Origin of the sequence: Aeromicrobium duanguangcaii, assembly GCF_024508295.1 — a bacterium.
GTDB classification, from domain to species: domain Bacteria; phylum Actinomycetota; class Actinomycetes; order Propionibacteriales; family Nocardioidaceae; genus Aeromicrobium; species Aeromicrobium duanguangcaii.
This window is the reverse complement of sequence record NZ_CP101990.1, coordinates 1692453-1806577: the sequence shown is the minus strand read 5'-3', so window position 1 is coordinate 1806577 and position 114125 is coordinate 1692453. Positions and strand designations below refer to the sequence as shown.

The window sequence follows — 114125 nt, the reverse complement described above, 5'->3', positions numbered from 1 at the left end:
TCCAGAAGGACGAGGGTGGCTGGGACCACCAGGACGTGCTCCCGCCGACGCCCGGGCCCGACGAGGCCACCTCGATGCTCGACCTCGTGCAGTTCATCAGCCCGGACGGCACCGAGCAGTGGAAGCAGGAGTGGGGCGGCTTCGACATGCGGTACGTGGGCGACCCGCGGCCCGAGGACGATCCGAGCCGCCAGTTCCAGCCGGTCGTCCAGCGGATGTGGTTCCGTGCGGCCGAGCGGCTGCCCGACGACCCGCAGCTGCACCGCGCGGCGTTCACGTACTACAGCGACTTCAGCCTGCTGGGCGCGGCGCTCGTGCCGCACGGCGTGCTGATCAGCTCGCCGAAGGTGCAGCCGGCGTCGCTCGACCACGTGGTGTGGTTCCACCGGCCGTTCCGGGCCGACGAGTGGCTGCTCTACGACCAGACGTCGCCCTCGGCCTCCGGCGCCCGCGGACTCAGCACCGCCAAGGTCTACAAGCAGGACGGCACGTTGGTCGCCACGGTGGCGCAGGAGGGGCTCATCCGCCCCGCGAAGCGCCCCGAGGACCGCTGAGTCCCACGCTCGGCCGCGGTGGCGGCGAACGGGGACCCAGCGGGTCGTCGGTCAGACCGGCGTGATGCGCCCGACGAGGTGCGGCACGGACTTGCGCGCGTCACGGACACCGAACGTCGTGACCTCGCCCTGGCTCTCGGTGCCGAACACCACGGTCGAGGGCAGCAGCACCGGCTTCTTGAACTCCACGTCGACCGTGTACGAGTCCGGCAGGCGGTTCTGCAGCGTGGCCAGGCAGTGCGCCTTGGTCCACATGCCGTGGGCGATCTGGCGCGGGAAGCCGAACGCCTTGGCCGTCCACGGGTAGAGGTGGATGGGGTTGCGGTCGCCCGAGACGGCGCCGTAGCGCCGGCCCAGATCGCTGCCGAGCTTCCAGTGGACGACGCCCTCGGGAGCCTCCACCCCGGCCAGCGGCGGGACGGTGGGCTCATCGCTCCCGCTGCGGCTGCGGAACAGGACCGTCATGGTCTCGTCCCACACCAGCTCGCCGCCGACCCGCGCCTCGCTGACCAGCGAGATCAGCCGGCCCTTCGGGTGCGGGTCGTCCGACGCCGCGTGCAGGGAGAGGTCGTAGATCTCCTCACGGCCGATCGGGCGGTACTGGGTGATGCGGTTGCGCAGGTGCACCGCGCCCATGGGCGGGAAGGGGAACGCCGTGTCCGTCATCAGGCTCAGGTGCAGCGTGTGGGCCGCGATGTGCGGGTACGTCGCGGGCAGCGTCTCGGAGCGCGAGAACCCGCACACCTCGTTGTAGCGATCGAGGTGCGCGAGGTCCGTCGTCACGCGGTTGCGGCGCAGCGTCGTGTCGGGCAGGCCGCCCCTCTCGTGCTTGATGCCCGGCAGGTTGCCGACGACGGGAATCGCCGGCAACGCCGCCTTGAGCATCAGCGGCAGGCTCGCGGGTGCCTTGTCGAAGGTGCGCGTCGTCACCTCAGGCACCGAGGAAGCCCTGGCCGCAGACCCGGACCACGTTGCCCGAGATCGCCGAGGACCCCGGGTGGCAGTACCAGGCGATGGCCTCGGCGACGTCGACCGGCTGGCCGCCCTGCGACAGCGAGCTGAGCCGGCGACCGGCCTCGCGGATGCCCAGCGGCATCGTCTTGACCATGTCGGTCTCGATGAAGCCCGGCGCGATCGCGTTGACGGTGATGCCCGCGTCGACCGTGCGGGGCGCGAGCGCCTGCACGAAGCCGATGACGCCGGCCTTGGCCGTGCCGTAGTTGGTCTGACCGTTGTTGCCGGCGATGCCCGCGATCGACGAGATGCCGATGATGCGGCCGCCGGGGCGGATCAGCTTGTTGTCGAGCAGGTGCGCGGTGATCCGCTCGGGGGCGCCGACGCTGATGTCGACGACCTTGGCCCAGTTCTCGGACTTCATGTTCTTCAGCCGCTTGTCGCGCGTGATGCCCGCGTTGTGGACCACGAAGTCGACGCCGTCGCCGAGGCCCTCGGCGATCTTCTCGGGCGCGTCCTCGGCGGTGATGTCACAGATGATCGACGAGCCGCCGAGCTCGGCCATCAGGTGCTCGAGGTCCTCGGCGAGCGGGGGAACGTCCAGACCGATGATCTGGGCGCCGTCGCGGTGCAGGGTGCGGGCCATGGCGGCGCCGAGGCCACGCGAGGCGCCGGTGACCAACGCGACCTTCCCCGCCAGCGGCTTGGCCGGGTCGGCGGGGACGTCGGCCTCGACCAGGCCCGTGGTGCCGAGACGAACGACCTGGCCGTCCACGAAGGCGGACTTCGGCGACAGCAGGAAGCCCAGCGTGGAGCCGACGGCGTCCTTGGACTCGGGCGTGACGTACACGAGGTTCGCCGTGCTGCCGTTGGCGCCGATCTCCTTGCCCAACGAGCGGACGAAGCCCTCGAGGCCGCGCTGCGCGATCGCGGCGCCGACGGTGTCGGTGCGCTCGGGCAGCAGGCCGATCACGACGATCTTGGCGTTGCTGGCCAGGCTGCGCAGGACGGGCGTGAAGAACTCCTGGATCGCGACGGTGCCGGCGGGGGAGTCGATGCCGGACGCGTCCAGGACCAGGCCCTGGTAGCGGCGGCCCTCGGCGCGGACGGTGGTGGTGTCGATGCCGGAGGCCTTCAGCAGGCCCGGCAGGGAGTCGGCCAGCAGGCCGTCGCCGCCGACGAGGACGGGGCCGTCGACGAGGGCGCCACCGCGGTATCGCTGGAGTTCCGGCGGGTTCGGCAGGCCCAGGTTCTTCACCAGGAACTGACCGATCGGGTTCTGGATCATCGACTTGTAACGGTCGCTCATCGCAGGATGTGTCCTATCTCTCGGATCTCTCGGATACCATCGGTATCTGAACGCGTTAGGCTGACTCTAGCCTGCACCACAGCACCTCGGCAAAGGTAAAGCGACGCACGTCGCAGACGAAAGGTTCCTCATGGCTGACAAGCCCTCCACGAAGGCCACGAAGGCCGCGTCCTCCGACGCCGCCACCATCCGTCGCGTCGCCGTCATCGGCGGCAACCGCATCCCGTTCGCCCGCTCGAACACCGTCTACTCGGGCGTCTCGAACCAGGAGATGCTGACCGCGGCCCTCGACGGTCTCGTCGACCGCTTCGGGTTGGAGGGTGAGCGCGCCGGAGAGGTGGTCGCCGGAGCCGTGCTCAAGCACGCCCGCGACTTCAACCTCACGCGCGAGGTCGTCCTCGGCTCCAAGCTCTCGCCCGCGACCCCGGCCACGGACATCCAGCAGGCCTGCGGCACGGGCCTGCAGGCCGCCTTCCAGGTCGCCAACAAGATCGCGCTGGGCAAGATCGACTTCGGCATCGCCGGCGGCACGGACACCACGTCCGACGCCCCGCTCGCGGTGAACGACAAGCTGCGCAAGATCCTGCTGCAGGCCAACCAGGCGAACGCCAAGGGCGACAAGAAGGCCCTGGTCAAGCTGCTGACGAAGATCCGCCCCAGCTACCTGGCGCCCGACCAGCCGCGCAACGCCGAGCCGCGCACCGGCCTGTCGATGGGCGACCACCAGGCCCTGACGACGCACGAGTGGGGCATCACCCGCGAGGCGCAGGACGAGCTGGCCGCCCGCTCCCACCAGAACCTCGCCGCCGCCTGGGAGGCGGGCTGGCAGGACGACCTCGTCACGCCGTTCAACGGCGTCGAGCGCGACACCCACCTGCGCCCGGACTCCACGGTCGAGAAGCTGGCCAAGCTCAAGCCGGTCTTCGGCAAGCAGCTCGGCGATGCGGCCACCATGACGGCCGGCAACTCCACCCCGCTGTCCGACGGCGCCTCGGTGGCGCTGCTCGCCTCGGAGGAGGAGGCCGCCCGTCGTGGCTGGGACGTCAAGGCGTTCCTCGTCGACTACGAGACGGCTGCCGTCGACTACGTCAATGGGGGAGAGGGCCTGCTCATGGCTCCGGCGTACGCGGTGCCGCGGATGCTCGAGCGCAACGGCCTCACGCTGCAGGACTTCGACTTCTACGAGATCCACGAGGCGTTCGCCGGCCAGGTGCTGTCGACGCTCGCGGCGTGGGAGGACGCGGACTTCTGCAAGCAGCGTCTGGGTCTGGACACCCCGCTGGGCGCCATCGACCGCAGCAAGCTGAACGTCAAGGGCTCGTCGCTCGCGGCCGCCCACCCGTTCGCCGCGACCGGCGGACGCATCATCGCGAACCTCGCGAAGCTGCTGGAGGAGAAGGGCTCGGGCCGCGGCCTGATCTCGATCTGCGCCGCCGGCGGCCAGGGAGTCGTCGCGATCCTCGAGCGCTGACGCTCAGGACGCAGCAAGCGGGGCCGGTGGCATCAGCCACCGGCCCCGCTTCGCGTCTGCTGGGGGAGGATCAGGCCTCGGCCTCGACGATCGCGCGCACCGATCGCTTGGCCAGCTCGACGACCTCGGGCATCGGCAGGTGCTCCATGGCGGGCAGTCCGGAGTTCATCTCGCGGATCGAGCGCTGGAAGGTCACCAGGTTCAGGATGCCCAAGCCCTGCGTGTACATCATGTTCGCGACCAGCTCGGGGTCCTTGACGTCGAAGACGCCCGCCGCGTTGCCGGCCTCGATCGCGGAGGTGATGTGGTCGAAGCAGCGGTTGATCGCGGCGCCGAGCTCGGTGAGGCGCTCCAGGCTGATCTGCTCGAGCAGCTCCGAGCCGCGGTGGCGCAGCAGGGACTGCGCGCAGTCGACGAACGCCGGGTACTCGCTGCCGTAGTCCAGGAACTCGACCGTGATGATGTCGATGCGCTGGGGCGGGGTGAGGTCGGACTCCTGCGACTTGGCCAGTCGCTGCTCGAGCTCGTTGAGGTAGTCGACCAGCGTCATCGCGAAGAGTTCTTCCTTCGTGGTGAAGTGCCGGTAGATGATCGCTCGGTTGATGCCGACGGCGCGCGCGATGTCCTCGATCTGGGCATCCCGCATGCGGCGCTCGTCGAAGAGCGTGCGAGTCGCGTCAAGGATCTCGCGCGTGCGCTGCGCTCGGCGCTCCACGATGGCCATGACGTCGACCCTATCTGCTGGGTCAACGACGGTTGCGCCCGCGTCACGTCGCGTCGTCGGACCTCTTGAGCCCGGCCCTCGGGGGCCCTAGGGTGTCGGGCATGGCCAAGTTGGACATTCGTACAAAAACGTGTCTGGTGACGGGCGCGACCGGCGGGATCGGTGCTGCAACGGCACGGGCGCTCACTCGGGAGGGAGCCCGCCTCGTGCTGACCGATCTGGACCAGGACGCGTTGGACGGCTTGGTCGAGGAGTTGCGTGCGGTCGGTGGCGAGGTCCTCGTCGCCACGGCGCTGGACCTCACCGATGCCGAGTCGGTGAGGTCCTTCGCCGAGGCGGTCCACGCCCGCTTCGGCCCCATGGACGTGCTGCTCAACATCGCCGGGATCGCGATCTGGGGCACGATCGACCGCCTCGCCGAGGAGCACTGGCGTCGACTCATCGACATCAACCTGATGGGCCCGGTCCACGTCCTGTCGTCCTTCCTGCCCGCCATGATCGATGCCGGACGCGGCGGTCACGTCGTGAACGTGTCCAGCGCCGCCGGCCTCTTCGGCCTGCCGTGGCACGCGGCCTACAGTGCGAGCAAGTTCGGGCTCCGCGGCATCTCCGAGGTGCTGCGATTCGACCTGCGCCGCCACCGCATCGGTGTCAGCCTGGTCTGCCCCGGTGCGGTCGCGACCCCGCTGGTGCAGGGGCTGGAGGTCGTCGGGGTCGACCGCTCGACCCCGGCGATGCACCAGGTCGAGCAGCAGTTCCTGCGCCATGCCATCACGCCGGACGAGGCGGCCGCGGCGATCGTCAAGGGACTCGTGCGCCGCCGGTACTGGGTCTACACCTCGCGCGACGTCGCGATCGGCCACTATGCCCAGCGCTGGTTCCCGTGGGGGTACGTCATCGCGATGCGACTGCTGAACCGCAAGCTCACCCGCGCCGAGGCGCGCGCCGTGAAGTCGGTGCGATGAGGCCGCCTCGGGTCCGACCCGGTCGGCTCCGCCAGCTCGGGCTGGTGAACCACCTGCTCGCGAAGGTGCTCTCGCGTGGGGCGGGAGTGCGCGAGGCGCACCTGTTCACGACGTTGGGCCGCAACCGGTCGCTGTTCCGGTTCTGGCTGGCGTACTCGGGCGCTCTCATGCTGGGCGGCCGGCTGCCCCGGCGCGAGACCGAGCTGGTCATCCTGCGGGTCGCGCACCGCTGTGACAGCGACTACGAGCGTCGCCATCACCTCCGTCTGGGCCGCCGGGCGGGCTTGACGGAGGCGGAGCTCGAGCGGACGGCCGTGGACGACCTGAGCGGCTGGAAGCCCTTCGACGCCGTCCTGCTCGAGGCGACCGACCTGCTGCTGGCCACCGACGACCTCGACGACGCGACCTGGCGCCGCGTGCGGTCCTACTGGGACGAGCGTCAGGTGATCGAGTTCTGCCTGCTGGTCGGGCAGTACCGCGGACTGGCGGCCACGATCCGGGTGCTGGGGATCGCACCCGACCGCTGACCGGCCTTCGCGGGTGTGACTGTCGGTGCGGGTCCGTAGGCTGGAATCATGCGACCAGTCTCCGAGCTCAAGCGGCAGGTGGCGCCGTTCGAGGTCGTCTCCGAGTACCAGCCGGCCGGCGACCAGCCCGCCGCGATCGCCGAGATCACCAAGCGGATCAAGGGCGGCACCAACGACGTCGTGCTCATGGGCGCGACCGGCACCGGCAAGACGGCCACGACCGCGTGGCTGGCCGAGCAGCTGCAGCGCCCCATGCTCGTGATGCTCCCGAACAAGACGCTCGCCGCCCAGTTCGCCAACGAGCTGCGCGAGCTGCTGCCGAACAACGCCGTCGAGTACTTCGTGTCGTACTACGACTACTACCAACCCGAGGCGTACATCGCCCAGACCGACACCTACATCGAGAAGGACTCCTCGATCAACGAGGAGGTCGAGCGGCTCCGGCACTCGGCCACGTGGTCGCTGCTCACGCGGCGCGACGTCATCGTGGTCGCCACGGTCTCGTGCATCTACGGCCTCGGCTCGGCCCAGGAGTACCTGAACCGGATGATCGGCTTCAAGGTCGGCGACGAGATGGGCCGCGACCAGCTGCTGCGGACCCTCGTCCAGGCGCAGTACGTGCGCAACGACGTCAGCTCCACCCGCGGCACGTTCCGGGTCAAGGGCGACACGGTCGAGATCTTCCCCGTCTACCAGGAGATGGCGGTGCGGGTCGAGTTCTTCGGCGACGAGATCGAGCGGCTGATGACCCTGCACCCGCTGACGGGCGAGATCCTCAGCGACGATCAGGAGCTCTACGTCGGCGCGGCCACCCACTACGCCGCCGGACCCGACGTGATGTCCCGCGCGATCGAGGGGATCAAGGCAGAGCTCGAGGACCGACTCCAGGTGCTCGAGCGCGAGAACAAGCTGCTCGAGGCACAGCGACTGCGCATGCGCACGACCTACGACCTCGAGATGATGGAGCAGGTCGGGACCTGCTCGGGGATCGAGAACTACTCCCTGCACATGGACGGCCGGCCGCCGGGCTCGGCGCCGAACTGCCTGATCGACTACTTCCCCCAGGACTTCGTGCTGGTGGTCGACGAGTCGCACGTGACGATCCCGCAGATCGGCGCGATGTACGAGGGCGACATGAGCCGCAAGCGATCGCTGGTCGAGCACGGCTTCCGGCTGCCCAGCGCGATGGACAACCGTCCGTTGAAGTGGCCCGAGTTCCTCCAGCGCATCGGCCAGACCGTCTACCTGTCGGCCACGCCGGGCAACTACGAGATGAACAAGGTCGAGGGCGACGTCGTCGAGCAGGTCATCCGCCCGACCGGCCTGATCGACCCCGAGGTCATCGTCAAGCCCACGAAGGGCCAGATCGACGACCTCATCGGCGAGATCAACGACCGCGTCGAGCGCAACGAGCGCGTCCTCGTCACGACCCTGACGAAGAAGATGTCCGAGGACCTCACCGACTACCTGCTCGAGGCCGGCATCCGCACCCGGTACCTGCACAGCGAGGTCGACACCCTGCGCCGCGTCGAGCTGCTGCGCGAGCTGCGCATGGGCGAGTACGACGTGCTCGTCGGCATCAACCTGCTGCGAGAGGGCCTCGACCTGCCCGAGGTCAGCCTCGTGGCGATCCTCGACGCCGACAAGGAGGGGTTCCTGCGCTCGGGCCGCTCGCTCATCCAGACGATCGGTCGCGCGGCGCGCAACGTGTCGGGCCAGGTCATCATGTACGCCGACCGGATCACCGACTCGATGGCGATGGCGATCGACGAGACGAACCGCCGCCGGATCAAGCAGGTCGCGTACAACACCGAGCGGGGCATCGACCCGCAGCCGCTGCGCAAGAAGATCGGCGACATCACGGACATGCTCGCCCGCGAGGACGAGGACACCCGAGCCCTGCTGGCCGCGACGGGCGACCACAAGCGCAAGGGCGCGGCCGTGCCGCTGGGTCAGCACACCAAGGATCTGGCCGATCTGCCCTCGGGCGAGCTGGCCTCGCTCATCGACCAGCTGTCCGAGCAGATGCACCAGGCGGCGGCCGACCTGCAGTTCGAGGTGGCGGCGCGGTTGCGCGACGAGATCAGCGAGCTCAAGCGCGAGCTGCGGGGCATGATCGGCGCCGGTACCTGAGTTCGCGCATGCTTCCGGCGGCTGTCAGACTTGAGCGCGGAGGGGAGTATTCCCATCATCGGCGTGTCGTCAGCACGGTGGTCCTCGCGGACCACCCGGGGCGCCGGACCGGTCATTCGTCTGCAGCCCGGTGGAAGAGACCTCCGAGTCCCAGTTGACCCGGAGAGAGAAGCAGAGGACCGCCTGTGAACGTCAGCATGCTCGAATGGGGGATCACCCTCGGGGTGACCATCGCCATTCTGCTGTTCGACATCGTCGTGATCGCCCGTAAGCCGCACGAGCCCTCGACGAAGGAGTGCGCGATATACCTGTCGGTCTACATCGGACTGGCACTCGCCTTCGGCGCCTGGGTCTGGGCGTTCCACGGCCAGCAGTTCGGCATCGAGTTCTACGCCGGCTGGCTGACCGAGTACAGCCTCTCGATCGACAACCTCTTCATCTTCATCATCATCATGGCCAGCTTCGCCGTGCCGAGGAAGTACCAGCAGGAGGCGCTGCTGGTCGGCATCATCCTGGCGCTGGTGTTCCGCGGCATCTTCATCGCGCTCGGCGCCGTCGCGATCAACGAGTTCTCGTGGGTCTTCTACATCTTCGGCGCGTTCCTGCTCTACACGGCGGTCAAGCTGGCGGCCGACAAGGACGAGGAGGACGACGCCGAGAACGCCGTCGTCCGGTTCGCCCGCAGGCGCTTCAACATGAGCGACACGTGGGACGGCCTCAAGCTCGTCGTCCGCGAGAACGGCCGCCGCGCCATCACCCCGATGGCGCTGGTCATCATCGCCCTGGGCACGACCGACATCCTGTTCGCGCTCGACTCGATTCCGGCGATCTTCGGCCTGACCAAGGAGCCGTACATCGTCTTCACCGCGAACGTCTTCGCGCTGATGGGCCTGCGCCAGCTGTACTTCCTGCTCGGCGACCTGCTGCAGCGCCTGGTGTTCCTGTCCTACGGCCTGGCGTTCCTGCTGTTCTACATCGGCATCAAGCTGATGCTGCACGCGCTGCACGAGAACGAGCTGCCGTTCATCAACGGCGGCGAGCCGGTCCACCACATCGGCCCGGTCCCGGTCCCCGAGGTGCCGACGCTGCTGAGTCTGGGCGTCATCATCGCGACGCTGACCATCACCGCGGTCGCCAGCCTCTGGTACAGCAAGAAGTACCCCGACCGCGTCGGGCACTGAGCTCGTCGGGGCGGTCGCTCAGGGGATGTCGTGCGGCGGCAGGTCGTCGGGCGCGCTGACCTGCAGCGGCTCGCCCCGGCGGCGGCTGAGCACGTACATCGGCACGGACAGGACCAGGCCGATCGCCAGCAGGATCGCGGCGATCTCGTACTGGGACCCCGGCCGCCCCGACAGTGGCGTCACGAGGTAGACGCACGTCACCACCCCGAGCAGCGCGATCGGGGCCCGGGTCCTGAAGTGAGAGTGGTCGACGGGGTCCCTGCGCAGGACCAGGACGGCGGTGTTCACCACGGCGAAGACGGCCAGCAGCAGCAGGCTGGTCGTCCCGCCGAGGACCTGGACCGCCTCGTCGCTGGCGTTCGACACGTAGGCGATGAGCCCCAGTGAGAGCACCGTGGTGAACGCGATGGCCAGCCACGGCGTCTGGCGGCGGCTCACCTTCGCGAGGCTGCGGGGGATGACCCCCTGCTTGGCCATGCCGTACAGCAGCCGGCTCGCCATCAGCATGTTGATCAGGGCCGAGTTGGCGACCGCGAACATGGAGATGAACGGCAGGATCGTGTCGATCGGCAGGTCGGGCGCGCCGCGCTCGACCACCGTGACCAGGGGTGTGTCGTTCCCGGCCAGCTCGCCCACCGGCACGAGGGCGACGGCCGTGATCGAGACCAGGACGTAGATCAGTCCGGTGATCCCCAGCCCGGTCAGCATGATCTTGGGGAAGATCCGGTTCGGCTCGTGGCACTCCTCGGCCATGTTGACGGCGTCCTCGAAGCCGACCATCGCGAAGAATGCCAGCGAGGTCGCCGTGGTCGCGGCGAGGAAGACGTTCTTGTCGTCGGGGGTGTCGAACGCGATCACGCGGCCCCAGTCGGCGTCGCCGCCCACGACCGCCCACAGGCCGACGAGGATGACCAGCAGCAGGCCGGACAGCTCGATCATGGTCAGCACGACGTTGGTCTTGACGCCCTCGCTGACACCACGCAGGTTGATCGCGGCGATGAGCAGCATGAACCCGAGCGCGATCAGCATGATCTGCGCGTTCGAGGCCTCCCAGTCGGTCCCCACGGCGAGGTTCGAGGCGAAGGCTCGCGACGCGGTCGAGGCCGACGTGATGCCCGAGCACATGACGGTGAACGCGACCATGAACGTCAGGAAGTGGAGGCCGAACGCCTTGTGCACGTAGAGTGCGGCGCCCGCGGCCTGCGGGTACTTCGTGACGAGCTCGAGGTAGGACAGCGCCGTGAGCAGCGCGACGGCGAAGGCGATCGCGAAGGGCAGCCAGGCCGCTCCGCCGACCTCGGCGGCCACCTGGCCGGTCAGGGCGTAGACGCCGGTTCCGAGGATGTCGCCGATGATGAAGAGCAACAGGAGTTTGGGGCCCAGGACGCGCCGCAGCTCGGTGGGCTCTTCGGGTTGAGCGGTCGTCGACGCCATGGATCCCCCTCGTGTTGTGCCTACAGAGTCGCGCCGTGTGCTCGATCAGGCAACCCCGACCGATATCGTGTCCTGAGTGAGATGGTTGCGGGGAGTGCGTGCGCGAGTGGTGACGTCGGTGACCCGACGTCACGTGGCCAAGCGCGGCATCGACCTCGCGAGCTTCACATTCATCCCCGAGCCCACGAAGGCGCCCCTGCAGCGCGTGGGCCTGGACCCGGTGCCCCGGCTGGCGGAGATCCGGGACTCCGGACCCCTGCATCGTCTGGACCTGCCCTTCGACTTCACGGCGTATCTCGTCTCCGGGCACGAGCAGGCGCGCGAGGTCCTCACGGCCCGCGACGTCTACTCGACGGACATCCGTCACCTGTTCTCCGGTGACGGCCCGGCGACCTCGGACGACATCGGGGGACTGGGCTTCACCGACCCGCCCGTCCACACGCGGCTGCGCAAGATCATCACGCCCGAGTTCACGATGCGGCGCCTCGCCCGGCTGGAGCCGTTGATCGAGCAGTTCGTCGACCGCGCGCTCGATGACCTCGAGGCGGCCGGACCCGGCGCCGACCTGGCCAAGGTGCTGGCCTTCCCGATCCCGTTCAACACGATCTGCGCCCTGCTGGGCCTGGACTACGAGGACCGGCAGGCGTTCTCGGAGCTGGGCAGTGCCCGGTTCGACGCCACCAACGGGGGAGCGGCCGCCTTCGGCGCCGTCTCCGCGCAGCGTGAGTTCCTCTTCGACGCAGTGGCCCGCCAGCGCAAGGATCCCGGCCCGGGCCTGATCGGCCAGATCATCCGCGAGGAGGGCGACACGATCTCCGATCACGACCTCGCCGGGCTGGCCGACGGCGTCTTCACCGGCGGGTACGAGACGACGGCGGGCATGATCGCGCTCAGCACGATCATGCTGACCCGCGACCCGGCCTACGCCGAGCTGGTCCGCAGCGGCGACCGCAAGACCCTCGACCGGGTCATCGAGGAGCTGCTGCGCTACTTCTCGGTCGTGCAGGTGGCGTTCCCGCGCTTCGCGAAGCAGGACATGGAGCTCTTCGGCGAGTCGATCAAGGCCGGCGACGTCCTGCTGGTCTCGCTCAGCGGCGCCAACCGCGACCCGGCCAACGCCGGCGCGGAGCCCGACACGTTCGACCCGACCCGCGTTCCCGCCAGCGGCCACCTCGCGTTCGGCCACGGCATCCACCGCTGCATCGGGGCCGAGCTGGCCCGGATGGAGCTGCGCATCGCGCTGCCGAAGCTGCTGCGCCGGTTCCCCGATCTCGCCCTGGCCGTGCCCGAGTCGGAGCTCGACTTCCGTCAGCTGAGCTTCGTCTTCGGCATCGAGACCCTCCCGGTGAGGTTCTAGGCTCGAGGTTCACTGCGACGCAACCATGGCGAAGCAGCCGGAGGCTACCAGCCCCGGGCGCGCCAGTCGGGCACGCTCGGACGCTCGGCGCCGAGCGTCGAGTCGTCGCCGTGGCCCGGGTAGAACCACGTGTCGTCGTCGAACCGGTCGAAGATCTTCGACTCGACGTCGTCGACCAGGTGGATGAAGTCGTCGGGGGACCAGGTCCGGCCCACGCCCCCGGGGAACAGCGAGTCCCCGGTGAACAGGTGCGTGATGCCGTCGGGGTCGTCGTAGGCCAGCGCGATCGAGCCCGGCGTGTGGCCGACGATCTCGATCACCTCGAGCTCGCACGAGCCGACGCGCACGCGTGCGCCCGTCCGGACGCGCACGTCGACGGGGACCGGCAGCTCGTCGGCGTCGTCCTCGCCGGCGACGGTCTCGGCGCCGGTCGCCTCGACCACCTCGGCCAGGGCCTGCCAGTGGTCACCGTGGCGATGGGTCGTGACGACGCGGGCGAGGCCGCGGTCACCGATCAGCTCGAGCAGCCGGGGCGCGTCGTCGGCGGCGTCGATCAGCAGCTGCTCGCCCGTGAGGGCGCATCTGAGCAGATAGGCGTTGTTGGCCATCGGGCCCACGGCGATCTTGGTGATCACCAGGTCGCCGGCCTCGCGCGTGTCGGGCGGACCGCCGACCGTGACCTCTCCGGTGTACGTCATGGTTCGACCCTATCGTCGAGAGGTTTCTGTCAGGTCGCATCAGTACGCTGGATAGGTGGCTGATCGTCTCGTTGTCCGGGGTGCCCGCGAGCACAATCTGAAGGATGTCTCCGTCGATCTACCCCGGGACTCCCTCATCGTCTTCACCGGTCTGTCCGGTTCCGGCAAGTCGTCCCTCGCGTTCGACACCATCTTCGCCGAGGGCCAGCGACGCTACGTCGAGTCGCTCTCGGCGTACGCGCGCCAGTTCCTGGGTCAGATGGACAAGCCGGACGTCGACTTCATCGAGGGCCTGTCCCCGGCGGTCTCGATCGATCAGAAGTCGACCTCGCGCAACCCGCGCTCGACGGTCGGCACGATCACCGAGGTCTACGACTACCTGCGCCTGCTCTACGCGCGCGCCGGCCGGGCCCACTGCCCGACCTGTGGCGAGCCCATCGGCCGCCAGACGCCCCAGCAGATCGTCGATCGCATCCAAGATGACGAGGAGGGCACCAAGTTCCAGGTGCTCGCGCCGGTCATCCGCGGTCGCAAGGGCGAGTACCTCGAGCTGTTCCGCCAGCTGCAGCAGAGCGGCTTCAGCCGCGCCATCGTCGACGGCGAGATGCACATGCTCGCGGACGAACCGCCGAAGCTCGCCAAGCAGAAGAAGCACACGATCGAGGTCGTCGTCGACCGCCTCACGGTCAAGCCCTCGTCCAAGCAGCGCCTGACCGAGTCGGTCGAGACCGCCCTCGGCCTGGCCGACGGCCTGGTCATCATCGACTACGTCGGTCTGGACGAGAAGGACCCGGCCCGCCGGCGCCGCTTCTCCGAGAAGCTCGCGTGCCCCAACGACCACCCCCTGCAGGTCGAGGAGCTCGAGCCCCGCTCGTTCTCGTTCAACGCCCCCTACGGCGCGTGCCCCGAGTGCCACGGCCTGGGCTCTCGCAAGGAGGTCGACGCCGAGCTGCTCGTACCCGACCCCGAGAAGACGCTGGCCGAGGGCGCGATCACCGCGTGGACCTACACCCAGGTCTCGGACTACTTCCTGCGGCTGATGCGCTCGCTCGGCGACGAGCTGGGCTTCGACGTCGACACCCCGTGGCGCGACCTCTCGCCCGAGGTCCAGGACGCCCTGATGAACGGGCACTCCACCAAGGTCCACGTGCAGTACAAGAACCGGTACGGCCGTCAGCGCTCGTACTGGGCCGAGTTCGAGGGCGCCCGCGCGTTCGTCGAGCGCCGCCACTCCGAGACCGACTCCGACACCAGTCGCGAGCGGCTCGAGGGCTTCATGCGCGAGGTCCCGTGCCCGACCTGCAAGGGCACCCGGCTCAAGCCCGTGATCCTCGCGGTCACCCTCGAGTCCGAGAAGTTCGGCGAGAAGAACATCGCCGAGGTCTGCCACCTGTCGATCGCCGAGGCGGCCGAGTACCTGCAGACCCTGGTCATGACCGACCGCGAGCGCCAGATCGGCGAGCGCGTGCTCAAGGAGATCCACGAGCGCCTGCGCTTCCTGCTCGACGTCGGCCTCGACTACCTGGCCCTCGACCGCGCGGCGGGATCGCTGTCCGGCGGCGAGGCCCAGCGCATCCGGCTCGCGACGCAGATCGGCGCCGGCCTGGTCGGCGTCCTCTACGTGCTCGACGAGCCGTCCATCGGACTGCACCAGCGCGACAACCACCGGCTGATCGAGACGCTCGTGCGGCTCAAGAAGCTCGGCAACACGCTCATCGTCGTCGAGCACGACGAGGACACCATCCGTGCGGCGGACTGGGTCGTCGACATCGGCCCCGGCGCCGGCGAGCACGGGGGACAGGTGATCGTCTCGGGCAGCGTCGACGAGCTGCTGGCCAACCCCGACTCCCTGACCGGCGCCTACCTCTCGGGTCGCACGTCGATCCCGGTCCCCGAGAAGCGTCGTCCGCGTGACAAGTCCCGCCAGCTGACGGTCAAGGGCGCCCGCGAGAACAACCTGCGCAACGTCGACGTGTCCTTCCCGCTGGGCCAGTTGGTCTCGGTGACGGGCGTGTCCGGCTCGGGCAAGTCGACCCTGGTCAACGACATCCTCTACACCTCCCTGGCGCGTCAGATCTACAAGGCGCGCACGATCCCCGGTCGCCACCGCACGATCGAGGGCACCGAGAATGTCGACAAGGTGATCCACGTCGACCAGTCGCCGATCGGTCGCACCCCGCGATCGAACCCGGCCACGTACACCGGCGTCTTCGACCACGTGCGCAAGCTCTTCGCGCAGACGCCCGAGGCCAAGATGCGCGGGTACCAGCAGGGCCGGTTCTCGTTCAACATCAAGGGCGGCCGCTGCGAGGCGTGCCGCGGCGACGGCACGATCAAGATCGAGATGAACTTCCTGCCGGACGTCTACGTCCCCTGTGAGGTCTGCCACGGCGCGCGGTACAACCGCGAGACCCTCGAGGTCCGCTACAAGGGCCGCACGATCGCCGAGGTCCTCGACATGCCGATCGAGGAGGCCGTCGAGTTCTTCGAGGCCATCCCGGCCATCGCGCGCCACCTGCGCACGCTGGTCGACGTCGGTCTGGGCTACGTCCGTCTGGGCCAGCCCGCTCCGACGCTGTCCGGCGGCGAGGCGCAGCGCGTCAAGCTCGCCTCCGAGCTGCAGAAGCGGTCCACCGGCCGCACCGTGTACGTGCTCGACGAGCCCACCACGGGTCTGCACTTCGAGGACATCCGCAAGCTGCTGATCGTGCTGCAGCGACTCGTCGACACCGGCAACTCGGTGATCGTCATCGAGCACAACCTCGACGTCATCAAGGCGTCGGACTGGATCATCGACATGGGTCCCGAGGGTGGCAGCGGCGGCGGCATGGTCGTCGCCCAGGGCACCCCCGAGGACGTCGCGGCGCACCCCGAGTCCCACACCGGCCGGTTCCTCAAGCCACTGCTGTCATGAGTCCGGTCGCGGGGACCGGGCGCCTAGGGTGGGACCGTGGCTGACCCGTCGACCTACCGTCCCCGGCCGGGCGAGATCCCGACGAATCCCGGCGTCTACCGGTTCCGCGACGAGCAGGGCCGGGTCATCTACGTGGGCAAGGCCAAGAGTCTGCGCCCGCGGCTGAGCTCGTACTTCCAGGACGTCGGCAACCTGCACCCGCGGACGCACCAGATGGTCACCACGGCGGCGTCGGTCGAGTGGACGGTCGTCAACACCGAGGTCGAGGCGCTGGCGCTGGAGTACTCCTGGATCAAGGAGTACGACCCGCGCTTCAACGTCAAGTACCGCGACGACAAGTCGTACCCCTGGCTGGCGGTGACGGTGGGGGAGGAGATCCCCCGCGTGCTGGTCATGCGCGGCGCCCAGCGCAAGGGCGTGCGCTACTTCGGCCCGTACGGTCACGCTTGGGCCATCCGCGACACCGTCGACACGCTGCTGCGCGTGTTCCCGATGCGCTCGTGCAGCGCGGGCGTGTTCAAGCGGGCCAAGGCCGCCGGACGTCCGTGCCTGCTCGGTGACATCGGCAAGTGCTCCGCGCCGTGCGTCGGGCGCGTCTCGCCCGACGAGCACCGCGAGATCGTCAACGACTTCCTGTCGTTCATGGGTGGGCAGACCGCCGGCTTCGAGCGGGGGATCGAGCAGCGCATGCGCGACGCGGCCGCCGCCCAGGAGTACGAGCTGGCGGCCAAGTACCGCGACGACCTGATGGCCATGCGCCGCGTCCTGGAGAAGCAGTCCGTCGTGCTCGGCGACGGCACCGACGCCGACGTGCTCGGCTTCGTCGACGACCCGCTCGAGGTCGCCGTCCAGATCTTCAACGTCCGCGGCGGCCGCATCCGCGGCCAGCGCGGCTGGGTGGCCGACAAGGGAGACGACGCCGGTCTGCCCGAGCTGGTCCAGAGCGCGCTGATGACGCTCTACTCCGACGTGGCGCCGTCGGCGATTCCCCGCGAGGTGCTCGTCCCCGAGCTGCCGGCCGACCACGACGCCGTCGCCGAGCTGCTCACCGAGCGCCGCGGCGGCAGGGTCACGCTGCGGGTGCCGCGCCGCGGCGACAAGCGGGCGCTGCTCGAGACCGTCGAGAAGAACGCCAAGCAGTCCATGGCGCGCCACAAGCTCAAGCGGTCCGGCGACCTCACGACCCGCAGCCGGGCGCTGGAGGAGATCCAGGTGGCGCTCGAGCTGCCGTCGCCGCCGCTGCGCATCGAGTGCTTCGACGTCTCGAACCTGCAGGGCACCGAGATCGTCGCGTCGATGGTCGTCTTCGAGGACGGCCTGCCGCGCAAGTCCGAGTACCGCCGGTTCACCGTCCGGCACGAGGGTCAGAGCGACGTCGCGGCGATGCACGAGGTCATCACGCGTCGGTTCGCGCATCACCTGCGCGCGCTCGAGCGTCAGGGCGAGACCGAGCCGGGGATCGATCCCGAGACCGGCAAGCCGCGCCGTTTCGCCTACGCGCCGTCCCTGGTCGTCGTCGACGGCGGCCCGCCGCAGGTCGAGGCCGCGCGTCAGGCGATGGAGGCGCTCGGCGTCACCGGCGTGGCACTGTGCGGCCTGGCCAAGCGTCTCGAGGAGGTCTGGCTGCCCGGTGAGGAGGACCCCGTGATCCTCCCGCGCACCAGCGAGGGCCTCTACCTGCTGCAGCGCGTGCGCGACGAGGCGCACCGCTTCGCCATCACCCACCACCGCCAGCGTCGCAGCAAGTCCATGGTCGAGAGCCTGCTCGATCCGGTGCCCGGGCTGGGTGAGACGCGGCGGCGTGCGCTCATGCGTCACTTCGGATCGCTGAAGAAACTTCGGGAAGCGAGTGTGGAGGAGATCACGGTCGTTCCCGGGATCGGTCCGGCTACGGCAGAATCCATCGTGGCGGCACTCCACGACGGGGAGGCGCCGGCTCCGGCGGTCAACATGGCCACCGGCGAGATCCTGGAGGACTGAGGCCGACCATGACCAAGCTGACCGAGTTCGTCCTCGTCACCGGGATGACCGGCGCGGGCCGCAGCACCGCGGCCAAGGCGCTCGAGAAGCTCGGCTACTACGTGGTCGACAACCTGCCGCCCGGCATGCTCGAGGAGCTCGTGGCCTCGGTCGACGCGGCCGAGGACATCGACCGCCTCGCCGTGGTCGTCGACTCGAGGTCGCGCACGTTCTTCTTCGGCCTCGTCGATGCGATCGAGACCGTGCTGGACCTGGGCATCAACGTCCGCACGCTCTACCTCGAGGCCGCCGACGAGGTGCTGGTCCGGCGCCAGGAGGCGGCGCGCCGTCCCCACCCGCTCAGCCGTCAGGGCCGCCTCATGGACGGGTTCGTCCGCGAGCGCGAGCTCCTGCGCACCATCCGCGGTCGCGCCGACCTCGTGATCGACACGAGCCGGCTCAACGTCCACCAGCTGGCGCACCGCGTCCGGCAGGCCTTCGAGGTCGAGGACGAGCGCGGCCTGCACATCACGATCGTGTCCTTCGGCTTCAAGTACGGGATCCCGATCGACGCCGACATGGTCGCGGACATGCGCTTCCTGCCGAACCCGTACTGGATCGAGGAGCTGCGCCCCCTCAGCGGCCAGGACGACGCGGTGCGCGAGTACGTGTACGTCCAGGACCGCGCCCAGGACTTCCTCGACCGCTACGTCGAGCTGTTGTCGATCATCACGAACGGCTTCCTGCGCGAGGACAAGCTGTTCCTCACCGTCGGCGTCGGCTGCACGGGCGGTCGCCACCGCAGCGTCGCCATGGCCGAGGCGCTCGACGAGCGCCTGCGCAAGGAGGGCGTCCGCACCCTCGTCGTCCACCGCGACCTGGGCCGCGAATGAGCCCCGAGCGCGACGCCGGACCCGCGGTCGTCGCTCTCGGCGGGGGACACGGGCTGGCGGCGACGCTGTCGGCCCTGCGCCGGGTCACCCACCGCCTCACGGGCATCGTCACGGTCGCGGACAACGGCGGCTCGTCGGGCCGCCTGCGCACCGAGTTCGGCATCCTGCCGCCGGGCGACCTGCGCATGGCCCTCGCCGCGCTGTGCGGGGACGACGACTGGGGTCGGGCCTGGGCCGAGATCCTGCAGCACCGATTCAAGGGAGACGGACCGCTGGCCGGCCATCCCGTCGGCAACCTGCTGCTGGCGGCCCTGTGGGACATGGAGGGCGACCAGGTGTCGGGACTGGACCTCGTCGCCGAGCTGCTCGGCGCCCGAGGCCGCGTCCTGCCGATGGCCAACGTGCCGCTCGACATCGAGGCCGACGTCCGGTTCGGCTCGCCCGATCGGATCGAGGTCGTTCGCGGTCAGGTCGAGGTCGCGACCACCTCCGGCCGGATCCTGGCGGTGCGCCTCGACCCGGCGAATCCGCCGGCCTGCCCCCAGGCGGTCTCGGCGTTGGAGACCGCCGAGTGGGTGACGATCGGCCCGGGCTCGTGGTTCACCAGCGTGATGCCCACCCTGCTGGTGCCGCAGCTGCGCCACGCGCTGCTGCGGACCCCGGCCAAGCGCGCCCTGATCCTGAACCTGGTCGGGCAGCCGGGGGAGACCGAGCACCTGACCCCGGCGGAGCACCTGGAGGTGCTGGCCGCCCATGCGCCCGATCTGCACCTCGACCTCGTGGTGGCCGATGCGCACACCACGGTCGACGTGCCGGCGCTGGAGCGGGCGGCCCGCGCTCTCGGCGCCGAGCTCGTGACGGCCGACGTCCGGTCGGCTGCCCAGCCGGACCAGCACGATCCGCAGGCGCTGGCCGAGGTCTTTGCCTCCAGGTTCGCCACGGGCTCACCAGCACAGGCATAGAGTGGGTCAGCGGGCTTCTCGGGACCGCTGAACTGGAGGTGGGTTGATCGATGGCGATGACGGCACAGGTCAAGGCGGAAGTGGCCCGGATCCCGGTGACGAAGGCGTGCTGCCGCAAGGCCGAGGTGTCGACCACGCTGAGGTTCTCCGGCGGCCTGCACATCGTCTCGGGTCGGATCGTGATCGAGGCCGAGCTCGACACCGCCGCCGCCGCCCGTCGCCTCCGCCAGGAGATCGCCGACGTCTACGGGCACGACAGCGAGATCATCGTCCAGCAGGGCGCCGGCGTTCGGAAGACGACGCTGTACGTGGTCCGCATCGCCCGCGGCGGAGAGCTCCTCGCGCGCCAGACCGGTCTCGTCGACGGTGGCGGACGTCCCGTCCGTGGCCTGCCGCCCCAGGTCGTCTCCGGCCCGTCCTGTGACGCCGTGGCCGCCTGGCGCGGCGCCTTCCTGGCCCGCGGCTCGCTGACCGAGCCGGGCCGTTCCTCCGCGCTGGAGATCGGCTGCCCCGGTCCCGAGGCTGCACTCGCGATGGTGGGCGCCGCCCGCCGGATCGGCGTCTCGGCCAAGGCCCGCGAGGTCCGTGGCGGCGACCGGGTCGTGATCCGCGACGGTGAGGCCATCGGCGCGCTGCTGACCCGCCTGGGCGCCCACGAGACGCTGCTCGCGTGGGAGGAGCGTCGCATGCGCCGCGAGGTCCGGGCGACCGCGAACCGGCTCGCGAACTTCGACGACGCCAACCAGCGCCGTTCCGCCCGTGCCGCCGTCGCCGCGGGCGCTCGCGCCCAGCGCGCGCTGGACATCCTCGGCGAGGACGTTCCGGACCACCTGCGGATGGCGGGCGACCTGCGCGTCCAGCACCGCGAGGCCAGCCTCGAGGAGCTCGGTCAGCTGCACGATCCGCCGCTGACCAAGGACGCGATCGCGGGCCGGATCCGGCGGCTGCTGGCGATGGCCGACAAGCGGGCCCACGATCTGGGCATCGCCGACACCGAGGCCGGTCTGCACCCGGACCAGCTCGCGGACGGCTGAGCGGTCTCGCGGCGCGGTGCCCGGTGTGCCGTGAGCGAGGGTCTCGGTAGGGTGAAGACGTAACGCATCTCTCACCCGGCAACTCCAGGAGCATCCCGTGACTGTTCGCGTAGGTATCAACGGATTCGGCCGCATCGGCCGTAACTTCTTCCGGGCGGCCCGCGCCGCCGGAGCCGACGTCGAGATCGTGGCCGTCAACGACCTGACCGACAACAAGACGCTGGCCACCCTGCTCAAGTACGACTCGATCCTGGGTCGACTGGACGCCGACGTGAACTTCGACGACACGGCGATCTACGTCGGAGACCAGAAGATCGTCGCTTTCGAGGACCGCGATCCCGCGAACCTCGACTGGGCCTCGGTCGGCGCCGACATCGTCGTCGAGTCCACGGGCTTCTTCACCGACGCCACGAAGGCGAAGGCGCACATCGACGGGGGTGCGAAGAAGGTCATCATCTCGGCCCCGGCCAAGAACGAGGACATCACGATCGTCATGGGCGTCAACGACGGCCTCTACGACGCGGGATCGCACACGATCATCTCCAACGCGTCGTGCACGACGAACTGCCTCGCCCCGATGGCCAAGGCCCTCAACGACGGCATCGGCATCGAGCGCGGTCTGATGACCACGATCCACGCCTACACGCAGGACCAGAACCTGCAGGACGCCCCGCACAAGGACCTGCGTCGCGCCCGCGCCGCCGCGCTCAACATCGTGCCGACGTCGACGGGTGCCGCCAAGGCCGTGTCCCTCGTCCTGCCCGAGCTCAAGGGCAAGCTCGACGGCTACGCGCTGCGCGTCCCGGTCCCGACCGGCTCGGCCACCGACCTGACGTTCACGGCCAGCCGTGAGACGTCGGTCGAGGAGATCAACGAGATCGTCCGCAAGGCCGCCGAGGGCTCGCGGTTCCTCAAGTACAACGAGGACCCGATCGTCTCGAGCGACATCGTCACCGATCCGCACTCGTGCATCTTCGACGCGCCGCTGACCAAGGTCATCGGCGACCAGGTCAAGGTCGTCGGCTGGTACGACAACGAGTGGGGCTACTCCAACCGCCTCGTCGACCTGACGTCCCTCGTCGGCTCCTCCCTCTGAGGGGCTCGTCGTGAAGACGATCGACGACCTGGGGAAGCTCAAGGGCAAACGAGTCCTGGTCCGCAGTGACCTGAACGTGCCGCTCGACGGTACGACGATCACCGACGACGGTCGCGTCCGCGCGAGCGTCCCGACGATCCAGAAGCTGGTCGACGAGGGTGCGCGCGTCATCGTGATGGCGCACCTGGGCCGGCCCAAGGGCCAGCCGGACCCGCAGTACTCCCTGGCGCCGGTCGCCTCGCGACTGAGCGAGCTCCTCGGCGAGACCGTGCGCTTCGCGTCCGACACCGTGGGTGTCGACGCGCAGCGCACGGTCGAGGAGCTCCAGAACGGTCAGGTCGCCCTGCTCGAGAACGTCCGGTTCAACCCGGGTGAGACCAGCAAGGACGACGCCGAGCGCGGCGCGTTCGCCGACGAGCTCGCGGCGCTGGGCGACGTGTTCGTGTCCGACGGCTTCGGCGTCGTGCACCGCAAGCAGGCCAGCGTCTACGACATCGCCAAGCGACTGCCGTCCGCCGTCGGCGGGCTGGTCCAGGCCGAGGTCGAGGTGCTCAAGCGGCTCACGGAGTCGCCCGAGCGGCCGTACGCGGTCGTGCTGGGCGGCTCGAAGGTCTCCGACAAGCTCGGCGTCATCGACCACCTCCTGACGAAGGCGGACACGCTGGTCATCGGTGGCGGGATGGTCTTCACCTTCCTCGCGGCCCAGGGCCACGGCGTCGGCTCCTCGCTGCTGGAGGAGGACCAGATCCCGGTCGCCCGCGAGTACCTGTCGCGGGCCCAGGAGCTGGGCGTCTCGATCGTCCTGCCGACCGACGTCGTCGTGGCGCCGGAGTTCAAGGCCGACGCACCGGCCACGACCGTCACGATCGACCAGATCCCCGACGACCAGATGGGCCTGGACATCGGCCCGGAGTCCGCGCGGGCGTTCGCGGACGTGATCCGCGGTGCGAAGACGGTGTTCTGGAACGGCCCGATGGGCGTGTTCGAGATGGCGCCGTTCGCCGCCGGCACCCGCACCGTCGCGCAGGCGCTGACCGAGGTCGACGGCCTGTCGGTGGTCGGTGGTGGAGACTCCGCAGCCGCCGTGCGACAGCTGGGCTTCAGCGACGACCAGTTCGGTCACATCTCGACCGGTGGCGGCGCGAGCCTGGAGTACCTCGAGGGCAAGACGCTCCCGGGCTTGGCCGTTCTGGAGGAGAAGGCATGACGCGTACGCCGTTGATGGCGGGCAACTGGAAGTCCAACCTGAACCATCAGGAGGCGGTGGTCCTCGTCCAGAAGCTGGCGTGGACCCTGTCGGACAAGAAGCACGACTACGCCAAGAGCGAGGTCGTCGTCATCCCGCCGTTCACCGACCTGCGCAGCGTCCAGACGCTGATCGACGGCGACAAGCTGCCGATCGGCTACGGCGCCCAGGACGTCTCGTCGCACGACGGCGGGGCGTACACCGGCGAGATCTCGGCGGCGATGCTGGCGAAGCTGGGTTGCTCGTACGTCGTCGTCGGCCACTCCGAGCGCCGTGAGTACCACCAGGAGTCCGACCAGCTCGTCAACGAGAAGGCCGGCAAGGCGCTCGCTGCGGGCATGACCCCGATCGTCTGCGTCGGCGAGGGCCTCGAGGTCCGTCAGGCCGGCGAGCACGTCGCGTACACGCTGGGTCAGCTCGACGGCTCGCTGGCCGGTTTCTCGGCCGAGCAGGTCGCCGGACTGGTCATCGCGTACGAGCCCGTGTGGGCCATCGGCACCGGCGAGGTCGCCACTCCGGAGGACGCTCAGGAGGTGTGCGCGGCCATCCGCGGACGCCTGGCGGAGACCTGGGGTGCGGACGTGGCCGACCAGACACGTATTCTGTACGGCGGATCGGTCAAGGCGTCGAACGTGGCGGCTATCATGGCTAAGCCCGACGTCGACGGTGCACTCGTCGGCGGGGCCAGTCTGGTCGCGGAGGAGTTCGCCGGGATCGTTCGGTTCTACGACATGCCCGACCTCGCGGGGTCCTGACGAAAGGAGAGACGTGGTCATCGCGTTCTCCCTGCTGCTTGCCCTGAGCAGCCTGCTCATGATCGTCCTCGTGCTCATGCACAAGGGCCGAGGTGGCGGCCTCTCCGACATGTTCGGCGGCGGTGTGTCGAGCTCGCTCAGCGGCTCGTCCGTCGCCGAGCGCAACCTCGACCGCATCACGGTCGGCACCGCTACGGTGTGGGTCGTGTGCGTCTTCGCGCTCGGCCTGCTGCTGAAGGTGAGCAACTGATGGCCGCCGGCGCGATTCGCGGCAGCCGCATCGGCTCTGGCCCCATGGGCGAGGCCGAGCGCGGCGAGGCGGCCCCCCGTCAGTTCATCTCGTACTTCTGCACCAACGACCACTCGATCACGCTGCAGTTCGCGATCGAGGCCGAGGTGCCCGTCGAGTGGGACTGCCCCAAGTGCGGCATGCCCGCCAGCATGGACTCGGACAACCGGCCGGATGCGCCGAAGACCGAGCCGTACAAGACGCACCTGGCCTACGTGAAGGAGCGCCGCTCCGAGACCGAGGCCGCCGACATCCTCAAGGAAGCCCTCGACACCTTGCGCAGCAAGCGCAAGACCGGCGAGATCATCTTCTGATCGGGGCTGCCGCGCCTCAGCGCGGCAGCTTCGCCGCGGCCGCGGAGTCCAGGAACCACACGGTCTCCTCGATCCCGCGGGCGCCGGCGGCGGGTGCCTCGTCGATCGAGACGCCGCTCATGGCCTTCGCCACGGCCTCGGCCTTGTCCGCCCCGGAGACGACGAACCACGTCGCCCGAGTGTGGTTCAGGGCCGGATAGGTCAGCGTGATCCGCTGCGGCGGGGGCTTGGGGGAGTCCAGGACCTCGACCGCCAGCCGCTCCCGCTCGTGCACCTGCGGGTGCCCCGGGAAGAGCGAGGCGATGTGGGCGTCCGGGCCCACGCCGAGCAGGACGACGTCGAACGCCTCCTCGGGAAGCTCCTCGGCATAGGCGTCCGCAGCGTCGGCCATCGAGAGCTCACAGCCGTGCGCCGGCATGGCGTGGATGTGGTCGTCGGGAACGGCGAGCCGGTCCAGGAAGCCCTCGCGAGCCTGGCGGTCGTTGCGATCCTCGTGACCCTCGGGGACGAAGCGCTCGTCGCCCCACCAGTAGTGGGCTGCCGACCAGCGGGCGCCGCTCTCGGCCGAGAGACGGCCGTAGATCTTCGTCGCGATCGAGCCGCCCGTCAGGACCAGGCGCGGCGTCCGCCCGGCGAGCTGGATCGACTGCACCCGGGCGGCCAGCTGCCGCGAGACGGCCAGGGCGAGGTCGTCACCGCTGTCGAAGATGCGAATGGTCATCGCTCATCCCTTCTTCACGCTGCTGTCGAGGTGGTGCAGGGTCTCGGCGTAGACCTCGTCGGCGTCGAGGCGTCGCAGGTCCTCGGCCAACAGCTCGGGGATCGTCCGGCGGCGGATGGGAACGATGCGCGACGCCGAGCCGGGCACGCTGAACTCACAGCTCATCGCGTCCACGCGGCGGATGTCGATGTCGCCGACGTCGGTGAACAGGGTGACGCGCTGGATCTGGGGGCCGGAGTCGTCGTCGACGAACTCGATCGGGACGTTGAGCCGGCACTCCAGCCAGGCCCGCAGCAGGACGGCCACGGGGTTGATGTCGTCGGCCAGGATCCGGCCACCCGAGACGGTGCCCGAGGTCTGGTCGAGAGCGGCGGCCAGCAGGGCGCGCCACAGGGTCAGCCGCGTCCACGCCAGGTCGGTGTCACCGGGGCTGTAGCCCGGAGCGAGCTGGTGCAGCGACTTGACGGGGGCCGGCGTGCGCTCGGAGTCGGTCAGCCGGCGGCGCGCGAGGCGGCCGATCGGGTCCTCGGACGGCTCCAGCGGCCCGACGCCGGGCCACCAGGCCACGACGGGGGAGTCGGGCAGCAGCAGCGGCAGCACCGCGGACTCGGAGTGCTTGACCAGGGGACCGGACATGCGCAGCAGCACCGACTCACCGGGTGAGCCCGCCCCGACTCGCACGCGGGCGTCGAGGCGGGGCTTGCCGCGCCCGTCGCCCAGGATGACTCCCAGGACGCGCGAGGGGTGCTCGTGCTGCAGGACGTTGGCGGCCTTCATGGCCTCGGCGACATTGTCCTCGTCGGTGACGATCAACAGCGTCAGGACCATGTCCATGGCAGGGCTGCCGGCCAGGGAGCGGCCCTTGGTCAGGGCCTTCGCGACGGCGGAGGCATTGGTGTCCTCGAGGACCATGTCCATGTCAGGGTCGCCTCCAGACGCGGCCGTCTCGGGCCAGCATGTCGTCGGCCGACTTCGGTCCCCAGGTGCCGGCCTCGTAGGTGTCGATCGTGCGCTTGCGGGCCCAGTGGTCCATCACCGGGTCGAGGATCTCCCAGGAGAGCTCGACCTCGCGGTGCTGCGGGAACAGCGGCGGGTCGCCCAGGAGCACGTCGAGGATGAGTCGCTCGTAGGCCTCGGGACTGCTCTCGACGAACGAGCCGCCGTAGACGAAGTCCATGTTGACGTCGCGGATCTCCATCGTGGTGCCGGGGACCTTCGCGCCGAAGCGCATCGTGACGCCCTCGTCGGGCTGGATCCGCATCACGAGGGCGTTGTGTCCCAGCTCGGTGACGTCGATGTTCTCGAACGGCAGGTGCGGGGCCTTCTTGAAGACGACCGCGACCTCGGTGACGCGGCGCCCCAGCCGCTTGCCGGTGCGCAGATAGAAGGGCACGCCCGCCCAGCGGCGCGTGTGGATGTCCAGGCGCAGCGCGGCGTAGGTCTCGGTCAGCGAGCTGTCGTCGATGCCTTCCTCGCCGCGATACCCGACGACGGGCTGGCCGCCGGCCCATCCCTCGACGTACTGGGCCCGGGCGGTGTGCTTGTCCAGGTCGTCGGGCAGCCGGACGCTGCGCAGCACCTTCTGCTTCTCGGCGCGCAGGCTGGAGGCGTCGAACGCGACGGGCTCCTCCATCGCCACGAGTGCCAGCAGCTGCAGGAGGTGGTTCTGGATGACGTCGCGGGCGGCGCCGATCGCGTCGTAGTAGCCCGCGCGGGAGCCGATGCCGATGTCCTCGGCCATCGTGATCTGCACGTGGTCCACGTAGTTGGCGTTCCAGACCGGCTCGAACATCTGGTTCGCGAAGCGCAGCGCCAGGATGTTCTGGACCGTCTCCTTCCCCAGGTAGTGGTCGATGCGGAACACGGACTCGGCGTCGAAGACGTTGCCGATCAGGTGGTTGAGCTCCTTGGCCGACTCGAGGTCGTGACCGAAGGGCTTCTCGACGACGACGCGCCGCCAGCCCTCGCCGGGCTTGGCCAGGCCGTGCTGGTCGATCTTGGACACGACGGTGGGGAACAGGCCCGGTGGGATCGACAGGTAGAACGCGTGGTTGCCCCCGGTGCCCTGGCGCTCGTCGAGCTTGGTGAGCGTCTTGGCGAGCTCCTCCCAGGCATCGTCGTCGTCGAACTGGCCGGGGACGAAGCGGATGCCGGCGGCGAGCTGCTTCCAGACGGTCTCGCTCCACTCGGTGCGAGCGCCGGCCTTGGCCGCCTTCTTGAGCAGCGTGGCGAACGTGCCGTCGCCCCAGTCGCGCCGGGCGAAGCCGACGAGGCCGAAGCCCGGGGGCAGCAGGCCGCGGTTGGCGAGGTCGTAGATCGCCGGGATCAGCTTCTTGCGGGCCAGGTCGCCGGTGACGCCGAACATCACGACCGAGCAGGGGCCCGCGATCCGCGGCAGCCGCCGGTCGCGTGGGTCGCGCAGGGGGTTGGGGTTCATGCCAGTGCGTCCTTGATCGCGGCCAGTCCCGCCTCGACGTCGTGCAGGTGCAGTCGCAACACCGGGCGGCCCTTGTCGCGCAGGACGCTGGCATCGCCGGCGGCCTGCGACACGATGAACTGGCCGAGGGTGAAGTCCCGGCCCGGCACGGACACGTCCTGCACCGGGTCGGCCGTCACCTGCAGGAAGACGCCTCGGGGCGTCCCCCCCTTGTGGTACTGGCCGGTCGAGTGCAGGAACCGCGGTCCCCAGCCGAACGTCACCGGGCGCGAGATCCGGCCCGCCACCGACGGGGCGAGGGACTCCAGCCCGGCGAGCGCCCAGCGGTCGAGGTAGAACTGCAGCGCGAGGTAGTCGTGCTCGCCGACCCGGCCGAGCAGCTCGGCGATCGCATCGGCGATCGTCGTCGCCGACGAGCCGTAGATGTCCGCCAGCTCGCCGGTGTGGTCGGGCGCGGGGAGCGAGGCCTCGCCGCCCAGCAGCTCGCGGGCCGCGGCCTTGGCGCTCTCGACGTCGGGCTGGTCGAAGGGATCGATCGAGAGCAACCGTCCGGCGACCGCCGTGGCGACCTCCCAGATCAGGAACTGGGCTCCGAGCGACGCCTCGACGCCGGCCGCCCACGGGTGTCCGGGAGCCTCGGCGGTGCCCAGGTGGACGACGAACTCGTCGGGGCTGAAGGGATCGTCCGGCGTCAGGGCGACGACCGGCAGGATGCCGGTGTCCTCCTTGCCGGTGGACTCGGCCACGAGCTGCTCGATCCAGTCGCCCAGGCCGTGCTGGTCGCGGTCGTACAGGACGACCTTGTCGACACCCGCCTGGGCGGCCACGCCGAGCGCGGTGCCCAGGCGCAGGCCCGGGTTGCCGGTCTCGTCGGCGCTGAGCTCGGGGACGAGCTCGCCGGCCTGGTCGAGCAGCGTCGCGATGTCGGCTCCGGCGATGCCGCTGGGGACGAGCCCGAAGGCGGTGAGCGCCGAGTAGCGCCCGCCCACGTGGGGGTCGGCCCGGAAGACCCGGTAGCCGGCCGCCGTGGCCTCCTCGTCCAGCGGCGAGCCCGGGTCCGTCACGATCACCAGGTGCGCGCTGGGGTCGAGCCCCGCGTCGGTGAACGCCTGCTCGAAGATGCGGCGCTGGCTGTCGGTCTCGACGGTGCCGCCGGACTTGCTCGACACCACCACGACCGTGGACTCCAGGTCGCGGATCGCCGATCGCACCATGTCCGGGTTCGAGGAGTCCAGGACGTCGAGGGGGACCCCGGCGGCCGCGCAGATGACCTCGGGCGCGAGCGACGACCCGCCCATGCCGCAGAGCACGACGCGGGTGATCCCTCGCGACCGCAGGTCGTCACGCAGCGCGACGATGTCCGGCACCAGCGCCCGGGACGACTCGTGCAGGGTCACCCAGGACAGCCGGATCGACGCCTCCGACTCGGCCTCGGGACCCCAGAGGGTCCCGTCCTCGTCGAACAGCCGGGACGCGAAGCGCTCGTCGACGAGTCCCTCGACGGCCCGGTCGACCGACTCGTCCTGCGGAACGTGGATGCGGAGTCGGTACGTCATGCTCAGGCCTTGTCGAGCTCGGCGCGGACGGTCTCGAGCAACTCGGCCCACGAGTCGTCGAACTTCTTGAGGCCCTCGGTCTCGAGACCCTCGACGACCTCGTCGTAGGTGATGCCCTGGGCCTCGAGCTCGTCCCACAGGCGCTGCGCCTCGTCGCCACGGCCGGTGACCGTGTCGCCGGTGACCTCACCGTGGTCCGCGAACGCCTCGAGTGTCTTCTCGGGCATCGTGTTCACGGTGCCGTCCACGACCAGTTCGGTGACGTAGAGCGTGTCGGAGTAGGCCGGGTCCTTGACTCCGGTCGAGGCCCACAGCGGGCGCTGCGGGTGGGCGCCCTGCGCCACCAGCGCCTGGGCGCGGTCCGACTCGAAGACCTTCTGGTAGGTCGCGTACGCGAGATAGGCGTTCGCGAGGGCCGCCTTGCCGCGCAGCGGGCTGTCCTCGGCGAGTCGGCCGTCGACCTCCGCGTCGACGCGGCTGATGAAGAACGACGCGACCGAGTGGATCTTCGACAGGTCGCGACCCTCGGCCGCCGCCTGCTCGAGGCCGTAGAGGTAGGCGTCCATGACGCCGCGGTAGCGCTCGAGGGAGAAGATCAGGGTCACGTTGACGCTGATGCCCTTGGCGATGGCCGCGGCGATCGCCGGCAGGCCCTCACGCGTGGCGGGGATCTTGATCATCACGTTCGGACGGTCGATCTCCTTCCACAGCCGCTCGGCCATCTCGACCGTGCCGTCGGTGTCGCGGGCCAGACCCGGCTCGACCTCGATCGAGACGCGGCCGTCGAACCCGTCGGTGCGGTCGTAGACCGGGCGCAGGATGTCGCACGCGTCACGGACGTCGGTCGTGGTGATCGCGAAGACCGTGGTGTCCACGTCCGCGCCCTGGGCCTTGAGCTCGGCGACCTGCTTCTCGTAGCGCTCGCCCTTCGACAGCGCCGACGCGAAGATCGTCGGGTTGGTGGTGACGCCGACGACCGAGCGGCTGGTCACCAGCTCGGCCAGGTTTCCGGTCTCGATTCGCTCGCGCGAGAGGTCGTCGAGCCAGATCGACACCCCCGCGTCGCTGAGAGCCTTCAGTCGTTCGGTCATGTCGATCACTCCTGTGATGGGGGTCAGTGGGTGGTGTCGGGGAGCACCGGTCCGGTGGGCCGGGCGAACACGGGGACTCCGCCCTCGTGCTGCGCTGCCAGGATGGACTCCCGGGCCGCCTCGGCCGCGGCCAGCGCGGTGATGCCGAAGCGGTCGTAGAGCTCGGTGTACGACGCCGAGGCGCCGAAGTGCTCGAGCGAGACGATGCGGCCGGCATCGCCGACGATGTCGCGCCAGCCGAACGCCACGGCCGCCTCGATGGCGACGCGGGCGCGGACGTGCGGCGGGATGACGCTGTCGCGGTAGGCCTGGTCCTGCTCCTCGAACCATTCGCGGCACGGCATCGAGACGACACGCGCCGCGATGCCCTCCTCGGCCAGCGCCGCGCGGGCGGCCACGGCCAGCTGCACCTCGGAGCCGGTGGCCACGAGGATCACGTCGGGCGTCGCGTGGTGCAGGTCGGCGGGGGAGTCGAGCAGGACGTACGCGCCCTTGGCGGCCTCGGACGCCGGCGCGTACTCGCCGTCGCGTGGGAAGACCGGCAGGTTCTGCCGGCTGAGGGCCAGGGCGGCGGGCCGGTGGTAGCGGTGCAGGATCGTCGACCAGACGGCCACGGTCTCGTTGGCGTCCGCGGGACGGACGACGTCCAGGCCGGGGATCGTGCGCAGGGCGGCGAGGTGCTCGACCGGCTGGTGCGTCGGTCCGTCCTCGCCCAGGCCGATCGAGTCGTGCGTCCAGACGTACGTGACCGGCAGCTCCTGCAGCGCGGCCAGCCGGACGGCGGGGCGCATGTAGTCGCTGAAGACCAGGAACGTGCCGCCGTACGGGCGCGTGGGCCCGTGCAGGGCGATGCCGTTCATGATCGAGCCCATGGCGTGCTCGCGGATGCCGAAGTGGAGCACCCGGCCGTACCAGTCGCCGGTGAACTTCTTGGTCGAGTTCTGCGGCGGCAGGAAGGACGGCTGGTCCTTGGGCGTCGTGTTGTTCGAGCCGGCGAGGTCGGCCGAGCCGCCCCACAGCTCGGGCAGCGTCGCGGCGGCGGCCGTGAGGAAGTCGCCCGAGGCGACGCGGGTGGCGACGCCCTTCTCGCTGGGCTCGTAGACGGGGAGGTTCGCGTCCCAGCCCTCGGGCAGCTCGCGGCTGATCATCCGATCGAGCAGCGCCTTGCGCTCGCCGTTGGCGGTGACCCACAGGTCGAAGCGGGTCTGCCACTCCTCATGGGCCTGCTCGCCGCGCTCTAGGGCCTGGCGGGTGTGCTCGAGGACCTCGTCGGCGACCGCGAAGTCGACCTCGGGATCGAAGCCGAGCAGCTCCTTGGTGGCCTTGATCTCGTCCGCGCCGAGGGCCGAGCCGTGCGAGGCGCCCGTGTTCTGGGCGTTCGGGGCGGGCCAGGCGATGATCGTGCGCAGGACGATGAGGCTGGGACGGTCGGTGACGCGCTTGGCAGCCGCGAACGCGTCCGCCAGGGCATGGACGTCCTCGCGGTACTCGCCGCCGCCGTGGGTCCAGTCGACGGTCTGGACGTGCCAGCCGTAGGCCTCGTAACGAAGCGCGACGTCCTCGGTGAACGCGACGTCGGTGTCGTCCTCGATGGAGATCTTGTTGTCGTCGTACAGGAGGGTGAGGTTGCCCAGCTGCTGCAGGCCCGCGAGCGAGGAGGCCTCGCCCGAGACGCCCTCCTGCAGGTCGCCGTCGGAGCAGATGGCGTAGATGTCGTGGTCGAACGGGCTCTCGCCCGGACCGGCGAAGGGATCGAAGAGGCCGCGCTCGCGGCGGGCGGCCATCGCCATGCCGACCGCGTTGGCGACGCCCTGGCCGAGCGGGCCGGTGGTGACCTCGACGCCGGGGGTGTGCCCGTACTCGGGGTGGCCCGGGGTCTGGCTGCCCCAGGTGCGCAGGGACTTCAGGTCCTCGAGCGTCATCGGGTAGCCCGCCAGGTACAGCTGGATGTACTGCGTGAGGCTCGAGTGGCCGCACGAGAGCACGAAGCGGTCGCGCCCGATCCACGACGGATCTGCGGGATCGTGCCGCATCAGCTTCTGGTAGATCAGGTAGGCGGCGGGCGCCAGGCTCATGGCGGTCCCGGGGTGGCCGTGTCCGGCCTTCTGGACGGCGTCGGCCGCCAGCAGTCGCGCCGTGTTGACCGCGCGGTCGTCCAGCTCCGACCAGTCGAGCGTCGGTTCAGATGCGTGAGGGCTGTGGGTCACCGCGGAACTCCTGGGTCATCACGAGGTCGGTCGAACAAGGTCTGCGTCTTGAGCCTATCCGTCGGGCATTAGACTCTGCCATGTGACCGTCACTCCGCATGCCGCCGACGAGCACACCCGTATCGATCGGCCCGGGCGCCGCGATGTGGTGCTCGCATACGTGGCGCTGACCAAGCCTCGCATCATCGAACTGCTGCTTTTGACCACGGTTCCGGTGATGTTCCTCGCCCAGAAGGGCGTCCCCGACCTGTGGCTCGTCGTGGCCACCCTGGTCGGCGGCTCCCTCTCGGCCGGCTCCGCGAACGCGTTGAACTGCGTCGTGGATGCCGACATCGACCAGAAGATGCGCCGCACGGCCCGCCGGCCCCTCCCGCGCCACCACGTGGGAACGCGCTCGGCGCTCGTCTTCGGCCTGGTGCTCGGTGTGCTCTCGACCGCGTGGCTCGGTCTGACGGTCAACTGGCTGTCGTCGACGCTGGCGCTGGCCGCCAACGTCTTCTACGTCGTCGGCTACACGATGATCCTCAAGCGCCGCACGACCCAGAACATCGTCTGGGGTGGCGCCGCGGGCTGCTTCCCGCCGCTCATCGGCTGGACGGCCGTCACGAACGAGCTGGCGTGGACCCCGTTCCTGCTCTTCCTCGTGGTCTTCTTCTGGACGCCGCCGCACTTCTGGGCGCTGGCGATGCGCTACCGCGAGGACTACTCCGCGGCCAACGTGCCGATGCTCCCGTCGGTCGTGCCGTCGGCCGAGGTCGGCCGCCAGATCGTCCGCTACACGTGGGCGACGGTCCTGACGTCGCTGCTGGTCTGGCCGGTCGCCGACACGGGCTGGTTCTTCCCGTCGGTGGCGATCCTGCTGGGCATCGTGTTCCTCATCGAGGCCTACGACCTGCGCGCCCGCGCCCGCGAGACCGAGGAGCTGTCGATCATCAAGCCGATGCGACTGTTCCACTTCTCCAACGCGTACCTGGCTCTGTTGTTCGTCGCCGCGGCGGTCGATCCCTTCATCGGCTGACGACGTCGTAGGCTCGCGTCATGCGCGCTTTCCTCGTCTGGCTCGTTCCCGCCGCCGCCGCGTTCGCCGCGTGGTGGATCTTCCTCGGCACCGACTCCGACGACCAGTACACGGTCGGTCAGGTCGCGGGCCTCGTCGTGGTCCTGCTCGTCATCGGAGTCGCGTGCGGCTGGCTGGCGCGCACGATGGACCTGTTGCCGCTGGTCGTCTCGGCCGTGGTCGGCATCTCCGCGGCGTGCTGGACCAGCTGGTCCGACAGTGAGGACGGCCTGTTCGCCATCGGCTGGATGATGGTCACCGCGGGCGCCGTGATCGGCGCGACCGTCGTGATCGTGGGCTCCTGGGCGGTGCGTCGCCGGATCGACGTCAAGGGCCGACCTGCCGCGTGAGCGTGCGGATCGAGGAGCTCGAGCCCGACGGCTGGCGCCGGTGGCGCGACGTGAGGTCGCGCGCCTTGGCGCTGGATCGTGCGGCGTTCGCGTGCTCGGCCCACCAGCTGGGCCCCGAGGCGCCCGAGAGTCGGTGGCGCGAGCGGATCGCCGCGCCCGGAGCCATCCTCCTGGCGGTCGACGACGACGGCCAGGACATCGCGATGGTCGGGCTGTCGACGGCCGGCGCCCCCGAGCTGATCTCGATGTGGGTCGCGCCCGAGGCGCGCCACCGCGGCATCGGCCGCGTCCTGGTGGACGCGGTGATCGCCCGCGCGGGGAGCCGGCCGCTGTCCCTGCGGGTCATGGCCGAGAACGCCGGCGCGATCGCGTTCTACGCCGGCTGCGGATTCGAGCTCGCGGGACGCGAGCCCGACGACGAGGGAACCCTCACGATGAGACGGGCCGCGCCGTCAGCAGCCACCGCGTGGCCAGCGCCAGCAGAACGGCCGCACCGACCAGGTGCGTCGCGACCAGGACGATCGGTAGATCAGTGAAGTACTGCACGTAGCCGATCAGGCCCTGGGCCAGTCCGGCCACCAGCACCCACACGCCGGCCTGCCGGGCGCGACCACGGGTGAGGACGATCGCCGCGACCGTCAGGATCAGGAACGTCCACACGCTGATGGCGTGGATCCGGCTCCACCAGACGGGGTCGAGCTCGTTGCGAGGCGCGTTCGCGTCGCCGGCGTGGGGGCCGCTGCCGGTCACGATCGTGCCGAGGTAGATCACGGCCAGCAGGACGACGTAGGCGCCCTGCACGATCCACGCCGGGATCCGATCGACGGTGCCTTCCTCCTGACGCAGGCTCATCAGGAAGATCGTCGCCGCGACGACCAGGCCCATCGACAGGATCAGGTGCAGCGACACGATCCACGGGTTGAGGTCGGTCAGCACCGTGATGCCGCCGATGACGCCCTGGAACGGGATCCCGATGGCGATGCCGAGCACCAGACGCAGCTGGGTGCGCGTGGCTCCGGTCCATCGCCACGTGGCCAGCACGGTGCCGATGGCGATGACGATGAGGACGTAGGTCAGCGTGCGGTTGCCGAACTCGATGACGCCGTGCCAGCCGAGGGCTCCGTGCGGGACGAAGGACTCGTCGGTGCAGCGCGGCCACGTCGGGCAGCCCAGGCCGGAGCCGGTCAACCGGACCAGCCCGCCGGTCAGGATGATCAGGGTGTTGGCGACGAGGTTGGCCCACGCCCACTTCTCGACCGTCGCCTGCGACGTCGTGCGTCGCGAGACCGTGTTCATTCCCATCGGAACCACCTTCCGGCGGCGGCCGCGGCCACGAGGGCCCACACGGCGAGCACCACCACGACGAACGTACCGGGCGATCCGGTGGCGAAGGCGTCACGCAGGCCCTCGCCCAGTGCCCCGGACGGCAACAGCTTGAGTCCCTCGGCGACGGCGTCCGGGTAGCGGTCGAGCGGCAGCAGGACGCCACCGCCGACCAGCAGGAGCACGTACACGAGGTTGGCCCCGGCCAGCGTCGCCTCGGCGCGCAGGGTGCCGGCCATCAGCAGGCCCAGGCCGCCGAACGCGACGGTGGCCAGCAGACCCAGCACGACGAGCCAGAGCCAACCGCTCGCGCCGCCGGTGGGACGCCAGCCCAGCGCGAGGGCGAGTCCGCCGAGCACCACGAACTGGCCGATCTGCAGGACGGCGACGGCGGCGACCTTGCCGCCGAGCAGGCCGCTGCGCGAGAGCGGCGTCGCGCCCAGGCGCTTGAGCACGCCGTAGCGGCGCTCGAAGGCCGTCGCGATCGCCAGCGAGGTGAACGAGGTCGACAGGATCGCCAGCGCCAGCACGCCGGGCGCGACGACGTCGATGGGGCGGTCCCCGCCGACGAGACGATCCGAGCGCGAGCCGGCGACGAGCAACAGGATCGGGATGACGAAGGTCAGCAGCAGCTGCTCACCGTTGCGCAGGGTCAGCCGCAGCTCCATCGCGGTCTGCGCGGCCAGGCGCCGGCCGCGCGACGCGGCGCCGGGGGCGGGGGAGAGGTCGAGGGAGGTCATCGCAGGTCCCGCCCGGTCAGCTCGAGGAACCGGTCCTCGAGGGTCTGGTGTTCGACGAGGACCGAGTCGATCAGCACGTCGTGGGCGGCGCACCACCCGGTCAGCCGGTGCAGGACGGACGGGTCGACCTCGGTGGTGAGGACGTAGTGGCCCGGCTCGGGCTCGGTCACGGTCGTGCCCGGGGGCAGCTCGGCGGCCAGCGAGTCGCGGTCCAGACCCGCGCGGGCGCGCATGCGGATCGTGTTCTGCGCGCCGACGGCGACCAGCTCGGCCGGCGTGCCGGACGCGATCACGCGGCCGGCGTCGATGATGTGGACGTGGTCCGACAGCTCCTGCGCCTCGTCCATGTAGTGCGTGGTCAGGACGGTCGTGACGCCGTGGGTGCGCAGCTCGTCGACGAGGTCCCACGTGGCGCGGCGGGACTGCGGGTCCAGGCCGGCGGTGGGCTCGTCGAGGAAGACCAGCTCGGGCCGGCCGACGATCGCCATCGCGAGTGACAGGCGCTGCTTCTGACCGCCGGACAGCCGCCGGTACGGGGTCTGGGCGAACGACTCCATGCCCAGCCGCTCGACGAGAGGTTCGACGGGCAGGGGAGTGGCGTAGAGCGAGGCCATGTGGCGCAGCATCTCGCCGGCGCGGACGCCGAGCCAGGCGCCGCCGGACTGCAGCATGACGCCGACGCGAGGGCGCAGCGCCTCGGCATCGGCGACCGGATCGAGGCCCAGGACCCGGACCGTGCCGGACTGCGGACGGCGGAAGCCCTCGCACGTCTCGATGGTCGTGGTCTTGCCCGCGCCGTTCGGCCCGAGGATCGCGGTGACCGTGCCGGGCTCGACGGTCAGATCGATTCCGTCGACCGCTCGCACGACCGCGTCGCTGCGGCCGTAGTGCATGACGAGGTCGCGAACCTCCACGGCGGGAACAGATGTCGTCGAGGGCACCAGAACATTCTAGTTGTGGCAGGTTGAAGCCATGGACCTGCCCGTGATGCCGCCGGTTTCGCCGATGCTCGCGAAGTCCGCCCAACAGGTGCCCCGCGGCGACGACCTGCTCTACGAGCCCAAGTGGGACGGCTTCCGGGCCCTGATCTTCCGAGACGGCGACGAGATCGAGATCACCAGCCGGTCGACGAAGCCGCTGACTCGGTACTTCCCCGACGTCGTGGAGTCGATCCGCGCCCACATCCCCGCGCGCTGCGTCCTCGATGGCGAGATCGTGATCGCGATGGACGGCCGTCTGAGCTTCGACGCGCTGAGCAACCGCATCCACCCGGCCGCGTCGCGCGTGACGATGCTGAGCCACGAGACGCCGGCCTCCTTCGTGGCCTTCGACCTGCTCGCGCTCGGCGACCGCTCCTTCGTCGACGAGCCCTTGGCAGTCCGACGGCCCGCGCTCGTGGAGGCGCTCTCCGCGGCCACCGCGCCGATCCACGTCACCCGCGTCACCCAGGACCCGGACGAGGCGCAGCGCTGGTTCACGATCTTCGAGGGCGCCGGGCTGGACGGGGTGATCGCGAAGCGCCTCGACGGACCCTATGCGCCGAACGGCCGCACGATGGTGAAGGTCAAGCACGCGCGCACCGCCGATGTCGTGGTGGCCGGCTACCGCCTCCACAAGAACTCGATGCCCGAGCGGCCGCTGCTCGGCTCGATGCTGCTGGGGCTGTTCGCCGGCGACGGGCGCCTGCAGCACGTCGGTGTCGCGGCTTCGTTCACCGAGAGCCGACGGGCCGAGCTGGTCGAGGAGCTCGCGCCGCTGGAGCTGGCGCCGGGTGAGTCGCACCCCTGGGACCGGTGGCGCGACGACGAGGCGCAGGCGTCCGGGCGGCTGCCGGGCGGGCAGAGCCGGTGGACGGGCACCAAGGACCTGTCGTTCGTGCCGCTGCGGCCCGAGCGGGTCGTCGAGGTCGCCTACGAGCACATGGAGGGCGAGGGCGACCAGGCGCGCTTCCGCCACACCGCGCGGTTCCAGCGCTGGCGCCCCGACCGCGAGCCCGAGTCGTGCACGTACGCGCAGCTGGAGGAGGTCGCCCGCTACGACCTCGACAACGTCCTGCTCTAGTCGTCCCAGCGGCAGGTCGCCGTCCCGCCGGGGAAGGCCGCCGTGGCCTTGATGATGACGGACCCGTCCGCGTCGAGGATGCGGCACGTGGGGATGTCCCGGCCGTCGTTCGCCGTCGCGTCCAGGCGGACCCCACCGTCCACGGCGCCGATGTCGGTGCTCCAGCCCGGGTCGACCGCAGTCTCGGTGTACTCGTCGGTGCCGTCGGACCAGATCACGTCCACGCCCGTGCCCTCGCGTGAGTCGACCTCGAGCGTGTACCGGGCGGCGAAGTCGCCATCGCCACCGGACCAGTCGCCCAGGTCGATCCCCGGGTCCTCCGTCGGGACCAGCGACGACAGGAGGAACAGCACCACGACGCCGATCACGACGGCCGCGGCGACGACGACGCCGCGGTTCTTCGCGTCGACGGGGCCGAACCGGCGCGGCTGCTCGGGAAGGCTGTGACCGATCGGCACCTGTTCGCCGTTGAGCATCATGTAGCCCTCCGGCAGCCGGTCGGACGAGGCCCGACCTGACGCCGATTTCGCGCCCTCGACCCGCTCGGTCCAGGCCTGACCGTTCCAGAACCGCTGGCCTCCGCTGCCGGCCGGATCGTCGTACCAGCCCGCAGGCGCCTTCTGGTTCACGCGTTGAGGATACGGCCGGGACCGGGCCGGCCGGGCAGGCTCCCGAAAGACTGATGGTGGCGGTGTGACCTGCGTTACATCTAGGGTGTGGGCACCCCCCCATGTCGCCCATGGACAGGACCCACGCTGATGGCCTCATTCCTCCCGCTGCGCAGGAAGGCCTCCGCGGCCGTCCTTGCGTTGGCGCTGCCCGCCCTTGCCGCGGCCAGCATCGTTCCCGTCGCCTCCGCCGCGCCTCCGGGCCCGGCCGCGGTGTCCCTCGAGCGCCTCCCGGACGAGGTGCCGTCCGTCGTGTCGATCACGGTGCCCGGCACGGCCGAGCTCGACCGGCTCGTCGCGACGGGTGTCGATCTCGACCACGGGGTGGAACAGCGTCCGGGCGGTCTCGAGGTGCGCGCGATCATCACGGGGAACGAGGCCAAGGCGCTCCGCGCGGCGGGCTTCGAGACCGGAGAGACCCTCTACACGCAGCAGGACACCGAGGCCGCGCTCGACCAGCGGGACGCGACGATCCGCGCCGCGAAGGCCGCCAACGCGGCCTTCGCGGACGAGGCGACGCATCCCGACGTCTCCGACGTGAAGATCACCCGCGCCGAGTACTACACCGTGTTCGGCACGCCCGTGCTGTCGGTCGAGGCGAAGTGGGCGAACGGGCAGGACGCCACCACGGCGCTGACGGTGGAGCGCGACAGCGGTCCCGGTACGGCGTTCGGCAGCGGCGGGACCCAGACGATCAACCGCTTCGTCGACGCGAACGTCTACCTCTACCACCGCGGCGCCAGCCCCACGACCGGCGAGCAGGCGCTGACGAGCCGCCCGGACCGGATCAGGATCACCAGCCCCGGCGGTGACGTCGCGATCGCCAAGGTGACGGACTGGCTGCCCACCGGCGACGAGCCCGACCCGTTCAAGGGCGACGGCTACCAGCAGGACTTCATCACGTCCTACCTCGATCCGACGCAGCTCTACGACCGCATCCACCAGCTGGCGACCGACTACCCGCAGCTGGCCGAGATCGTCGAGCTGCCCAACAAGACCAACGGCTACCGTCGCCTGGCCCAGGCGGTCGTTCCGGCCGGGACGACCTCTGCGGACGACCCGCGTCGGGTGGCGTTCGACTCGAAGCAGCTGGGGCACGAGGGAGGCAACGGGATCACGGTGCGCGTGGTGCACCCGACCGCGGCGGACCAGGCCCTGAGCGTGACGGTCGCGGACCGCGCGATCACCATCTCCTCGGCCACCGACGGCACGGGCGTCGCCACGAGCACGGCCGCGGAGGTCGCGGCCGCCGTCGCGGCGAGTCCCGAGGCGAGCGCGCTCGTCTCGGCCTCCACCTACCGCGGCAACGCGGGGACCGGTGTCGTCCCGGCGACGCCCGAGACGACGCTGAGCGACAACCTCAAGGCGCCCGAGTACGTCTCGCGCAACCCGCACGAGGTCTACGCCATCAAGATCGGCAAGGTTCGCGACGGCTCCAAGCCGGGCGTCTTCTTCTACGCGCAGGAGCACGCGCGTGAGTGGGTCCCGCCGTTGGTGACGCTCGAGACCGCCGAGCGGCTCCTGCGCAACTACGCGACGCACGCGCCGACGCGCGAGCTCGTGGACAACCTGGAGATCTGGGTGCTCCCGTCGGTCAACCCCGACGGCGGCCACTACTCGTTCTACGACTTCAACTCGCAGCGCAAGAACATGACGCGTCACTGCGCCGACGGCGGCGCCACCGACGCGAACGGCCGCGACCAGTGGGGAGTGGACGTCAACCGCAACTACGACGAGTACAGCTTCTTCGACGGCTACTCGGGCGCGAACGACGTGTGCACGAGCGGCACCTTCGCGGGTCCGGCCGAGCTGAGCGAGCCCGAGGCACGGAACGTGGACTGGGTCGCCGCGCACCCGAACATGAAGTGGTCGATGAACGTCCACAGCTCGGGCAACTACTTCATGTGGTCGCCCGCGGCGTACAAGGTCCCCGGCCGCGTGACCGCGCCCGAGCCGACGCTTGAGGAGGAGTCGCTGTTCCAGGGCTCGTCCTCGCGGATCCTCACCGCCATCAAGCGCCACCGTGGCCTGTCGGTGACCCCGGCGCGCACCGGTCGCGTGGTCGACACCCTGTACTCCGCGGCCGGCAACTCCGGCGACATGCTCTGGTACAAGTACGGGATCTACGCGTGGGACTTCGAGGTCGGCTCGACCTTCCAGCCGCCGTTCGAGGCGACGGACCCGAAGGGACCGGGCGCCCACCAGGAGGCCATGGAGTTCTCCAACGGCCTCATCGAGATGCTGCGCATCGCCCGCGACCACGACACCGACACGGTGTCGCCCACCAGCGAGGTGAAGGTCACCTCGAGCACCACGGAGGGCAAGGTGAACGTCGAGTTCACGACGAACGAGCCGGCGAGCATCTTCTACACGACCGACGGGACGGTCCCGAACCTGCGCTCGACGATGTACGCGGCCGCCGGCCTGCGTGAGGGTGGTGAGCGGCTCAAGGTCGACGAGGGCGCCGAGATCCGCTGGATCGCGGTCGACAGCCGGGGCAACGTCGAGCGGAACTTCGTCCCGGGGCGTGAGGGCAACTACCGCACGTGGATCGCCCGGGTCGGGTACGAGGCGCCGCTCCCGGCGACGTCGACGTCCCTGACGCTCGACCGGGACACGATCGCTGCGGGCAAGACCGGGGTCACGGCCTCGATCGCGGTGGCCGCCACCGGCGCCGGTGACCAGCCCGACCCCGAGGGAGTCGTCACCGTGTTCGTCGACGACGAGGCGGTCGGGTCGGCCAACCTGGGTGCGGACGGCACCGCGGAGGTCGCCCTCCCGGCGATTCCCACGGCCGGTCAGCGCCTGGTCACCGCGCAGTACGGCGGCAGCGCCGAGCTCGCGGGGAGCACCTCGCAGCCCGTGGCGCTGAAGGTGCAGGCAGCCCCGGGCGTGCCGAGTGCCGCCGTCGCCCTGACGGTCGCCCCGCGCAGCATCGAGGCGGGCAAGAAGGGCGCGAAGGCCAGCATCACGGTGAAGGTCGACCGCGACGGCAAGGTCACCGCGGGTGCGGGACGGGTCGACGTCCTCGTCGACGGCGCCCGCCATCGCACGGTCACCCTCGACCGAGCCGGCCGCGCCACGGTCGCCCTCGGAGCGTTCCCGCGCACCGGTGCGCGGGTGATCACCGCGACGTACCGCGGCGCGGGTGACGTGGCAGCAAGCTCGTCGAAGCCGGTCGTCCTGCGGGTGACCAAGGCTCGGGCGACGGTCGGCCTCAAGGTCACGCCGAAGAAGGTCAGGACCACGACCCGCGCCCGGGTCACGGTCACGGTCAAGGCCCCGGCGGGCGTGAATGCTCGCGGCAAGGCGCTCGTGCGGGTCGGCTCGCGTGGGTACGTGGTCACGATCAACGCGAAGGGCAAGGGCTCGGTCAAGCTGCCCCGCCTGAGCCGGGGGACGAAGCGGGTGACGGTGTCCTATCTGGGCAACGCCCACGTGAAGCCCGCCACGAAGAAGGGCAAGATCACGGTCCGCCGCTGATCGTCCCGCCACCGCGCCCGCCCCGCCGTGCACTCGGCGGGGCGGGCGTGGTGATTCCGGGACGTGCAAGGACGCGACCGTCGAGGCCGAGACGGCCTTCGCCCATCTGCGCCGGAACTCGCAGGCCGAGAACCTGATCCGCGCCCGAGGGCGCACGGGCCACCGCTGTCGATCCGTCCGCGGACTAGCTCTCCTGCTTCTTGCGCGAGGGCTGGACGCGGCGCGGCTCACCCGGCATCTTCGGGTAGTCCGGCGGGTAGGGCATCTCGCCCAGGCCGTTCTCCTCGTCGCGGTCGTACCAGTCCAGCAGCGTCTGTAGGCTGTGCTGGACGTCGTCGATCTCGCCCCACGGATCGGGACGCTGCTCGAGCAGCGGCGGCACGGTGGTGAGGTTGAAGTCGCGCGGGTCCTCCACCGCGAGCAGCTCGTCCCAGGTCAGGGGAGTGGAGACCGGGGCCCCGGGCTTCGGCCGCAGTGAATAGGCGCTGGCGATCGTCCGGTCCCGGGCGTTCTGGTTGAAGTCGACGAAGATCGTCTCGCCGCGCTCCTCCTTCCACCAGGCGGTGGTGACCCGGTCGTCGCGGCGCTCGAGCTCGCGGCCGAGGGCCAGTGCCGCGTGACGCACGTCGGTGAAGGTCCAGCGCGGCTCGATCCGGGCGAAGATGTGCACGCCGCGGTTGCCGCTGGTCTTGGCGAACCCGCGGATCCCGATCTCCTCCAGCAGCTCCTTGGCCACCTTCGCCACCCGCAGGGCGTCCTTGAAGTCCGTGCCGGGCTGCGGGTCCAGGTCGATGCGGATCTCGTCGGGGTGGTCGACGTCAGCCCGTCGCACGGGCCACGGGTGGAAGGTGATCGTGCCCATGTGGGCCGCCCAGGCGGCGACCGCGATCTCGGTGGGGCAGATCTCGTCGGCACGCCGCCCGGAGGGGAAGTGGATCCGCACGGTCTCGAGGTACGGGGGAGCGCCCTTGGGCACGCGTTTCTGGTAGAACGCGTCGCCGTGGCTGTCGGCCCGGGTCGCCATCACCATGTCCTCGCGCACGCCCTTGGGCCAGCGCTCGAGCGTCGTCGGCCGCTCGCGCAGCGCCCGCATGAGCCCGTCCTGGACGGCGACGAAGTACTCGACGACCTCGAGCTTCGTGATGTCCGGCGTGCGCTCGGTCTTCTCGTAGATGACCCGGTCCGGGCTCGAGACGCGCACGGTGCGTCCGCCCGCCTCGACCTCCGCTGCTGATGCCCCCATGGGCCGACCTTAGCCTCGGATCACGCGACGCAGGGCTCAGTGAGGTGAGCCTTCGTTGAACGGGCGGAATCATTAACGCAACAATGGTGTTGTGAAATACGTGAGCGTGGATCAAGAGGTGTCGTCCGTCGACGACCTCTCCACGCGCGATCGCGTGGCCGAGAGCATTCTGGAGAACGGCCCGAGCACCGCCACGAGCCTGGCCTCCCGCCTCGGACTCACGCCCGCGGCCGTCCGCCGCCACCTCGAGCACCTCGTCGAGCAGGGTCTCGTCGAGTCGCACGAGGAGCGCATCCGCGGCCAGCGGCGCCGCGGCCGCCCGGCCCGCGTGTTCGCCCTGACCGCCGCCGGTCGCGACACGTTCGCCCACTCCTACGACGACCTCGCCGCCGAGGCGCTGCGCTTCCTGCGCGCCACCGGCGGCGACACCGCCGTCATGGACTTCGCCCGGCACCGGCTCGCCGACTTCCGCAACCGCTACGAGCGGCTGCTGTCCGGCGTCCCGGTCGAAGAGCAGGCATCGGTGCTGGCCAAGGCCCTCACCGACGACGGCTTCGCCGCCTCGGCCAGCTCGACCCCGCTGGGAGAGCAGATCTGCCAGCACCACTGCCCGGTGGCTCACGTCGCCGAGGAGTTCCCCCAACTGTGCGAGGCCGAGACCGAGGTCTTCGCGGACCTGCTGGGCTCCCATGTCCAGCGACTCGCCACCATCGCCCACGGCGACGGCGTGTGCACCACGCACCTGCCGCGCGCCACCCAGACCACCAGCACTGTGTCCCACCACGAAGGGGAGTCGCCATGACGACCACGAACGACACGACCTCGATCGAAGACCTGAACCCGGGTTTGAAGGAAGTCGGCAACTACGAGTTCGGTTGGCACGACGCCGACGTCGCCGGAGCCAGCGCGCAGCGCGGCCTCAGCGAGGCCGTCGTGCGCGACATCTCGGCCAAGAAGAGCGAGCCCCAGTGGATGCTCGACCTGCGCCTGAAGGGCCTCAAGCTCTTCAACCGCAAGCCGATGCCGACGTGGGGCGCCGATCTGGACCAGATCGACTTCGACAACATCAAGTACTTCGTCCGGTCGACCGAGAAGCAGGCGACCACGTGGGACGACCTGCCCGAGGACATCAAGAACACGTACGACCGCCTCGGCATCCCCGAGGCCGAGAAGCAGCGCCTGGTCTCCGGTGTCGCCGCTCAGTACGAGTCCGAGGTCGTCTACCACCAGATCCGTGAGGACCTGGAGCAGCAGGGCGTCATCTTCCTCGACACCGACACCGCGCTGAAGGAGCACCCCGAGCTCTTCCAGGAGTACTTCGGCACCGTGATCCCGGTCGGCGACAACAAGTTCGCCGCGCTGAACACGTCCGTGTGGTCCGGCGGCTCGTTCATCTACGTGCCCAAGGGCGTCCACGTCGACATCCCGCTGCAGGCCTACTTCCGGATCAACACCGAGAACATGGGCCAGTTCGAGCGGACGCTAATCATCGCCGACGAGGATTCCTACATCCACTACGTCGAGGGCTGCACGGCGCCGATCTACAAGACCGACTCGCTGCACTCCGCGGTCGTCGAGATCATCGTGAAGAAGGGCGCTCGCGTCCGCTACACGACGATCCAGAACTGGTCGAACAACGTGTACAACCTGGTCACCAAGCGCGCCACGTGCGAAGCCGGCGCCACGATGGAGTGGGTCGACGGCAACATCGGCTCCAAGGTCACCATGAAGTACCCGGCCGTCTACCTGATGGGCGAGGGCGCCAAGGGCGAGACGCTGTCGATCGCCTTCGCCGGCGAGGGCCAGTACCAGGACACCGGCGCCAAGATGGTCCACGTCGCGCCGAACACGTCGAGCTCGATCCTGAGCAAGTCCGTCGCCCGTGGCGGCGGCCGCACGTCCTACCGCGGCCTGCTCCAGGTCAACGAGGGTGCCTTCGGCTCGGCCAGCACGGTCAAGTGCGATGCGCTGCTCGTCGACCAGATCAGCCGCTCGGACACCTACCCGTACGTCGATGTCCGCGAGGACGACGTGACCCTCGGCCACGAGGCGACCGTCTCCAAGGTCAGCGACGACCAGCTCTTCTACTTCATGCAGCGCGGCATGGGTGAGGACGAGGCCATGGCGATGATCGTCCGAGGCTTCGTCGAGCCCATCGCTCGCGAGCTGCCCATGGAGTACGCGCTGGAACTGAACCGACTCATCGAACTGCAAATGGAAGGTGCTGTGGGATGACCGCCTTGACTCCCGTTGTGGGTGACGAGCGAATGGCTGGGGAGGAGGGCGACCAGATGGCCGCAGCGCTGGAGCTGGACCATGTCCAGAGCCACCTGCACCCCGAGCCGTCGTACGACGTCGAGGCCCACCCGAAGCCCACGGGCCTCGAGGAGATCTGGCGCTTCACGCCGCTCAAGCGCCTGCGCGGCCTGCTCGACGGGGTGCCGTCGGACGCGCGCCTGGAGTGGAAGGACGAGCTCCCGGCCGGCGCGACGCTGAGCACGATCACCACCGACGAGGCCAAGGCGATCGGCGGCATCGCGCCGCTGGACCGCCTCTCGGCACTGGCCGTCCAGAACGCCGGGGGAGCGACTCTGCTCTCCATCGACGGCGAGCTGGACACGCCCGCGCGCTTCACGATCAGCGGTGCGTCCACCGAGCAGACCGTCTGGGGCCACGTCGTGGTCAAGGTCGCGCCCTTCTCGAAGGCCACGATCCTGTTCGACCACGTCGGCTCGGCGACCTACGCCAGCACCGTCACCTACGTCATCGGCGACGGCGCGCAGCTGGACGTCGTGAACCTGGCCGACTGGAACGACGACACGGTCCACGCCGTGCAGAACGGCATCAGCGTCGGCCGTGACGCCGCGGTCCGCTTCTTCGAGTTCACGCTCGGTGGCGACCTCGTCCGCTCGTCGACCAACGTCGACTACCGGGGCACCGGTGGCAGCGTCGACCTGCTCGGCGTCTACTTCGCCGACGCCGGTCAGCACCTCGAGCACCGTCAGTTCGTCGACCACACGGCGCCCAAGACCCGCAGCAACGTCGAGTACAAGGGCGCGCTGCAGGGCCAGGACGCGCACACCGTGTGGATCGGCAACGTCCTGATCCGCAAGATCGCCGAGGGCATCGACACGTTCGAGCAGAACGACAACCTCGTCCTGACCGACGGCGCCCGCGCCGACTCCGTGCCGAACCTCGAGATCGAGACCGGCGACATCGCCGGGGCCGGTCACGCGTCGACCACGGGCCGCTTCGACGACGAGCATCTGTTCTACCTGCAGAGCCGCGGCATCGACCCGACCGAGGCCAAGCGCCTCGTCGTCCACGGGTTCTTCAACGACATCATCCGCCGCATCGGTGTCGAGGACCTGCAGGAGCGCCTGATGGCCGCCATCGAGGACGAGCTGGCCGCGGTGGTCGGCACGCCCGCGGCGGTGAGCGAATGACCTTCCGCGAGGTGGCGAAGCTCGCCGACGTCCCCGAGGGCGCCGCCCTGGGCATCGAGTTCGAAGGGCACGACCTGGCCCTGGTGCGCGACGGTGACACCGTCTACTGCATCCAGGACTGGTGCTCGCACGCCGAGATCCCGCTCTCCGACGGTGACGTCGAGGGCTGCGAGATCGAGTGCTTCCTGCACGGGTCGCGCTTCGACCTGCGCACCGGCAAGGCGCTGGGCCTCCCGGCCACCGAACCTGTCCCCGTCTACCAGACCAAGATCGAGGGAGAGACCGTCTGGGTCGACCTCCCCAACCAAGGAGAAAACGCATGAGCACCCTGGAGATCAAGAACCTCCACGTGTCCGTCGACACCGAGGGCGGCGCCAAGGAGATCCTCCGCGGCGTCGATCTGACCATCAACTCCGGCGAGGTCCACGCGATCATGGGGCCGAATGGCTCCGGCAAGTCGACCCTCGCGTACTCGATCGCCGGGCACCCGAAGTACACGGTCACCGACGGCGAGGTCCTCCTCGACGGCGAGAACCTGCTGGAGATGAGCGTCGACGAGCGCGCCCGCGCCGGCCTGTTCCTGGCCATGCAGTACCCCGTCGAGGTCCCCGGCGTCTCGGTCGCGAACTTCCTGCGCACCGCCAAGACCGCCATCGATGGCGAGGCCCCCAAGCTGCGCACGTGGGTCAAGGACGTCAACGCGGTGCTCGAGCGCATGACGCTCGACCCGACCTTCGCCCAGCGCTCGGTCAACGAGGGCTTCTCCGGCGGCGAGAAGAAGCGCCACGAGATCGCCCAGCTCGAGCTGCTCAACCCGAAGTTCGCGATCCTCGACGAGACCGACTCCGGCCTGGACATCGACGCCCTGCGCGTCGTCTCCGACGGCGTCAACCGCTACTCGGCCCAGGGTGACCGCGGCGTGCTGCTGATCACGCACTACACGCGCATCCTGAACTACATCAACCCCGACTACGTGCACGTCTTCGTCGCGGGTCGTCTGGCCGAGACCGGCGGCAGGGAGCTCGCCGAGGAGCTCGAGGTCTCGGGCTACGACAAGTTCCTCAAGGCGGCTCTCTGATCATGACCGGCTACGACGTCGAGGCGATCCGCAAGGACTTCCCCATCCTGTCCAGGACGATGGCGGGAGACCGCCCTCTGGTGTACCTGGACAGCGCCAACACGTCGCAGAAGCCGCGTCAGGTCGTCGAGGCGATCGAGCGTCACTACCTCGAGCACAACGCCAACGTCGCGCGAGCGATGCACCAGCTCGGCGCGGAGGCCAGCGAGGCCTTCGAGCTGGGCCGGGACAAGGTCGCGGCCTTCATCGGCGCGCCCCGTCGCGAGGAGATCGTGTTCACCAAGAACGCCTCCGAGGCGCTCAACCTGGTGGCGCGAGTCCTGGGCGACGGCGGCCGCGTCGGTCCGGGGGACGAGGTCGTGGTGACCCAGATGGAGCACCACTCCAACCTCGTGCCGTGGCAGCTGCTCACGCAGCGCACCGGCGCCGACCTGGCCTGGTACGGCGTCACGCCCGAGGGTCGTCTCGACCTGGACTCGCACACGCTGACCGAGCGCACCAAGGTCGTCGCGGTCACGTGGGTGTCGAACATGCTCGGCACGATCAACCCCGTCGCCGAGATCGTCCGGCGCGCCCGCGAGGTGGGTGCGCTGGTCGTCATCGACGCGTCGCAGGCCGTGCCGCAGCTTCCGGTCGACGTGGCCGCGCTGGGCGCCGACTTCGTCGCGTTCACGGGCCACAAGATGGTCGGTCCGACCGGCATCGGCGTCCTGTGGGGTCGCTACGACCTGCTCGCCGAGCTGCCTCCGTTCCTCGGCGGTGGCGAGATGATCGAGACCGTGTCGATGGAGCGCACGACCTTCGCCGCGCCGCCGCACCGGTTCGAGGCGGGCACGCCGCCGATCGCGCAGGCGGTCGGTCTCGGCGCCGCGGTCGACTACCTGACCGATCTCGGCATGGAGAACGTCGCGGCGCACGAGCAGCAGATCACCGCGTACGCACTGAGCGCGATGAACGAGCTGCCCGGTGTCACGATCATCGGCCCCAAGGAGCCGGTCGACCGCGGGGGAGCGATCAGCTTCACCATCGACGGCGTCCACCCGCACGATGTGGCCCAGTTGCTCGACTCGCAGGGCGTCGCCGTGCGCGCGGGTCACCACTGCGCCAAGCCGTTGCACCAGTGCTTCGGCGTCCAGTCCACGACGCGTGCGTCGTTCTACCTGTACACGACCGAGGCCGAGATCGACGCGCTCGTCGCGGGGATCCGCCACACCCAGTCGTACTTCGGAGCCTGAGAATGAACGCTTCCAACGTCGATGCGCTGTACCAGGAGATCATCCTGGACCACTACAAGAACCCGCACGGGGCGGGCCTGCGCGAGCCCTTCGAGGCCGAGGTCCATCACGTGAACCCCACGTGCGGTGACGAGATCACCCTGCGCGTCCATCTGGAGGGCGAGCAGGTCGCCGACGTGTCGTACGACGCGGCCGGCTGCTCCATCAGCCAGGCGTCCGCCTCGGTGTTGAACGACCTGGTCGTCGGCAAGGCTGTCGGCGACGCACTGACCACACTCGATGCTTTCCAGGAGCTCATGCAGGGCCGCGGTCAGGTCGAACCTGACGAGGACGTGCTCGAGGACGGCATCGCCTTCGCGGGCGTCGCGCAGTTCCCGGCACGCGTCAAGTGCGCCCTGTTGTCCTGGATGGCCTGGAAGGACGCCGTCGCCCAGGCTTCGGCCAAGGAGGATTCATGACCACTGACCACAGCGATCTGCCCGACGTCACGGTGCAGCCCGGCGCCACGAGTGACGAGGACATCTGGGAGGCGATGAAGGACGTCGTCGACCCCGAGCTCGGCATCAACGTCGTCGACCTGGGCCTCGTCTACGGCGTCCACACCGACGAGCACAGCAACACGATCCTGCAGATGACCCTGACGTCCGCGGCCTGCCCGCTGACCGACGTCATCGAGGACCAGACCCGCGCCGCGCTCGACGGCCTCGTCAACGACTTCCGGATCGAGTGGGTCTGGATGCCGCCGTGGGGCCCGGACAAGATCACCGACGACGGCCGCGAGATGCTCCGCGCCCTCGGCTTCAACATCGGCTGACATCGGCTGACCACGGCCGCTCCATCCTCCACTTTTGGAAACGGATCCACGTCCCTGAGCGATCAGAACGTGGATCCGTTTCCAAAAGTGCGTAGTGCGCAGCAGGACGATTTCGCCTCGCGGGGGATCGGTCCGTAGACTGCTTCGGTGGACATGATCCGGCTGGAGTGACGCGCGAGCCTCTGCTCGACCCCTGCGTCCTCGCCCGTCCACCCCTCACGAAGGCTTTTCCATGATCACCGCTTCCCACGTGGAGCTGCGCTTCGGCGCGCGCGTCCTGATGTCCGACGTCTCCTTCCAGGTCGCCAAGGGCGACAAGATCGGCCTCGTCGGCCGCAACGGCGCCGGCAAGACCACCTTGACCAAGATGCTGGCCGGCGCCGGTGGCGAGCCCGCCGAGGGGACCATCACCCGCACGGGCACCGTCGGCTACCTGCCGCAGGACCCCCGCGTCGGCGACCCCAGCGTCACGGCGCGTGACCGCATCCTGGCGGCTCGTGGTCTCGACGACGCGCTGCGCCGGATGCGCCAGGCCGAGAAGGAGATGGCGTCCGAGGACGCCGCGGTGGCCGAGGACGCCATGCGGCGCTACTCACGTGCCGACGCGGAGTTCGGAGCCGGTGGCGGCTACGCGGCCGAGTCCGAGGCGGCGACGATCGCCACTGCGCTCGGCCTGCCCGAGCGGGTCCTCGAGCAGCCCCTCAGCACGCTGTCCGGTGGTCAGCGCCGCCGCATCGAGCTGGCGCGGATCCTGTTCTCCGACGCCGACATCCTGCTGCTCGACGAGCCGACGAACCACCTGGACGCCGACTCCATCGTGTGGCTGCGCAATTTCCTGAAGAACTTCAACGGCGGCTTCGTGGTCATCAGCCACGACGTCGAGCTCGTCGAGGAGACCGTCAACAAGGTCTTCTACCTCGACGCCAACCGCGGTCAGATCGACATCTACAACATGGGCTGGCGTGCCTACCTCAAGCAGCGCGAGGCCGACGAGGCCCGCCGCAAGCGTGAGCGCGCCATCACCATGAAGCAGGCCGAGCGACTCATCGACCAGGGCAACCGGATGCGCGCCAAGGCGTCCAAGGCGACCGCGGCGCAGCAGATGCTCAAGCGCGCCGAGAAGATGATGGCCGGACTCGAGGACGTGCGCGCCGTCGACAAGGTCGCCAAGATCGCGTTCCCCAAGCCCGCGCCCTGCGGCAAGACCCCGCTCATGGCGACGGGCCTGTCCAAGTCGTACGGGTCGCTGGAGATCTTCACCGACGTCGACCTGGCGATCGACCGCGGCAGTCGCGTCGTGATCCTCGGGCTCAACGGTGCGGGCAAGACCACGCTGTTGCGCCTGCTGGGCGGGGTCGACGAGTCCGACACCGGCGAGATCATCCCCGGCCACGGCCTCAAGATCGGCTACTACGCCCAGGAGCACGAGACGCTCGACACCTCGCGCACGGTGCTGGAGAACATGCAGAGCGCCGCGCCGCACCTGAACGACGCCGAGGCGCGCAGCGTCCTGGGCTCGTTCCTGTTCACCGGCGACGACACCGCGAAGCCGGCGGGCGTGCTGTCCGGTGGCGAGAAGACCCGGTTGGCGCTGGCCAGCCTCATCGTCTCGAGCGCCAACGTGCTGCTGCTGGACGAGCCGACCAACAACCTGGACCCCGCGTCACGCGAGGAGGTGCTGGCGGCGATCCGCTCCTACGAGGGCGCGATCGTGCTGGTGACCCACGACGAGGGCGCGGTGCACGCGCTGGAGCCCGACCGGGTGCTGCTGCTGCCCGACGGGGAGGAGGACCTCTGGTCCGACACCTACGCCGACCTGGTCAGCCTGGCCTGACGACCTACGACCGCGGCCCCGCCACCCGAAGGTGGCGGGGCCGCGGCGTTGGCGCAGGTGCTGGTCAGCCGACCTTCTGCACGGCGACGGTGATGTCAGCCGCGAAGCCGCCGCTGCCGGCAGCGGAGCCGTCGGGGTTGTAGCCGAACGCCGAGACCTTGACGGTCTTGGTCTCGGTCAGGGTGATGACGCGCAGCGACGTGCCCTGGGCCTCGCGCTCGTACGCCGTCGCGCCCGGCAGGGTCGCGAAGATCGAGCCGGCGTCCAGGCCCCAGGCGCTGTCGTCGGCGACGCGCAGCGCGGCCTGCAGCGACGGAGCGGCGGTGGGCGTCGTGCCGTTGTGACGGAACAGCGCATCGGTCTGGACGAGGTACTTGCCGGCGGGCAGCTCGAACGAGCCGACCGTGGTGGCGCGCGATGCGAAGCTGCCGCCGATGTTGGCGATCGTGACCTGGGGGAACGTGTTGGCGTAGGTCAGCTCGAAATTCGTGCCGTCGACGCCGTCCGTGCCGTCCTTGCCGTCGACGCCGTCCGTGCCGTCCTTGCCGTCGACGCCGTCCTTGCCGTCGGCGCCGTTGGTCCCGGGCTTGCCGTCGACGCCGTTCTTGAGGGCCTTGAGCTTCTTGACCTCGGCGAGGCGCTGCTGGATGCCGGCGGAGAGCTCCTTCTGGCCGAGCGATCCGTTCTTGATGTCGGCGCCGGTCAGCGACTCGTTCTTGACCTGCGATCCGGTGATCCACTTGGCGGCCTGGGCGCCACCGCCACTGAAGCCGACCAGGAGCATCGCGGCGGCGGACGCAACAGCAGCGACCTTCAACTTCTTGTTCATGTGTGTCCCTCGGGGGTTGTCCACCGGCGTGTCCGGGGGCTCACCCGAACCTAGGGGACGGCGAGGACAGAAATGAGACGTTTGCCCTAACTCGCGGCGGTCTCGCTCGTGGGGGTGCGGCGCTCACGCAGCTCGGCGCGGACGAAGAGCACATAGCCGAGCAGCGCGAGGGCCATGAAGAAGTACCACTGCATCGAGTAGAACAGGTGCGGTCCGGTGCCGAGGTCGGGATCGACCGGACCTTCCAGGCCTTCCTGCTTCGGCTCGGTCAGGGCGACGTAGCCAGGGAGGGGCTCGGCGCCGAGGAACTCCGTCCAGCGGGCGCCGTTGACGGCGCGGACCTGGCCGTCGCGCGGTGTCGTCGCGGCCGTGTCGGCCGTGCTGGCCGGCTGCAGCCAACCCGTGATCGTGATGGGGCCGCTGGGTGCCGGGGGGACGTCCTCGGGCGCCTCGCCGTTGCGCGGGCCCTGGATCCAGCCGCGATCGACCAGGACGACTCGGCCGTCGGCGAGTCGCAGGGGAGTGATCACCTGGACGCCCGGCTGGCCGTCGCGGTGGGCGAAGCGCACCGTGACCTCGCGCGAGGAGTCGAACGTGCCGGTGGCCGTGACCGTGCGGTACTCGAGGTCGGGGTTCCAGCCGTCGGCCAGCACGTCCGAGACAGGAGCGGGCTCGGCGTCGAGGTTGGCCTCGACGATGGCGTTGTCGGCCTTGCGCTGCTCCCAGCGGTCGTACTGCCACCCACCGAGGACGTACGACGTGGTCGCCATGGCCACGACGAAGACCGCCAGCCCGATCCAACGCGGGCTCAGAAGGAAGCGGAACACCTAGCCGTCCAGTTCCTTGCGGTCCACGCCGAACGGGGACGGGCCGTCGCCCGGATTGCGGATGGCGGAGTTGCCGATCACAACGGCGATGTACGGGAGGACGACCGCGCCGAGCAGCAGGACCCAGCGGATCCAGTGGTCGACGGCCACGAAGGACAGGAAGCACGCCACGCGGATGGCCATCGAGATGAGGTAGTTGCGCTCGCGGTGGTCGACCTGGGCGCTGTGGGGCTCGCGCGCACTCGTGATCGAGTGGACCTCTTCGGAGTCGCCGCGTGCCATGCCCAGAGTCTACGCCGTGGCTCCCGCCCGTCAGCGGCCCGGCGGTGCAACGATGGGCTCATGAGCAACCGCACCTACCGCGTCACCGAAATCGTCGGAACGTCCCCGGACGGGGTCAGCGAAGCCATCGACAGCGGCATCGCCCGCGCCGCCCAGACCCTGCGTCACCTCGACTGGTTCGAGGTCGTGGGGATCCGCGGGCAGATCGTCGACAGTGAGGTCGAGCACTACCAGGTCACCATGAAGCTGGGCTTCCGTCTCGAGGACGACGAGTAGGAGCCCGCCGCATCAGGTCGAGGCGGTCCCGTCAGCGGCGTCGGCCGCCTCGACCTCCTCGCGCGTGATGCCCATGAGGTAGACGATCGCGTCGAGGTACGGCACGTTCACGGACGTCTGCGCCTGGTCGCGCACGAGGGGTTTCGCGTTGAACGCGATCCCCAGCCCGGCCGCGGCCAGCATGTCCAGGTCGTTGGCGCCGTCGCCGATGGCCACGGTGTTGCGGACGTTGATGCCGGCCTGGCCCGCGAAGGAGCGCAGCGCGTCGGCCTTGCCCGCGCGGTCGACGACGCGCCCGACGACCCGGCCGGTCAGCTCGCCGTCGCGGACCTCCAGCTCGTTGGCCGCGAAGTAGTCGATGTCCAGATCGGCGGCGATCCGCTCGATGATCTGGGTGAAGCCGCCGCTGACGAGCGCGAACCGGTAGCCCAGCCGCTTGAGCGTGCGGATCATGGTGCGCGCGCCGGGGGTGTACTCGAGGCCGCCGTAGACCTCGTCCAGGGCGGACTCGGGCACGCCGCGCAACTGGGCCACGCGCTCGTGCAGGGACTCGGAGAAGTCCAGCTCGCCGCGCATCGCGCGCTCGGTGACCTCGGCGACGGCCTCCTCGCAGCCGGCGTGCGCCGCGAGCATCTCGATGACCTCGCCCTGGATCAGGGTCGAGTCCACATCCATCACGACCAGGCGCTGCGCGTGGCGCAGGATCCCGTGCTCCTGCACGGCCACGTCGGTGCCGTACCGGTGCCCGATCGCCGCGAGCTCGGACTGCAGCGCGTCGGGATCGGCGCCCGAGACCTCCATCCGGATCGCGGTGACGGGGTAGCGGGCCATCCGCACGATGCGGTCGATGTTGCCGCCGAGCTGGTTGATGCCCTCGGTCAGGGCGGCCAGCGCGTCGGGCATCAGCGGAGCGCCCAGCACGACGACCTGCGACCGACCCACGCGGCGGGGCCGGTTGTCGCCGGTGCCGTGGACCGACTCCACCTCGAGGCCGAGCTCGGCGCCCACGCGCGTCATGTCGGACTCGAACCGGGGGAGGTCCTCGGGGGTGGTGACCAGCACGCTCAGGACCAGCCGGCCGCGGACCACGAGCTGCTCGACGTCGATGACCTCGACCCCGTGATCGTCCAGCGCGGAGAAGACCCGGGTGGACACGCCGGAGCGGTCGGGACCGCTGAAGGTGACCAGCACCGTCGGGGCGGTCAGATGCAGGGTGGGGACGTGTTCGGCAGCCGGCGTGCTCATCGTGTCGAGGGTATCCCCAACTCGTTGCACCCCACCGGATAGGTTGGTCGTGTGACCGCCGTGTTCGACCTGACCGACGTCACGATCGTGCGATCGGGCAAGCCGCTGCTGGACCATGTCTCGTGGCGCGTCGAGCCGGGGGAGCACTGGGTCATCGTCGGCCCCAACGGCGCCGGCAAGACGACCTTGCTGCAGGTGGCCTCGGCCAACATGTTCCCCACCTCGGGGACGGCCGAGATCCTCGGTGAGCGTCTGGGTGCCGTCGACGTCTTCGAGCTTCGGCCGCGCATCGGCCACACCAGCGCCGCCATCGCCGAGCGCGTGCCGTCCACCGAGACGGTCCGCAATCTCATCCTCTCCGCCGCGTACGCCGTCCTCGGCCGCTGGAACGAGGAGTACGACGACGAGGACCACCGCCGCGCCATGGCGATGCTGGCCGAGCTGGGCATCGCTGGCCTGGCCGACCGCACCTTCGGCACCCTCTCCGAGGGCGAGAAGAAGCGGGTCCTGCTGGCCCGGTCCCTCATGACCGATCCCGAGGTCGTCCTCCTGGACGAGCCGGCCGCCGGCCTGGACGTCGGCGCCCGTGAGGATCTCGTCGAGAGCCTCGAGGCGCTCGCGTCCGACCCGAACGGCCCCTCGCTCGTGATGGTGTCGCACCATCTCGAGGAGATCGCCCCCGGATTCACTCACGCGCTGTTACTCTCGGCCGGCCGCGTCGTCGCCGCCGGACCGATCGAGGACACGCTCACCTCGCAGAACCTCACGACCGCCTTCCGGCAGCGGCTCGAGGTCAGTCACGATGCCGGACGCTACTCGGCCCGCCGCCCACCGGCGCGGCACCGAGCGAACTAGGAGGGGGCCATGGACTGGTTCGGGGACGACATCTGGGTCACGTGGACCGCGCTCGGCGTGATCCTGTGCCTCATCGAGCTGGCCAGCGGCGAGCTCATCTTCCTCATGTTCGGCATCGCGGCCTTCTCGGCCGCCGTGGCCGCCGTCGCCGGCGCGCCGCTGGCCATCCCGCTGGCGCTCTTCGGCGTCGTCTCCGTCGCCCTGCTGGCGCTCGTCCGGCCGCGCATCGTCGCGCGGCTCTACGACGGTCCGTCGCTCCCGGCCGGCCAGCACGGTCTCGTCGGTCACTCGGCGATCGTCGAGGAGGAGGTCAACCGGCTCGCCGGCCGCGTCCTGATCGGCGACGTCTTCTGGACCGCGCGCCCCGTGGACCCCGAGGCTGTCTACGAACCTGGCGACGAGCTGCTCGTCGCCGCCATCGACGGTGCGATCGCCCGCGTCGTCCGGAAGGAGAGCTGAATGTTCGAGAACGCACTGGTGGTGTTCTTCATCCTGCTGGTGGTCCTGCTGATCGCCACCGCCGCGATGAGTCTGAAGATCATCCCGCAGAACTTCGCCGGGATCGTCGAGCGACTCGGCAAGTACCGCACGACCCTGACTCCCGGGCCGCACCTGATCGTGCCGTTCATCGACCGCGTCAAGTACCGGGTCGACCAGCGTGAGCAGGTCGTCTCGTTCCCGCCGCAGGGCGTCATCACCGAGGACAACCTGACGGTCGAGATCGACACGGTCATCCTGTACACGGTCAACAACCCGGTCGCCGCGACCTACGAGATCGTCAACTACATCGAGGGCATCCACCAGCTCACGACGACCACGTTGCGCAACATCATCGGCGGCATGACGCTCGAGCACGCGCTGACCAGCCGCGACCAGATCAACCGCAGCCTGGGTGCCGAGCTCGACGCGGCCACCGGCCGGTGGGGCATCAAGGTCAGCCGGGTCGAGCTCAAGAGCATCGATCCGCCGCCGACCATCATCGACGCCATGGAGAAGCAGATGCGCGCCGAGCGCGACAAGCGCGCGGCCATCCTCACGGCCGAGGGTGAGCGTCAGTCGGCGATCCTCAGCGCCGAGGGCCAGAAGCAGGCAGCGATCCTCACCGCCGAGGGTCAGAAGACCGCGGCGATCCTGAACGCGGAGGGCGAGAAGACCGCGGCGATCCTGACTGCGCAGGGCGAGGGCCGTGCCATCGAGACCGTCTTCCAGGCGATCCACGACGGCAACCCCGACCAGAAGCTGCTCTCGTACCAGTACCTGCAGACCCTGCCGAAGATCGCCCAGGGCCACAACGCCTCGACCTGGATCATCCCGGCCGAGGTCACCGCCGCCCTGAGCTCCATCGGCAACGTCGTCGGGTCGATCCCGGTCGACGGCGGCGGCTCGCACAAGCGGGTGGATCTCGACGAGCCGGTCGACACCGAGACGTCGGCCGAGCCGGAGGGCACCAGCAGTGCCGTCGAGGAGGCCATCCGCGCGGCCAAGCAGGCCGAGTCCCCGGTCTCGACCAAGGACGAGCCGCCGACGGACCAGCCGCCCGCCTGACGGACTCGACTCGAGGGCTTCCCCCTTCCTCCTGCCGCTCGCAGACTGAACCCAGGAGCCGGACGTATCCACGACGGTGCGTCCGGCTCTTGGGGTCTGAGGGGGAGGCTGCATGGCACGGACACGCACGCGCGGCGCACGGCGCCGGCCCGGCGGCGATCGGGAGGCCGGACGGTGGCGGAGCGCCTCGACGCGGGTCAAGGCGCTGGTGCTGACCGTCGCCGGCCTGATGTTGGCGTGGGGCGTCAACGCCGCGATGCCGGGACTGGTCGACACCGGGTCACGCATCCTGGGCCGGCCCGAGCTCGAGGTGACGGTGCTCGCCGCCGACTCGTTCGAGTCCGAGCTCCAGCAAGCCTTCGTGGGCACGTTCTTGTGGGCTGAGAACGCCGAGTCGGCTCCGATCCCGAGGGATCACGCGGACGGAGACGCGGTCCCCACGTTCGACACGTTCGCGGACGGGTACGGGCGCGGCGCCGTCGACGCAGGTCAGAGCGTGGTCCGGGTGCAACTGGGAAGCAGCTCCGGTGAACGGATCAACATCAACCGCATCGCGGTCGATGTCGTGTCGCGGCGGGATCCGTTGCGACGCCTCCACGTCATTCCCGATGGCGGCCTCGGCGGGACGTTGGACGTCCGGTACCTGTTCGTGGCCCTGGACGACGAGACCGCCACCTGGGTCGATGGCGCGGGACGGCCGGTCCCGCCTCCCTCCCTCTTCGTCGAGGGTGGGGAGACCGAGACGATCGACGTGAAGGCCTCCGCCACGCAAGGCGACTTCGACTGGCGCCTCGAGGTGTCGTACTCGACCGAGGACGGCAAGACGGGCACCAAGGTGGTCAGGCCACCCTGGGACTCCAGCTTCCGGACGTCATCGCTCCAGAACGCCGCGACGTTCGTCGTCGGCCAGAGCTGTGTCGAGTCCGCACGCCCCGGTCCGCGGCTCTGTGGCCGCTGGGAGCCGCCCGAGTCACGCCCCCAGCCGGACTGGGTCGACGACGACTGAGCCGGCCCGCGATGTTGGGACGCCTTGGCACAGTGGGAGCATGACCCGCCCCCGGATGATGCTTCTCGGTGCTGCCGTGCTGGCCACGGTGGCGATCGTCGTGGCCTGGCTCGTCATCGACCGCACGGACGACGATCCGATCAGCGGACCCGCGGCCCAGCTGGCCGAGGAGGTCCCGCTCGCCGACGGCTCGACCACCGAGCCCGACGAGGACTGGGTCACCAGGACGGCGGCCGACCGGCAGATCCCGGTCCGCGCGATGCAGGCGTACGCCCGCACGGAGATCAGCCAGCGCGAGGAGCAGCCCGAGTGCCGGCTCCGCTGGAACACGCTCGCCGGCGTCGGCTCGGTCGAGTCGGCCCACGGCACGCTGGGCGGCGCCGGTCTCGACGCCGCGGGCGTGTCCAGCAAGCGGATCATCGGCCCGCCGCTCAACGGCAAGGACGGCACGCGGGCGATCAAGGCGACCAAGGAGTCGACCGCGCTGCACGGCGACGAGAAGTGGGACCGCGCGGTGGGCCCGTTCCAGTTCCTCACGTCCTCGTGGGACCAGTACGGCGGGGATGCCGACGGAGACGGCGAGGCGAACCCGCACGACATCGACGACGCCGCCCTCGGCGCGGCGCGTCACCTGTGCGCGCACGAGCGCGACCTGTCCGGTGGCGGATGGGTGAAGGGCGTCTTCGCCTACAACAACTCGATGGCGTACGTCGACAAGGTGCGCAGCATCGCCGACAGCTACGCGAAGTAGCCGCCGGCGAGCCGGGTCAGGACCGCCAGGTGCCGTGGATGATCGCGCGGCCCAAGGTCTTGAACGCGAGGTTGAAGCCGACGACGGCGGGGGAGACGGACGCGTCGACGCCCAGCGTCTCCTCGCCGACGGCGTGGACCACGAAGAAGTAGCGGTGCACCTGGTCGCCCTCCGGGGGAGCGGCGCCCATGAAGTTCAGGCCGCCGCCGTCGTTGCGCACGTGGAAGGCGTTCCCGGGCAGTGAGTCGTCGCCGGCGCCGGCTCCCGCAGCCAGCTCGGTGACGTCGGCGGGGATGTCGACGGCCACCCAGTGCCAGAAGCCGGACACGATCGGGGCGTCCGGATCGAAGCAGGTCACGACGTAGGACTTCGTCCCCTCGGGCGCGCCGCTCCACGACAGGTGGGGGGAGGTGTCGCCGTGCGCGTTGACCTGATCGAGCTTGAGTCGTTCGCCGTCGGTGACGTCGCTGCTGACGACGGTGAAGGTCTCGGCCGCGGGCAGCAGCGGGTACGGATCGGGAGTCACGGGTCGGTCGAGGCTCATGGCACCTAACCTAGTGCGGTGGCCGACCTCATCGCACTCGACGATCCCCGCGACGAGCGGCTCCGTGACTACACCGACCTGAGGGACGTGCAGCTGCGCACCACGGTCGAGCACGAGCGCGGGATCTACATCGCCGAGGGCGAGAAGGTCATCCACCGCGCGGTCGCCGCCGGCCACGAGCCGAAGTCCTTCCTGTTGGCGCCCCGGTGGCTCGACAACCTCGCCGAGGTCCTCGAGCGCACGGACGCGCCGGCCTACGTCCTCGATGAGAAGTCGATCGAGCGGGTCACCGGCTTCCACGTGCACCGCGGCGCGCTCGCGGCGATGCATCGTCCGGCTGAGCGCAGCATCGCCGACGTCCTGGCCGCGGCGAAGCGGGTCCTCGTCGCTGAAGACCTGGTGGATCACACCAACATCGGCGCGATCATGCGCAACGTGGCGGCGCTGGGCTTCGACGGTGTCCTGTTGTCGCCGCGCTGCGCCGACCCGCTCTACCGGCGCTCGATCAAGGTCGCCATGGGTGCGGTGTTCTCGCTGCCGTGGGCGCGGATCGAGGACTGGTACGGCGCCCCGGCGCTGCTGCGTGAGCACGGGTTCACGTCGTACGCGATGACGCTGGCCGACGACGCCGTCGCCATCGACGCGATCGAGCCGGCCGAGCGGGCCGCCGTGATCGTGGGCTCGGAGGGGCCCGGCCTGAGCGAGCACTGGCAGCGCGAGGCGGACCATCGGATCATCATCCCGATGGCCGCAGGCATCGACTCCCTCAACGTCGCCGCCTCGACGGCGATCGCCTGCTGGGAGTTCAGGCCCGGTCGGGCCTGACGGGCGTCACTCCGCCTCGGGCTCCTCGCCGACCGGCCAGTCCTCGGCGTACTCGTCGGCCAGCGCCTGGTGCTGCTTGTAGAGCTTCTTGCGCGCCTTCTCGGGCACCCGGTCGCCGAAGACGGTGCCGAAGAGGTGGTCCGTCTCGTGCTGCAGGCAGCGCGCCAGCAGGCCGGTTCCCTCGAACTCGACCGGCTCGCCGTGGTGGTCGACGCCGGTGACCCAGGCGTGGTCGGGGCGAGCGCACTCGGTGAAGGCGCCGGGCAGCGAGAGGCAGCCCTCGTCGTGGACGTCGAGCTTGCGGTCGGCGCCGTCGGGCAGGCGCAGGACCGGGTTGCAGACGACGCCGGTGATCCGCTGCATGTCGTCGTCGGGGCAGTCGAAGACGAAGACCTTCAGGTCGACGCCCACCTGGTTCGCGGCCAGTCCCACGCCCTCGGCGGCGTACATCGTGGCGACCATGTCGGCCACGAGCGTCGCGAGCTCGTCGTCGAACTCCGTGACGTCTCGAAGTTCGTGGTGCATGACGGGGGTTCCCCAGCGCGTGATCGGGCGGACGGAACCACCCGTGGGAAGGGGTCGGGACTGGTCGGCGGAGGGCGTTTCGGGCACGTCTCACCATATCCATGACGGCGACACGCGGATTCACTGGCAACTGGAGTTGGATTCAGATACTCTCGGTATGTGAAACTGTAAACTGAAGTTTCAACATCTCACCGAGGGAGTGAATGTGGCGGGCACAGATCCCATGGCCTACGGGCTTCGCGTGCTGAACAAACTGGCCGCGTCAGAGACGCTCGACCGTTTCGGGTTGCGCAAGTTCGCCGAACGCGCGGTCCACGGCACCACCAAGACCAGCTTCCAGGCCATCGGCGCCGCCCAGCGGTCGTTCACGAAGGTCTCCGGCAAGGCCCAGGGCGACCGTCCTGCGGCGGCACGGCCGTCGGGCGTCTTCGACCTGACGCCGACCGAGGACCAGCAGATGATGGTCGACGTCATCTCCGAGTTCGCCGCCGAGGTGCTGCGCCCCGGTGCCGAGCAGGCCGAGCACGCCGACGACACCCCCAAGGAGGTGTTGGCCCAGACCGCCGAGTTCGGACTGTCGCTGATCAACATCCCCGAGTCGCTGGGTGGCCTGGCCGAGGAGCGGTCGGCCGTCACCGGCGTGCTGGTCGCCGAGGCGCTGGCGCACGGTGACATGGGCCAGGCCGTCGCCTGCCTCGCGCCGTCGGCCGTCGCCACCGCGATCTCGCTGTGGGGCACCGAGGGTCAGCAGCAGACCTACCTGCCGTCGTTCACCGAGGGCGACGTCCCCGCGGCGGCCCTGGTCGTCGCGGAGCCGTTGCCGATGTTCGACCCGCTGACGCTGAGCACCGTCGCCCGGCGCACCTCGGGCGGCTACGTCCTCAATGGGCTCAAGTCCGGCGCCGTCCGCGGCGCCGAGGCCGAGCTGCTGGTCATCGCCGCCGACGTCGAGGGCCGCGGCCCGTCGATGGTGATCGTCGAGGCCAACACCGACGGCGTCGCCGTCGCCGCCGATCCGGGCATGGGCCTGCGGGCCGCTGGGCTCTCGCGGATCCAGCTGACCGACGTCCATGTCGGCGAGGACGCGATCCTGGGCACCCCCGACGACTACCGGACGATGATCCGCCTCTCGCGGCTCGCCTGGGCCGGTCTCGCGCTCGGCACCGGCAAGTCGGTGCTCGAGTACGTCAAGGAGTACGTCGTCACCCGTGAGGCTTTCGGCGAGCCGATCGCCTACCGCCAGGCCGTGGCCTTCACCGTCGCCGACATGGCGATCGAGCTGGAGGGCATGCGGCTGGTCACGCTGAAGGCCGCGTCGCGCGCCGAGCGCGGCAGCGACTTCGCCCGCGAGACCGCGCTGGCCCGGCGCCTGGCGACCGAGTACGGCATGAAGATCGGCACCGACGGTGTCCAGATGCTCGGCGGTCACGGCTTCGTCAAGGAGCACCCGGTGGAACGGTGGTACCGCGATCTGCGTGCCGTCGGCGTGATGGAAGGAGCAGTCCTCATCTGAGGACGGGACAGATCATGATCTACCTCGAGACCCCCAAGAAGTTCCGTGGCTTCGTCCAGCAGGCACACGACGTCGCCAACGAGTTCCTGCGCGCCAACTCGCGCAAGTACGACCTGGCCGAGCACAGCTACCCCAAGGAGCTCGACCTCCTGGCCTCGCTGATCGACGGCCTCAACGAGTCGGGCAACAGCACCGGCGCCGGTGCCGCCGGCGTCCGCGTCAAGGACAGCGCCAAGAAGGACCAGGGCGTCCGCAACGCCACCAACATGGCGTCGGTCCTGTCCGTCATCGAGATGTGCTGGGGCGACGTCGGCCTGTTGCTGTCGATGCCGCGTCAGGGCCTGGGCAACTCGGCCATCGCGTCGGTCGCCACCGACGAGCAGCTCGAGAAGTTCAAGGGCACGTGGGCCTCGATGGCGATCACCGAGCCCAGCTTCGGCTCGGACTCGGCGGCCATCAAGACGACGGCCATCAAGGACGGCGACCACTACATCCTCAACGGCGAGAAGATCTTCGTCACCTCCGGTGAGCGATCGGACTCCGTCGTCGTCTGGGCCACCCTCGACAAGAGCCTCGGCCGTGCCGCGGTGAAGTCGTTCGTCGTCCCGAAGTCGCTGCCGGGCATCCGGGTCGAGCGGCTCGAGCACAAGCTCGGCATCCGTGCCTCGGACACCGCGGTGATCGTCCTGGACAACTGCCGCGTCCCGGCCGAGAACCTGTTGGGCAGTCCCGAGATCGACACCAAGCAGGGCTTCGCCGGCGCGATGGCGACGTTCGACAACACCCGTCCGCTCGTGGCCGGCATGGCCGTCGGCTGCGCGCGCGCCTCGCTGGAGGTCATGCGTGACCTCATCGAGAAGGCGGGGCTGACGATCGACTACGACCGCTCGCCCGCGCTCCAGCCGCACGTCGTCGCGACGTTCCTGCAGATGGAGGCCGACTGGGAGGCCGCGCTGCTGCTGACGCTCGAGGCCGCCTGGATGGCCGACAACCGTCAGGCCAACTCACTGCAGGCGTCGATGGCCAAGGCGAAGGCCGGCCGCTCGGGCAACGAGATCACGCTCAAGTGCGTCGAGCTGGCCGGCTCGCTGGGCTACAGCGAGACCGAGTTCCTCGAGAAGTGGGCGCGCGACTCCAAGATCCTCGACATCTTCGAGGGCACGCAGCAGATCCAGCAGCTGATCATCGCGCGACGACTGCTGGGCCTGAACAGCTCGCAGCTGAAGTGACCCCGAGGGGCCGCGATCAGGGCTTCAGCATCGCCTTGATCGCGGTCCGCTCGTCCATCGCCCGGTAGGCGTCGGCGACGTCGTCCAGCGCGAACGTCCGGTCGAAGACGTCGCCGGGCGTCAGCGCGCCCGAGAGCACCTCGGGCAGCAGTTCGTCGAGGTAGCGACGGACGGGCGCCACGCCGCCGGCCAGCGCCTGGTTGCGACCGAACATGGCCGGCACGTTGAGCTCGACGCCGTGGGGCACGCCGACGTAGCCGACCGTGCCGCCGGGACGCAACGACAGGAACGCCTGCTTCATGGACTCGCCGGTGCCGACGCACTCGAGCACCGCGTCCGCGCCGATGCCGTCGAGGATCTCGCGCACCTCGGCCGCACCCTCCTTGCCGCGGGTCTCGACGATGTGGTCGGCGCCGAAGCGCCGGGCCAGCTGCTGGCGGTCCTCGTGACGGGACATGGCCACGACGGTCGCGGCGCCGAGCCGCTTGGCGGCCAGGACGGCGCTGAGGCCGACGGCGCCGTCGCCGACCACGGCGACGGTGGAGCCGGTCGTCACGCCCGCGCCGAAGGCGGCATGGTGGCCCGTCGGGAAGACGTCGGTCAGCGCCAGCAGGTGCGGCAGCAGCGCGTCGTCGACCTCACCGGGAACGGTGACGAGGGTGCCGTCGGCCTGCGGGACGCGGACCAGCTCGGCCTGGCAGCCGACGTAGCCGCCGCCGTTGACGCACGAGGTCTGCACGCCGTTGCGGCAGTGCACGCACGTGTTGTCGCTGTACATGAACGGGGCGATCACGAAGTCGCCCACGGAGATGCCGGAGACGTCCGTGCCGACGCTCTCGACGATGCCGACCTGCTCGTGGCCGATCTGGTGCGGCTCGGTCTGCGGCTTGTTGAGTCCGCGGTAGGGCCACAGGTCGCTACCGCAGACGCACGAAGCCACGACGCGCACGATCGCGTCGGTGTCAGCTTCGAGGACCGGATCGGGAACGGTGTCGAGTCGGATGTCGCCGGGGGAGTGAAGGACTGTCGCGCGCATGCGTGCAAGGATGGCAGACATGAGTGAAAAGCCTGAAGTCGATTTCACCCCCGGCCCGGTCCCGACCGACCTCGTCATCGAGGACATCACCATCGGTGAGGGCGACGAAGCGGTCAACGGCGGCGTCGTCGACGTCCACTACGTGGGCGTGGACTTCGAGACCGGCGAGCAGTTCGACTCCTCCTGGGACCGCGGCCAGTCGGCCCGCTTCCCGCTGCCGCAGCTCATCGGAGCCTGGCAGCAGGGCATCCCGGGCATGAAGGTCGGCGGCCGTCGCAAGCTGATCGCCCCGCCGGAGCTCGCCTACGGCCCCGCCGGCGGCGGACACCGCCTCTCGGGCCGCACGCTGGTCTTCGTGATCGACCTGCTCGGCGTCGGCTGAGCACTCACCCCGTCGTTCAGTGGAGCGTTCAGTCGAGATCGGCGAGGAAGCGCTCCACGCTCGACACGATCGCTCGCGTCGCCGCGAGGGTGGTCATGTGATCGCGACCCCGGATCTCGACGGTCCGGGCGTGTGGCATCACCTGCGCGGCCGCGAGTGAGTCCCGTAGCCGGGGCGCGTCCTGCGACCCGGCGAAGAGCAGCGTCGGCACCTCGATGGTGGCCAGCTGCTCGTCGGTGAGACCCGGCGCGTCCCTCGCCGCGCGGAACCACGCCGCCATGGCCTGCGGGTCGGCGTCGAGGAACGCCCGGGCCGCCGTCGCCGCGGCGGAGCCCTTGGCCTGGGCCAGGCGGCGCAGGAACTCGGCCATGTCCCCGGTGTCCAGGACGTCGATGCAGCCGGGGAAGAACACCTGGTCGAACTCGTCGTGCTGGGACTTCGCGCTGCCGCCTCCCAACAGCAGGGAGAGCAGGCGGTCCTGGTGCCGGACGGCGAAGTTGAAGCCGATCCTGGCGCCGGCGGAGTAGCCGAGCAGGTGAGCGCGGTCCACCCCGGCCTGGTCGAGCACCGCGTGGAGGTCGCTGCTCAAGCGTTCCATCGTGTACGCGGTCTCGTCGTGCGGCTTATCGCTGTCGCCGTGGCCGCGCATGTCGACGAGGATCAGTCGGTGGTGACCGGACAGCCGCTCGACGTAGCCCTCGTCGCGCCACATCGCCGAGGACAGCCCGGTGCCGTGGACCAGGAGCATCGGCGTGCCGCCGCCGACCACGTCGAAGGCGACCCGGACGCCGTCCTGCGCATTGGTCGCATGCTCCATCCGTCCACGGTACGTCAGAGTTCGGCGAGCGCCTTGGCCACGCGTTGGGGGGAGATCGGCCCGGCGGCGCGCAGCTCCTGCGCGAACACGCTGACCCGCAGCTCCTCGAGCATCCAGCGCACGCGCCGGACGGGAGGCGTGAGGCGCTGCCACGGGCGCAGGTCCTTCGTGCGCTCGTGGAAGCGAGCCTCCAGGTCCCAGATCTCGCTCGGGTCCTTCGTCGAGGTCAGGCGCTTCGCGGCGGCACGGAGGTAGACCTGGAGGCGCCCGATCTGCTCGGCGCCCATGTCGCGGATGAAGCCCGGGTGGAGGAGCCACGAGAGCTGTACCCGGACGTCCTCGCCGGCCTCGTCCTTGCCGGGGTTCACGTCGCCGAGTGCCTGCATGGCGCTGATGACCTGGCGCACGATGCGCTCGGTCAGCGGCACGGCGTCGGCGCGCACCAGATCGCGCAACCGCCGGTAGGCGGCCTCGTCCCAGACGGGACCGCCGTGCTGCACCACGAGGTGGTCGAGGGCGGTCAGCCAGGACTCCTCGATGACCGCCGCCGCGTCGCCCTGCGGTGAGGTGGTCAGCAGCAGCTTGTCCTGCAACGAGAGTGTGCGTCCGACCGTGCCGACCGGAGAGCCGGTGGACAGCGCGATGAGCCGGGCCTGGCCGCGGACCATGGCGACCTGCTGCTCGGCTTGGGTCCGCAGCACCCGCAGGGCGACGCTCTTGCCCTCGTCGACCAGCGCCGGGTATCCGGTGACCTGACCGGCGGTGATGCTGCGCTGGAGGTCGCCGAAGTCCCAGTCGGTGATCCCCGTGCGCTCCTCACTCTGCGCCTTCTGCTGCAGGTCGCGCCGAAGTCTCGGCTCGAGCTCGCGCCGCAGGGCGTCGATGTCCTTGCCTGAGGCCAGCTCACGCTCGCCGTCCACGACCCGGAACGTCGGCCGAAGGTGAGCCGGCAGCGAGGTCAGGTCGATCAGGGACGGGTCGACGTCGAGCGCCCGGCCCAGCTCGGTGCGCAGGTCCTTCGAGGTGTCGAGGCCGGGCAGCACGCGTTCGGCGGACTGGGCGGCCGGCGCGAACCGGCGACGCTCGCTCTTCGGAAGGCCGCGGATCAGCTCGGTCACCAGCTCCAGCCGGCGGCCGGGCACACCCCACGCGAACTCGTCCGCGTCCACGGTCAGCAGGTCGTCGACGGGCACCGTGATGGTGATGCCGTCGTCCGGGGCCTGCGGGTCGAAGCGGTACGAGACGTCGTAGACCGCGTCGAAGTCGGTGCTCTGCGAGGTCCACGAGGTAGGGAAGGCGTCGGCGTCGACATCGGCGCGGAAGAGGTCGTCGGTGAAGTCGAGCAGGTGCTTGTCGGGCTGCTTCTTCCACCACGAGTCGAAGTGCCGCACCGACACGACGTCGGCGGGAATGCGGGCGTCGTAGAAGTCGACGAGCGTCTCGTCGTCGACGCGGATGCCGCGCGTGCGGACCCGCTCCTCGAGGTTCTCGATGTCGGCCAGCCGGTCCTGGTTGCGCAGCCAGAACTTGTGGTGGGTGCGCCACTCGCCGCCCACCAGCGCGTGCCGGATGAACAGCTCGCGGGCCAGCGGCGCGTCGTGCTGCGCCAGCATGACCGTGCGGTCGACGACCACGGGCAGTCCGTAGAGCGTCGACCGCTGCGTCGCAACGGCGGCGCCGCGCTTGGCCGACCATCGCGGCTCGGAGTACTGGTGCTTCAGCAGGTGGCCTGCGGCCTTCTCGACCCAGGCGGGGTCCACGCGGGCGTTGTCGCGGGCGAACAGCCGCGAGGTCTCGACGAGCTCACCGGCCATGATCCACCGGGGCGGCTTCTTCGCCAGGCCTGACCCGGGGAAGATCGAGAAGCGGGCGCCGCGGGCGCCGAGGTACTCGCGGGTCTCGGCGTCACGCAGGCCGACGTGCGAGAGCAGGCCGTGCAGCAGCGCGCGGTGGATCGCATCGGCGTCCGGCTCCTTGCGGACCTTGCCGGGCTTGAGTCCCAGCTCGCGCACCGTGCGGCGCAGCTGCGAGTTCACGTCCGCCCACTCGCGCACGCGCAGATAGTGCAGGAACTCGTCGTGGCACATCCGGCGGAACTTCGTGTGCGAGAGCTCGTCGCGGCGCTCCTGCAGGTAGTCCCACAGCTTGAGCAGCGACAGGAAGTCCGAGTCCGGCTGGCGGAACCGGGCGTGCTGGGTGTCAGCGGCCTGCTGCTTGTCGAGGGGGCGCTCGCGGACGTCCTGGATCGACAGTCCCGCGACGATGACCAGGACCTCGGGCAGGACCCCGAGCCGGTCAGCCGCCAGCACCATGCGGGCGTGACGGGGATCGAGCGGGAGCCGCGACATGGTGCGACCGAGCTTCGTCAGCCGGTCGCTGCCGTCCCGTCCGGGCGCCAGGGCGTCCAGCTCGCGCAGGAGCGTGAGGCCGTCGGCGACCGCGCGGTGGTCGGGGGCGTCCAGGAACCCGAAGTCGCGGATGTCGCCCAGGTCGAGCGACGCCATCTGCAAGATGACGCTGGCGAGGTTCGTGCGCTGGATCTCGGGGTCGGTGAACTCCGGACGGGACTCGAAGTCCTCCTCGTCGTACAGCCGGATGCAGATGCCGTCGGCGACGCGACCGCACCGGCCGGCACGCTGCGCGGCGCTGGCCTGCGAGATGCGCTCGATCGGCAGGCGCTGCACCTTCAGGCGGGTGCTGAAGCGCGAGATGCGCGCCAGCCCCGGATCGACGACGTAGCGGATTCCCGGGACGGTGATCGAGGTCTCGGCGACGTTGGTCGCCAGCACGATGCGCCGGCGCGGGCCGGTCTGGAAGACCCGCTGCTGCTCGTGCGCGGCCAGTCGGCCGTAGAGCGGCACGACGTCGCCGAGGGACTGACCCTCGAGCACCTCGGCGGTGTCGCGGATGTCGCGCTCGCCGGGCAGGAACACCAGCACGTCGCCGTCACGGGGGAGCTCGCGGATCGCGCTGACGATCCCGTCGATGACGTCGTCCTCGCGGTCGAGCGGTCGGTAGCGGACCTCGACGGGATAGGTGCGGCCGCTGACCTCGATGATCGGGACGGGTCGCTCGGGCGTCGAGAACAGGGCGGCGAACCGCTCGACGTCGATCGTGGCCGACGTGACGACGACCTTGAGCTCGGGACGGCGGGGGAGCAGCTCGCGCAGGTAGCCCAGCAGGAAGTCGATCGACAGCGATCGCTCGTGGGCCTCGTCGATGATGATCGTGTCGTACCGCTCGAGCCGGCGGTCGTGCTGCAGCTCAGTCAGCAGCAGACCGTCGGTGACGAGGCGGACGACGGTGTCGGGGCCGGACTTGTCGTCGAAGCGGACGGCGTAGCCGACCTCGGCTCCCAGCTCCACGTCGCACTCCTGCGCGATGCGGGCGGCGACCGACCGGGCCGCGATGCGGCGCGGCTGGGTGTGGGCGATCTTGGTGCGTCCCAGCTCGGCGGCGATCTTGGGCAGCTGCGTGGTCTTGCCCGAGCCCGTCTCGCCGGCCACGACCACGACCTGGTGATCGCGCAGGGCGTCGCGGATCTCGTGGTGGCGGGCAGTGATCGGCAGAGCGGGATCGAACTCGAGTTTCATCGCTCCCATCATCACCGCAGGCCCAATTGGTCCGCCAAGAGGGCGTACCCGACGAAGGCCACGACGTCCAAGATGGTGTGCGCGATCACCAGCGGCAGGACGCGACCGGTGCGGTGGAACCACCAGGCGAACACGACGCCCATCACGGCGTTGCCCAGGAACGGTCCGAAGCCCTGGTAGAGGTGGTAGCTGCCGCGCAGCACGGCGGAGGCGGCGATTGCCGCGGGCAGGCCCCAGCCGAACTGCTTCAGCCGGGTCATCAGGTAGCCGACGACGATGACCTCCTCCAGCACGGCGTTCTGGATCGCTGAGAGGACCAGCACCAGCACGGACCACCAGTAGAGCTTCTCGGGGCTCGTGACGATCTCGGCGGTGATCCCCAGCTCGCGGCCGGCGAAGTACAGCCCCAGCCCTGGGATGCCGATCACGGCGGCCAGGGCGGCGCCGGCGAGGGTGTCGCGCAGCGGCTGGCTGCCGTCGAGGCCGAGTCGCTTGAGCACCGGGGGAGCCTCGTCGAGGCTCAACAGGTAGAGCACCAGGGCCACCGGCACGAGGGCGAACCCGATCGACAGCAGCTGATAGGTCAGGTCCAGCCAGGGCACCGCGTCGCGCGACTGGTTCAGCGTCGCGGTGGAGTCTCGCAGCGGTCCCTGGCTGAGCTTGCGGATGAGACTGACGACGGCGTAGACCGCCGACTGGCCCAGGGAGAGGCCGAGGACGATCCAGACCTCGGCGCGCAGGCGCCGGGTCATGTCATCACAGCTCGTTCGTGGCGAACGTGTCGCAGCTGTTCAGGTTGCCGGACTCGTAGCCGGCCGTGAACCACCGCTGACGCGACTCGCTCGAGCCGTGGGTCCAGGAGTCCTGGTTGACGCGACCGCCACCGAGCTCGGCCTGGATGTGGTCGTCGCCGACGGCCGCTGCGGCCGACAGGGCCGAGTCGATGTCCCTGCGGGTCAGCGGCTTGATGAGGGTGTTGCCCTGGTCGTCCTGCGTGGAGGCCGCATGGTGGGCCCACACGCCGGCGAAGCAGTCGGCCATGAGCTCGACACGGACGCCGTTACTGCGGGGACCGGTCTTGCCGTCCTGCGCCTTGGCGAGGATGCCGAGGATGTTCTGGACGTGGTGGCCGTACTCGTGCGCGACCACGTACATCTGCGCGAGATTGCCGCCGTCGGCGCCGTACTGGCTGCTGAGCTGGTCGAAGAAGGAGGCGTCGATGTAGACCCGCTCGTCCGACGGGCAGTAGAACGGCCCGGTCTGGTTCGATGCGGTGCCACACGCCGACTGGGTGGAGCCGGAGTAGATGACGGTCGGGGCCTCGCGGTACTGGCGGTTGATGTCGGCCGGGAGGGCGTCGGTCCAGTAGTCCTGGGCGCTGTTGACCGTGCCGACGATCCGACAGACGTCGTTCTCGTTGGCGTCGGCGCCGGTCTTGCACTGGCTGACGTCGATCGCGGAGGAGTTGCTGCCGCCGGTCAGGACCTGGTTGACGTCGAAGGCCGACGACGAGCCGCCGCCGAGCGGGTTGCCACCGAGGAAGGCGAACAGCAGCACCAGCAGCAGGCCGCCGACCCCACCGCCGACCACCGCGCCGGACTTGCCACCGATGACCTGACTGGTGTCGAGGTTCGCGCCCTCGTTGAACGTCATGGCGCGATTCTAGGTGGCGGCCGTGCTCGCCACCGTGTCAGCGGGGCGTGGGACTCCTAGGGTTGCGCCATGACCGAAGTGATGAGCCCCGTGCTGCCCCTGTCGGGTGACGACGAGGCGCGACGTGCTGCTCTGCGCCGGATGCGCACCCTGGCCACCTCGCTGCTGGTGGTCGCCGCGATCGTGTTCGCCCTGACGCACGGCCACGGTGGCGCCTGGGGGTACGTCAACGCCACGGCGGAGGCGGCGATGGTGGGCGCGATCGCCGACTGGTTCGCCGTGACGGCGCTGTTCCGGCACCCGATGGGCGTACCGATCCCGCACACGGCGCTGATTCCGAAGAAGAAGGACCAGCTGGCCGCGAGCCTGCAGGACTTCGTGTCCGAGAACTTCCTGCGCGAGGACGTGATCCGCGACCGCATCGCCGCGGCCGGTCCGGCCGAGCGCGTCGGGGAGTGGATCGCGGTGCCCGGCCGGGTGCACCGGATCGTCGACGAGGGGGCGCGGGTCACCTCGGACCTGCTGGGCCGGGTCAAGGAGGAGGACGTCCAGGTGGTCATCACCGAGATGATCGTGCCGCGGATGATGCAGGAGCCGCTCAGCCCTGCGGTCGGCCAGCTGCTGTCCGAGATCCTCGACGAGGGCGCACACACCGGTCTGGTCGACCTGGGGCTGGACGAGATGCACGGCTGGCTCGCGGCCCACCCGGACCGCGTCACCGACCTGATCCTCCAGCGCGCTCCCGAATGGGCGCCGCGGTGGGCGAACACGATGGTCGCGGACCGGCTGTTCCGCGAGGTGCTGACGTGGGTCGAGGACATCCGGGACGACCCTCGGCACGACGCACGAGTCGCGCTGGACCACTGGCTGGTGGAGCTGGCCGACGACCTGCAGCACGACCCCGACACGATGGAGCGTGCCGAGCGGCTCAAGCAACGGCTGTTGACTCAACCCAAGGCGGCGACGACGGCCGTCCGGCTGTGGGACTCGTTCCGTCGCGGGCTGCTCGAGGCGCTCGGCGATCGCGACGGCGTCCTGCGGCGTCGGATCGTCGAGGAGATCGAGGGCCTGGGGGAGCGGTTGAGGTCCGACCCGGTGCTCGCGGCGAAGGTCGACGGCTGGGCCGGCGACGCTGCGGCCTACGTCGTCGAGCACTACGGCGGCGAGATCGCGACGGTGATCTCCGCGACGGTCGAACGATGGGACGGCAAGGAGACCGCCGACCGCATCGAGCTGCACGTCGGCCGGGACCTGCAGTTCATCCGCATCAACGGCACCGTGGTGGGCGGCCTCGCCGGCCTGGTCATCCACGCGATCTCTCGGCTCTGGTGAATCGACGCCGCGGCTGAATCCACATCTGTGGACAACTTCTGTGGACAGCGTGTGGACGCAAGCGTCCGCGCCGTGTGGAGAACTTGTGGACGCAAGAAATTTCCTGCAATGGTGCGATGAAACTCTTGTGCTCGGCGTCACGGTGGGCGTAGACAGGTCTTACGCACTTCTCCCCAGAAGAGCGAGAAGGAAGCCCGATTCGCCTCACGCAGACGGCCCACGCCCGACGCAGACGCCTGGTGGTGCAGACGTCGAGGGGAGCCTCCCGGGCGACTGGATCCGAGAGAAGTCATCACATCCTCTCGGTCGGACGGCCCCGGGTAACTCATACTTACCCGGGGCCTTCTGCATGACCTCTGAAGGCGTTTGCTAGAGTTCAGTGCTGCACGACAAACACACCCGTCCGGGTGGCGGAATTGGTAGACGCGCTAGCTTGAGGTGCTAGTGCCCGGTTACGGGCATGGGGGTTCAAGTCCCCCCTCGGACACACATGAAAACCCCTCCAATCGGAGGGGTTTTCGCTTCTTCCATGAGCGGATCATGGGCCAAATGTGCACCCTCAGGTGGCACGCGCCTCGCGTGGACCGGCGGGGGACCACAGGGGGACCGGATCGCTGGGTATGAGGGTTGAAGGTTTCACTCGCGCCGAGTTGACGATCGCGATCTCTGGCGCTCACGACAGAAGGTCACCGTCGATCGAGGTCTCTTCTTCCCAGTGAGTCGACGTGCGATGAAGGCCCGCGCCAGCTATCACGGCGCCGCGTCCTCCCGCGCCCCTGGACGGTGTGATGCAGGATCCTGCGATCGCTTTCGTACACAGCCTGAAACGGATGTGGTTAGAGTGACCTGCGACACGCCAGGGTTTCAAGGGGGCAGGCTGTGGACGAGCGACTAGTCAATTGGTCGGGTATGCGACGCGTGTTGCGATGGTCGCTGGCGCCGATCGTGTTGGCCACTTCGTTCGGTTTCCCGGTGGTGACGGCTGGACCTGCGGTGGCGCGACCTTCGGCGCCTGCACCGGTCGATCCCGCGCCTGCTGTGCGGACCGTGACGACACCGGGCCCGACGACGGTCTCCGGGAACATCACCGAAGACACCGTGTGGGGACCTCAAGGGTCGCCCTACATTCTGCAGAGCTCAGTCCAGGTCCGAGACGAAATCTCGTTGACCATCCTTCCCGGCACGGTCGTGAAGGCCGGTGCGAACACCGAGATCGGGGTCGACGGCCAACTGCTGGTTGTGGGCGAGCCCGGAAACCGGGTGACGTTCACCTCGCTGAAGGACGACTCAATAGGCGGAGACACGAACGGTGATGGAGGAGCTTCCACACCGTCGGCGGGAGATTGGTTGGGGATCAGGATCCAACCGTCCTCGGATGACGCCACGATTCCGATGAGTGTCATCGACTACGCGAACGTCCGATATGGCGGCGCGGGGAACATCTCGGCCTCGGGTTGCACGGGGCGCGGCGGACTGTCGGCCGCGTACGGCGCCAGGGTCGTGCTCTCGAACTCGAAGGTCACGGATTCGCAGGTCAACGCGGTCAATGTCAGCACCATGCGGGACCGCCAATATGTTGGGTTGTTCAACAACGAGTTCTCTGGCGGCGAGTGCGGTGTCTCGATCGTTTCCGCAACCGCGGATGTCGTGGGCAACCGGATCGCCGACAACTTCAGCAACGTGGGTGTAGGGATCTTGGGATCGCAGGACGTGCGGTTCTGGTTCAACGAGATTGAGGACGACTTCTATGCGAACGCTTCTCCGGCGCCGACGCGTTCGGAGGTCGATTTCCGGTACAACACGCTGACCGGGACTCGGGCGGTGTTCGGTTCCGGCAGTCAGCAGCTCATGGACTACTCCTTGAACTGGTGGGGCCGCGATCTCACGGCCGAGCCGCTACCGACCGATTGCGTGACGCTGTCGGAGGCGAACAGTCATTCCCCGCCCTTGACGACGATCTACGACCTCACCTGCCCTGCCGAACGGCGATACCGGCCGACAGGCTACGGAGCCGAAGCCATGCCGGTTCTGACGGAGCATCCCGGTGAGATGCCGCTCGCACTGGCCGAGGGCCAAGTGCCGATGTTCGGTCCAGTCGACACATTCAACGGCACGGTCAAGTACTCCGCGACCGATATGGTCGTCCAAGACGCGGGCCGGCAGATCGAGGTCTCGCGCACGTTCAACTCCGGCCAAACTGGTGGCGATCTCGGTGCGGCATGGCGATCCTCATACTCGGAGGAGACATCCAGCGTCCTGGGCCCGATGACGCTGACGATGGCTGACGGCGCGTCGATCCCGTTCCCCGCCAAAACGGACGCCGGACAGATGGCGACGCGCGGCGTGAGCGCGACCGGAACGTCCCTCAACGGAATCTCGACGGTCACCACTCCGGATCGCGCCACGATGACGTTCGACGGCTCGGGACAGATGACGCAGATGGCGCTCGGCGACCCCGGACATCAACTCGACATCGACCACTCCGGCGGCAAGGTCGCCAAGATCACCGGCACCTCCGGCCGGTTCGTCGAGTACGACCGCGTCGGCGGCAAGTTGCAGGAAGTCACGGACAGTCAGGGCCGCGCGGTCGCGTATGGCTACGACGCAGCGGGCCGCCTCAGTGAAGCGACCGGTGTGGACGGGAAGACCACCCATTACGAGTACACCGGTCCACGGTTGCAGAAGGTGACCACGCCCACTGGCGTGGTCGAGCTCGAGGTCGGCTATGACCTCCAGGACCGGGTCGCGTGGGTCAAGGAGCAGGGTTCCGGTCGGGCCGACATCGACTACGACTCCGACACCACCCGGACCATCACGTTAGCGTCGGGTGCCACGATCCGACACAAAGTCGACGATGCAGGACGTCTGGTATCCGAGCGCACCGGCAACCGGTCGATCAGACACGTCGTCTACGACGGCGAAGGCCGAGTCGTATCCGACATCAGCGGCATCCCGACCGAGCCCACCATCGGCTACGGACCCGTATCGATAGCGACGCTCTTCGACAGCCGCGGCAACCCCAACATCGAAGTCGACGGCATGGGCCGCAGCACCACCACCCGCTACAACGCCAAGCACCAGCCAACCCGGGTTCGCGACTCCTACGGCAACCTGACGACGTACGAGTACGACGCGAACGACCGCCTGGTGGGCCTGGTCGACACGCGTGGCGAGTGGGAGTTCGAGAACAACGGTCGAGGACAACGGACCAAGACCATCGACCCGGCCGGCCGTGAGGTGACCGCCACCTACAACACCGCTGGTGACTTAACCGCCGAGACGAACGAATTCGGTGGCACGACCCAGTACGGCGTAGACGCGCGTGGACAGGTGACATCGACGACCGATCCGATGGGTCGAGAGACGACGTTCTCCTACACCGCCTGGGGTCAGTTGGCGCAGTACGAGCTGCCCCGCGGCGGCACCTACGCGGCGACGTTCGACGACGACCGGCGCGTCACCGCACTGACCGACCCGCGGAACAACACGACCGAGTACGCCTACGACACCGCCGGCCGATTGAGCACCGTCACAGATGCGGCCGACGGGCAGACGACACTGACCTACGACACCGCCGGACGCGTGGCGACCATGACCGATCCGCGCGGCCAGACCACCACCTACACCTACACGAACAGCGGCCGCACCCGGACCGCCACCGACTCGTTGGGCTTGGTCGAATCCGCCACGGTGAACCTGGCCGGCAACATGACCGAGACGATCGACGCGCGAGGCAATCCGACCACGTTCGCCTACAACGCCGACGGCCAGGTCACCAACCAGACCGCGCCCGGTGGCGCGATCAGCACCTTCGACTACGACCTCGCCGGCAACCGCACCAGCCAGACCAACCCCGCCGGCGGCACCACCACCGCGACCTACGACGCGCTAGGAAGAGTCGCGACCAAGCAGCACCCCGACAACAGCCAAGAGTCATTCGCCTACGACCCGATCGGCAACCTCACCACCCACACCGACAGGCGCGGCAACGAGTCGACCTATGCGTTCGACGACGCCAACCGCGTCACGGCCGCGACCGACCCGCTCGACGGCGTCACCAACTACAGCTACGACGACGCCGGCCAGCAGATCAGCGTCACCGACCCGTCCGGAGTGGCCACCGAGTACGCGTACGACCCGATGGGACGACCCGCCGTGGTCACCGACGCGTCCGAGGTCAGCACCGTCTACACCTACGACACCGAGGGCCGCACCACCAAGGTCACCGACCCCAGCGGTGTAGCCGTCACCAGCACCTACAACAAGCGCGGCGAGCTCACCCGACTCGACAACGCGGGCGCTACCAGCGGGCAGACGTTCACCTACGACAACGCCGGCAACCGCCTTACCCAGACCCGCAGCGCCCAGACCTACACCTGGACCTACGACGCACGCGGCCGTGTCGCCACCTCCACCGACGCCCGCAACAACACCACCAACTACGGGTACGACCTCGCGGGCAACCGCACCAGCGCCGACTACCCCGACGGCACCGCCGCCACCTGGGCCTACGACGACGCAAGCCGCCTCGTCACCGCCACCAACGGCGCGGGGGACACCAGCAGCTACGACCACGACTCCGCCGGCAACGTCACCTCGATCGAACTGCCCGGCGGCGGCGAGTACACCTTCGACTTCGACAACCAAGGCCGCATGACCAGCCAGATCGACCCCGCGAACCTCGAGACCGAATACACCTGGAACCCGTCAGGCCAACTCACCTCGACGACCAAGCCATCCGGCATCACACTCACCTCGGCCTATGACGCACTCGGACGCGAGACCGAACGCACCGCCGGAACCTCGACCCGCGAGTTCAACTACGACCCGGCCGGACGGATGACCGAGGCCAGCGACAGTAGCCGCACCCTCACCTTCGGGTACGACGCACGTGGACTCCTCGACGAGTACACCGACGCCACCGGCACCACGAGTTACACCCGCAACGGCGCCGGCCGACTCACCGGGGTCACAGCGGCCACCGGAGCCACCACCACGTTCGACTACAACGCGCAAGGCCTGCTGTCGCGCATGCGCGGCACCGTCAACACAGACTTCGGCTACAACACCTACGGCCAAATGACGTCTCGCAGCAACGTGGCTCCCACTCAGAACGCCGCCATGACCTACGGCTACGACCTCGACGGCAACATGACCAGCGTCGGATTCGCCGGGCGCTTGGCCTCCACCGCCAGCTACGACCAGATGAGCCGCGCCACCACCGTCACCAAGTCCCTCACCTCAGTGACGAACCCGCTCGAAGGCACCAACACGTACTCCTACGACGACGCCGGCCGCCTCGACGAGTGGACTCTCAACGACGGCACCACCACCACAAGCACCGCCTACGCGTGGGACGCGGACTCCAACCGGATCAGCGAGACGAGCGGCACCGACCCGCCCGTCAGCTCGACCTACGATGACGCCGGCCGCCGCGTCGCCGACTCTGACGGCACCACCTACGACTACGACGACGACGGCAACCTCGTTGCGATCGACCGCCCAACCGGCGACGATCTGACCCTGACCTACAACGCCTTCGGCGAAGTGTCCGGTGCCACCTCCGGCACCAGCAGCATCGACTACGAGCTCGACCCACTCGGGCGCACCGCAGCCCGCGACGACGGCACCACTAACACCAGCTACAGCTACGACGCCCTCAGCGGCGAACTCGCCTCAGTCACCAACGGAACCTCCGTCACCGAACTCATCCGCGACGCCACCGGCCGACCGGTGACCGCCAAGACCGGCAGCACCCTGAACCACCTCGGGCTCGATCTGCACGGCGACGTCGCCGCCTCCACCACGAACGCGTCGGCCAACCTCGCATCCACGGCGATCTACGACCCGTTCGGAACCCCAACCACCACAGGCACACCCGCCACGACGTTGGGCTACCAAGCCGACCACACCGACCCGGCCACCGGCCTGGTCGACATGGGCGCCCGCCAGTACCTTCCCGGCACCGCCGCGTTCACCAGCCCCGACACCGTCATCGGCGACCTGACCTCCTCGGTCACCTTGAACCGCTACACCTACGCCTGGGCCGACCCGATCAACATGTTCGACCCCGACGGACACTTCCCGTCCTGGTTGAAGAGCGCCGGGATGGGCATCTTCGACTTCCTGCGCGGCGCCTTCAAGAGAGCCTTCGACGCCGCCGCCGCCATCGTGAACACTGCTGTCAGTCAAGGTCGGGCCCTATTCGCCAAGGCGCGCGTCGCCTCTGCCAAGGCCACCAAAGCAGCCAAAGCCGAGATCGCCAAGGTGTCCCGACAAGTCGCCGCAGCCGCCTCGCGGATCGACACCGTCGCCGGCGACGCCGCGCGAGTGGCCTCATCCTTCAGTGGCTCAATCGCAGCGAGTGCCCGAAATCTCGACACCCGCAACCTTCACACATCGCTCGCGACCTTCGGGCTTATCCCCGGCATCGGAGAGATCGCTGACGGTGCCGACGCTGTCCTATACCTCATCGAAGGCGATACGGGGAACGCTCTATTCTCGGCTGCAGCGATGATCCCGGGAGTGGGGCAAGCCGCGGGAGTCGCGAGGCTGTCGCGCTTCGAACGCGGTGTCTCTGGCGGCGTCGGGAGCGACGCAGCAGCCCTATTTAGGCGGTCCGGTAGTGAACGCGGTTCGGGGAGTTGGGGCGGGTCCGGGAAGAGTTCCCCCGTGCCTTCGGAAGACGACTGGCCAATCATCAGCGGTATCGTTCGGGATGCCATACGCGGCAAGGGAAACCACGGCCTTGGGTCGGGAACACTGTCTCAAGCGACGCGAGCCGGTGAGACGTGGGTAGGGGACGGGTACCGAGTCGCTAGCGACGGGAAAACTCTTGTTAGCCGGGACGGGTTGCGAGCATTCCGGCCACCGACGTGGAAGCCACGAGAAGACAAGTTCCAAGCAAATTTTGAGTACTGGATGGGGAATCGCATGGGCAAGCCATTCGGGAACGGCCACCTTGACGTTCCGGAGCTCTTGGAATGAGAGCTGCTGTCCGGACCCTTATGAGTCTCGAAGTTGACGACCTCGCTGGCTGGGTCCCGGAAGACGATAGTTGGGCTCTTGGGGTCCGCATCATCGCTGGGCCGGACGACGGTCCAGGAGAAGAGTCATTCGACTTGGTTGTGTGCAATCTGGGTTGGCTAGTTGAACAACTGCAAATCTCCGAGGTCATCGATGGTCGTCACCTCTTGATCGTCGACAGTTACGTCTGGCCGTCCTTGCGCGCGCACATTGAGCGGCGTGTCCAGGAATGTGAAGGTTCGTCTTGGGAAGAAGTCGCTGGTCAGCTCGGTCGCTTTGCCTTCTGGGAGTTTGAGGACTACCAACATTAACCTCCTCCGTGCGGACCTCGAAATTACGTACCGTGGCGGGGCGAAGTGGACGATTTCTTGCTTGCGGAGAGCAGCTGTGCTGGGCCTGCATGCCGAGCTCCAGTGACTTCGTGCGCGGCCTGCTTACGTCGAATCTCGGGGCTCAACGATTCCAGAGGGAGATTCCATGAACTTCGAACGTGTAGACAGTGTCTGGTGGCTTCCCGAGGCACCAGACAACAAATTCGAGGAGAAGGCGAACTGGGAATGGGGAAACTCCGGCGAGTGGCTTTGAGGAGAGTCGGGCTTTCGGTGGTGCTTACAGTTGCCGTGATGTTGACGGCTGGGTGCAGCGCACGGCTATCTGGCGCCGTTGCCGTGGGTAGGACAGATTCCGGTTTGGTCTTGGGCGTCGTCCCCTGCTTGTTCGACCTCGAGGGTGCCAGGCTTCTGGTGGACCAGAACGCAGACTACGAGGACTCAGAAGAGATCTCACGGCTCACGTTCGATGAGCCGATCAGCAGTCCTCGTGAGTTGGAGGTGTCCAACTACCGTGCGAACTGGGAAGGGAACTGGGACGTGACGTTCGACAGTGGCCCCCTGTACCTCATGCGTGGACTCGGGGAGGAAGGCGTGACTGTGATGACCTACTTCACCGCGGCGGACCTCGACTCCCTTGAGCCCGGCGAGTGGCTGTACCCGAAGGACTATGACGTCGATGACCAGCGCAACCGGACGGCCAAGTCGCTCAAGGAGGTCGAAGAGGCGATGTGCTGAGCTCGCATGGTCGCTGTGGAGGAAGCGGGGCTGCTGCACGATTCCGTGTCACCTGAAGTGTGGTGCAAAGTAGGTCCACGAAGGATGTCGACCTTGGTCGATTGGTTCGCCGTCCGCGTCTAGCGGGGCGCACTGGACGTCGCGGCGGCTCACCGGCCTATTCGGCCCGGCAGGGAGCGATGGGGCGACGACTACGCTGGGCAGCACTAGCTAAAGATCGGTGCACCCCCAGGGGGCACACTCCATAGGTAACGGGACGCAACGGTAGGTAACCGCGGACTGGAATTGCGGGGAAAAGCGGATTCTGCCTGGAATGCCAAGGAGTCACGCTTGGGTTCAAGTCCCCCCTCGGACACTGCAAGACCCTCTCACTCTCGCCGGTGAGGGGGTTTTGTGTTTCGTGGCATGGCGCACCACGTGCGCGCGCCGGCGCGACGGATTGCAGCAGCGAGCGAGGACTCCATGGCTGGTTCGTCGCCCGCGGCGCCCCCTGAGGCCGGTCTGTCCTGGTCGTGCGAATCGCACCTCGGACGGGCTTGCACAGCGCATTCAATCCGACCCTTGGGGTCACCCTCCTGCGCGTGGTCCCGCCAGACTCGCCGGATCGCGGGCGGCCCGCATCGGGGTTTTCCCGGGCGGAGGCCCCGGCGGGACCGCTGCCTACCGGACGTGCGCCGGTGGCGGCCTGTCGTTCGGGATGCGAAGTCGAAGGCGGCGCGTAGCGTCGCGCACATGACTGATCTGACACCGGAGAAGCTCGAGTTGATCCAGACCGTCGTCAACCACGTGGGCGCCTACCAGGACGGTGCGCCGGCCGGCACGATCGGCGAGGAGTTGCGAAGGGGCCTCGGGAAGGTCGAGCTGACTCTCGATGACGCGCACATCGACGCGTTGGCGCGAGCGATGGACGACGCGGATGGCACCATCGACGTCGCCGCCGTCCTGCGTTGACCCGTAGCGGGCAGACGCGCCCCACAGATCGGCTTCCTGACGAGGGTTGACGGTTCCACGCCCTGGTGTCACGTTGAAACGAGGCACTAGGAGACGATCATGCGCAAGCTCCTCGCACTGACTTTCGCAGCCCTGCTGATCGCGTCGTTCGCCACGACCACCACGGCGAACGCGGCGTCGAGGCAGGCGCCGAGACCCGGAGCTCCCGGCATCGGCGACCCGTACTACCCGACTGACGGGAACGGGGGATACGACGTCAAGAACTACGACCTCGCGATCGCGTACGACCCGCCCACGGATCGCCTCCGAGGGCGCGCGACGATCACGGCCCGCGCCACGCAGGCCCTGTCGGCGTTCAACCTGGATCTCAACGGGCTGACGGTCAGCGACGTCCGGGTGAACGGCCGCCCGGCCCGCTGGCGTCACGTCGGCGACGAGCTGACGATCACCCCGCGCCGTGCCATCGCCCAGCGCGCTCGCTTCCAGGTGGTGGTGCGCTACGCCGGGGTTCCGCCGGTGCTCGACGAGCCGGCCCTGGGCCAGTCGGGCGTGTTCCCGACCGACGACGGCGCGCTCATCGTCGGTCAGCCGCACGTCGCCGACACGTGGTTCCCCGTCAACGACCACCCGCTCGACAAGGCCGGCTACCGGTTCACGGTGACGGTCCCGCGCGGCCTGGAGGTGGTGGCCAACGGCCGCCTGGCCGGGGTCCAGCGACACCGCGGCAAGGACACGTGGACGTGGGTCGCCCGCGACCCCATGGCGTCCTACCTCGCCACGGCGACGATCGGCCAGTTCAACCTCGATCATCGCCGCGTCGACGGCATCGAGTACTGGGATGCGATCGATCCCTCGCTCTACGTCCAGCCCGAGCCGCGCACCGGGACTCGCTATGCGATCAGCGGCGGCGCGAACTCCGCCTACCAGCGCCTGACCCGGGTGATCGACGTCCCGGCCGGCGGGGGCGAGCTGTCGTTCCACGTGGCGCGCAACACCGAGCCGGACTGGGACCACTTCTTCGTCGAGGCCAGGCCGGTCGGCAGCGATGCGTGGACGACCCTGCCCGACGCCAACGGCCACACCGCCCGGGAGGTGGGTTACGGCTGTCCGGACTGGCTGACCCTGCATCCGTTCCTCACCCACTACGAGAGCGACGACGGTGCCGGCGGGTGCACGCCCGAGGGCACCACCGGCGCCTGGCACTCGGCCAGCGGGGCCAGCGACGGCTACGAGAGCTGGCGGCTGGACCTGTCGGCGTACGCGGGCCGGTCGGTCGAGATCTCACTCTCGGTGGTCAGCGACCCGTCGGTGCCGTACAACGGGGTCTACGTCGACGACGTGGTGGCGCCCCGGGGCGACGGGTCGACCTCCTTCGAGGACGATGCCGACCCGCTGGACGGCTGGACGCCGACGGCGGCGCCCGCCGGCAGCCCGGGCAACACGAGCCCGTGGCGCACTGCAAGCGAGTCCGCCGGTCCGTCGACCGGGGACAACGCGGAGGCCGCACTGGCCCGCGAGCCCGAGATCCTCGACTTCCTCTCGGGCTTCCTCGGCCGGTACCCGTTCCGGGAGTCCGGCGGCATCGTCGACAACGACCCGGGCATCGGCTTCGCCCTCGAGAACCAGACCAGGCCGGTCTACGCGCAGGGCTGGTTCACCGCGCCCGGGGACAACACCTCGGTGGTCGTCCACGAGCTCGCCCACCAGTGGACCGGTGACGACCTGGCCCTCGAGGCCTGGCAGCACATCTGGCTCAACGAGGGATTCGCCAGCTACATGGAGTGGCTCTGGGCGGAGGACGGCGGCGATGCCACGGCCCAGGAGATCTTCGAGTCCTACGCCGCGATCCCCGCCGACTCGTCCTTCTGGACCACGGTGATCGGCGATCCGGGACCGACGAACATCTTCGCCGGAGCGGTCTACGACCGCGGGGCCATGACCCTGCACGCGCTGCGCCTGCGGATCGGTGACGATGACTTCTTCCGGCTCCTGAAGCGCTGGACGGCGAGCCAAGCCGGGGGCAACGTCCGCACGGAGGAGTTCACCAGGTTGGCCGAGCGAGTCTCGGGCGAGGACCTGGACGAGTTCTTCACGCAGTGGCTGTTCACGCCGGAGAAGCCGGAGAGTCTCCCCGACGCGGCGGCGCTGCGCAAGGGCTCGGCGATCGACCTGCAGAAGCGGTTCCACCGGCACGTCGAGTGACGCGCTGAGCGGATTCCGGTTGGCACCGCCGGATCCATGGCCGCATCGCGGTGCCTGAGGATCCCGCGCTGGGGGTCGCCAACCGGTAGCGTCCGGGGCCTGGATGCAGCAAGGTCGCAGTCCGGGTTCCGAAGCGAGGGGTGGAGGTCGTTCGATGACCGAGAAGTCGGCACCGCGTCAGCGACGCAAGAAGGCGATCGTCGACGTGTTCCAGCGGTATGTGGCGAACCCGGTCGTGCGGCGGATCGCCGGCCGAGTCCCGGGAGCAGCCGTCCTGCTCGAGACCACGGGTCGCACGTCCGGACAGCCCCGCCGCAATCCGGTGGGCGGGCGACGGGTGGGCGACTCGTTCTGGTTGGTCTCCGAGCACGGTCGGCGTTCGCAGTACGTCAAGAATCTGATGGCCGAGCCGAGGGTTCGGCTGCTGATGCGGGGACGGTGGCACACCGGCATTGCGCACGTCCTGCCGGACGACGATCCTCAGGCACGACTGCGCGCCCTTCCCCGCGGGAACAGCGCAGCCGTTCGCGCCCTGGGGACGAGTCTGCTGACGATCCGCGTGGACCTCGACGGCGACGGGGCCATGGGCGGGTCACGAGACGGCTGATCGTGCCGTGGACCGCTGGGGTGCCGGCGGACGCTGCGATGGTGTCAGCCAGATGACGAGGACTCCGGTCCCGAGATGGAGAACCTGAGGATGTGGAAGCCGGGGATGGCGGCGACCTCGCCGACGATCCAGACGACCATGATCACTCCCGAGGTCACGCTGGCAAGCTCCCCCGCGCTCAGACGCTGCGGGCCGCCGGCGGTAGATGGCCAGTAGGCACAGGGCGAGGAGGACATCCTCTCGCCACTGTGCCGGAGGCGGTGGGAGCAGGGCGGCACCGCGAACCTGCGGTGCCGCCGCACTCCTTGTCGCGAATGGTGCTGCTGGGGCGGGTCAGTCGCCCGTCTTGGTGACTCCGAACATGAGCACGCGGCGGTCGATGTCGTAGAACACCTTGCTCGTGTTCGTCAGGATGTCCTGCAGGTTGTCGGCGTCCTCGGCGCTGACCGTGAGCACCTCTTCCCACGCACCCTGGTCGAGCACGAGCTGCAGCGTCCAGGTGCCGGACCCGCCGCCTTCGCCCGCGGTCCAGCTGAACTGGTAGTGCGTGAGCTGCCGCACGCGCAGGCTGTCGTCCGTCATGCGGACTCCGCCGTTGTCCTGGGTCTTCCTCGTTGAAGCCATGACCACTCCTCTGCATTGCGCCGCGGCGCCCCCGCGCCGAAGCTGGGCCTGAGAGGTACCCACCGGCGGGCCCTTCAGTCGGTGTTCCCCGGCATCCGTGCGTGAGTGGCGAGACGAGGACGAGGGAATGCGGGGGACGACACTGTCGGCGTCCTGCGGGCTTGGTGCACCTCGGTCGGGGTAAACTCTGAGTGTCAGGACGTCGTCTCCACGCGCTCGCAGCAGAACTGCGCTGGAATGGGGACGGAAGAGAACACCAGTGAGTGTCGGCCGACCGCGGATCGCGTCGGGTCCTCATCTGGTCACCAGGTCCGCGGCTGCCCCAGTGGGCGGCCATGTGGTGCGTTGGCCGCGAAGCCATCGAGCCAGGGCCGTGCATGGTCCGAGTGCGCTGCCGTCTCGGCACGGAGAGCGCACCAGTCAGAGGAGACGAGTTTGGCCAGACGAGGCCGCAGCCATGGAAGCTCCACCGGGGCTCGCCCGCGGAACCAGCGTGGCGGACGTGCCACGGACAACGAGGGCATCATCCCCGTGCTCGCGCGCGCCGTTCGCGACGTCGAGGCGGGCGTTCAGCGAGGCCGGGCCACGCCCACGGTCCGCACCAAGTTCCAGACCGTCGCGCTGCTGGCGCGCGAGGAGCGCACGCGGGTCAAGACCGCGGCCATGAGCGAGTCCCAGCGGGTCGAGCAGCTCAAGCGGCTCGACGGCATCGGCACGATCCTGGCGAAGACCGCCACCCGCGACACCTCGTTGCTCTCGCTGCTCGCCGAGGATGCCGAGATCTCCGATGCCTCCAAGGCCCTCAAGCGCGACATGCTGATCGCCGCCGGGCTCGAGACCCCGGTCGAGCCCGAGGCCACGGTCGACGAGGAGTCCGCTCCCGCGGCTCCCTCCCGCCAGGTCGTTCCGCAGTCGGTCATCTCGCGGCGACTGGCGGACCCCTTCCTCGCTCCGCAGTTCGAGACGGCCGGGGCCCGCAAGCCCCAGGTCCGGCGGCTGGGCGGCTGGGAGCTGATCGGACCGCTGCTCTCGTCGTTCGAGCGTGCCTCCAGCAGCTCTCCCGCCTGCATGGACCTGCCCGAGCCGATCTCGGTGCCGCTTCCCGAGGGCATGGAGCTGATGCGCCACCAGGCACAGCTCGTCGCCGCCGCGGCCGAAGGACACCGGACCTTCCTGCTGGCCGATGAGCCCGGACTGGGCAAGACGGCCCAGGCGCTCCTGGCGGCCCAGGCCGCCGAGGCCTACCCGCTGCTCGTCGTGGTGCCGAACGTCGTCAAGTCCAACTGGGCGCGCGAGGCGAACATGTGGACCCCGAAGCACAAGGCCACCGTGATCCAGGGCGACGGCGACACGATCGACGGCTTCGCCGACATCGTCATCGTCAACTACGAGGTGCTCGACCGGCACGTCGGCTGGCTCGGCGACCTCGGATTCCGGGGGATGGTCCTCGACGAGGCGCACTTCATCAAGAACAAGTCGTCGCAGCGCTCCCAGCACGTCCTGCAGCTGTCCGAGCGCATCCGCTCGCGCACCTCCCGTCCGCTGCTCATGGCGCTCACCGGCACCCCCCTGATCAACGAGATCGAGGACTTCCGGGCGATCTGGCAGTACCTGGGTTGGATCGACGAGAAGAAGCCTCGCGCCGCGCTGATGGAGGCGCTCGAGGAGACCGGGCTGACCCCGATCGACCCGGGGTTCTTCTCGGCCGCCCGCGCGCGGGTCATCGACATGGGCATCGTGCGTCGTCGCAAGGTCGACGTGGCGGCCGACATCCCGGCCCGTCGCATCGCCGACCTGCGGGTCGAGCTCGATGACGAGGCGGGCCGTTCGATCCACGCGGCCGAGCGTGAGCTCGAGCGCCGGCTGGTGGCCCGGTACGAGGCAGCCCTCGAGACCCGGGCGCCCGGTGTCGCGGTCGATGGGATCGATCACGACCTCGTGCGCCGGATCGCCGCATGGGAGCGCGAGGAGTCCGCGAAGACGGAGGAGAACGTCTTCGCCATGATGCGGCGCATCGGTCAGGCGAAGGCGAGCCTCGCGGCCGACTACACCGCCCAGCTGGCGCACAGCGTCGGCAAGGTCGTCTTCTTCGCCAAGCACGTCGACGTCATGGACGTCGCCGAGCAGACGTTCGAGAAGCGGGGCATCCGGTACTCGTCGATCCGTGGCAACCAGACGCCGTCGGCGCGCCAGAAGAACATCGACGCCTTCGTCAACGATCCCGACGTGTCCGTCGTGGTCTGCTCGCTGTCGGCGGCCGGCGTGGGCGTCAACCTGCAGGTCGCCTCCGACATGGTCCTGGCCGAGCTGTCCTGGACGGACGCGGAGCAGACCCAGGCGATCGACCGGGTCCACCGCATCGGCCAGGAGGAGCCGGTGACCGCGTGGCGGATCATCGCCTCGCGCACGATCGAGAACCGGATCGTCGAGCTCATCGACAGCAAGGCCGGCCTCGCTGCTCGTGCTCTCGACGGGTCCGACGAGGAGATCGTCGAGTCCGCGGACGTCCAGCTCGAGACGCTCGTCTCGATGCTGACCGACGCGTTGGCTGCGAGGTCCTGACCCTGGCGGGTCGGCCCTCACGCGGTCATTCGGTCGTCCGCCTCGGCGGTGGCATCGCGGCGGAACAGCTCGCCGATGAGCAGGACCGATCCGCCGAGAGCGAGCTGGCCGAGGTCGAACCCGCGGCCGTCGGCCGGTGACAGCCGCGGTCCGGGTCCGAAGGCCTCGTACGAGTACCGGAGCTGGGTGGCGATGAACAGTCCCGGCGGCGCGGCCTTGGTCAGGCGGCGTCGGGTGTAGGCGGCCAGGGCCTCCAGATCCCGGCGTGACCCCTCCTCCGCATAGAGCACGCCCAGGGCCGGCGACGACTTGCCCGAGCCGGAGACACCGGCGATCGCAACGAGCCGCCCGAGAGGCACCGCGACGTCGACGTTCTGGAGGTTGTGCACGCGGGCGCCGCGCAGCGTGATGGTGTCCGGTTGTTCGCTCCTGGGGCGTTCCCTCCCGGGGCCTCGATCGACCTCAGCGTACGAATCGCAGAGGGGCCTAGCAGATGGCCCGGGATCCCATCGAGGAAATCATGTGGTGTGGATCACTTCAAGATTGACGTAACCAGACCGGTGACTTAAGTTGAGTTCACGTTCAGTATGAAGAAGATCACACTTGGGAGACCCGGATGACTCAGTGGTTGTCAAAGCGCACGGTCAGGACCGCGGCAGCGGTCGCCAGCGTCGGCATGCTCGCGACGGTCGCCGCGTGCGGGGGCTCGAGCGACTCCGATGACGGCACGATCGTCATCGGCTACTCGGCCGGCCTCAGTGGCGGCGCCGCCGAATACGGCGTGAACGTCCAGAACGGCCTGAAGATGGCCATCGACGAACTCAACGAGGAAGGCGTCGAGATCGACGGCAAGAAGTACACCGTCAAGCTCGAGTCCCTCGACGACCAGTACCAGCCCGGCACGACCGGAACCAACGTCCAGCGGCTCGTCGAGAAGGAGGGCGCCTCGGTCGTCTTCGTCCCGCACGCCGGTGGCATCAAGGCGGCGCAGGAGCTGAACTCCGGCCGCACCGAGTTCCTCGTCGGCGCGTACTCCTCGGACCCGGCCATCCTCGACAGCGGCAACGAGCTCACGGTCATGATCCCGCCGAGCTTCGACAGCTACGTCCAGCCGTTCATCGACAAGGTCAAGACCAAGGACAACGCCAAGCTCGGTCTGATGGCCACCGCCAGTGAGTTCGGCCAGGAGTGGACCAAGACCACGATCGAGAAGTGGGAGGAGTCCGGCGGCGAGGTCCTGGCCAAGAACAACATCGACTACGGCACCGTCTCCGACTTCGCCGGCCCGGTCGCCAAGACGCTGGCGGGCAAGCCCGACGTGATCCTCGTCGGTGGCCCCTCGCAGCCCACCGCGCTGCTGATCGAGGAGGCCCGCAAGCAGGGCTTCAAGGGCGCCTTCCTGATCATCGACCAGGCGAAGTTCGAGGAGCTCGAGGAGTTCACCGATCCGAAGAACCTCAACAACTCGGTCGGCATCATGCCCCTGCCGCTGTTCGACGGCACCGAGAAGTTCATCGCGGACTACAAGGCGAAGTACTCCTCCGAGAAGCCGGTCAACGCCGACATCGCGCTGAACTACCAAGCGCTGCCCATCTTCATCGAGGCCATGAAGATCGCCAAGTCGACCGACGATCCGAAGGCCATCCGCGAGGCGATGGGTGAGGCCGTGAAGTCGGTCAACGGCGTCTTCTTCGTGCCCGACCGGATCAGCGAGAAGGGTCACCTGCAGGCCGAGGGCCTCCAGGCCGCCTACCGCAACGCCGACGGCGAGTACGAGCCCTTCGAGATCGAGCAGCCCGAGGAGTGAGCCGTGGGCCCCGCCCGCCCACGGGCGGCGGGGCCCCGCCACGCCTGCTTCGTCCGTTCCCCATCAGAAGGTGACTGATGACCCTCTTCATCCAACAGCTGGCCAACGGCCTGGCCCTGGGCGGGATCTACTGTCTCGCCGCCATCGGACTGACGCTCGTGTTCGGCGTCCTGGGCTTCCCCAACCTGGCGCACGGCGCGCTCTACATGCTCGGCGCCTACCTCACGTACTTCTTCCTCACGGACGCCGGCATGCCGTACGTCGTCGCGATCCTGGCGGCCGCAGTCGTCCTGGCCTTCCTGGGTGTCGTGCTGGAACGGCTCGTCTTCCATCCGCTACGAAATTCGCCACACACCCACCACATGATCGCGACGGTCGGTGTGATGTTCTTCCTCGTCGCGCTCGTCCAGGAGATCTGGGGCACCGGCTTCCTGCGCATGCAGTCGCCGGTCGGCGGACAGCTGAGCGTCCTGGGCGCCCAGGTCTCGTGGCAGCGCATCATCATCATCGTCACGGCCGTCGTCGTGCTGCTGCTCCTGACCTGGTTCCTCAAGCGCTCGCCGCACGGGCAGGCCATCGAGGCGATCGAGCAGGACCGCACGGGCGCCGCGCTGGTGGGCATCAACCCGAGCATGGTCTCGATGGTGACCTTCGCGGTCTCGCTGGCGCTGGTCGCCATCGCGGCCGGACTGGTCGCCCCGATCAACCTGCTCTCGCCCGGCATGGGCGACTCCCTCGGCCTGACCGTGTTCGCGATCATCATCCTCGGCGGGCTGGGCTCACTGCCCGGTGCGATCGTCGGCGGGTTCTCGATCGCGATCGCGGAAGTCATGGCCTCGACCTACATCTCCGTCGCGGCGGGGGAGGCGGCGATCTTCGTCATCCTCATCGCCGTCCTGGCGATCAAGCCCACGGGCATCTTCGGAACGGTGGCACAGCGATGATCGACCGACTCAACCCCCGCCTGCTCGGCGTCGCGCTCGTCGCGATCGCCATGCTCCTCGCGCCGGTCGTCTTCAGCGAGCAGCAGTACCTGCTGCGCGTCGTGACGACGGCCGCCATCTACGCCATCGCGGCGTACGGATTGAACATCATCCTGGGCCTCACGGGGCAGCTGTCCCTGGCCCACGGCGCCTTCTTCGGCGTCGGGGCCTACACGGTCGGCCTGCTGACGACGGACCGCGACTGGCCCTTCTGGTCGGCCTTCCTCGTCGCGATCGCCGCCACCACGGTGCTGGGATACGTCTCAGGCCTCATCGCGCTGCGGACGCAGGGCGCCTACTTCGCGATCTTCACGATGGCGCTGGGCTTCCTCATCTTCATCGTCATCGTGCGGTGGGAGTCCCTGACGCACGCACACTCCGGCGTCAGCGGGGTGAAGTTCCCCGAGAACATCGGGCCGATCGACTTCACCGAGCCGGCGGTCATGTACTACTTCGTGCTGATCTTCCTGGCCGCCGCCGCGTACACGACGCACGCGCTGCTGAACTCCAACGCCGGCCGGTCGCTCGTGGCCATCCGCACGTCGGAGGACCTGGCGAAGTCGATCGGCGTGAACGTCGCCGTCAGCAAGCAGCTGGCGTTCACCGCGTCGGCGACCATCGCCGGTCTGGCCGGTGGCCTGTTCGCCTCGCTGAACGGCTTCATCGGCCCGGACTCGGCCGGCATCGACCGCACGTTCGAGATGCTGCTGTTCCTGCTCATCGGCGGTCTGGGCACGGTGATGGGCCCGCTGCTGGGCAGCCTCCTGGTCGCGTTCCTGTTCGAGATGCTGCAGGACCTCGAGACCTACCGCTTCATCGTGCTGGGACCGATCATCGTGCTGCTCGTCATCTTCGCCCCGCGCGGGATGATCGGGTACCTCAACGATCTGGTCCCCGCGCGCTTCAAGCGCCGCGCCACCACGATGCCGGGCGACCCGGCCACCGTGCCGGTCGCTTCCCCCACGAAGAGCGAGGTGCACTGATGCTGTTGCAGGTACGCGGTCTCGGAAAGACGTTCGGCGGTCTGGACGCCGTCAAGGACGTGGACGTCGATGTTCCCGAAGGTCAGATCACGGCGATCATCGGTCCCAACGGCGCCGGCAAGTCGACGCTGTTCAACCTCCTCGCGGGCTTCTACGCACCCACGTCCGGAACGGTGACGTTCGAGGGCAAGGACATCACCGGCATGAAGCCGCACCGCACGGTGCGCGAGGGCATCGCGCGGACGTTTCAGACGACGCAGCTGTTCGAGAACTCCACGGTGCTCGACAACGTGCTGGCCGGATGTGTCGTCCGGTCCACGTCCAATGCGCTCGACGCGGTCTTCCACACGCCGCGGCACCGGCGCGACGAGCGGGCCAGCCGCGCCAAGGCGATGGAGGAGTTGGAGTTCGTCGGAGCGGCGCACCTCGCCGACCAGGTGGCATCGAACCTGCCGCAGGAGGCGCAGAAGCGCGTGTCCATGGCACTCGCCCTGGCCACGGAGCCGCGGCTGCTGCTGCTGGACGAGCCGGCGGCCGGCACCAACGACGAGGAGACCGCGGCCTTCGGCGACCTCATCCGCCAGATGGTGGCGCGCGGGATCACGGTCTGTCTCGTCGAGCACAAGATGTCGATGGTCATGAACCTGGCCGACCAGATCGTCGTGCTCGACCACGGCCAGCGCATCGCCGCCGGCACGCCGGAGCAGATCAAGAGCGATCCGCTCGTCATCGAGGCCTATCTCGGCGCCAACAACGACCAGGCAGGAGCGCAATCGTGATCAAGATCAGCGGAGTGAGCGCGAGCTACGAGGCCGTCGATGTCCTCCACGGCATCGACATCGTCGCCAACGACGGCGAGCTGACGGTGATCCTCGGCGCCAACGGCTCCGGCAAGTCGACCCTGTTCAAGGCCATGAGCGGTGTGCTCCGGCCGAACAGCGGGCAGATCGAGTTCAACGGCGAGGACATCACGCGCAGCAGCCCCGCGGCGATCGTGAAGAAGGGTCTGGCCCATTGCCCCGAGGGACGTCACCTGTTCCCGCGGATGTCGGTCGAGAAGAACCTCATGCTGGGCGCCTACGTGCGCCGAGGTGACAAGGCCCGGGTCAAGACGCTGCTGGAACGCTCGTACGACCTGTTCCCGATCCTGCGCGAGAAGCGCAAGCAGGCGGCCGGCTCGTTGTCGGGCGGCCAGCAGCAGATGGCGGCGATCGGCCGCTCGCTGATGTCGGACCCGTCGATGCTGATCCTCGACGAGCCGTCGATGGGTCTGGCGCCGCTGATCACCCAGCAGGTCTTCGAGACCATCGTGGAGATCAACAACGAGGGCATCGGCGTCCTGCTGGCGGAGCAGAACGCCAACTCGGCACTGCAGATCGCCACCTCGGGCTACGTGCTGGCCGAAGGTCGGGTCGTGCTCTCGGGCACGGCGAAGGAGCTGCAGAGCGACACGCGGGTGCAGCGGGCCTACCTCGGCGTCTGACCCGGTCGGACGAGCAGGCATCAGCACTCGAAGAGACACCGAGGGCGAGCCACCGTGATGGTGGCTCGCCCTCGGCGTTGGATGCGTCAGATCAGAGACGACGGACCTTGTACTTGCTGGTCCACAGCTTCTCCTTCTTGACCGACTTGCCCGGACGAGGGGCGTGCCAGACCTTGCCGTCACCGGCGTAGATGGCGATGTGGTAGTAACCCGAGCCGCTGTAGAAGCCGATCAGGTCACCCTTCTTCTTGCTGCCCTTGGAGACCGACTTGCCCTTCTTCATCTGGGCGCCGGCCACGCGGGGGAGCTTCTTCTTGATGGACTTCTTCACCACGTACTGGACGTAGCCGGAGCAGTCGAAGCCGCGGGGGCTGGTGCCGCCCCACACGTACGGCGTGCCCTTGTACTTCGAGGCCTGACGGACGATCTTCTTGCCGCGCGCAGCGGCGGCGCGCTTCTTCTTCAGAATGCGCTTCTTCTTGGCGATGGCCGCGCGCTTCTTCTTCAGAATGCGCTTCTTCTTGGCGACGGCCGCGCGCTTCTTCTTCTCGGCAGCCTTCTTCTTCGCGATGGCCGCACGCTTCTTCGCGTCAGCGGCCTTCTTCTTTGCCGCCAGCTGCGCCGCGGTCGGCGCGGGAGCGGGGGCGGGGGTGGAACTCGTGGTGCTGGTCGTGCTGGTCGTGGTGGGCGTCGTGCTGCCCGAGGCGGTGGCGACAGTCGCAGGAGCGACGACGCCGAGGACGGAAGCGGCCATGGTGGCAGCAAGGATTCGTGCGACGTGTCGCATGTGATTCTCCTTCAACGCCTACGGAGAGAGACCTGTCGGGCTGGCAGTGAAGGTGTGCCCCACGCTCGGTGGTTAGCCCCAAGTCGCGCTGATCGCGACGGAATGCTGGTTTCCCCGCCTCGCCGATTGTGTTCGTCTTGACTAGTCCCGTGAACCTCGGCGAGTTCAACGTGTTCACGGCCCGGCCCGTTGGGGCCACAGCGAATCTACGTCGGAAAGTCAGGCAATCACGAACCAAGCACTGATGGCCGCGGACGGGCGGAACACGGTTTCGCCCTGCGCTTGCAGTTAATACGGATTAACCGGACAGTATTCTCCGGGTGACCTTTCTCACGCGTTTCGCACCGTCGTGGCGCCGGAAAAACCCTGTGTTCATGGGCTACATGGCCCGTTCCAACCGGCCGCGCCGGCCGCCCACCGTGTCGTCCAACGCAGGGCCGAGCTCGGGCCACGCGAACGCGAAACCGGCGGACTCGAGGCGCTCTGGCAGGACCCAACGGCTCTTGAGCAGCAGCTCCGACTCGTTGCGCAGCACCCACAGGGCGGGTTCGAGCATCCACCGGGTGGCAGGTAGGCCGATGGGCATCCGCACGGCGCGGCGCAGCTCGGCCATCAGGGTGCGGTTGTCGGCGGGGTGCGGCGCCGAGAGGTTCACCGGACCGTCGAGCTCGGGGTGGTCGTCGATGAACTGCATCGAGGAGAGGACGTCGTCGATGTGGATCCAGGAGAACTTCTGGCGGCCGTGGGAATGGTGGATCGGCACAGGTCCGCCGGACGGGTTCTCGCCGATGCCCCGGTAGCGACGGTGCTGGAACCAGCGGCCGTCGTACTGCGGACCGCCGAGGCCGAGGCGGGCCACGCGGGCGAGCAGATCGGAGGCGGGTCCGCCGAGCACGATGGCCATGCGCAGCGCCACGCGTCGGGTGCCGGGAAGGTCGCCGGCGAAGAGCTCGTCCTCCCAGGCGCGTGCCACGTCCACCGAGAATCCGGAGCCCAGCTCGCCCTCGGACTCGGTCTGCGGACCATCCAGGGCGTAGCGGTAGATCGTCGCCGTGCTGGCGTTCATCCAGAGCCGGGGCGGTTGCGCCGCCGTGGTGATCGCGTCACGGAGCTGGCGGGTCGTGTCGATGCGGGAACGCAGGATCTCGTCGCGGTTCGCGTCGGTGTACCGGCGCCCGACGCTCTTGCCCGCGAGGTTGACGACCAGGTCGGCCCCGTCGACCACACGACGCAGTGAGGCGGGGTCGGACCACGTGGCGTCCGGTCCGGTGCGACCGACGCGCACGACGTCATACCCGCGGGAGCGGAGGTCCTCGACCAGGCGGTGCCCGATGAATCCGTTCCAACCCGCGATGACGGCCCGGGCGCGTTCGCTCATGCCCGGACCCTAGCGCGGGCGCAGGGGCGTGACGGGGGTTCTGGGCGGCAGCCGGTGCAACGTCACATCCCGCAGCGTTCCCGCATCCGCGACTGCGGTCATGTACGTGCAGAACGGCTGACGGCGCCGGTCGGTGGGGGAGCCGGGGTTCAGCAGCCGCAGCCCGCTCTCGGCCGTCGTGTCCCACGGGATGTGGCTGTGTCCGAACACCAACACGTCGACGTCGACGTAGTCGGCGCTGCAGCGTTCCTCGCGGCCCTTCGCCTGTCCGGTCTCGTGCACGACCGCGAACCGAACGCCGTCGATCTCGGCACGCGCCACCAGCGACAGGCGCTCACGCAACTGTCCGTGGTCGTTGTTCCCGTACACGGCCACGAGGCGTCGGGAGCGCTTCTCGAGGTCGTTCAGATGATCGACCGACACCCAGTCACCGGCGTGGATCACCACGTCCGCCGCGTCCACCTCGTGCCACACCTGCTCCGGGAGGTCCTTCGCCCGCTTGGGCAGGTGGGTGTCCGCGATGATCAGCAGCCGAGTCGCCATGGGGACAGTCAACCGCCTCGGTCAGCGCAGCGCCGACTCGATCTCGTCGCGAGCCGCCGCGTCGTAGCCCACGAGCAGCACGCGCTCGACCGCCGTCGGCGTGGAGCGGACCGCGCGGACGGCGGCGGCCACCGAGTCGGTCTTCGACCAGCCGTAGACGCCGGCGCCGATCAGCGGGAACGCGACCTCGCGCGCACCGAGCTCGTCGGCGACCTCCAGGGACCGGCGGTAGCAGGACTCCAGCAGGTCCGGATCCGTCTGGCCCGCGTGACGGTTGGGTCCGACCGTGTGGATGATCCATCGGGCCGGCAGGTCGCCCGCGGTCGTCCAGCCCGCGTCGCCGGTGGCCAAGCCGTGGGGGAACCGCGCGATGCAGTCGGCCAGGACGTCCGGTCCACCGGCCGCGTGGATCGCCCCGTCGACGCCGCCACCACCGCGCATCGCGTTGTTCGCGGCGTTGACGATGGCATCGACCTCGAGGGTCGTGATGTCACCCTGGACGGCGCTGATCGTGGTGCTCATTCGGGCCTCGTGATCCACGCCTGGGCGCCGGGCTCGTAGGACTCGACCGTGACCGCGCCGAACTCGCCGAGTCGGAACACGATCGGCTTCTTGCCGTCCACGCTCTCGGGCAGGGAGAAGGTCGACGTGGTGGGCACGTAGTCCATCGTGGCGGCGCGCCCCGGGACCTCGCTGACGTCGACGGTGACGGTCTGGTCCTCGGCGCTGACGCCTCGCACCACCGCGGGATTGGAGCTGCTGCCGTACGTCACGACGTGGATCTGGCCGCTCTTGCCCACGACGACCCCGGCCGGCGTGTCGATGCTCTCCTTCACGCCCGCGGGCACCCCACGCGAGGGTGCGGGGGTGATGGTGGGCGTCGTCGGAGCGTCGGGTGACTCCTTCGAGTCACCACAGGCGGCCAGCGCGAGGGCGACCACGGCCACCAACGCGAGACGGATCAGCGTGCGCATCGCGCTCCTTCGCTCAGACAGGCAACAATCGTGTCACGAAGTGGGTCAGCTGATCGACGTTGGCGCACTCGTACATCGGCACGATCTCGGCGTACGCCAGCGCCTCGGAGTCGCCCAGGCCCCACCGCGTGTGGTGCTCGGGGTTGAGCCAGTAGGTCCGCCGCGAGCGCATCGCGATCTCGTGCAGCGCGTCGAAGCGCGGGTTCTGGTTGTTGTTGCGGGCATCGCCGAGGATCAGCACCGCGGTCCGCGGCCCCACGGCGTCGAGGAAGAACTCGCGGAAGTCCAGCAGCGCCTCGCCGTAGTCGCTGCTGGTGTGCCACTTCGTGATCCTGGCCTCGGCGCGGATGCGCGTCTCGATGTCGCCGCCGCCCGAGACGGCGCCGTCGCGCACGATGTCGGTGACCTCGGCCATCGCGTTGACGAACGCGAAGACCCGCACCTTGCTGAACTGGGCGCTCAGCGCCTGGGTGAGAAGCATCGTGAAGTTGGAGAACCCGGCCACGGAGCCCGAGACGTCGCACAGCAGGACGAGCTCGGGACGATTCGGCCGCGGCTTCTCGTACACCGGCCGCATCGGCACACCGCCGGTGCCCATGGCGCGCCGCAACGTGCGGCGCATGTCGATCTTGCCGCGGCGCCGGCGCCGGCGGCGGGCCGACAGCCGGGTGGCCAGCACGCGGGCCAGCGGCTTGACCGAGCGGCGCAGCTCCTCCAGTTGCTGGCGGTTCGCGCTGAGGAAGTCGACGTGCTCGCGTGACGCGCGCACGGCATGGCGGGTCACGAGCTCACGTCCGCGCAGCTCGGCCGAACGGCGGCGCGCCTCGGCCTGGACCATCTCGCGGAACGCCTCGACGCCCTGACGCACCTCGTCGCGGGCCAGCCGGTCGGTGAACTGGGTGCCGAGCCCCTGACCACCCTGGCCGCTGCCGCCGCCGGGTCGCATCGCCATCGCCGCGGCGATCAGCGTCTGGGGCTGGAGCCGGTCGATGGTCTGGTAGGCGGACCAGCCGGCGGTCTCGGAGCCGGGCTGTCCGACCTCGCCCAGGACATCCACGGCGATCTCGGCGATCTGCGCCAGAGTCCGGGGGTCGCGGTCCATCAGCGCCATGAGCAGCAGCTCGCGGATCTGCTGGACGTCCATGTCCTCGCCCGCGTCGCGGGCCGCCTCGGGGCGACCGACGCCGACAGGGAAGAAGAGGTCGAAGGTCTGGTCGAACACGTCGCGCTGGCCGCCCCGGCGCACGAGCGCCGCGGCCAGGCCCTCGCGCAGCAGTTCGCGGTCGTCGAGGCCCAGGACCCGCATCACGTCCGCGGCGTCGATCGTCTCGCTCGGGCCGGCGTTGACGCCCTTGGTGCGCAGCGCCTCGACGAACTCGACCAGCCGGGTCGCGACCTGGGACGTCATGACAGGACGGCGTCCAGATCCAGCTTCGTGCGCGCCTTGTCGATGTCGTCCTGGTGCTTCAGCACGACGCCGAGGCTCTCGGAGACGACCTCGGAGGTGAGCGCGTCGGCACCCAGCGCCACCAGGGTGCGGGCCCAGTCGAGCGTCTCGGAGACCGAGGGCGCCTTGCGCAACGGCATGGCGCGCAGGGCGTTGACCACGCGGATCACCGAGTCGACGAGCGCCTGGTCGAGGTCCGGAACCTTCATGGTGACGATGTCGCGCTCGAGCTCGGCGTCGGGGAACTCGATGTGCAGGAACAGGCAGCGGCGGCGCAGCGCCTCGGACAGCTCTCGGGTCGCGTTCGACGTCAGCACGACGAAGGGACGCTGCGTGGCGGTCACGGTGCCCAGTTCGGGGATCGTGATCTGGAAGTCGCCGAGCACCTCGAGCAAGAGGCCCTCGATCTCGACGTCGGCCTTGTCCGTCTCGTCGATGAGCAGCACGGTCGGGCCATCGTTGCGGATCGCCGAGAGCAGCGGGCGGGGGAGCAGGAACTCCTCGGAGAAGATGTCCGACTTCGCCTCGCTCCAGGTCTCGTCCTGGCCGGCCGAGATCCGCAGCAGCTGCTTCGCGTGGTTCCACTCGTAGATCGCGCGGGACTCGTCGACGCCCTCGTAGCACTGCAGCCGCACCAGCTCGGCCTTGCAGGCCTGGGCGATGGCGCGCGACAGCTCGGTCTTGCCCACGCCCGCGGGCCCCTCGACGAGCAGCGGCTTGCCCAGCTCGCTGGCGAGGAACACGGTCGTGGCGACGGCGTCCGACGCGAGGTAGCCGGCCGTGGCGAGGCGGGCCTTGACGTCGGCGACCGACGTGAACGGCATCGTGCCCTTGTTGAACATGGATTCAAGTCTACGCTGACGCTATGGCCACGATGACCCGGGTGAGGCGTAGATCACAGTTGGCTGCGCCCGCAGCCTTCGCCCGGGTGACGGACTGGGAGCGCCATCGCGTGCCCCTGACCACGATCACGGCGACCTCGGACGGGTTCACCGCCCGCACCGGTGTCGGACCGGTCGGGTTCGACGACCCGATGGAGATCACGCACTGGGATCCGCCGCGCCGCGTCCATCTCGTGAAGCGCGGTCGCGTCATCCGGGGGAGTGCCACCATCACGGTCGAGCCCGAGGGCTCCGGCTCGGTCGTCACGTGGGACGAGGAGGCCTCGGTGATCGGGGTCCCCGGGTTCCTCGACCCGGTCGTGCGCCGACTCCTCGGACTCATGGTCTCGTCGGTGCTGCGCCGGCTGCTGCGTGACTAGGGTGGGTCCCATGTCCGCCGCCGAGACCGAGGTCGTCGACCTCTGCCGTGACCTGATCCGGATCGACACGTCCAACTTCGGCGACTCGTCCGGTCCGGGCGAGCGCGCCGCCGCGGAGTACGTCGCGGCCAGCCTGGCCGAGGTGGGCATCGAGTCCACCATCCTCGAGTCAGAGCGCGGCCGCGCCAGCGTCGTGGCCCGGTGGGGCGACCAGAACTCCACCCGTCCGGGACTGGTGGTGCACGGACACCTCGACGTCGTCCCGGCCAAGGCCGCCGACTGGTCCGTCGACCCGTTCGCCGCCGAGATCGTCGACGACTACGTCGTCGGGCGCGGCGCCGTCGACATGAAGGACTTCGACGCGATCATGCTGGCCGTCGTCCGCGATCGTCAGCGGGCCGGCCGGATCCCCGACCGCCCGGTCCTGCTGGTCTTCACCGCCGACGAGGAGGCAGGAGGCCAGCTGGGCGCGCACTGGCTCGTCGCCGAGCATCCCGAGTGGTTCGAGGGCTGCACCGAGGCGGTCGGCGAGGTCGGCGGCTTCTCGACCCAGGTCGCGGGGCAGCGTCTCTACCTGATCGAGTCGGGCGAGAAGGGCATCGCCTGGCTCCGGCTCAAGGCCGCCGGCACAGCCGGGCACGGCTCGATGCGCAACCCCGACAACGCGGTCACCCACCTGGCGCGCGCCCTGGTCAACCTGGGGGAGCACGAGTGGCCGGCCGAGCCGGGCCCCTCGATGCAGATCCTGTTGCAGAAGGTGCGCGAGCTGACCGGTGCCGACGGCACCCCGGACGAGCTCTTCGAGCACTTCGGCCCGGCGGCCCGGATGATCGGCTCCGGCCTGCGCAACTCGACCAACGCCACCATGATCCAGGGCGGCTACAAGCACAACGTCGTACCCGGCGATGCGGTCGCGTACGTCGACGGACGCCCCCTGCCCGGTCACCATGACGGCTTCGTCGATCGGGTGCAGCAGATCGCCGGCGACACCGTCACGGTCGAGCCGTACCACCTCGACATCCCGCTCGAGTACGCCTTCGAGGGTGACCTCGTGGACGCCATGACGGTCTCGCTGCTCAAACACGACCCCGAGGCCCACGTCGCACCGTTCCTCATGTCCGCGGGCACCGACGCCAAGGCGTGGCACAAGCTGGGCATGCGGTCCTACGGATTCGTGCCGCTGCGGCTGCCGGCCGACCTCGATTTCACCGCGTTGTTCCACGGCGTCGACGAGCGGGTGCCGATCGACGCGTTGCAGTTCGGCTGCCGGGTCTTCGACGAGTTCCTCGACCTGGCCTGACCCGATCTGGCGCGAAGGGCGCATACCGGGTCGAGGGCTGGGTACCCCCACTGCACAGACCGTCATCCGGACGGTCGTCAGACACAGGGGGATCCCCATGGCCGGAAAACTGAAGTTCCTCGTCGGAATCGGCGCCGGATACGTCCTCGGCAGCCGCGCGGGACGCGAGCGGTATGACCAGATCGTCGAGAAGGCCCAGAGCCTCTGGAAGAACCCGAAGGTCCAGGACGCCACCCACAAGGTGCAGGACGCCGCCCAGGAGCACGTGCCGGGTGTGAGCAAGTCCACCGGTTCGCGCAGCGCCAGCACCGGGTCGAGCACTGCGAGCGCCGGGTCGACCGACTTCGGCACCGGGTCGACCGGCTCCACGGGAGTCTCCGGACAATGAGCCAGGACCAGTCGGGGCAGTCCTCGGCCACGACGGGTGAGCTCATCTCTCGGCTGACGACCGAGATGAAGACACTCGTCCGCGACGAGATGCGGCTCGCCCAGGCCGAGGTGTCCGGGCGGGCGAAGAAGGCAGGCGTCGGCGTCGGCTTCATCGGCGTGGGCGGACTGCTCGCGCTCTACGGCGTCGGCGTCCTGCTCGCCGCCATCGTCCTGGCCCTCGCCCTGGTGATGGACGCGTGGCTGGCCGCCCTCATCGTGGCGGTCGTCCTGCTCGTCATCGCCGGAATCGCGGCGCTGCTGGGCAAGAACCGCGTCCAGGAAGCCGGCCCGCCGGTTCCCACCGGAACGATCGACAGCGTCAAGGCCGACGTCGACGCCGTCCGCCACGCCCGAGACCACTGAACGAAGGAGTGCCATGAGCGACGAGGACATTCACGCGTTGCGTGACGACGTGGAACGGACGCGCGAGGAGCTGGCCGACACCGTCGACGAGCTCGCGGGCAAGTTCGACGTCAAGAGCCGGGTGAAGGATTCGGCGAACGACTTCAAGGACTCCACGCGCGAGTCACTGAACGACTTGAAGGACTCCACCCGCGAGTCCCTGACCGACCCGGACGGCAAGCCGCGACCGGAGGTGCTGGCGTTGGCCGCCGGCATCACGTCGCTGTGTCTGGCGTTCCTGGTGCTGCGGTCGCTGCGACGGGGGCGTTGATGGCTGAACCTGGCAAGGACGGCGGCCCCGACTCCCCGAAGGACCTCACCAAGCCCTCGTGGTTCTACGTGCTGCGCAAGACGGCGCGTGAGTTCTCCGAGGACCAGTGCACGGACCTCGCGGCAGCGCTGACCTACTACTCGATCCTGGCGTTGTTCCCGGCGGCGGTGGCGGTGCTGTCCCTCGTCGGGCTGGTCGGGCGCAGCGACGAGACCGTCGACGCGCTCGTGCAGATCCTGCGCGACTTGGGCGCCTCCGGCGCGGCCGACACCCTGGAGCCGACCCTGCGCGAGCTGGGCCAGAGCCAGAGCTCGGGTCTGGGCCTCATCATCGGTCTGGCCGCGGCGCTGTGGTCGGCCTCGGGCTACGTGAACGCGTTCAGCCGCGGGATGAACCGCATCTACGAGATCGGCGAGGGCAGGCCGATCTGGAAGCTGCGTCCGGTGATGCTGCTGCTGACGGTCGTCCTGGTGACCCTGACGGCTGTGGTCGCACTCGGCCTGGTCCTGACCGGTCCTGCCGCGCAGGCGGTCGGCGACGCGGTGGGTCTCGGCGGCACCGCCGTGACCGTCTGGAACATCGCCAAGTGGCCGGTCCTGCTGCTCGTCGTCATCTTCATCGTGGCGTTGCTGTACTACGTCACGCCGAACGTCAAGCAGCCGCGGTTCCGCTGGATCAGTCTCGGCGCGGTCGTCGCGATCCTGACGTTGGTCGTGGCCTCGGCGCTGTTCGGGCTCTACGTCTCGAACTTCTCGAACTACAACAAGACCTACGGGTCGCTGGCCGGCGTCATCGTGTTCCTGCTGTGGTTGTGGATCACGAACCTGGCGCTATTGTTCGGCGCCGAGCTCGATGCCGAGATGGAGCGCGGCCGTGAGCTGCAGGCCGGCCTGCCGGCCGAGGAGGAGATCCAGCTCCCGCCCAAGGACACCCGGCAGATCGAGAAGGCCAAGAAGAAGACGGACAAGGACGTCGCCCGGGGCCGCGCACTGCGGCGCTCGCGCGGCGAGCCGAAGAACGACTGAACGACGGTCAGACGGTCGCGCGCATGCGGATGATCTTGCGCCGCAGCCGCACCGTGCGATGACCGGTCGAATCCTTGCGGAGGCGGTCGAGTTCCCATCCCTGGAACTCGGCCGCCTGCGTCAGCCACTGGCACACGGCATTCCGCGACTTCGTCCGCGAGATGGAGACATCCCAGAACTCGTAGTCGATCATCGTGCTCCTTCTGACACATCGCTGAGGGCCGCATTGATCTCGGCCGGCAGTTCCAGTGTCTCCGACCCCAGCGATTCCTGAAGTTGGGCGGCGGTGCGGGCGCCCACGATCGCCGATCCGACCCGGGGCTGGTCGCGCAGCCACGCGAGCGCGACGTGGGACACCGGGGCGCCCAGGCCCTGGGCAGCGGCGGCGAGCGCGTCCACGACGCGGGCCTTCGACGACGTGAGGTGGGGCGCCACGAAGGCCTCCCACCGCGAGTCCGCCGCCCGCGAGTCGGCGGGCACGCCGGCGCGGTACTTGCCGGTGAGCACACCCCGGCCCAGGGGAGACCACGCCAGGATGCTCATCCCGGCGTGCTCGGCGGCCGGGATCGTCTCGATCTCGGGGTCGCGGCGCAGCAGGGAGTACTCGATCTGGGTGCTGACCAGCGGCACGCCGCCGCCCAAGCGGGTGAACGCCTGCTGGGCGGCCACGGTCTGCCAGCCGGTGAAGTTGCTGATGCCGGCGTAGCGGACCCGGCCGGAGCGGACGGCCTGGTCGAGCGCGGCCATCGTCTCGTCGACCGGGACGGTGTCGTCCCAACGGTGGATCTGCCACAGGTCGAGGTGATCGGTGCCGAGGTCGGCCAGGGACTGGTCCAGCTGTCGCATCAGCGATCCCAGGGAGCCGTCGACCACGGCGTGCCCGTCGCGACGGACCACGCCGGCCTTGCCGGCCAGGACGATCCGGTCGCGGACGCCGTGCTTGGCCAGCAGCGAGCCGATGACCTTCTCGCAGCCGCCGTCGCCGTAGATGGGCGCGGTGTCGATCAGGGTGCCACCGGCGTCGAGGAAGACCCGCAGCTGCTCGTCAGCCACGTACTCGTCGACGGCTGCGCCCCAGGACATGGTCCCGAGGCCGAGCCGCGACACCTGGAGTCCCGAACCGCCGAGCCGACGCGCGTGCATGCGATGAGGTTAGTCGGTGCCCCAGAACTTCCTGTGTAGGCTCGCACGGTGGATCTGCTGCGCTCCGTGATCCTGGGCATCGTCCAGGGCCTCACCGAATTCCTGCCCATCTCCAGCAGTGCTCACCTGGCGATCGTGCCGCAACTGCTGGGCTGGGAAGACCCCGGCGCCGCGTACACGGCGGTCGTCCAGATCGGCACCGAGCTGGCGGTCATCCTGTACTTCTGGCGCGACATCTGGACCATCGGCTCCGGCTGGGTCCGCGGCGTCTTCAGCGCCGAGGCGCGCCAGGCACCGGAGTGGCGGATGGGCTGGTTCATCATCGTCGGCTCGCTGCCGATCGTGGTGCTGGGCATCGCGCTCGAGGACGCGATCGATCGCGAGTTCCGGAACCTGTGGTTCATCGCCTCGATGCTGATCGGCATGGGCCTGGTCCTGGGGCTGGCCGAGCGGCTCGGTCGCAAGGCCAAGCCGATCGACGACCTCAACGCCCGTGACGCGATCCTGCTCGGCCTGGCCCAGGCCTGCGCGCTGGTGCCGGGTGTCTCCCGCTCGGGCGCCACGATCTCGATGGGCCTGTTCCTGGGCTACGACCGCCGCGCCGCCACGCGCTACGCCTTCCTCCTGGCGATCCCCGCGGTCGTCGGAGCCGGCATCTACAAGCTCAAGGACATCCCCGGCGGCGAGAACGCCTACGGCACGGTCCCGACCATCGTCGGCACCGTCGTCGCGTTCGTCGTCGGCCTCGCCGTCATCCACTGGCTGCTGCAGTACGTCAGCAAGAACTCGTACGCGCCGTTCGTGATCTACCGCGTCGTGCTCGGTGCGGTCGTGCTCGGACTGCTGTGGGGTGGCGTCATCACCGGCGCCGTCGCCGGCTGACGCGGGCTCAGAGCCAGCCCGACTTCTTGAACCGTCGGTAGACGTACCAGCACACGCCGCCCATGAGAGCCAGGGACAGCGGATAGCCGAAGGCCCAGGAGAGCTCTGGCATGTGCTCGAAGTTCATCCCGTAGATCCCCGCCACGGCGGTCGGGATGGCGAAGAGGGCCGCGCCCGCAGCGAGCTTGCGCATGTCCTCGTTCTGCTGGACGCTCAGCTGCGCCAGATAGGCGTTGAGGGCGTTGGACAGCAGGCTGTCGATCGAGTCGATGGCGTCCACGGCTCGCTGCAGGTGATCGGCGATGTCGCGGAAGTACGGCCGCAGGGCTTCCGGGTCGGCGACGGTGGCGAAGCGGCTCATCGGATCGCGCAGCGGCGCCACGGCGTGCCGGAACTCCAGCGTCTCGCGCTTGAGCCGATAGATGCGGCGGGAGTCCTCGGTGCGGTCGGGCGAGAAGACCGACGCCTCGACCTCGCCCACGTCCGTCTCGAGCTCGCCGGCGACCGACTCGTAGTGGTCCACGATCGAGTCGACGACGGCGTGCAGCCCGACGATCGGCCCGTGGCGCAGCCGATCGGGTGACACCTCGGCCCGGTGTCGCGCGTCGACGAGCGACGCCCCGCCGTGGCGCACGGTCAGGAGGTAGCGGGCGCCCAGGCAGATGTTGACCTCGTTGGTGGTGATGTCGTCGTCGCTGTACGAGACGGCGCGCATCGAGATGAACACGTGATCGCTGTACCGCTCGATCTTCGGCCGCTGGTGCGCGCCGATCGTGTCCTCCACCGCCAACGGGTGCATCCGCAGGGCCTTGCCGAGGCGCTCCATCTCGTCGTGCGTCGGGTTGTTCACGCCGACCCAGATGAAGTCGTTGCCGGTCAGGCCGGCCAGCGTCTCGTCGAGGCTGTCGGGGTCATGGTCGGTGTCGCGGCGCACGCCGTCGACGTAGACCGCGCAGTCGATCATCACCTGCTCATTGTGGCTTCGATGCTCCCGATAGGCTCGGCGACATGCAGAGTTGGTCCCGCCCACCGATCCCACGACTCTCGGACTCCGGGCTCGGTGACGGACCACCCGTCCAGGTGCACGACACCGCCACCGGGAAGCTCGTCCCGCTCGATCCCGAGGAATCCGCGCGCCTCTACGTCTGCGGCATCACGCCGTACGACGCCACGCACCTGGGCCACGCCAACACGTACCTGACCTTCGACCTGCTGCAGCGGGTCTGGCTCGACCGCGGCCTGGACGTGCACTACACGCAGAACGTGACCGACGTAGACGACCCGCTGCTCGAGCGCGCCACCGCGACCGGCATGGACTGGGTGGCGCTGGCCGAGCGCGAGACGCAGCTGTTCCGCGACGACATGACCGCCCTGCGGGTCCTGCCGCCGGAGCACTACATCGGCGCCGTCGAGTCCATCCCGCTGGTCATCGACCTCGTGCAGCGCCTCGAGGCGACCGGAGCGGTCTACCGGGTCGACGACGACCTGTACTTCGACGTCCACTCCGCCTCGACCTTCGGCGAGGTCTCCGGGTTCGACGAGGAGACCATGGTCAAGCTCTTCGCCGAGCGCGGCGGCGACCCGAACCGTTCGGGCAAGCGCGACCCGCTGGACTGCCTGCTGTGGCAGGCCGAGCGCCCGGGGGAGCCCGCGTGGGACACCGACCTCGGCCGGGGCCGGCCCGGCTGGCACATCGAGTGCGCGGCGATCGCCCTGCACCACCTCGGCACGGCATTCGACGTCCAGGGTGGGGGATCGGACCTGGTCTTCCCCCACCACGAGATGTCGGCCGCCGAGGCCGAGCGCGCCACCGGTGAGCCCTTCGCCCGCTCCTACGTGCACGCCGGAATGGTGGGCTACGAGGGCGAGAAGATGAGCAAGTCGAAGGGCAACCTCGTCCTGGTCTCCAAGCTGCGTGCCGAGGGACGGGACCCGATGGCCATCCGGCTGGCGCTGCTCGGGCACCACTACCGCGAGGACTGGGAGTGGTTCGGCGACGAGATCGAGGTCGCCGAGGCGCGTCTGGCTCGCTGGCGGGCGGCCGCCGACCGCTCGGCCGGCCCGTCCGGTCAGGAGCTGGTGGATCGCCTCCGCGAGGCCCTGACGAACGACCTCGACGCGCCCGCGGCGCTGAAGGCGGTCGACGCGTGGACTGCCACGACCGGCGACGACGCCCAGGCGCCGGCCCAGGTGCGTGCCGCCGTCGACGCCCTCCTCGGCATCAAGCTCTGATCGCGCCTCCGGCGCGCGAGATGTGTAGCGCTGTCCACCTGAATCCGGCCGAAACGGCCTGATCCGGGTGCATGCCGCTACACATCTCGCGGGCTAGCGGCCCGCCTCAGGTCTCTTCGGTGGGACGGCGACGCAGGTAGCGCTCGAACTCGCGCGCGATGGCGTCGCCGGAGGCCTCGGGCAGGTCGTCGGTGTCGCGGTCGGTCTCGAGGGACTCGACGTAGTCGCGCAGGTCCTCGTCCTGTTCCATCAGGTCGTCGGCGCCACGCTGCCAGGCCTCGGACATCTCCTGGAGCACGCCCTGGGGGAGCCCGATGCCCACCGCATCCTCGACGGCGCCGAGGAGGGCCAGGGTGGCCTTGTAGCAGGGCGGCTCGGCCACGTAGTGGGGCACGGCGGCCCAGATGCCGGCTGTCGCCATGCCGGCGCGGGCGGCGACGTCGCCGAGCACCGTCGTGATCCCGATCGGCCCGGAGTAGCGGGACTGCTCGAGCGAGAGGCGCTCCAGCATGACCGGATCGTTCGTCGTCCCGGTCACGGGAACCGGGCGGGTGTGCGGGCTGTCGGCCAACAGGGCGCCGAGGGTGATGAGCTCCTGGACGCCGGCGCGCTGCGCGATCTCGACCACCGCGGCGCAGAAGGTCTGCCAGCGATAGTTCGGCTCGACGGCACGCAGCAGCAGGACGTCGCGATCCAGGTGCGGCGGGCGGGCGAAGTAGAGAGTCGGCGTGGGCCACACGATGTCGCGCACGCCGTTCTCGGACGGAGCCAGGACCGGACGGACCGCCTGGAAGTCGTAGAACTCCTCCGGATCGAGCTCGGCGAAGATCTCGGCGTCCCACTCCTCGAGCAGGTGGTCGACCGTGCTGGTCGCCGCGTCGGCGGCGTCGTTCCAGCCCTCGAACGCGGCGATCATCCACGGATTCCGCAGAACGGGGATCTGGGCGTCGGTCACCTTCTCAGCCTACTCATCCTCGGTCCGATAGCCGAGGTTCGGCGACAGCCACCGCTCAGCCTCGGCGATCGTCCAGCCCTTGCGCTCGGCGTAGTCCTGCACCTGGTCGCGGCCGATGCGGCCCACGACGAAGTACTGGGACTGCGGGTGCGAGAAGTACAGACCGCTGACGGAGGCGCCCGGCCACATGGCCATCGACTCGGTCAGCTCCATGCCTGTGCGCGCCTCGACGTCGAGCAGCGACCAGATCGTGCTCTTCTCGGTGTGCTCGGGGCACGCCGGGTAGCCCGGCGCCGGGCGGATGCCGTCGTACTTCTCCTTGATCAGCTCGGTGCTGCTGAGCTTCTCGTCGGGGGCGTAGCCCCACAGATCGGTGCGGACCAGCTCGTGCAGGCGCTCGGCGAACGCCTCGGCCAGCCGGTCGGCCAGGGCCTCCAGCATGATCGCGGAGTAGTCGTCGAGCTCGGCCTTGAACGCCTTGACGCGCTCGACGCTGCCGAGGCCGGCGGTCACGGCGAACGCGCCGACGTAGTCGGGCAGGCCCGTCTCGGCCGGGGCGACGAAGTCGGCCAGCGAGCGGTGAGGGACGCCCTCGCGGTGCGCTGTCTGCTGGCGCAGGTGGTGGAACCGCGTCAGCTCGGTCGAGCGGGACTCATCGGTGTAGACGATCGTGCTGTCGCCGTCGCGTGCGGCCGGGAACAGTCCGGCGACGCCGCGGGCGGTCAGCCAGTCCTCGGCGATGATGCGGTCGAGCATCTCGTTCGCGTCGTCGTAGAGCTTGCGTGCGGTCTCGCCCTGGGTGGGGGAGTTGAGGATGTCGGGGAACGAGCCCTTCATCTCCCACGCGTTGAAGAACGGCTGCCAGTCGATGTACTCGCGCAGCTCGCCCAGCGGGAACGGCCCGAACTCGTGGATGCCGGGGGATGCCGGCACCGGCGGCTTGTAGTCGCTCCAGTCGATCACCGTGGCGTCGGCGCGGGCGGCCTCCAGCGGCAGGATCGAGCGGGAGTCGCCGCGGGCGGCGTGGCGCTCACGCAGCGCGTCGTAGTCGGTCTTGATGTCGGCCATGAGCTTGGGCCGCTGCTCGGAGGACAGCAGCGCGGCCACGACCGGGACCGAGCGGGAGGCGTCCTTGACCCACACGACCGGTCCGGGGTACTTGCGGTCGACCTTGACGGCCGTGTGGGCGCGCGACGTGGTGGCGCCGCCGATCAGCAGCGGGATGTCGAACTCCTGGCGCGCCATCTCGGCGGCGAAGTTCTCCATCTCGTCCAGCGACGGCGTGATGAGGCCGGACAGTCCGATGACGTCGGCGTTGTGCTCGCGTGCCGCGTCCAGGATCTTCTGGGCCGGCACCATGACGCCGAGGTCGATGACGTCGTAGTTGTTGCACTGGAGCACGACGCCGACGATGTTCTTGCCGATGTCGTGGACGTCGCCCTTGACGGTGGCCATGATGACCGTGCCGTTGGAGCTGCTCACGTCGTCGGGGGACTTCTCGGCCTCGATGAACGGGATCAGGTAGGCGACGGCCTTCTTCATGACGCGTGCCGACTTCACGACCTGCGGCAGGAACATCTTGCCCGCGCCGAACAGGTCGCCGACGACGTTCATGCCGTCCATGAGCGGGCCCTCGATGACCTCGATCGGCTTGCCGCCGCGCTCGGAGATCAGCTGGCGGAGCTCCTCGGTGTCCTCCTCGACCTGGGCGTCGATGCCCTTGACGAGGGCGTGTGTGATGCGCTCGCCCACGGGCAGGGAGCGCCACTCCTCGGCGGCGGCCTCGGTCTTCTCGGAGGTGCCGGCGTAGTCGGAGGCGATCTCGAGCAGGCGCTCTGCGGCGTCCTCGCGTCGGTTGAGGATCACGTCCTCGATGCGGTCGCGCAGCTCGGTCGGGACGGCGTCGTAGGGGACCAGGGCGCCGGCGTTGACGATGCCCATGTCCATGCCCGCCTTGATGGCGTGGAACAGGAAGACGGCGTGGATCGCCTCGCGGACCGTATTGTTGCCGCGGAACGAGAAGGAGACGTTCGAGACGCCGCCGGAGACGAGGGCGCCGGGCAGGTTCTCCTTGATCCAGGCGGTGGCCTCGATGAAGTCCAGTCCGTAGCGGGCGTGCTCCTCGATGCCCGTGGCGACGGCGAAGACGTTCGGGTCGAAGATGATGTCCTCGGCCGGGAAGCCGACCTCTTCGGTCAGGATCCGGTAGGCGCGACCCGCGATCTGCTGGCGCCGCTCGAGGTTGTCGGCCTGGCCGTCCTCGTCGAAGCCCATGACCACGATCGCGGCGCCGTACTTGCGGCACAGCCGGGCGTGCTCGACGAAGCGCTCCTCGCCCTCCTTGAGGGAGATGGAGTTGACGATGCACTTGCCCTGGATCGCCTTCAGGCCGGTCTCGATGACCTCGAACTTGGAGGAGTCGACCATGACGGGCACGCGGCTGATGTCGGGCTCGGTCGCGATCAGCTTGCAGAACCGGTCCATCGCGGCGACGCCGTCGATCATGCCCTCGTCCATGTTGATGTCGATGACCTGCGCGCCGTTCTCGACCTGCTGCAGCGCCACCGCGAGGGCCGACGTGTAGTCCTCGGCCTTGATGAGGTTGCGGAAGCGGGCCGACCCGGTGATGTTGGTGCGCTCGCCGACGTTGACGAACAGGGAGTCCTCGGTGACGGTGAGCGGCTCGAGCCCGGACAGGCGCAGCGCGGGGGCGATCTCGGGCACCTCGCGCGGGGTCAGGCCCTCGACCGTGCCGGCGATCGCGGCGATGTGCGCGGGCGTCGTGCCGCAGCAGCCGCCGACGACGTTGATGAAGCCGCTCTCGGCGAACTCGTGCAGCGTGGCGGCGGTCTCGTCGGGGGACTCGTCGTACTCGCCGAAGGCGTTGGGCAGGCCCGCGTTGGGGTAGCAGGAGATGTGGCAGTCGGCGATGCGCGACAGCTCGGCGATGTACGGGCGCATCTCGTCGGCGCCCAGGGCGCAGTTCAGGCCCACCAGCAGTGGCTTGACGTGCCGGATCGAGTTCCAGAACGCCTCGACCGTCTGGCCCGAGAGCGTGCGCCCGGAGGCATCGGTGATGGTGCCGGAGATGAGCACGGGCCAACGGCGGCCGGTCTCCTCGAACAGCGTCTCGACCGCGAAGATGGCGGCCTTCGCGTTGAGCGTGTCGAAGATCGTCTCGATCATCAGCAGGTCGGCGCCACCGTCGACCAGGCCGCGCGCGGCGGTCAGGTACGCGTCGACGAGCTCGTCCCAGGTGACGTTGCGGGCCGCCGGGTCGTTGACGTCGGGGGAGATGGACGCGGTGCGGGTGGTCGGACCGAGCGCGCCGGCGACGTAGCGGGGGCGATCCGGCGTGCCGACCGCGTCGGCCGCGGAACGCGCGAGCTGGGCCGACGTGTAGTTGAGCTCGTAGGCCAGATCGACCATGTCGTAGTCGCGCAGCGAGATCGCGTTCGCGTTGAACGTGTTCGTCTCGATGATGTCGGCGCCGGACTCGAGGTACTCGCGGTGGATCGCCGCGATGATCTCGGGCTGGGTGAGCGTCAGCAGGTCGTTGTTGCCCTGGACATCACACGACCACTGGGCGAACCGCTCGCCGCGGTAGCCGGCCTCGTCCGGACGGTCCCGCTGGATCGCCGTGCCCATCGCGCCGTCCAGCACGAGGATCCGCCGCGCCATCGCCTCGGTGAGCTCGGCGGTGGCGTCGGGGCGGAACTGTGGAACGAATTCGGTCATGGGTGAGAGTCCTCAGCGGTTCGACAGCGGTGGCTGCTGGGATCCTTCAGCCGGCGGCGGGCTCGCCTGGGCCTCGGGAAGGATCCGAACTGTGCCACGAGCATACGTCAGTCCGCCGGAGTCGAAAGTTCGATCGCCGCGGAGTGGACTGACGTGTCGGTCACCCCTCCTGCGGCGGCACGGCGACCGGCGCGGCCGGCTTCGGGGCCTTGACCAGCAGGGCGACGAGCACCGCCACCGCCGAGATCATGCCGCCGTAGAAGAGCGCGGCGTGGACGCCCGAGGCCGTGGCGTCGACGACCGAGGCGCCCGTCTCGAGCTCGCTGACCGAACGGCGCGTCATCACGGTCACGAACAGCGCGGTGCCGGCCGCGCCGGCGACCTGCTGGAGCGTGGAGACGGTGGCGCTGCCGTGCGAGTACAGGTGGTGCGGCAGCGAGCCCAGCGCCGAGGTCATCAGCGGCGTGAACATCAGGGCGAGGCCGATGCTCATCAGGACGTGCACCGCGATGACGGTGCCCTGCGTGGTGTCCGTGTCGAACATCGACATCGACCAGAGCGCGACCGAGGTGACGGCAGCACCCGGCGCCACGAGGGGGCGCGGTCCGTACTGGTCGAAGAGGCGGCCGACGAACGGCGCGAGCAGGCCCATGACGAGACCGCCGGGCAGCAGGACCAGGCCGGTCTCCAGCGTCGTCAGGCCCAGCACCGACTGCAGGTAGATCGGCAGCAGGATCAGGGTTCCGAAGAGCGCCATCATGCTGACGGCGACGAGTCCGGCCGCGATCGTGAAGGTCCGGTGCGCGAAGGTGCGCAGGTCCAGCAGCGCGCGGTCCTGCAGGGAGAGCTGACGCAGGACGAAGATGACGAGGGCGACGGCGCCCACGGCGACCGGGATCCAGGGCTGGACCGGGGTCTCGCCCGCGGCGGCCTCACCGATGCTGCTGAGTCCGTAGATCAGGCCGCCGAAGGCCAGCGCCGACAGCACGACCGAGAGCACGTCGATCGGGACGTCGATCGGCTCGGTGACGTTCTTGACCCACGCCGCGCCGAGTCCGAGGGACAGCAGGGCGATCGGCAGGACGAGCCAGAACATCCAGCGCCAGTCGAGCTGGTCGAGGATGATGCCCGAGATCGTGGGGCCGACGGCAGGAGCCACCGAGATGACGATGGAGACGGTGCCCATCATCCGGCCGCGGCGCTCCGCCGGGACGAGGTTGAGGATCGTCGTGATCAGCAGCGGCATCATCAGGGCGGTGCCGACCGCCTGGACGGCGCGAGCGGCCACCAGCACGGCGAAGGTCGGCGCCACGGCGGCCAGCAGGGTGCCGGCCGTGAAGGAGATCATCGCGGCCATGAACACCCGCCGCAGGGGATAGCGAGTCAGCAGGAAGCCGGTGATCGGGATGACCACGGCCATCGTCAGCAGGAACGCCGTCGTGAGCCACTGCGCCGTCGTCGCCGGGACGTCGAACTCCCGCATCAGCTCCGGCAGGGCGACGCTCATGATCGTCTCGTTGAGGATCACGACGAACGCCGAGCCCACGAGCAGGGCGATCAGCCGTCCTGCGCGGTCGGTGGTGGGCGGTGCCGAGGTGGTGTCGGTGGTGGTCACTGTGCTCCTGCGCGGTGGGACTGACGAGCTGACTGGGCCATGAGGGGCACCAGTGGTCGCAACGCGCGCGCCGCCCAGGTTGTTCCGGTCGGGGCGAGTGACCCACCTCACGGCACGCCGAGCGTCGTGGCGTCGGAGCCACCGGGTTCCTCTGCTGTCGCGCTGCCGGCCGACGTGGGACAGGATCGGTCATGGGGTCGAGACATGATCGTTCACGACATGCAGGACGCGTCAGTCGTCGACGCGCAGGCGGTGGCGGATCGGCTGGAG

The 114125-nt window shown here is 69.3% G+C and carries 105 protein-coding genes and 1 tRNA gene (2 of these 106 cut by a window edge); 64 read left to right on the top strand and 42 right to left on the bottom strand.

Annotated elements, in window-relative coordinates:
- On the top strand, positions 1-554 hold the 3' portion of the coding sequence (locus NP095_RS08950; RefSeq protein WP_256765957.1) for an acyl-CoA thioesterase. 325 nt of this gene lie to the left of the window's left edge; 554 of the gene's 879 nt are visible here — the last part of the coding sequence; its start codon lies off the left edge, out of view; the stop codon is at positions 552-554.
- Between the two features lie 51 nt (positions 555-605).
- On the opposite strand, the gene NP095_RS08945 is transcribed toward NP095_RS08950, so the two are convergent.
- Entirely contained in the window at positions 606-1493 is an 888-nt protein-coding gene (locus NP095_RS08945) for a MaoC/PaaZ C-terminal domain-containing protein (protein ID WP_256765956.1), read from the bottom strand.
- Complete coding sequence (locus NP095_RS08940) at positions 1486-2817, bottom strand: 3-oxoacyl-ACP reductase (protein WP_249378282.1); 1332 nt, start codon at positions 2815-2817, stop codon at positions 1486-1488. Before NP095_RS08940 ends, NP095_RS08945 begins: the two co-directional genes overlap by 8 nt.
- A gap of 130 nt (positions 2818-2947) precedes the next feature.
- Here NP095_RS08940 and NP095_RS08935 point away from each other — a divergent pair, with 130 nt between their 5' ends.
- Positions 2948-4288 carry an acetyl-CoA C-acetyltransferase gene (locus NP095_RS08935; RefSeq protein WP_256765955.1) on the top strand — a complete coding sequence of 447 codons (1341 nt, stop codon included), beginning with the start codon at positions 2948-2950 and terminating at the stop codon, positions 4286-4288.
- 70 nt (positions 4289-4358) lie between these two features.
- On the opposite strand, the gene NP095_RS08930 is transcribed toward NP095_RS08935, so the two are convergent.
- Positions 4359-5012 carry a TetR/AcrR family transcriptional regulator gene (locus NP095_RS08930; protein WP_249378280.1) on the bottom strand — a complete coding sequence of 218 codons (654 nt, stop codon included), beginning with the start codon at positions 5010-5012 and terminating at the stop codon, positions 4359-4361.
- 101 nt (positions 5013-5113) lie between these two features.
- Here NP095_RS08930 and NP095_RS08925 point away from each other — a divergent pair, with 101 nt between their 5' ends.
- From NP095_RS08925 to NP095_RS08910, 4 genes are all read left to right on the top strand, one after another.
- Positions 5114-5977 carry an SDR family oxidoreductase gene (locus tag NP095_RS08925; protein WP_256765954.1) on the top strand — a complete coding sequence of 288 codons (864 nt, stop codon included), beginning with the start codon at positions 5114-5116 and terminating at the stop codon, positions 5975-5977.
- The gene (locus NP095_RS08920; protein ID WP_256765953.1) at positions 5974-6504 is read left to right on the top strand and encodes a carboxymuconolactone decarboxylase family protein; all 531 of its coding nucleotides are present in this window, start codon (positions 5974-5976) and stop codon (positions 6502-6504) included. Before NP095_RS08925 ends, NP095_RS08920 begins: the two co-directional genes overlap by 4 nt.
- 48 nt (positions 6505-6552) lie before the next feature.
- The gene (uvrB, locus tag NP095_RS08915) at positions 6553-8637 is read left to right on the top strand and encodes an excinuclease ABC subunit UvrB (protein ID WP_249378277.1); all 2085 of its coding nucleotides are present in this window, start codon (positions 6553-6555) and stop codon (positions 8635-8637) included.
- Between the two features lie 197 nt (positions 8638-8834).
- Entirely contained in the window at positions 8835-9818 is a 984-nt protein-coding gene (locus tag NP095_RS08910; protein ID WP_283251637.1) for a TerC family protein, read from the top strand.
- 18 nt (positions 9819-9836) lie between these two features.
- Here NP095_RS08910 and NP095_RS08905 read toward each other — a convergent pair whose 3' ends face one another.
- Complete coding sequence (locus NP095_RS08905) at positions 9837-11252, bottom strand: APC family permease (protein ID WP_256765952.1); 1416 nt, start codon at positions 11250-11252, stop codon at positions 9837-9839.
- 118 nt (positions 11253-11370) lie between these two features.
- Between NP095_RS08905 and NP095_RS08900 the strand changes: the two genes are divergently transcribed.
- Positions 11371-12609 (top strand): cytochrome P450, encoded by a 1239-nt coding sequence (locus NP095_RS08900; protein ID WP_256765951.1) that lies wholly within the window; start codon positions 11371-11373, stop codon positions 12607-12609.
- 44 nt (positions 12610-12653) lie between these two features.
- On the opposite strand, the gene NP095_RS08895 is transcribed toward NP095_RS08900, so the two are convergent.
- Entirely contained in the window at positions 12654-13307 is a 654-nt protein-coding gene (locus NP095_RS08895) for an MBL fold metallo-hydrolase (protein ID WP_249378273.1), read from the bottom strand.
- Between the two features lie 55 nt (positions 13308-13362).
- On the opposite strand from NP095_RS08895, the gene uvrA reads away from it, so the two are divergent.
- The 10 genes from uvrA (at position 13363) to NP095_RS08845 (ending at position 24769) form a co-directional block, all read left to right on the top strand.
- Positions 13363-16221: an excinuclease ABC subunit UvrA gene (gene uvrA, locus NP095_RS08890; protein WP_249378272.1), complete on the top strand. Its 2859-nt coding sequence runs from the start codon at positions 13363-13365 to the stop codon at positions 16219-16221.
- A 36-nt stretch (positions 16222-16257) separates the two neighbouring features.
- A complete protein-coding gene (gene uvrC / locus NP095_RS08885) occupies positions 16258-18201 on the top strand; it encodes an excinuclease ABC subunit UvrC (protein ID WP_256765950.1) in 1944 nt (647 codons plus the stop codon).
- A gap of 8 nt (positions 18202-18209) precedes the next feature.
- The gene (gene rapZ, locus NP095_RS08880) at positions 18210-19073 is read left to right on the top strand and encodes an RNase adapter RapZ (RefSeq protein ID WP_249378270.1); all 864 of its coding nucleotides are present in this window, start codon (positions 18210-18212) and stop codon (positions 19071-19073) included.
- Positions 19070-20035 carry a gluconeogenesis factor YvcK family protein gene (locus NP095_RS08875; protein WP_249378269.1) on the top strand — a complete coding sequence of 322 codons (966 nt, stop codon included), beginning with the start codon at positions 19070-19072 and terminating at the stop codon, positions 20033-20035. Before rapZ ends, NP095_RS08875 begins: the two co-directional genes overlap by 4 nt.
- Positions 20036-20085: 50 nt before the next feature.
- Complete coding sequence (whiA, locus tag NP095_RS08870) at positions 20086-21069, top strand: DNA-binding protein WhiA (RefSeq protein ID WP_249378268.1); 984 nt, start codon at positions 20086-20088, stop codon at positions 21067-21069.
- Positions 21070-21166: 97 nt separating this feature from the next.
- The gene (gene gap, locus NP095_RS08865) at positions 21167-22165 is read left to right on the top strand and encodes a type I glyceraldehyde-3-phosphate dehydrogenase (protein ID WP_187411379.1); all 999 of its coding nucleotides are present in this window, start codon (positions 21167-21169) and stop codon (positions 22163-22165) included.
- 10 nt (positions 22166-22175) lie between these two features.
- Positions 22176-23372 (top strand): phosphoglycerate kinase, encoded by a 1197-nt coding sequence (locus NP095_RS08860; RefSeq protein WP_256765949.1) that lies wholly within the window; start codon positions 22176-22178, stop codon positions 23370-23372.
- Positions 23369-24166: a triose-phosphate isomerase gene (tpiA, locus tag NP095_RS08855; RefSeq protein ID WP_249378266.1), complete on the top strand. Its 798-nt coding sequence runs from the start codon at positions 23369-23371 to the stop codon at positions 24164-24166. The genes NP095_RS08860 and tpiA overlap by 4 nt, the downstream gene beginning before the upstream one ends.
- 13 nt (positions 24167-24179) lie before the next feature.
- A complete protein-coding gene (gene secG, locus NP095_RS08850) occupies positions 24180-24416 on the top strand; it encodes a preprotein translocase subunit SecG (RefSeq protein ID WP_249378265.1) in 237 nt (78 codons plus the stop codon).
- Positions 24413-24769 (top strand): RNA polymerase-binding protein RbpA, encoded by a 357-nt coding sequence (locus NP095_RS08845; protein WP_404801110.1) that lies wholly within the window; start codon positions 24413-24415, stop codon positions 24767-24769. The genes secG and NP095_RS08845 overlap by 4 nt, the downstream gene beginning before the upstream one ends.
- A gap of 16 nt (positions 24770-24785) precedes the next feature.
- Here NP095_RS08845 and pgl read toward each other — a convergent pair whose 3' ends face one another.
- Genes pgl through tkt form a run of 6 tightly spaced genes read right to left on the bottom strand, consistent with a single transcriptional unit; the run spans position 24786 to position 32781 of the window.
- Positions 24786-25490 (bottom strand): 6-phosphogluconolactonase, encoded by a 705-nt coding sequence (pgl, locus tag NP095_RS08840; RefSeq protein ID WP_256765948.1) that lies wholly within the window; start codon positions 25488-25490, stop codon positions 24786-24788.
- 3 nt (positions 25491-25493) lie between these two features.
- A complete protein-coding gene (locus NP095_RS08835) occupies positions 25494-26408 on the bottom strand; it encodes a glucose-6-phosphate dehydrogenase assembly protein OpcA (RefSeq protein WP_249378262.1) in 915 nt (304 codons plus the stop codon).
- A gap of 1 nt (position 26409) precedes the next feature.
- A complete protein-coding gene (zwf, locus tag NP095_RS08830) occupies positions 26410-27927 on the bottom strand; it encodes a glucose-6-phosphate dehydrogenase (protein WP_249378261.1) in 1518 nt (505 codons plus the stop codon).
- Positions 27924-29483, bottom strand: coding sequence for a glucose-6-phosphate isomerase (locus tag NP095_RS08825; RefSeq protein ID WP_256765947.1), 1560 nt, complete (start codon positions 29481-29483; stop codon positions 27924-27926). Before NP095_RS08825 ends, zwf begins: the two co-directional genes overlap by 4 nt.
- Before the next feature lie 2 nt (positions 29484-29485).
- Positions 29486-30574: a transaldolase gene (tal, locus tag NP095_RS08820; RefSeq protein WP_249378259.1), complete on the bottom strand. Its 1089-nt coding sequence runs from the start codon at positions 30572-30574 to the stop codon at positions 29486-29488.
- Positions 30575-30597: 23 nt separating this feature from the next.
- Positions 30598-32781: a transketolase gene (gene tkt / locus NP095_RS08815; RefSeq protein WP_256765946.1), complete on the bottom strand. Its 2184-nt coding sequence runs from the start codon at positions 32779-32781 to the stop codon at positions 30598-30600.
- Between the two features lie 82 nt (positions 32782-32863).
- Between tkt and NP095_RS08810 the strand changes: the two genes are divergently transcribed.
- The 3 genes from NP095_RS08810 to NP095_RS08800 are packed head-to-tail and all read left to right on the top strand — an operon-like array spanning position 32864 to position 34724.
- Positions 32864-33799 (top strand): heme o synthase, encoded by a 936-nt coding sequence (locus tag NP095_RS08810; protein WP_256765945.1) that lies wholly within the window; start codon positions 32864-32866, stop codon positions 33797-33799.
- Between the two features lie 20 nt (positions 33800-33819).
- Positions 33820-34188, top strand: coding sequence for a hypothetical protein (locus NP095_RS08805; RefSeq protein ID WP_256765944.1), 369 nt, complete (start codon positions 33820-33822; stop codon positions 34186-34188).
- The gene (locus tag NP095_RS08800) at positions 34185-34724 is read left to right on the top strand and encodes a GNAT family N-acetyltransferase (RefSeq protein WP_256765943.1); all 540 of its coding nucleotides are present in this window, start codon (positions 34185-34187) and stop codon (positions 34722-34724) included. Before NP095_RS08805 ends, NP095_RS08800 begins: the two co-directional genes overlap by 4 nt.
- Here NP095_RS08800 and NP095_RS08795 read toward each other — a convergent pair.
- Genes NP095_RS08795 through NP095_RS08785 form a run of 3 tightly spaced genes read right to left on the bottom strand, consistent with a single transcriptional unit; the run spans position 34618 to position 37192 of the window.
- A complete protein-coding gene (locus tag NP095_RS08795) occupies positions 34618-35490 on the bottom strand; it encodes a COX15/CtaA family protein (RefSeq protein WP_249378254.1) in 873 nt (290 codons plus the stop codon). The genes NP095_RS08800 and NP095_RS08795 overlap by 107 nt on opposite strands.
- Positions 35481-36251: an ABC transporter permease gene (locus NP095_RS08790; protein ID WP_249378253.1), complete on the bottom strand. Its 771-nt coding sequence runs from the start codon at positions 36249-36251 to the stop codon at positions 35481-35483. Before NP095_RS08790 ends, NP095_RS08795 begins: the two co-directional genes overlap by 10 nt.
- Positions 36248-37192, bottom strand: a complete 945-nt coding sequence (locus NP095_RS08785) for an ABC transporter ATP-binding protein (protein ID WP_256765942.1) — start codon at positions 37190-37192, stop codon at positions 36248-36250. Before NP095_RS08785 ends, NP095_RS08790 begins: the two co-directional genes overlap by 4 nt.
- Positions 37193-37223: 31 nt before the next feature.
- Between NP095_RS08785 and NP095_RS08780 the strand changes: the two genes are divergently transcribed.
- Positions 37224-38312: an ATP-dependent DNA ligase gene (locus tag NP095_RS08780; protein WP_256765941.1), complete on the top strand. Its 1089-nt coding sequence runs from the start codon at positions 37224-37226 to the stop codon at positions 38310-38312.
- Here the strand turns inward: NP095_RS08780 and NP095_RS08775 are convergent.
- The gene (locus NP095_RS08775; protein ID WP_256765940.1) at positions 38309-38941 is read right to left on the bottom strand and encodes a DUF2510 domain-containing protein; all 633 of its coding nucleotides are present in this window, start codon (positions 38939-38941) and stop codon (positions 38309-38311) included. The two genes, NP095_RS08780 and NP095_RS08775, sit on opposite strands and share 4 nt — an antisense overlap.
- Positions 38942-39070: 129 nt before the next feature.
- On the opposite strand from NP095_RS08775, the gene NP095_RS08770 reads away from it, so the two are divergent.
- A complete protein-coding gene (locus NP095_RS08770) occupies positions 39071-42463 on the top strand; it encodes a M14 family zinc carboxypeptidase (RefSeq protein ID WP_256765939.1) in 3393 nt (1130 codons plus the stop codon).
- Between the two features lie 184 nt (positions 42464-42647).
- Here the strand turns inward: NP095_RS08770 and NP095_RS08765 are convergent, their stop codons facing one another.
- Positions 42648-43706 carry a DNA polymerase domain-containing protein gene (locus tag NP095_RS08765; protein ID WP_256765938.1) on the bottom strand — a complete coding sequence of 353 codons (1059 nt, stop codon included), beginning with the start codon at positions 43704-43706 and terminating at the stop codon, positions 42648-42650.
- 118 nt (positions 43707-43824) lie between these two features.
- Between NP095_RS08765 and NP095_RS08760 the strand changes: the two genes are divergently transcribed.
- From NP095_RS08760 to NP095_RS08720, 9 genes are all read left to right on the top strand, one after another.
- Positions 43825-44508, top strand: a complete 684-nt coding sequence (locus tag NP095_RS08760) for a helix-turn-helix transcriptional regulator (RefSeq protein WP_256765937.1) — start codon at positions 43825-43827, stop codon at positions 44506-44508.
- Positions 44505-45941: a Fe-S cluster assembly protein SufB gene (sufB, locus tag NP095_RS08755; RefSeq protein ID WP_249378246.1), complete on the top strand. Its 1437-nt coding sequence runs from the start codon at positions 44505-44507 to the stop codon at positions 45939-45941. Before NP095_RS08760 ends, sufB begins: the two co-directional genes overlap by 4 nt.
- Entirely contained in the window at positions 45938-47152 is a 1215-nt protein-coding gene (gene sufD / locus NP095_RS08750; protein WP_256765936.1) for a Fe-S cluster assembly protein SufD, read from the top strand. Before sufB ends, sufD begins: the two co-directional genes overlap by 4 nt.
- The gene (locus tag NP095_RS08745) at positions 47149-47475 is read left to right on the top strand and encodes a non-heme iron oxygenase ferredoxin subunit (RefSeq protein WP_249378244.1); all 327 of its coding nucleotides are present in this window, start codon (positions 47149-47151) and stop codon (positions 47473-47475) included. The genes sufD and NP095_RS08745 overlap by 4 nt, the downstream gene beginning before the upstream one ends.
- A complete protein-coding gene (gene sufC / locus NP095_RS08740; protein ID WP_256765935.1) occupies positions 47472-48230 on the top strand; it encodes a Fe-S cluster assembly ATPase SufC in 759 nt (252 codons plus the stop codon). The genes NP095_RS08745 and sufC overlap by 4 nt, the downstream gene beginning before the upstream one ends.
- Positions 48231-48232: 2 nt before the next feature.
- The gene (locus NP095_RS08735; protein ID WP_256765934.1) at positions 48233-49465 is read left to right on the top strand and encodes a cysteine desulfurase; all 1233 of its coding nucleotides are present in this window, start codon (positions 48233-48235) and stop codon (positions 49463-49465) included.
- A gap of 2 nt (positions 49466-49467) precedes the next feature.
- Complete coding sequence (sufU, locus tag NP095_RS08730) at positions 49468-49923, top strand: Fe-S cluster assembly sulfur transfer protein SufU (RefSeq protein WP_249378241.1); 456 nt, start codon at positions 49468-49470, stop codon at positions 49921-49923.
- A complete protein-coding gene (locus NP095_RS08725; protein WP_146827855.1) occupies positions 49920-50279 on the top strand; it encodes a metal-sulfur cluster assembly factor in 360 nt (119 codons plus the stop codon). Before sufU ends, NP095_RS08725 begins: the two co-directional genes overlap by 4 nt.
- A 232-nt stretch (positions 50280-50511) precedes the next feature.
- Entirely contained in the window at positions 50512-52113 is a 1602-nt protein-coding gene (locus NP095_RS08720) for an ABC-F family ATP-binding cassette domain-containing protein (RefSeq protein WP_256765933.1), read from the top strand.
- 64 nt (positions 52114-52177) lie between these two features.
- Here NP095_RS08720 and NP095_RS08715 read toward each other — a convergent pair whose 3' ends face one another.
- From NP095_RS08715 to NP095_RS08705, 3 genes are all read right to left on the bottom strand, one after another.
- Entirely contained in the window at positions 52178-52942 is a 765-nt protein-coding gene (locus NP095_RS08715) for a hypothetical protein (RefSeq protein ID WP_256765932.1), read from the bottom strand.
- Positions 52943-53028: 86 nt separating this feature from the next.
- Entirely contained in the window at positions 53029-53769 is a 741-nt protein-coding gene (locus tag NP095_RS08710) for an SURF1 family cytochrome oxidase biogenesis protein (RefSeq protein WP_249378219.1), read from the bottom strand.
- A complete protein-coding gene (locus NP095_RS08705) occupies positions 53770-54051 on the bottom strand; it encodes a DUF3099 domain-containing protein (RefSeq protein WP_249378218.1) in 282 nt (93 codons plus the stop codon). It abuts the gene before it with no gap.
- Positions 54052-54111: 60 nt separating this feature from the next.
- On the opposite strand from NP095_RS08705, the gene NP095_RS08700 reads away from it, so the two are divergent.
- Positions 54112-54327 carry a dodecin gene (locus tag NP095_RS08700; RefSeq protein ID WP_249378217.1) on the top strand — a complete coding sequence of 72 codons (216 nt, stop codon included), beginning with the start codon at positions 54112-54114 and terminating at the stop codon, positions 54325-54327.
- 12 nt (positions 54328-54339) lie between these two features.
- On the opposite strand, the gene serB is transcribed toward NP095_RS08700, so the two are convergent.
- Positions 54340-55572 carry a phosphoserine phosphatase SerB gene (gene serB, locus NP095_RS08695; protein ID WP_256765931.1) on the bottom strand — a complete coding sequence of 411 codons (1233 nt, stop codon included), beginning with the start codon at positions 55570-55572 and terminating at the stop codon, positions 54340-54342.
- Between the two features lie 51 nt (positions 55573-55623).
- Between serB and NP095_RS08690 the strand changes: the two genes are divergently transcribed.
- From NP095_RS08690 to NP095_RS08670, 5 genes are all read left to right on the top strand, one after another.
- Positions 55624-56427: an ABC transporter ATP-binding protein gene (locus NP095_RS08690; protein WP_256765930.1), complete on the top strand. Its 804-nt coding sequence runs from the start codon at positions 55624-55626 to the stop codon at positions 56425-56427.
- 9 nt (positions 56428-56436) lie between these two features.
- On the top strand, positions 56437-56886 hold the full coding sequence (locus tag NP095_RS08685) for an NfeD family protein (protein ID WP_249378214.1): 450 nt from the start codon (positions 56437-56439) through the stop codon (positions 56884-56886).
- Positions 56887-57972 carry an SPFH domain-containing protein gene (locus NP095_RS08680; RefSeq protein WP_249378213.1) on the top strand — a complete coding sequence of 362 codons (1086 nt, stop codon included), beginning with the start codon at positions 56887-56889 and terminating at the stop codon, positions 57970-57972. It begins immediately after the preceding gene.
- Between the two features lie 112 nt (positions 57973-58084).
- The gene (locus NP095_RS08675) at positions 58085-58978 is read left to right on the top strand and encodes a hypothetical protein (RefSeq protein ID WP_256765929.1); all 894 of its coding nucleotides are present in this window, start codon (positions 58085-58087) and stop codon (positions 58976-58978) included.
- A 40-nt stretch (positions 58979-59018) separates the two neighbouring features.
- Positions 59019-59729, top strand: coding sequence for a lytic transglycosylase domain-containing protein (locus NP095_RS08670; RefSeq protein WP_249378211.1), 711 nt, complete (start codon positions 59019-59021; stop codon positions 59727-59729).
- A gap of 16 nt (positions 59730-59745) precedes the next feature.
- On the opposite strand, the gene NP095_RS08665 is transcribed toward NP095_RS08670, so the two are convergent.
- Entirely contained in the window at positions 59746-60273 is a 528-nt protein-coding gene (locus NP095_RS08665; RefSeq protein ID WP_256765928.1) for a YbhB/YbcL family Raf kinase inhibitor-like protein, read from the bottom strand.
- Between the two features lie 18 nt (positions 60274-60291).
- Between NP095_RS08665 and NP095_RS08660 the strand changes: the two genes are divergently transcribed.
- Positions 60292-61098, top strand: a complete 807-nt coding sequence (locus tag NP095_RS08660; RefSeq protein WP_256765927.1) for a TrmH family RNA methyltransferase — start codon at positions 60292-60294, stop codon at positions 61096-61098.
- A 6-nt stretch (positions 61099-61104) separates the two neighbouring features.
- On the opposite strand, the gene def is transcribed toward NP095_RS08660, so the two are convergent.
- Complete coding sequence (gene def / locus NP095_RS08655) at positions 61105-61710, bottom strand: peptide deformylase (protein WP_256765926.1); 606 nt, start codon at positions 61708-61710, stop codon at positions 61105-61107.
- 154 nt (positions 61711-61864) lie between these two features.
- On the opposite strand from def, the gene NP095_RS08650 reads away from it, so the two are divergent.
- Together NP095_RS08650 and NP095_RS08645 are read left to right on the top strand one after the other, a co-directional pair.
- Positions 61865-63136 (top strand): acyl-CoA dehydrogenase family protein, encoded by a 1272-nt coding sequence (locus tag NP095_RS08650; protein ID WP_256765925.1) that lies wholly within the window; start codon positions 61865-61867, stop codon positions 63134-63136.
- 14 nt (positions 63137-63150) lie between these two features.
- Positions 63151-64365 (top strand): acyl-CoA dehydrogenase family protein, encoded by a 1215-nt coding sequence (locus NP095_RS08645; RefSeq protein ID WP_249378206.1) that lies wholly within the window; start codon positions 63151-63153, stop codon positions 64363-64365.
- Between the two features lie 16 nt (positions 64366-64381).
- On the opposite strand, the gene NP095_RS08640 is transcribed toward NP095_RS08645, so the two are convergent.
- Positions 64382-65401, bottom strand: coding sequence for a zinc-dependent alcohol dehydrogenase family protein (locus tag NP095_RS08640; RefSeq protein ID WP_256765924.1), 1020 nt, complete (start codon positions 65399-65401; stop codon positions 64382-64384).
- Between the two features lie 19 nt (positions 65402-65420).
- Here NP095_RS08640 and NP095_RS08635 point away from each other — a divergent pair, with 19 nt between their 5' ends.
- The gene (locus NP095_RS08635) at positions 65421-65783 is read left to right on the top strand and encodes an FKBP-type peptidyl-prolyl cis-trans isomerase (protein ID WP_249378204.1); all 363 of its coding nucleotides are present in this window, start codon (positions 65421-65423) and stop codon (positions 65781-65783) included.
- Positions 65784-65811: 28 nt separating this feature from the next.
- Here NP095_RS08635 and NP095_RS08630 read toward each other — a convergent pair whose 3' ends face one another.
- Genes NP095_RS08630 through ypfJ form a run of 4 tightly spaced genes read right to left on the bottom strand, consistent with a single transcriptional unit; the run spans position 65812 to position 71846 of the window.
- Entirely contained in the window at positions 65812-66600 is a 789-nt protein-coding gene (locus NP095_RS08630) for an alpha/beta fold hydrolase (RefSeq protein ID WP_249378203.1), read from the bottom strand.
- A 14-nt stretch (positions 66601-66614) separates the two neighbouring features.
- Entirely contained in the window at positions 66615-70193 is a 3579-nt protein-coding gene (hrpA, locus tag NP095_RS08625; protein WP_256765923.1) for an ATP-dependent RNA helicase HrpA, read from the bottom strand.
- Positions 70194-70204: 11 nt separating this feature from the next.
- Positions 70205-70945, bottom strand: a complete 741-nt coding sequence (locus NP095_RS08620; protein ID WP_249378201.1) for a CPBP family intramembrane glutamic endopeptidase — start codon at positions 70943-70945, stop codon at positions 70205-70207.
- A gap of 4 nt (positions 70946-70949) precedes the next feature.
- A complete protein-coding gene (gene ypfJ, locus NP095_RS08615) occupies positions 70950-71846 on the bottom strand; it encodes a KPN_02809 family neutral zinc metallopeptidase (RefSeq protein ID WP_256765922.1) in 897 nt (298 codons plus the stop codon).
- A 69-nt stretch (positions 71847-71915) separates the two neighbouring features.
- Here ypfJ and NP095_RS08610 point away from each other — a divergent pair, with 69 nt between their 5' ends.
- The 8 genes from NP095_RS08610 to NP095_RS08580 all read left to right on the top strand — a co-directional run bounded on the left by NP095_RS08610 (position 71916) and on the right by NP095_RS08580 (position 85031).
- Positions 71916-73178, top strand: a complete 1263-nt coding sequence (locus NP095_RS08610; RefSeq protein ID WP_256765921.1) for a DUF445 domain-containing protein — start codon at positions 71916-71918, stop codon at positions 73176-73178.
- Between the two features lie 401 nt (positions 73179-73579).
- Positions 73580-73665: transfer RNA gene (locus tag NP095_RS08605), tRNA-Leu, on the top strand.
- A gap of 677 nt (positions 73666-74342) precedes the next feature.
- Positions 74343-80165, top strand: coding sequence for an RHS repeat-associated core domain-containing protein (locus NP095_RS08600; protein WP_256765920.1), 5823 nt, complete (start codon positions 74343-74345; stop codon positions 80163-80165).
- On the top strand, positions 80162-80515 hold the full coding sequence (locus NP095_RS15320) for an Imm8 family immunity protein (protein ID WP_404801090.1): 354 nt from the start codon (positions 80162-80164) through the stop codon (positions 80513-80515). Before NP095_RS08600 ends, NP095_RS15320 begins: the two co-directional genes overlap by 4 nt.
- A 384-nt stretch (positions 80516-80899) precedes the next feature.
- A complete protein-coding gene (locus NP095_RS08595) occupies positions 80900-81271 on the top strand; it encodes a hypothetical protein (protein WP_256765919.1) in 372 nt (123 codons plus the stop codon).
- A gap of 732 nt (positions 81272-82003) precedes the next feature.
- Complete coding sequence (locus NP095_RS08590) at positions 82004-82222, top strand: hypothetical protein (protein WP_249378198.1); 219 nt, start codon at positions 82004-82006, stop codon at positions 82220-82222.
- 99 nt (positions 82223-82321) lie between these two features.
- Positions 82322-84424, top strand: coding sequence for a M1 family aminopeptidase (locus tag NP095_RS08585; RefSeq protein WP_256765918.1), 2103 nt, complete (start codon positions 82322-82324; stop codon positions 84422-84424).
- A gap of 154 nt (positions 84425-84578) precedes the next feature.
- Positions 84579-85031: a nitroreductase/quinone reductase family protein gene (locus NP095_RS08580; RefSeq protein ID WP_256765917.1), complete on the top strand. Its 453-nt coding sequence runs from the start codon at positions 84579-84581 to the stop codon at positions 85029-85031.
- Positions 85032-85364: 333 nt separating this feature from the next.
- Here the strand turns inward: NP095_RS08580 and NP095_RS08575 are convergent, their stop codons facing one another.
- Positions 85365-85655 (bottom strand): hypothetical protein, encoded by a 291-nt coding sequence (locus NP095_RS08575; protein WP_249378195.1) that lies wholly within the window; start codon positions 85653-85655, stop codon positions 85365-85367.
- 531 nt (positions 85656-86186) lie between these two features.
- Here NP095_RS08575 and NP095_RS08570 point away from each other — a divergent pair.
- On the top strand, positions 86187-88217 hold the full coding sequence (locus NP095_RS08570; protein WP_306173251.1) for a DEAD/DEAH box helicase: 2031 nt from the start codon (positions 86187-86189) through the stop codon (positions 88215-88217).
- Between the two features lie 17 nt (positions 88218-88234).
- Here the strand turns inward: NP095_RS08570 and NP095_RS15260 are convergent, their stop codons facing one another.
- Positions 88235-88606, bottom strand: coding sequence for a P-loop NTPase family protein (locus NP095_RS15260; RefSeq protein ID WP_306173250.1), 372 nt, complete (start codon positions 88604-88606; stop codon positions 88235-88237).
- Positions 88607-88833: 227 nt separating this feature from the next.
- On the opposite strand from NP095_RS15260, the gene NP095_RS08560 reads away from it, so the two are divergent.
- The 5 genes from NP095_RS08560 (at position 88834) to NP095_RS08540 (ending at position 93473) form a co-directional block, all read left to right on the top strand.
- Positions 88834-90024 carry an ABC transporter substrate-binding protein gene (locus NP095_RS08560; RefSeq protein ID WP_249378192.1) on the top strand — a complete coding sequence of 397 codons (1191 nt, stop codon included), beginning with the start codon at positions 88834-88836 and terminating at the stop codon, positions 90022-90024.
- Between the two features lie 77 nt (positions 90025-90101).
- The gene (locus tag NP095_RS08555) at positions 90102-90968 is read left to right on the top strand and encodes a branched-chain amino acid ABC transporter permease (protein ID WP_249378191.1); all 867 of its coding nucleotides are present in this window, start codon (positions 90102-90104) and stop codon (positions 90966-90968) included.
- Positions 90965-91990 carry a branched-chain amino acid ABC transporter permease gene (locus NP095_RS08550; RefSeq protein WP_249378190.1) on the top strand — a complete coding sequence of 342 codons (1026 nt, stop codon included), beginning with the start codon at positions 90965-90967 and terminating at the stop codon, positions 91988-91990. Before NP095_RS08555 ends, NP095_RS08550 begins: the two co-directional genes overlap by 4 nt.
- Positions 91990-92769 carry an ABC transporter ATP-binding protein gene (locus tag NP095_RS08545; protein WP_249378189.1) on the top strand — a complete coding sequence of 260 codons (780 nt, stop codon included), beginning with the start codon at positions 91990-91992 and terminating at the stop codon, positions 92767-92769. The genes NP095_RS08550 and NP095_RS08545 overlap by 1 nt, the downstream gene beginning before the upstream one ends.
- Positions 92766-93473, top strand: coding sequence for an ABC transporter ATP-binding protein (locus tag NP095_RS08540; protein WP_249378188.1), 708 nt, complete (start codon positions 92766-92768; stop codon positions 93471-93473). The genes NP095_RS08545 and NP095_RS08540 overlap by 4 nt, the downstream gene beginning before the upstream one ends.
- A gap of 91 nt (positions 93474-93564) precedes the next feature.
- Here NP095_RS08540 and NP095_RS08535 read toward each other — a convergent pair whose 3' ends face one another.
- From NP095_RS08535 to NP095_RS08505, 7 genes are all read right to left on the bottom strand, one after another.
- The gene (locus tag NP095_RS08535) at positions 93565-94227 is read right to left on the bottom strand and encodes a C40 family peptidase (RefSeq protein ID WP_256765915.1); all 663 of its coding nucleotides are present in this window, start codon (positions 94225-94227) and stop codon (positions 93565-93567) included.
- 412 nt (positions 94228-94639) lie between these two features.
- Entirely contained in the window at positions 94640-95638 is a 999-nt protein-coding gene (locus tag NP095_RS08530) for an epimerase (protein ID WP_256765914.1), read from the bottom strand.
- A gap of 9 nt (positions 95639-95647) precedes the next feature.
- Positions 95648-96181: a metallophosphoesterase family protein gene (locus tag NP095_RS08525; protein ID WP_256765913.1), complete on the bottom strand. Its 534-nt coding sequence runs from the start codon at positions 96179-96181 to the stop codon at positions 95648-95650.
- Between the two features lie 21 nt (positions 96182-96202).
- Entirely contained in the window at positions 96203-96703 is a 501-nt protein-coding gene (locus NP095_RS08520) for an O-acetyl-ADP-ribose deacetylase (protein WP_256765912.1), read from the bottom strand.
- On the bottom strand, positions 96700-97155 hold the full coding sequence (locus NP095_RS08515; RefSeq protein WP_256765911.1) for a hypothetical protein: 456 nt from the start codon (positions 97153-97155) through the stop codon (positions 96700-96702). The genes NP095_RS08520 and NP095_RS08515 overlap by 4 nt, the downstream gene beginning before the upstream one ends.
- A 13-nt stretch (positions 97156-97168) precedes the next feature.
- Complete coding sequence (locus NP095_RS08510; protein WP_256765910.1) at positions 97169-98563, bottom strand: VWA domain-containing protein; 1395 nt, start codon at positions 98561-98563, stop codon at positions 97169-97171.
- Positions 98560-99444: an AAA family ATPase gene (locus tag NP095_RS08505; protein WP_256765909.1), complete on the bottom strand. Its 885-nt coding sequence runs from the start codon at positions 99442-99444 to the stop codon at positions 98560-98562. Before NP095_RS08505 ends, NP095_RS08510 begins: the two co-directional genes overlap by 4 nt.
- Positions 99445-99485: 41 nt before the next feature.
- Between NP095_RS08505 and NP095_RS08500 the strand changes: the two genes are divergently transcribed.
- From NP095_RS08500 to NP095_RS08475, 6 genes are all read left to right on the top strand, one after another.
- Entirely contained in the window at positions 99486-99863 is a 378-nt protein-coding gene (locus NP095_RS08500) for an SRPBCC family protein (RefSeq protein ID WP_256765908.1), read from the top strand.
- A 10-nt stretch (positions 99864-99873) separates the two neighbouring features.
- The gene (locus tag NP095_RS08495) at positions 99874-101163 is read left to right on the top strand and encodes a M20/M25/M40 family metallo-hydrolase (protein WP_256765907.1); all 1290 of its coding nucleotides are present in this window, start codon (positions 99874-99876) and stop codon (positions 101161-101163) included.
- A 97-nt stretch (positions 101164-101260) separates the two neighbouring features.
- A complete protein-coding gene (locus NP095_RS08490) occupies positions 101261-101551 on the top strand; it encodes a hypothetical protein (protein WP_249378178.1) in 291 nt (96 codons plus the stop codon).
- On the top strand, positions 101548-101955 hold the full coding sequence (locus NP095_RS08485; RefSeq protein WP_249378177.1) for a phage holin family protein: 408 nt from the start codon (positions 101548-101550) through the stop codon (positions 101953-101955). Before NP095_RS08490 ends, NP095_RS08485 begins: the two co-directional genes overlap by 4 nt.
- A 13-nt stretch (positions 101956-101968) precedes the next feature.
- Positions 101969-102265: a DUF3618 domain-containing protein gene (locus NP095_RS08480; protein ID WP_256765906.1), complete on the top strand. Its 297-nt coding sequence runs from the start codon at positions 101969-101971 to the stop codon at positions 102263-102265.
- Entirely contained in the window at positions 102265-103290 is a 1026-nt protein-coding gene (locus NP095_RS08475) for a YihY/virulence factor BrkB family protein (protein WP_249378175.1), read from the top strand. Before NP095_RS08480 ends, NP095_RS08475 begins: the two co-directional genes overlap by 1 nt.
- 7 nt (positions 103291-103297) lie before the next feature.
- Here the strand turns inward: NP095_RS08475 and NP095_RS08470 are convergent, their stop codons facing one another.
- Positions 103298-103483 (bottom strand): DUF5703 family protein, encoded by a 186-nt coding sequence (locus NP095_RS08470; RefSeq protein ID WP_249378174.1) that lies wholly within the window; start codon positions 103481-103483, stop codon positions 103298-103300.
- A complete protein-coding gene (locus NP095_RS08465) occupies positions 103480-104433 on the bottom strand; it encodes an aldo/keto reductase (RefSeq protein ID WP_256765905.1) in 954 nt (317 codons plus the stop codon). The genes NP095_RS08470 and NP095_RS08465 overlap by 4 nt, the downstream gene beginning before the upstream one ends.
- A 48-nt stretch (positions 104434-104481) precedes the next feature.
- On the opposite strand from NP095_RS08465, the gene NP095_RS08460 reads away from it, so the two are divergent.
- Positions 104482-105315, top strand: coding sequence for an undecaprenyl-diphosphate phosphatase (locus NP095_RS08460; RefSeq protein WP_256765904.1), 834 nt, complete (start codon positions 104482-104484; stop codon positions 105313-105315).
- Positions 105316-105322: 7 nt separating this feature from the next.
- Here NP095_RS08460 and corA read toward each other — a convergent pair whose 3' ends face one another.
- The gene (corA, locus tag NP095_RS08455; RefSeq protein WP_256766140.1) at positions 105323-106279 is read right to left on the bottom strand and encodes a magnesium/cobalt transporter CorA; all 957 of its coding nucleotides are present in this window, start codon (positions 106277-106279) and stop codon (positions 105323-105325) included.
- Positions 106280-106323: 44 nt separating this feature from the next.
- Between corA and mshC the strand changes: the two genes are divergently transcribed.
- A complete protein-coding gene (gene mshC, locus NP095_RS08450) occupies positions 106324-107547 on the top strand; it encodes a cysteine--1-D-myo-inosityl 2-amino-2-deoxy-alpha-D-glucopyranoside ligase (protein WP_256765903.1) in 1224 nt (407 codons plus the stop codon).
- Positions 107548-107653: 106 nt separating this feature from the next.
- Here mshC and NP095_RS08445 read toward each other — a convergent pair whose 3' ends face one another.
- From NP095_RS08445 to NP095_RS08435, 3 genes are all read right to left on the bottom strand, one after another.
- The gene (locus tag NP095_RS08445) at positions 107654-108502 is read right to left on the bottom strand and encodes a PAC2 family protein (RefSeq protein ID WP_249378170.1); all 849 of its coding nucleotides are present in this window, start codon (positions 108500-108502) and stop codon (positions 107654-107656) included.
- Positions 108503-108511: 9 nt separating this feature from the next.
- Entirely contained in the window at positions 108512-112240 is a 3729-nt protein-coding gene (gene metH, locus NP095_RS08440; RefSeq protein ID WP_256765902.1) for a methionine synthase, read from the bottom strand.
- A 160-nt stretch (positions 112241-112400) separates the two neighbouring features.
- Complete coding sequence (locus NP095_RS08435; protein WP_256765901.1) at positions 112401-113855, bottom strand: MDR family MFS transporter; 1455 nt, start codon at positions 113853-113855, stop codon at positions 112401-112403.
- Between the two features lie 204 nt (positions 113856-114059).
- On the opposite strand from NP095_RS08435, the gene NP095_RS08430 reads away from it, so the two are divergent.
- Positions 114060-114125, top strand: the start of a protein-coding gene (locus NP095_RS08430; RefSeq protein WP_256765900.1) for a cation-translocating P-type ATPase. It continues 2730 nt past the right edge of the window; only the first 66 of its 2796 coding nucleotides appear in the window; it begins with the start codon at positions 114060-114062; its stop codon lies off the right edge, out of view.

Excerpts from the sequence above, each read along its gene's own strand:
- NP095_RS08520 (WP_256765912.1), bottom strand. The coding sequence starts at position 96,703 with ATGAGCACCACGATCAGCGCCGTCCAGGGTGACATCACGACCCTCGAG.
- NP095_RS08670 (WP_249378211.1), top strand. The coding sequence starts at position 59,019 with ATGACCCGCCCCCGGATGATGCTTCTCGGTGCTGCCGTGCTGGCCACG.
- NP095_RS08665 (WP_256765928.1), bottom strand. The coding sequence starts at position 60,273 with ATGAGCCTCGACCGACCCGTGACTCCCGATCCGTACCCGCTGCTGCCC.
- rapZ (WP_249378270.1), top strand. The coding sequence starts at position 18,210 with ATGACCAAGCTGACCGAGTTCGTCCTCGTCACCGGGATGACCGGCGCG.
- NP095_RS08895 (WP_249378273.1), bottom strand. The coding sequence starts at position 13,307 with ATGACGTACACCGGAGAGGTCACGGTCGGCGGTCCGCCCGACACGCGC.
- NP095_RS08645 (WP_249378206.1), top strand. The coding sequence starts at position 63,151 with ATGATCTACCTCGAGACCCCCAAGAAGTTCCGTGGCTTCGTCCAGCAG.
- NP095_RS08515 (WP_256765911.1), bottom strand. The coding sequence starts at position 97,155 with ATGCGCACGCTGATCCGTCTCGCGTTGGTGGCCGTGGTCGCCCTCGCG.
- NP095_RS08560 (WP_249378192.1), top strand. The coding sequence starts at position 88,834 with ATGACTCAGTGGTTGTCAAAGCGCACGGTCAGGACCGCGGCAGCGGTC.
- NP095_RS08720 (WP_256765933.1), top strand. The coding sequence starts at position 50,512 with ATGATCACCGCTTCCCACGTGGAGCTGCGCTTCGGCGCGCGCGTCCTG.
- NP095_RS08705 (WP_249378218.1), bottom strand. The coding sequence starts at position 54,051 with ATGGCACGCGGCGACTCCGAAGAGGTCCACTCGATCACGAGTGCGCGC.
- serB (WP_256765931.1), bottom strand. The coding sequence starts at position 55,572 with ATGAGCACGCCGGCTGCCGAACACGTCCCCACCCTGCATCTGACCGCC.
- hrpA (WP_256765923.1), bottom strand. The coding sequence starts at position 70,193 with ATGAAACTCGAGTTCGATCCCGCTCTGCCGATCACTGCCCGCCACCAC.
- NP095_RS08490 (WP_249378178.1), top strand. The coding sequence starts at position 101,261 with ATGGCCGGAAAACTGAAGTTCCTCGTCGGAATCGGCGCCGGATACGTC.
- NP095_RS08940 (WP_249378282.1), bottom strand. The coding sequence starts at position 2,817 with ATGAGCGACCGTTACAAGTCGATGATCCAGAACCCGATCGGTCAGTTC.
- pgl (WP_256765948.1), bottom strand. The coding sequence starts at position 25,490 with ATGACCATTCGCATCTTCGACAGCGGTGACGACCTCGCCCTGGCCGTC.
- tal (WP_249378259.1), bottom strand. The coding sequence starts at position 30,574 with ATGACCGAACGACTGAAGGCTCTCAGCGACGCGGGGGTGTCGATCTGG.
- NP095_RS08495 (WP_256765907.1), top strand. The coding sequence starts at position 99,874 with ATGTCCGCCGCCGAGACCGAGGTCGTCGACCTCTGCCGTGACCTGATC.
- NP095_RS08905 (WP_256765952.1), bottom strand. The coding sequence starts at position 11,252 with ATGGCGTCGACGACCGCTCAACCCGAAGAGCCCACCGAGCTGCGGCGC.
- NP095_RS08575 (WP_249378195.1), bottom strand. The coding sequence starts at position 85,655 with ATGGCTTCAACGAGGAAGACCCAGGACAACGGCGGAGTCCGCATGACG.
- NP095_RS08680 (WP_249378213.1), top strand. The coding sequence starts at position 56,887 with ATGTTCGAGAACGCACTGGTGGTGTTCTTCATCCTGCTGGTGGTCCTG.
- NP095_RS15320 (WP_404801090.1), top strand. The coding sequence starts at position 80,162 with ATGAGAGCTGCTGTCCGGACCCTTATGAGTCTCGAAGTTGACGACCTC.
- NP095_RS08925 (WP_256765954.1), top strand. The coding sequence starts at position 5,114 with ATGGCCAAGTTGGACATTCGTACAAAAACGTGTCTGGTGACGGGCGCG.
- NP095_RS08465 (WP_256765905.1), bottom strand. The coding sequence starts at position 104,433 with ATGCACGCGCGTCGGCTCGGCGGTTCGGGACTCCAGGTGTCGCGGCTC.
- NP095_RS08585 (WP_256765918.1), top strand. The coding sequence starts at position 82,322 with ATGCGCAAGCTCCTCGCACTGACTTTCGCAGCCCTGCTGATCGCGTCG.
- ypfJ (WP_256765922.1), bottom strand. The coding sequence starts at position 71,846 with ATGACGTTCAACGAGGGCGCGAACCTCGACACCAGTCAGGTCATCGGT.
- mshC (WP_256765903.1), top strand. The coding sequence starts at position 106,324 with ATGCAGAGTTGGTCCCGCCCACCGATCCCACGACTCTCGGACTCCGGG.
- NP095_RS08470 (WP_249378174.1), bottom strand. The coding sequence starts at position 103,483 with ATGATCGACTACGAGTTCTGGGATGTCTCCATCTCGCGGACGAAGTCG.
- NP095_RS08675 (WP_256765929.1), top strand. The coding sequence starts at position 58,085 with ATGGCACGGACACGCACGCGCGGCGCACGGCGCCGGCCCGGCGGCGAT.
- NP095_RS08745 (WP_249378244.1), top strand. The coding sequence starts at position 47,149 with ATGACCTTCCGCGAGGTGGCGAAGCTCGCCGACGTCCCCGAGGGCGCC.
- sufD (WP_256765936.1), top strand. The coding sequence starts at position 45,938 with ATGACCGCCTTGACTCCCGTTGTGGGTGACGAGCGAATGGCTGGGGAG.
- sufB (WP_249378246.1), top strand. The coding sequence starts at position 44,505 with ATGACGACCACGAACGACACGACCTCGATCGAAGACCTGAACCCGGGT.
- uvrB (WP_249378277.1), top strand. The coding sequence starts at position 6,553 with ATGCGACCAGTCTCCGAGCTCAAGCGGCAGGTGGCGCCGTTCGAGGTC.
- NP095_RS08635 (WP_249378204.1), top strand. The coding sequence starts at position 65,421 with ATGAGTGAAAAGCCTGAAGTCGATTTCACCCCCGGCCCGGTCCCGACC.
- NP095_RS08550 (WP_249378190.1), top strand. The coding sequence starts at position 90,965 with ATGATCGACCGACTCAACCCCCGCCTGCTCGGCGTCGCGCTCGTCGCG.
- whiA (WP_249378268.1), top strand. The coding sequence starts at position 20,086 with ATGGCGATGACGGCACAGGTCAAGGCGGAAGTGGCCCGGATCCCGGTG.
- NP095_RS08795 (WP_249378254.1), bottom strand. The coding sequence starts at position 35,490 with ATGGGAATGAACACGGTCTCGCGACGCACGACGTCGCAGGCGACGGTC.
- NP095_RS08700 (WP_249378217.1), top strand. The coding sequence starts at position 54,112 with ATGAGCAACCGCACCTACCGCGTCACCGAAATCGTCGGAACGTCCCCG.
- NP095_RS08530 (WP_256765914.1), bottom strand. The coding sequence starts at position 95,638 with ATGAGCGAACGCGCCCGGGCCGTCATCGCGGGTTGGAACGGATTCATC.
- NP095_RS08555 (WP_249378191.1), top strand. The coding sequence starts at position 90,102 with ATGACCCTCTTCATCCAACAGCTGGCCAACGGCCTGGCCCTGGGCGGG.
- NP095_RS08790 (WP_249378253.1), bottom strand. The coding sequence starts at position 36,251 with ATGACCTCCCTCGACCTCTCCCCCGCCCCCGGCGCCGCGTCGCGCGGC.
- NP095_RS08610 (WP_256765921.1), top strand. The coding sequence starts at position 71,916 with ATGACCGAAGTGATGAGCCCCGTGCTGCCCCTGTCGGGTGACGACGAG.
- NP095_RS08735 (WP_256765934.1), top strand. The coding sequence starts at position 48,233 with ATGACCGGCTACGACGTCGAGGCGATCCGCAAGGACTTCCCCATCCTG.
- NP095_RS08725 (WP_146827855.1), top strand. The coding sequence starts at position 49,920 with ATGACCACTGACCACAGCGATCTGCCCGACGTCACGGTGCAGCCCGGC.
- tpiA (WP_249378266.1), top strand. The coding sequence starts at position 23,369 with ATGACGCGTACGCCGTTGATGGCGGGCAACTGGAAGTCCAACCTGAAC.
- sufC (WP_256765935.1), top strand. The coding sequence starts at position 47,472 with ATGAGCACCCTGGAGATCAAGAACCTCCACGTGTCCGTCGACACCGAG.
- NP095_RS08485 (WP_249378177.1), top strand. The coding sequence starts at position 101,548 with ATGAGCCAGGACCAGTCGGGGCAGTCCTCGGCCACGACGGGTGAGCTC.
- NP095_RS08525 (WP_256765913.1), bottom strand. The coding sequence starts at position 96,181 with ATGGCGACTCGGCTGCTGATCATCGCGGACACCCACCTGCCCAAGCGG.
- NP095_RS08910 (WP_283251637.1), top strand. The coding sequence starts at position 8,835 with ATGCTCGAATGGGGGATCACCCTCGGGGTGACCATCGCCATTCTGCTG.
- NP095_RS08935 (WP_256765955.1), top strand. The coding sequence starts at position 2,948 with ATGGCTGACAAGCCCTCCACGAAGGCCACGAAGGCCGCGTCCTCCGAC.
- NP095_RS08480 (WP_256765906.1), top strand. The coding sequence starts at position 101,969 with ATGAGCGACGAGGACATTCACGCGTTGCGTGACGACGTGGAACGGACG.
- NP095_RS08545 (WP_249378189.1), top strand. The coding sequence starts at position 91,990 with ATGCTGTTGCAGGTACGCGGTCTCGGAAAGACGTTCGGCGGTCTGGAC.
- NP095_RS08580 (WP_256765917.1), top strand. The coding sequence starts at position 84,579 with ATGACCGAGAAGTCGGCACCGCGTCAGCGACGCAAGAAGGCGATCGTC.
- corA (WP_256766140.1), bottom strand. The coding sequence starts at position 106,279 with ATGATCGACTGCGCGGTCTACGTCGACGGCGTGCGCCGCGACACCGAC.
- NP095_RS08640 (WP_256765924.1), bottom strand. The coding sequence starts at position 65,401 with ATGCGCGCGACAGTCCTTCACTCCCCCGGCGACATCCGACTCGACACC.
- NP095_RS08770 (WP_256765939.1), top strand. The coding sequence starts at position 39,071 with ATGGCCTCATTCCTCCCGCTGCGCAGGAAGGCCTCCGCGGCCGTCCTT.
- NP095_RS08715 (WP_256765932.1), bottom strand. The coding sequence starts at position 52,942 with ATGAACAAGAAGTTGAAGGTCGCTGCTGTTGCGTCCGCCGCCGCGATG.
- NP095_RS08825 (WP_256765947.1), bottom strand. The coding sequence starts at position 29,483 with ATGACGTACCGACTCCGCATCCACGTTCCGCAGGACGAGTCGGTCGAC.
- NP095_RS08835 (WP_249378262.1), bottom strand. The coding sequence starts at position 26,408 with ATGGACATGGTCCTCGAGGACACCAATGCCTCCGCCGTCGCGAAGGCC.
- NP095_RS08930 (WP_249378280.1), bottom strand. The coding sequence starts at position 5,012 with ATGGCCATCGTGGAGCGCCGAGCGCAGCGCACGCGCGAGATCCTTGAC.
- NP095_RS08765 (WP_256765938.1), bottom strand. The coding sequence starts at position 43,706 with ATGGGGGCATCAGCAGCGGAGGTCGAGGCGGGCGGACGCACCGTGCGC.
- NP095_RS08535 (WP_256765915.1), bottom strand. The coding sequence starts at position 94,227 with ATGGCCGCTTCCGTCCTCGGCGTCGTCGCTCCTGCGACTGTCGCCACC.
- NP095_RS08805 (WP_256765944.1), top strand. The coding sequence starts at position 33,820 with ATGCGCGCTTTCCTCGTCTGGCTCGTTCCCGCCGCCGCCGCGTTCGCC.
- sufU (WP_249378241.1), top strand. The coding sequence starts at position 49,468 with ATGAACGCTTCCAACGTCGATGCGCTGTACCAGGAGATCATCCTGGAC.
- NP095_RS08590 (WP_249378198.1), top strand. The coding sequence starts at position 82,004 with ATGACTGATCTGACACCGGAGAAGCTCGAGTTGATCCAGACCGTCGTC.
- NP095_RS08630 (WP_249378203.1), bottom strand. The coding sequence starts at position 66,600 with ATGGAGCATGCGACCAATGCGCAGGACGGCGTCCGGGTCGCCTTCGAC.
- NP095_RS08920 (WP_256765953.1), top strand. The coding sequence starts at position 5,974 with ATGAGGCCGCCTCGGGTCCGACCCGGTCGGCTCCGCCAGCTCGGGCTG.
- NP095_RS08505 (WP_256765909.1), bottom strand. The coding sequence starts at position 99,444 with ATGTTCAACAAGGGCACGATGCCGTTCACGTCGGTCGCCGACGTCAAG.
- NP095_RS08685 (WP_249378214.1), top strand. The coding sequence starts at position 56,437 with ATGGACTGGTTCGGGGACGACATCTGGGTCACGTGGACCGCGCTCGGC.
- zwf (WP_249378261.1), bottom strand. The coding sequence starts at position 27,927 with ATGAACCCCAACCCCCTGCGCGACCCACGCGACCGGCGGCTGCCGCGG.
- NP095_RS08620 (WP_249378201.1), bottom strand. The coding sequence starts at position 70,945 with ATGACCCGGCGCCTGCGCGCCGAGGTCTGGATCGTCCTCGGCCTCTCC.
- NP095_RS08780 (WP_256765941.1), top strand. The coding sequence starts at position 37,224 with ATGGACCTGCCCGTGATGCCGCCGGTTTCGCCGATGCTCGCGAAGTCC.
- NP095_RS08875 (WP_249378269.1), top strand. The coding sequence starts at position 19,070 with ATGAGCCCCGAGCGCGACGCCGGACCCGCGGTCGTCGCTCTCGGCGGG.
- NP095_RS08475 (WP_249378175.1), top strand. The coding sequence starts at position 102,265 with ATGGCTGAACCTGGCAAGGACGGCGGCCCCGACTCCCCGAAGGACCTC.
- NP095_RS08510 (WP_256765910.1), bottom strand. The coding sequence starts at position 98,563 with ATGACGTCCCAGGTCGCGACCCGGCTGGTCGAGTTCGTCGAGGCGCTG.
- metH (WP_256765902.1), bottom strand. The coding sequence starts at position 112,240 with ATGACCGAATTCGTTCCACAGTTCCGCCCCGACGCCACCGCCGAGCTC.